The organism is Nitrospira sp. BLG_1 (assembly GCF_047338595.1).
Lineage (GTDB): Bacteria > Nitrospirota > Nitrospiria > Nitrospirales > Nitrospiraceae > Nitrospira_D.
Map to the genome: position 1 here is coordinate 115,343 of NZ_JBLFBO010000005.1, position 113,485 is coordinate 228,827.

Annotated in this window: 108 protein-coding genes, 2 tRNA genes and 2 pseudogenes; 74 read left to right on the forward strand and 38 right to left on the reverse strand. The window is 54.6% G+C overall.

What is annotated here, in order from left to right; all coding sequences use genetic code 11:
• Positions 1-239: 239 nt before the first annotated feature.
• Positions 240-1,079 carry a nucleotidyltransferase family protein gene (locus ACMTNU_RS07070; RefSeq protein ID WP_413934530.1) on the forward strand — a complete coding sequence of 280 codons (840 nt, stop codon included), beginning with the start codon at positions 240-242 and terminating at the stop codon, positions 1,077-1,079.
• Positions 1,080-1,133: 54 nt separating this feature from the next.
• Here ACMTNU_RS07070 and ACMTNU_RS07075 read toward each other — a convergent pair whose 3' ends face one another.
• The 3 genes from ACMTNU_RS07075 to ACMTNU_RS07085 all read right to left on the reverse strand — a co-directional run bounded on the left by ACMTNU_RS07075 (position 1,134) and on the right by ACMTNU_RS07085 (position 2,827).
• Positions 1,134-1,586 (reverse strand): IPT/TIG domain-containing protein, encoded by a 453-nt coding sequence (locus tag ACMTNU_RS07075; protein ID WP_413934531.1) that lies wholly within the window; start codon positions 1,584-1,586, stop codon positions 1,134-1,136.
• A gap of 22 nt (positions 1,587-1,608) precedes the next feature.
• Positions 1,609-2,430, reverse strand: a complete 822-nt coding sequence (locus ACMTNU_RS07080) for a substrate-binding domain-containing protein (protein ID WP_413934532.1) — start codon at positions 2,428-2,430, stop codon at positions 1,609-1,611.
• Between the two features lie 76 nt (positions 2,431-2,506).
• On the reverse strand, positions 2,507-2,827 hold the full coding sequence (locus tag ACMTNU_RS07085; RefSeq protein ID WP_413934533.1) for an FmdB family zinc ribbon protein: 321 nt from the start codon (positions 2,825-2,827) through the stop codon (positions 2,507-2,509).
• A 285-nt stretch (positions 2,828-3,112) separates the two neighbouring features.
• Here ACMTNU_RS07085 and ACMTNU_RS07090 point away from each other — a divergent pair, with 285 nt between their 5' ends.
• The 4 genes from ACMTNU_RS07090 to ACMTNU_RS07105 all read left to right on the forward strand — a co-directional run bounded on the left by ACMTNU_RS07090 (position 3,113) and on the right by ACMTNU_RS07105 (position 4,985).
• Positions 3,113-3,289: a hypothetical protein gene (locus tag ACMTNU_RS07090; RefSeq protein ID WP_176698094.1), complete on the forward strand. Its 177-nt coding sequence runs from the start codon at positions 3,113-3,115 to the stop codon at positions 3,287-3,289.
• A 73-nt stretch (positions 3,290-3,362) separates the two neighbouring features.
• Complete coding sequence (locus ACMTNU_RS07095) at positions 3,363-3,566, forward strand: hypothetical protein (RefSeq protein WP_086424655.1); 204 nt, start codon at positions 3,363-3,365, stop codon at positions 3,564-3,566.
• Positions 3,567-3,663: 97 nt separating this feature from the next.
• Positions 3,664-4,488, forward strand: coding sequence for a DMT family transporter (locus ACMTNU_RS07100; protein ID WP_413934534.1), 825 nt, complete (start codon positions 3,664-3,666; stop codon positions 4,486-4,488).
• A 26-nt stretch (positions 4,489-4,514) separates the two neighbouring features.
• A complete protein-coding gene (locus tag ACMTNU_RS07105) occupies positions 4,515-4,985 on the forward strand; it encodes a hypothetical protein (RefSeq protein WP_413934535.1) in 471 nt (156 codons plus the stop codon).
• Here ACMTNU_RS07105 and ACMTNU_RS07110 read toward each other — a convergent pair.
• Positions 4,982-6,037, reverse strand: coding sequence for an acyl-CoA desaturase (locus ACMTNU_RS07110; protein WP_413934536.1), 1,056 nt, complete (start codon positions 6,035-6,037; stop codon positions 4,982-4,984). The genes ACMTNU_RS07105 and ACMTNU_RS07110 overlap by 4 nt on opposite strands.
• 286 nt (positions 6,038-6,323) lie before the next feature.
• Here ACMTNU_RS07110 and hemE point away from each other — a divergent pair, with 286 nt between their 5' ends.
• From hemE to hemG, 3 genes are all read left to right on the forward strand, one after another.
• Positions 6,324-7,349, forward strand: coding sequence for a uroporphyrinogen decarboxylase (hemE, locus tag ACMTNU_RS07115; protein ID WP_413934537.1), 1,026 nt, complete (start codon positions 6,324-6,326; stop codon positions 7,347-7,349).
• A gap of 104 nt (positions 7,350-7,453) precedes the next feature.
• Positions 7,454-8,404, forward strand: coding sequence for a ferrochelatase (gene hemH, locus ACMTNU_RS07120; RefSeq protein ID WP_413934538.1), 951 nt, complete (start codon positions 7,454-7,456; stop codon positions 8,402-8,404).
• Entirely contained in the window at positions 8,401-9,858 is a 1,458-nt protein-coding gene (gene hemG / locus ACMTNU_RS07125; protein WP_413934539.1) for a protoporphyrinogen oxidase, read from the forward strand. Before hemH ends, hemG begins: the two co-directional genes overlap by 4 nt.
• An 86-nt stretch (positions 9,859-9,944) precedes the next feature.
• On the opposite strand, the gene ACMTNU_RS07130 is transcribed toward hemG, so the two are convergent.
• Complete coding sequence (locus ACMTNU_RS07130) at positions 9,945-10,679, reverse strand: cytochrome b5 reductase family protein (protein ID WP_413934540.1); 735 nt, start codon at positions 10,677-10,679, stop codon at positions 9,945-9,947.
• A 63-nt stretch (positions 10,680-10,742) separates the two neighbouring features.
• Positions 10,743-11,654 (reverse strand): hypothetical protein, encoded by a 912-nt coding sequence (locus ACMTNU_RS07135; RefSeq protein WP_413934541.1) that lies wholly within the window; start codon positions 11,652-11,654, stop codon positions 10,743-10,745.
• Positions 11,655-11,852: 198 nt separating this feature from the next.
• Here ACMTNU_RS07135 and ACMTNU_RS07140 point away from each other — a divergent pair, with 198 nt between their 5' ends.
• Positions 11,853-12,269, forward strand: a complete 417-nt coding sequence (locus ACMTNU_RS07140; protein ID WP_413934542.1) for a hypothetical protein — start codon at positions 11,853-11,855, stop codon at positions 12,267-12,269.
• A 37-nt stretch (positions 12,270-12,306) separates the two neighbouring features.
• Here the strand turns inward: ACMTNU_RS07140 and ACMTNU_RS07145 are convergent, their stop codons facing one another.
• Both ACMTNU_RS07145 and mazG read right to left on the reverse strand, forming a co-directional pair.
• On the reverse strand, positions 12,307-12,924 hold the full coding sequence (locus ACMTNU_RS07145) for a hypothetical protein (RefSeq protein WP_413934543.1): 618 nt from the start codon (positions 12,922-12,924) through the stop codon (positions 12,307-12,309).
• Positions 12,921-13,799, reverse strand: a complete 879-nt coding sequence (mazG, locus tag ACMTNU_RS07150) for a nucleoside triphosphate pyrophosphohydrolase (protein ID WP_413934544.1) — start codon at positions 13,797-13,799, stop codon at positions 12,921-12,923. Before mazG ends, ACMTNU_RS07145 begins: the two co-directional genes overlap by 4 nt.
• A 153-nt stretch (positions 13,800-13,952) precedes the next feature.
• Between mazG and ACMTNU_RS07155 the strand changes: the two genes are divergently transcribed.
• The 5 genes from ACMTNU_RS07155 (at position 13,953) to purN (ending at position 20,172) form a co-directional block, all read left to right on the forward strand.
• Positions 13,953-14,342 carry a DUF1844 domain-containing protein gene (locus ACMTNU_RS07155; protein ID WP_413934545.1) on the forward strand — a complete coding sequence of 130 codons (390 nt, stop codon included), beginning with the start codon at positions 13,953-13,955 and terminating at the stop codon, positions 14,340-14,342.
• 142 nt (positions 14,343-14,484) lie between these two features.
• Entirely contained in the window at positions 14,485-16,818 is a 2,334-nt protein-coding gene (locus ACMTNU_RS07160) for an ATP-binding protein (protein WP_413934546.1), read from the forward strand.
• Between the two features lie 87 nt (positions 16,819-16,905).
• Positions 16,906-18,297: a sigma-54-dependent transcriptional regulator gene (locus ACMTNU_RS07165; protein WP_413934547.1), complete on the forward strand. Its 1,392-nt coding sequence runs from the start codon at positions 16,906-16,908 to the stop codon at positions 18,295-18,297.
• 173 nt (positions 18,298-18,470) lie between these two features.
• Positions 18,471-19,508 carry a phosphoribosylformylglycinamidine cyclo-ligase gene (gene purM, locus ACMTNU_RS07170; RefSeq protein ID WP_413934548.1) on the forward strand — a complete coding sequence of 346 codons (1,038 nt, stop codon included), beginning with the start codon at positions 18,471-18,473 and terminating at the stop codon, positions 19,506-19,508.
• The gene (gene purN / locus ACMTNU_RS07175; RefSeq protein ID WP_413934549.1) at positions 19,498-20,172 is read left to right on the forward strand and encodes a phosphoribosylglycinamide formyltransferase; all 675 of its coding nucleotides are present in this window, start codon (positions 19,498-19,500) and stop codon (positions 20,170-20,172) included. The genes purM and purN overlap by 11 nt, the downstream gene beginning before the upstream one ends.
• Before the next feature lie 52 nt (positions 20,173-20,224).
• Here the strand turns inward: purN and ACMTNU_RS07180 are convergent, their stop codons facing one another.
• On the reverse strand, positions 20,225-20,392 hold the full coding sequence (locus ACMTNU_RS07180) for a hypothetical protein (protein ID WP_413934550.1): 168 nt from the start codon (positions 20,390-20,392) through the stop codon (positions 20,225-20,227).
• A 162-nt stretch (positions 20,393-20,554) separates the two neighbouring features.
• Here ACMTNU_RS07180 and ACMTNU_RS07185 point away from each other — a divergent pair, with 162 nt between their 5' ends.
• On the forward strand, positions 20,555-20,872 hold the full coding sequence (locus tag ACMTNU_RS07185) for a PilZ domain-containing protein (protein ID WP_413934551.1): 318 nt from the start codon (positions 20,555-20,557) through the stop codon (positions 20,870-20,872).
• A gap of 633 nt (positions 20,873-21,505) precedes the next feature.
• Here the strand turns inward: ACMTNU_RS07185 and ACMTNU_RS07190 are convergent.
• A complete protein-coding gene (locus tag ACMTNU_RS07190) occupies positions 21,506-22,186 on the reverse strand; it encodes a hypothetical protein (protein WP_413934552.1) in 681 nt (226 codons plus the stop codon).
• 640 nt (positions 22,187-22,826) lie between these two features.
• Between ACMTNU_RS07190 and ACMTNU_RS07195 the strand changes: the two genes are divergently transcribed.
• From ACMTNU_RS07195 to ACMTNU_RS07205, 3 genes are read left to right on the forward strand one after another with little or no spacing between them, the layout of a single operon-like run.
• Complete coding sequence (locus ACMTNU_RS07195) at positions 22,827-23,114, forward strand: hypothetical protein (RefSeq protein ID WP_413934553.1); 288 nt, start codon at positions 22,827-22,829, stop codon at positions 23,112-23,114.
• Positions 23,111-23,941, forward strand: coding sequence for an IS3 family transposase (locus ACMTNU_RS07200; RefSeq protein WP_413934554.1), 831 nt, complete (start codon positions 23,111-23,113; stop codon positions 23,939-23,941). Before ACMTNU_RS07195 ends, ACMTNU_RS07200 begins: the two co-directional genes overlap by 4 nt.
• 51 nt (positions 23,942-23,992) lie before the next feature.
• On the forward strand, positions 23,993-24,124 hold the full coding sequence (locus ACMTNU_RS07205; RefSeq protein WP_413934555.1) for a hypothetical protein: 132 nt from the start codon (positions 23,993-23,995) through the stop codon (positions 24,122-24,124).
• Between the two features lie 9 nt (positions 24,125-24,133).
• On the opposite strand, the gene ACMTNU_RS07210 is transcribed toward ACMTNU_RS07205, so the two are convergent.
• The 6 genes from ACMTNU_RS07210 to ACMTNU_RS07235 all read right to left on the reverse strand — a co-directional run bounded on the left by ACMTNU_RS07210 (position 24,134) and on the right by ACMTNU_RS07235 (position 29,486).
• Positions 24,134-24,209 (reverse strand) — tRNA-Ala (locus ACMTNU_RS07210).
• A gap of 309 nt (positions 24,210-24,518) precedes the next feature.
• Positions 24,519-24,845, reverse strand: coding sequence for an Hpt domain-containing protein (locus ACMTNU_RS07215; RefSeq protein ID WP_413934556.1), 327 nt, complete (start codon positions 24,843-24,845; stop codon positions 24,519-24,521).
• Positions 24,842-26,908 carry a response regulator gene (locus tag ACMTNU_RS07220; protein ID WP_413934557.1) on the reverse strand — a complete coding sequence of 689 codons (2,067 nt, stop codon included), beginning with the start codon at positions 26,906-26,908 and terminating at the stop codon, positions 24,842-24,844. The genes ACMTNU_RS07215 and ACMTNU_RS07220 overlap by 4 nt, the downstream gene beginning before the upstream one ends.
• 361 nt (positions 26,909-27,269) lie before the next feature.
• Positions 27,270-28,274 carry a diguanylate cyclase domain-containing protein gene (locus ACMTNU_RS07225; RefSeq protein ID WP_413934558.1) on the reverse strand — a complete coding sequence of 335 codons (1,005 nt, stop codon included), beginning with the start codon at positions 28,272-28,274 and terminating at the stop codon, positions 27,270-27,272.
• Positions 28,275-28,321: 47 nt separating this feature from the next.
• Positions 28,322-28,960: a response regulator gene (locus tag ACMTNU_RS07230; protein WP_413934559.1), complete on the reverse strand. Its 639-nt coding sequence runs from the start codon at positions 28,958-28,960 to the stop codon at positions 28,322-28,324.
• Between the two features lie 79 nt (positions 28,961-29,039).
• Positions 29,040-29,486, reverse strand: a complete 447-nt coding sequence (locus ACMTNU_RS07235; RefSeq protein WP_413934560.1) for a GatB/YqeY domain-containing protein — start codon at positions 29,484-29,486, stop codon at positions 29,040-29,042.
• A 151-nt stretch (positions 29,487-29,637) separates the two neighbouring features.
• Between ACMTNU_RS07235 and ACMTNU_RS07240 the strand changes: the two genes are divergently transcribed.
• Positions 29,638-29,856 (forward strand): hypothetical protein, encoded by a 219-nt coding sequence (locus ACMTNU_RS07240; protein ID WP_413934561.1) that lies wholly within the window; start codon positions 29,638-29,640, stop codon positions 29,854-29,856.
• On the opposite strand, the gene ACMTNU_RS07245 is transcribed toward ACMTNU_RS07240, so the two are convergent.
• Positions 29,850-31,250 (reverse strand): MFS transporter, encoded by a 1,401-nt coding sequence (locus ACMTNU_RS07245; protein WP_413934562.1) that lies wholly within the window; start codon positions 31,248-31,250, stop codon positions 29,850-29,852. The genes ACMTNU_RS07240 and ACMTNU_RS07245 overlap by 7 nt on opposite strands.
• Before the next feature lie 107 nt (positions 31,251-31,357).
• On the opposite strand from ACMTNU_RS07245, the gene ACMTNU_RS07250 reads away from it, so the two are divergent.
• Positions 31,358-31,972: a hypothetical protein gene (locus tag ACMTNU_RS07250; protein WP_413934563.1), complete on the forward strand. Its 615-nt coding sequence runs from the start codon at positions 31,358-31,360 to the stop codon at positions 31,970-31,972.
• 36 nt (positions 31,973-32,008) lie between these two features.
• Positions 32,009-32,293 (forward strand): hypothetical protein, encoded by a 285-nt coding sequence (locus ACMTNU_RS07255; RefSeq protein WP_413934564.1) that lies wholly within the window; start codon positions 32,009-32,011, stop codon positions 32,291-32,293.
• Between the two features lie 54 nt (positions 32,294-32,347).
• Here ACMTNU_RS07255 and htpX read toward each other — a convergent pair whose 3' ends face one another.
• Positions 32,348-33,262 (reverse strand): protease HtpX, encoded by a 915-nt coding sequence (gene htpX / locus ACMTNU_RS07260; protein WP_413934565.1) that lies wholly within the window; start codon positions 33,260-33,262, stop codon positions 32,348-32,350.
• 291 nt (positions 33,263-33,553) lie between these two features.
• On the opposite strand from htpX, the gene ACMTNU_RS07265 reads away from it, so the two are divergent.
• Complete coding sequence (locus ACMTNU_RS07265) at positions 33,554-34,609, forward strand: phytoene/squalene synthase family protein (protein ID WP_413934566.1); 1,056 nt, start codon at positions 33,554-33,556, stop codon at positions 34,607-34,609.
• A 21-nt stretch (positions 34,610-34,630) separates the two neighbouring features.
• Here ACMTNU_RS07265 and ACMTNU_RS07270 read toward each other — a convergent pair whose 3' ends face one another.
• From ACMTNU_RS07270 to ACMTNU_RS07285, 4 genes are read right to left on the reverse strand one after another with little or no spacing between them, the layout of a single operon-like run.
• Positions 34,631-34,927 carry a hypothetical protein gene (locus tag ACMTNU_RS07270; protein ID WP_413934567.1) on the reverse strand — a complete coding sequence of 99 codons (297 nt, stop codon included), beginning with the start codon at positions 34,925-34,927 and terminating at the stop codon, positions 34,631-34,633.
• Positions 34,924-35,307, reverse strand: a complete 384-nt coding sequence (locus ACMTNU_RS07275) for a hypothetical protein (RefSeq protein ID WP_413934568.1) — start codon at positions 35,305-35,307, stop codon at positions 34,924-34,926. Before ACMTNU_RS07275 ends, ACMTNU_RS07270 begins: the two co-directional genes overlap by 4 nt.
• Positions 35,308-35,355: 48 nt before the next feature.
• Entirely contained in the window at positions 35,356-35,709 is a 354-nt protein-coding gene (locus tag ACMTNU_RS07280) for a (2Fe-2S) ferredoxin domain-containing protein (protein WP_413934569.1), read from the reverse strand.
• Positions 35,710-35,720: 11 nt separating this feature from the next.
• On the reverse strand, positions 35,721-36,104 hold the full coding sequence (locus ACMTNU_RS07285; protein ID WP_413934570.1) for a hypothetical protein: 384 nt from the start codon (positions 36,102-36,104) through the stop codon (positions 35,721-35,723).
• A gap of 176 nt (positions 36,105-36,280) precedes the next feature.
• Between ACMTNU_RS07285 and ald the strand changes: the two genes are divergently transcribed.
• The 8 genes from ald (at position 36,281) to ACMTNU_RS07325 (ending at position 41,657) form a co-directional block, all read left to right on the forward strand.
• Complete coding sequence (gene ald, locus ACMTNU_RS07290; protein WP_413934571.1) at positions 36,281-37,384, forward strand: alanine dehydrogenase; 1,104 nt, start codon at positions 36,281-36,283, stop codon at positions 37,382-37,384.
• Between the two features lie 35 nt (positions 37,385-37,419).
• Positions 37,420-37,496, forward strand: a tRNA-Pro gene (locus tag ACMTNU_RS07295).
• Between the two features lie 514 nt (positions 37,497-38,010).
• Positions 38,011-38,307: an acylphosphatase gene (locus tag ACMTNU_RS07300; RefSeq protein WP_413934572.1), complete on the forward strand. Its 297-nt coding sequence runs from the start codon at positions 38,011-38,013 to the stop codon at positions 38,305-38,307.
• Between the two features lie 16 nt (positions 38,308-38,323).
• Complete coding sequence (locus tag ACMTNU_RS07305) at positions 38,324-39,277, forward strand: RNA polymerase sigma factor RpoD/SigA (RefSeq protein ID WP_413934573.1); 954 nt, start codon at positions 38,324-38,326, stop codon at positions 39,275-39,277.
• 5 nt (positions 39,278-39,282) lie between these two features.
• Positions 39,283-39,807: an adenine phosphoribosyltransferase gene (locus ACMTNU_RS07310; RefSeq protein ID WP_413934574.1), complete on the forward strand. Its 525-nt coding sequence runs from the start codon at positions 39,283-39,285 to the stop codon at positions 39,805-39,807.
• A gap of 111 nt (positions 39,808-39,918) precedes the next feature.
• A complete protein-coding gene (locus tag ACMTNU_RS07315) occupies positions 39,919-40,479 on the forward strand; it encodes a TraR/DksA family transcriptional regulator (protein ID WP_413934575.1) in 561 nt (186 codons plus the stop codon).
• Positions 40,480-40,527: 48 nt separating this feature from the next.
• Positions 40,528-41,226 carry a 7-cyano-7-deazaguanine synthase QueC gene (gene queC, locus ACMTNU_RS07320; protein ID WP_413934576.1) on the forward strand — a complete coding sequence of 233 codons (699 nt, stop codon included), beginning with the start codon at positions 40,528-40,530 and terminating at the stop codon, positions 41,224-41,226.
• A gap of 35 nt (positions 41,227-41,261) precedes the next feature.
• The gene (locus ACMTNU_RS07325; RefSeq protein ID WP_413934577.1) at positions 41,262-41,657 is read left to right on the forward strand and encodes a c-type cytochrome; all 396 of its coding nucleotides are present in this window, start codon (positions 41,262-41,264) and stop codon (positions 41,655-41,657) included.
• A gap of 48 nt (positions 41,658-41,705) precedes the next feature.
• Here the strand turns inward: ACMTNU_RS07325 and ACMTNU_RS07330 are convergent, their stop codons facing one another.
• The 3 genes from ACMTNU_RS07330 to ACMTNU_RS07340 form a co-directional block, all read right to left on the reverse strand.
• The gene (locus ACMTNU_RS07330; RefSeq protein ID WP_413934578.1) at positions 41,706-42,272 is read right to left on the reverse strand and encodes a tetratricopeptide repeat protein; all 567 of its coding nucleotides are present in this window, start codon (positions 42,270-42,272) and stop codon (positions 41,706-41,708) included.
• Between the two features lie 237 nt (positions 42,273-42,509).
• Entirely contained in the window at positions 42,510-43,094 is a 585-nt protein-coding gene (locus ACMTNU_RS07335) for a tetratricopeptide repeat protein (protein WP_413934579.1), read from the reverse strand.
• 372 nt (positions 43,095-43,466) lie between these two features.
• Entirely contained in the window at positions 43,467-43,688 is a 222-nt protein-coding gene (locus ACMTNU_RS07340; RefSeq protein WP_413934580.1) for a hypothetical protein, read from the reverse strand.
• Between ACMTNU_RS07340 and ACMTNU_RS07345 the strand changes: the two genes are divergently transcribed.
• From ACMTNU_RS07345 to ACMTNU_RS07400, 12 genes are all read left to right on the forward strand, one after another.
• Positions 43,687-44,304, forward strand: a complete 618-nt coding sequence (locus tag ACMTNU_RS07345; protein WP_413934581.1) for a YqgE/AlgH family protein — start codon at positions 43,687-43,689, stop codon at positions 44,302-44,304. The genes ACMTNU_RS07340 and ACMTNU_RS07345 overlap by 2 nt on opposite strands.
• Before the next feature lie 224 nt (positions 44,305-44,528).
• Positions 44,529-46,175: a hypothetical protein gene (locus ACMTNU_RS07350; protein ID WP_413934582.1), complete on the forward strand. Its 1,647-nt coding sequence runs from the start codon at positions 44,529-44,531 to the stop codon at positions 46,173-46,175.
• A 405-nt stretch (positions 46,176-46,580) separates the two neighbouring features.
• Entirely contained in the window at positions 46,581-47,138 is a 558-nt protein-coding gene (gene pyrR / locus ACMTNU_RS07355; RefSeq protein ID WP_413934583.1) for a bifunctional pyr operon transcriptional regulator/uracil phosphoribosyltransferase PyrR, read from the forward strand.
• A 22-nt stretch (positions 47,139-47,160) separates the two neighbouring features.
• Complete coding sequence (locus tag ACMTNU_RS07360) at positions 47,161-48,084, forward strand: aspartate carbamoyltransferase catalytic subunit (RefSeq protein ID WP_413934584.1); 924 nt, start codon at positions 47,161-47,163, stop codon at positions 48,082-48,084.
• 117 nt (positions 48,085-48,201) lie between these two features.
• Complete coding sequence (locus ACMTNU_RS07365; RefSeq protein WP_413934585.1) at positions 48,202-49,488, forward strand: dihydroorotase; 1,287 nt, start codon at positions 48,202-48,204, stop codon at positions 49,486-49,488.
• A gap of 13 nt (positions 49,489-49,501) precedes the next feature.
• Positions 49,502-50,014 carry a DUF4149 domain-containing protein gene (locus ACMTNU_RS07370; protein WP_413934634.1) on the forward strand — a complete coding sequence of 171 codons (513 nt, stop codon included), beginning with the start codon at positions 49,502-49,504 and terminating at the stop codon, positions 50,012-50,014.
• Positions 50,011-51,183, forward strand: coding sequence for a glutamine-hydrolyzing carbamoyl-phosphate synthase small subunit (gene carA, locus ACMTNU_RS07375; protein ID WP_413934586.1), 1,173 nt, complete (start codon positions 50,011-50,013; stop codon positions 51,181-51,183). The genes ACMTNU_RS07370 and carA overlap by 4 nt, the downstream gene beginning before the upstream one ends.
• Positions 51,176-52,126 (forward strand): signal peptide peptidase SppA, encoded by a 951-nt coding sequence (gene sppA / locus ACMTNU_RS07380; protein WP_413934587.1) that lies wholly within the window; start codon positions 51,176-51,178, stop codon positions 52,124-52,126. The genes carA and sppA overlap by 8 nt, the downstream gene beginning before the upstream one ends.
• A gap of 68 nt (positions 52,127-52,194) precedes the next feature.
• Positions 52,195-53,154, forward strand: coding sequence for a M48 family metallopeptidase (locus ACMTNU_RS07385; protein WP_413934588.1), 960 nt, complete (start codon positions 52,195-52,197; stop codon positions 53,152-53,154).
• A 19-nt stretch (positions 53,155-53,173) separates the two neighbouring features.
• A complete protein-coding gene (gene carB / locus ACMTNU_RS07390) occupies positions 53,174-56,425 on the forward strand; it encodes a carbamoyl-phosphate synthase large subunit (RefSeq protein ID WP_413934589.1) in 3,252 nt (1,083 codons plus the stop codon).
• A gap of 23 nt (positions 56,426-56,448) precedes the next feature.
• Positions 56,449-56,925, forward strand: coding sequence for a transcription elongation factor GreA (gene greA, locus ACMTNU_RS07395; protein ID WP_413934590.1), 477 nt, complete (start codon positions 56,449-56,451; stop codon positions 56,923-56,925).
• 1 nt (position 56,926) lies between these two features.
• Entirely contained in the window at positions 56,927-57,724 is a 798-nt protein-coding gene (locus ACMTNU_RS07400; protein ID WP_413934591.1) for an S-adenosyl-l-methionine hydroxide adenosyltransferase family protein, read from the forward strand.
• A 385-nt stretch (positions 57,725-58,109) separates the two neighbouring features.
• Here ACMTNU_RS07400 and lhgO read toward each other — a convergent pair whose 3' ends face one another.
• Both lhgO and bioA read right to left on the reverse strand, forming a co-directional pair.
• On the reverse strand, positions 58,110-59,309 hold the full coding sequence (gene lhgO / locus ACMTNU_RS07405; RefSeq protein ID WP_413934592.1) for an L-2-hydroxyglutarate oxidase: 1,200 nt from the start codon (positions 59,307-59,309) through the stop codon (positions 58,110-58,112).
• Positions 59,310-59,324: 15 nt separating this feature from the next.
• Positions 59,325-60,725 carry an adenosylmethionine--8-amino-7-oxononanoate transaminase gene (gene bioA, locus ACMTNU_RS07410; protein WP_413934593.1) on the reverse strand — a complete coding sequence of 467 codons (1,401 nt, stop codon included), beginning with the start codon at positions 60,723-60,725 and terminating at the stop codon, positions 59,325-59,327.
• A gap of 215 nt (positions 60,726-60,940) precedes the next feature.
• Between bioA and lepA the strand changes: the two genes are divergently transcribed.
• From lepA to plsY, 10 genes are all read left to right on the forward strand, one after another.
• Positions 60,941-62,740: a translation elongation factor 4 gene (gene lepA / locus ACMTNU_RS07415; protein WP_413934594.1), complete on the forward strand. Its 1,800-nt coding sequence runs from the start codon at positions 60,941-60,943 to the stop codon at positions 62,738-62,740.
• Positions 62,737-63,507, forward strand: coding sequence for a signal peptidase I (gene lepB, locus ACMTNU_RS07420; protein ID WP_413934595.1), 771 nt, complete (start codon positions 62,737-62,739; stop codon positions 63,505-63,507). The genes lepA and lepB overlap by 4 nt, the downstream gene beginning before the upstream one ends.
• Positions 63,477-64,541: a D-glycero-beta-D-manno-heptose-7-phosphate kinase gene (gene rfaE1, locus ACMTNU_RS07425; RefSeq protein WP_413934596.1), complete on the forward strand. Its 1,065-nt coding sequence runs from the start codon at positions 63,477-63,479 to the stop codon at positions 64,539-64,541. Before lepB ends, rfaE1 begins: the two co-directional genes overlap by 31 nt.
• Positions 64,538-65,338: a 3-deoxy-manno-octulosonate cytidylyltransferase gene (gene kdsB / locus ACMTNU_RS07430; protein WP_413934597.1), complete on the forward strand. Its 801-nt coding sequence runs from the start codon at positions 64,538-64,540 to the stop codon at positions 65,336-65,338. The genes rfaE1 and kdsB overlap by 4 nt, the downstream gene beginning before the upstream one ends.
• Before the next feature lie 49 nt (positions 65,339-65,387).
• On the forward strand, positions 65,388-66,989 hold the full coding sequence (locus ACMTNU_RS07435; protein ID WP_413934598.1) for a CTP synthase: 1,602 nt from the start codon (positions 65,388-65,390) through the stop codon (positions 66,987-66,989).
• Positions 66,990-67,101: 112 nt separating this feature from the next.
• Entirely contained in the window at positions 67,102-67,929 is an 828-nt protein-coding gene (gene kdsA / locus ACMTNU_RS07440) for a 3-deoxy-8-phosphooctulonate synthase (protein WP_413934599.1), read from the forward strand.
• Between the two features lie 58 nt (positions 67,930-67,987).
• Positions 67,988-68,995 carry a KpsF/GutQ family sugar-phosphate isomerase gene (locus ACMTNU_RS07445; protein WP_413934600.1) on the forward strand — a complete coding sequence of 336 codons (1,008 nt, stop codon included), beginning with the start codon at positions 67,988-67,990 and terminating at the stop codon, positions 68,993-68,995.
• 201 nt (positions 68,996-69,196) lie between these two features.
• Entirely contained in the window at positions 69,197-69,793 is a 597-nt protein-coding gene (gene pgsA, locus ACMTNU_RS07450; protein ID WP_413934601.1) for a CDP-diacylglycerol--glycerol-3-phosphate 3-phosphatidyltransferase, read from the forward strand.
• Between the two features lie 192 nt (positions 69,794-69,985).
• Positions 69,986-70,855, forward strand: a complete 870-nt coding sequence (locus tag ACMTNU_RS07455; RefSeq protein ID WP_413934602.1) for a poly(3-hydroxybutyrate) depolymerase — start codon at positions 69,986-69,988, stop codon at positions 70,853-70,855.
• A gap of 39 nt (positions 70,856-70,894) precedes the next feature.
• Entirely contained in the window at positions 70,895-71,488 is a 594-nt protein-coding gene (gene plsY / locus ACMTNU_RS07460; RefSeq protein ID WP_413934635.1) for a glycerol-3-phosphate 1-O-acyltransferase PlsY, read from the forward strand.
• A gap of 171 nt (positions 71,489-71,659) precedes the next feature.
• On the opposite strand, the gene ACMTNU_RS07465 is transcribed toward plsY, so the two are convergent.
• The 4 genes from ACMTNU_RS07465 to mntA form a co-directional block, all read right to left on the reverse strand.
• Positions 71,660-71,938 carry a hypothetical protein gene (locus ACMTNU_RS07465; protein ID WP_413934603.1) on the reverse strand — a complete coding sequence of 93 codons (279 nt, stop codon included), beginning with the start codon at positions 71,936-71,938 and terminating at the stop codon, positions 71,660-71,662.
• A 343-nt stretch (positions 71,939-72,281) separates the two neighbouring features.
• Complete coding sequence (locus tag ACMTNU_RS07470; protein WP_413934604.1) at positions 72,282-72,875, reverse strand: outer membrane beta-barrel protein; 594 nt, start codon at positions 72,873-72,875, stop codon at positions 72,282-72,284.
• Between the two features lie 297 nt (positions 72,876-73,172).
• Positions 73,173-73,592 (reverse strand): type VII toxin-antitoxin system HepT family RNase toxin, encoded by a 420-nt coding sequence (hepT, locus tag ACMTNU_RS07475; protein WP_413934605.1) that lies wholly within the window; start codon positions 73,590-73,592, stop codon positions 73,173-73,175.
• Positions 73,577-73,996: a type VII toxin-antitoxin system MntA family adenylyltransferase antitoxin gene (gene mntA, locus ACMTNU_RS07480; RefSeq protein WP_413934606.1), complete on the reverse strand. Its 420-nt coding sequence runs from the start codon at positions 73,994-73,996 to the stop codon at positions 73,577-73,579. The genes hepT and mntA overlap by 16 nt, the downstream gene beginning before the upstream one ends.
• A 140-nt stretch (positions 73,997-74,136) precedes the next feature.
• Here mntA and ACMTNU_RS07485 point away from each other — a divergent pair, with 140 nt between their 5' ends.
• From ACMTNU_RS07485 to ACMTNU_RS07515, 7 genes are all read left to right on the forward strand, one after another.
• Complete coding sequence (locus ACMTNU_RS07485; protein ID WP_413934607.1) at positions 74,137-74,508, forward strand: hypothetical protein; 372 nt, start codon at positions 74,137-74,139, stop codon at positions 74,506-74,508.
• Positions 74,509-74,653: 145 nt separating this feature from the next.
• On the forward strand, positions 74,654-76,480 hold the full coding sequence (locus tag ACMTNU_RS07490; protein ID WP_413934608.1) for a glutamate mutase L: 1,827 nt from the start codon (positions 74,654-74,656) through the stop codon (positions 76,478-76,480).
• Positions 76,481-76,622: 142 nt separating this feature from the next.
• Positions 76,623-77,747, forward strand: a complete 1,125-nt coding sequence (locus ACMTNU_RS07495) for a hypothetical protein (RefSeq protein WP_413934609.1) — start codon at positions 76,623-76,625, stop codon at positions 77,745-77,747.
• Positions 77,748-77,775: 28 nt separating this feature from the next.
• The gene (locus ACMTNU_RS07500) at positions 77,776-79,056 is read left to right on the forward strand and encodes a DUF6754 domain-containing protein (protein ID WP_413934610.1); all 1,281 of its coding nucleotides are present in this window, start codon (positions 77,776-77,778) and stop codon (positions 79,054-79,056) included.
• Positions 79,053-79,703 carry a hypothetical protein gene (locus ACMTNU_RS07505; protein WP_413934611.1) on the forward strand — a complete coding sequence of 217 codons (651 nt, stop codon included), beginning with the start codon at positions 79,053-79,055 and terminating at the stop codon, positions 79,701-79,703. Before ACMTNU_RS07500 ends, ACMTNU_RS07505 begins: the two co-directional genes overlap by 4 nt.
• A 78-nt stretch (positions 79,704-79,781) precedes the next feature.
• Complete coding sequence (locus tag ACMTNU_RS07510) at positions 79,782-80,621, forward strand: hypothetical protein (RefSeq protein ID WP_413934612.1); 840 nt, start codon at positions 79,782-79,784, stop codon at positions 80,619-80,621.
• A gap of 100 nt (positions 80,622-80,721) precedes the next feature.
• Positions 80,722-81,471 (forward strand): hypothetical protein, encoded by a 750-nt coding sequence (locus ACMTNU_RS07515; RefSeq protein WP_413934613.1) that lies wholly within the window; start codon positions 80,722-80,724, stop codon positions 81,469-81,471.
• A gap of 238 nt (positions 81,472-81,709) precedes the next feature.
• Here ACMTNU_RS07515 and ACMTNU_RS07520 read toward each other — a convergent pair whose 3' ends face one another.
• The 4 genes from ACMTNU_RS07520 to ACMTNU_RS07535 form a co-directional block, all read right to left on the reverse strand.
• A complete protein-coding gene (locus ACMTNU_RS07520) occupies positions 81,710-82,570 on the reverse strand; it encodes a hypothetical protein (protein ID WP_413934614.1) in 861 nt (286 codons plus the stop codon).
• A complete protein-coding gene (locus ACMTNU_RS07525; protein WP_086426517.1) occupies positions 82,557-82,769 on the reverse strand; it encodes a hypothetical protein in 213 nt (70 codons plus the stop codon). The genes ACMTNU_RS07520 and ACMTNU_RS07525 overlap by 14 nt, the downstream gene beginning before the upstream one ends.
• A gap of 208 nt (positions 82,770-82,977) precedes the next feature.
• Complete coding sequence (locus tag ACMTNU_RS07530) at positions 82,978-83,244, reverse strand: hypothetical protein (protein ID WP_413934615.1); 267 nt, start codon at positions 83,242-83,244, stop codon at positions 82,978-82,980.
• 81 nt (positions 83,245-83,325) lie between these two features.
• Positions 83,326-83,556 (reverse strand): YgiT-type zinc finger protein, encoded by a 231-nt coding sequence (locus ACMTNU_RS07535; RefSeq protein ID WP_413934616.1) that lies wholly within the window; start codon positions 83,554-83,556, stop codon positions 83,326-83,328.
• Positions 83,557-83,655: 99 nt separating this feature from the next.
• On the opposite strand from ACMTNU_RS07535, the gene amrB reads away from it, so the two are divergent.
• The 11 genes from amrB (at position 83,656) to ACMTNU_RS07590 (ending at position 103,624) form a co-directional block, all read left to right on the forward strand.
• Positions 83,656-84,891 (forward strand): AmmeMemoRadiSam system protein B, encoded by a 1,236-nt coding sequence (gene amrB / locus ACMTNU_RS07540; protein WP_413934617.1) that lies wholly within the window; start codon positions 83,656-83,658, stop codon positions 84,889-84,891.
• A gap of 730 nt (positions 84,892-85,621) precedes the next feature.
• The gene (locus ACMTNU_RS07545; RefSeq protein ID WP_413934618.1) at positions 85,622-90,565 is read left to right on the forward strand and encodes a hypothetical protein; all 4,944 of its coding nucleotides are present in this window, start codon (positions 85,622-85,624) and stop codon (positions 90,563-90,565) included.
• Positions 90,566-90,698: 133 nt separating this feature from the next.
• Positions 90,699-91,637: a carboxypeptidase regulatory-like domain-containing protein gene (locus ACMTNU_RS07550; RefSeq protein WP_413934619.1), complete on the forward strand. Its 939-nt coding sequence runs from the start codon at positions 90,699-90,701 to the stop codon at positions 91,635-91,637.
• Positions 91,638-91,640: 3 nt separating this feature from the next.
• A complete protein-coding gene (locus ACMTNU_RS07555) occupies positions 91,641-92,615 on the forward strand; it encodes a formylglycine-generating enzyme family protein (RefSeq protein ID WP_413934620.1) in 975 nt (324 codons plus the stop codon).
• A 44-nt stretch (positions 92,616-92,659) separates the two neighbouring features.
• Positions 92,660-93,646, forward strand: coding sequence for a formylglycine-generating enzyme family protein (locus ACMTNU_RS07560; protein ID WP_413934621.1), 987 nt, complete (start codon positions 92,660-92,662; stop codon positions 93,644-93,646).
• A gap of 97 nt (positions 93,647-93,743) precedes the next feature.
• Positions 93,744-94,406 (forward strand): hypothetical protein, encoded by a 663-nt coding sequence (locus tag ACMTNU_RS07565; RefSeq protein WP_413934622.1) that lies wholly within the window; start codon positions 93,744-93,746, stop codon positions 94,404-94,406.
• Between the two features lie 234 nt (positions 94,407-94,640).
• Entirely contained in the window at positions 94,641-99,473 is a 4,833-nt protein-coding gene (locus tag ACMTNU_RS07570; protein ID WP_413934623.1) for a multicopper oxidase domain-containing protein, read from the forward strand.
• A 307-nt stretch (positions 99,474-99,780) separates the two neighbouring features.
• Complete coding sequence (locus ACMTNU_RS07575) at positions 99,781-100,704, forward strand: carboxypeptidase-like regulatory domain-containing protein (RefSeq protein ID WP_413934624.1); 924 nt, start codon at positions 99,781-99,783, stop codon at positions 100,702-100,704.
• Positions 100,705-100,743: 39 nt separating this feature from the next.
• Positions 100,744-101,322 (forward strand): hypothetical protein, encoded by a 579-nt coding sequence (locus ACMTNU_RS07580; protein ID WP_413934625.1) that lies wholly within the window; start codon positions 100,744-100,746, stop codon positions 101,320-101,322.
• Between the two features lie 106 nt (positions 101,323-101,428).
• Positions 101,429-102,697, forward strand: a complete 1,269-nt coding sequence (locus tag ACMTNU_RS07585) for a HEAT repeat domain-containing protein (RefSeq protein WP_413934626.1) — start codon at positions 101,429-101,431, stop codon at positions 102,695-102,697.
• Between the two features lie 81 nt (positions 102,698-102,778).
• Positions 102,779-103,624 (forward strand): formylglycine-generating enzyme family protein, encoded by an 846-nt coding sequence (locus tag ACMTNU_RS07590; protein WP_413934627.1) that lies wholly within the window; start codon positions 102,779-102,781, stop codon positions 103,622-103,624.
• A 131-nt stretch (positions 103,625-103,755) separates the two neighbouring features.
• On the opposite strand, the gene ACMTNU_RS07595 is transcribed toward ACMTNU_RS07590, so the two are convergent.
• The 3 genes from ACMTNU_RS07595 to ACMTNU_RS07605 form a co-directional block, all read right to left on the reverse strand.
• Entirely contained in the window at positions 103,756-104,667 is a 912-nt protein-coding gene (locus ACMTNU_RS07595; RefSeq protein ID WP_413934628.1) for a formylglycine-generating enzyme family protein, read from the reverse strand.
• Positions 104,668-104,700: 33 nt separating this feature from the next.
• Positions 104,701-105,291 carry a hypothetical protein gene (locus ACMTNU_RS07600; protein WP_413934629.1) on the reverse strand — a complete coding sequence of 197 codons (591 nt, stop codon included), beginning with the start codon at positions 105,289-105,291 and terminating at the stop codon, positions 104,701-104,703.
• A 90-nt stretch (positions 105,292-105,381) separates the two neighbouring features.
• Entirely contained in the window at positions 105,382-106,281 is a 900-nt protein-coding gene (locus ACMTNU_RS07605; protein WP_413934630.1) for a formylglycine-generating enzyme family protein, read from the reverse strand.
• Positions 106,282-106,630: 349 nt separating this feature from the next.
• On the opposite strand from ACMTNU_RS07605, the pseudogene ACMTNU_RS07610 reads away from it, so the two are divergent.
• The 4 genes and pseudogenes from ACMTNU_RS07610 to ACMTNU_RS07625 all read left to right on the forward strand — a co-directional run.
• Positions 106,631-106,881: pseudogene (locus tag ACMTNU_RS07610) on the forward strand (transposase); the annotation flags it as partial.
• A 248-nt stretch (positions 106,882-107,129) separates the two neighbouring features.
• A pseudogene (locus ACMTNU_RS07615) lies at positions 107,130-107,595 on the forward strand (transposase); the annotation flags it as partial.
• A 92-nt stretch (positions 107,596-107,687) separates the two neighbouring features.
• Positions 107,688-108,644, forward strand: coding sequence for an IS5 family transposase (locus ACMTNU_RS07620; RefSeq protein WP_413934631.1), 957 nt, complete (start codon positions 107,688-107,690; stop codon positions 108,642-108,644).
• A 565-nt stretch (positions 108,645-109,209) separates the two neighbouring features.
• A partial coding sequence (locus ACMTNU_RS07625; RefSeq protein WP_413934632.1) for a multicopper oxidase domain-containing protein occupies positions 109,210-113,485 on the forward strand: 4,276 nt, incomplete at its 3' end.

The window sequence follows — 113,485 nt, forward strand, 5'->3', positions numbered from 1 at the left end:
GGGAACCCTCTTTCGTGACGTGCTCGCGAGAGAAAAGGCATCCATTGCCATACCTCTAGGCTACACGATCCTGCCTTCTCTTGTCGAGAGATCCGGAACCGGATGGGTCCTGGTCCAACCAGGATGGTTTCTCACAGCTGTGTACCCCATATATTTTCTGACATGAGAGATGACATCTTTTCGTACTGACTCAACATCTCCTGGACTCATCACGTGAATCCGGCGATAATGCCGCTCTCATGACTGCTCCTCTTGCTGATCCGCAGCCTCGCGCCTGGCCGGAAGTCGTCGGGCTCATTCCCGCTGCTGGACAGGCCAAGCGTCTTCAACCGTTTCCTTGCAGCAAGGAGTTGTTTCCGGTCGGGTTCACGAACGATCCGAGGACGGGGATGCCACGGCCGAAAGTGGCGTCGCAGTATCTGCTGGAAAAATTTAAAACGGCTGGGCTGTCCAAGACGTTCATCGTGATCCGTGAAGGAAAATGGGACATTCCGAACTATTTTCAGGAGGGCGTGGGGGTCGGGATGTCGCTCGCCTATCTCGTAATTCCCGGATCGCTTGGGCCTCCCGATACGCTTGATCGCGCGTATCCCTTTGTGTCTCAGTACCGGATTGCATTCGGCTTCCCCGATATTCTGTTTGGTCCACCGGATGCCTATCGGCGACTCATTGAACAACAGGAACAAACTGGTGCGGATGTGGTGCTTGGTCTGCATTGCATTGAAGATCCTCGAATCTGGGACATGGTGGATTGTGATAACGAGGGATGGATTCGTGAGATTGTGATGAAGCCCGCTTCGACGACGCTCACGTTCGGCTGGTGCTTTGCCGTCTGGACCCCGGTCTTTTCCGAGTTTCTCCATCGGTTTCTGCGTGCGGATGAGACCACAAGCAAGATGGAGCAATTGGCAAACACCGCCAATGATCCTGGAGGGGACTTGGCCGTCGGGGTGGTGTTTCAGCAGGCTCTCAAGGCTGGCCTTCGGATACAGAGTGTCACGTTTCCGCACGACCGCTATCTAGATATCGGGACACCCGACAATCTTGCCAAAGCCGTCCGCCAACAGGCCGCCGAGTGATCGATTACCCGGATAGGGTCTCGGACACTCTTTGATCGGCGGGGAGGCCGCGTGTTATTTGGGTTGCACCAAAAACGCCTTCGAACGGGCATTGCCGCCGCCGGCCACGACATCGATGAATGACATGCCGGGTTGGATGTCAGGCACGGTGACTTCTAATATTGTATCGTTCACAAACTTATAATCGATCTTGGTGGGTCCTGCTGCACTGAACGCCACGCCTCGGAAACAGTCTCTTGTTCCGAAGTTCTCACCCTTGAGCGTAATGGTTTGCCCGGGCTTGGCCTCGTCCGGATCCACGCGCAAGATTTTTGGCTTTCGGCTGCTATCGCAAACGGGGTCCTTTTCCAGTTGTTGTTCGTCATGTCCTTTGATTGATTCTGCGTCATGCAGAGTATACCCGGCACCTTCGACGATCACTCCCTCCTCTGCAAGTGAGCGAAGTGGGAAGCCAATCAGCACGAGTAACGAGAGCATCAGGAACGAAGATCGGATAGGGGGAGTCATAAGGACCTCCTTGAGTGTGGACCTATTTCGTCGGCATAGCCACATAGAGTTCTCCAACAATGGCTTGACCAGGAGGAGATAGCGCAAATGCGATAAAGGTTTCAACAAGAGGATTCGCTTCTTGTTTCGAGAGAAGGAGCAGTGGGCGTCGCAGACTATAGCGCCCGTCTCGGACCGTTGGCACCTCCGGTTCGATCTTATCGACCGGCAGCAGACGGACGGCCACCCCGTTAGAGACGGCGGAGAGGCCGGTACTCAGTGACACATACGCGACGGCAGAGAGCGGCGGAAGGGTGCCGACGACGGTCTTGACGACCGTGTCGTCCGGTCCAATGACCTTTGCGGTGCCAGGAATCTTTCCGGTGATCCCGAGGAGGGACTCAAACGCCTCACGGGTATTCTGGGTGCGAGAACGGTCAATCAGCAGGACTCTGGTTTCGGGGCCACCCAATTCAGACCATTCTCGAACCTTTCCGGAAAACATCTCAGCGATCTGTTGCGTTGTCACTTCCTTCGTGAAGTTCGACAGGTGCACGAGAATCCCGAGGCCATCCCATCCGATTTGGGAGGCCGTCAGTGTTGCGTCCTTCGTGCCGGTGACGGCAATCTGTGCCTGGCCGGTCTGGACTAACTGCACCGGCGTGGAGTCCTCGTCCCAGAGGATATCGACATAGGCACGGGGATTGGCTTTTTCGAAGGCCCGTGCCAGCGATTCGATGGTCGCTTGTTCGGGCCCATTGCCGGCGATGACCAACGTTCCTGCAACCTGGGCTGATGCCTGGAGAGGGGAGATGATGAGCATCAGGCCCACGCACAGCTGAGTGATCAATGATCGTCCTGTCACGGACGCTCTCCACCACGACCAGGGGCTTGATGACTTCTGCGGTGTAACCAGACAAAAAGATGACGGTTTACCATGTTTACGACTCGGACGTGGTTCGGTCTGCCGAAGAGGGCTCGGATTCGGAAGACATATTTGGAGGTGGGACATTGCGTTTTGCGTTCAACGGCGGCAATTTGACGAATCGCTCCATCCGTTCCTGGTTCATGGCCGTGGCTTTGCTCTCTGTAAACCCGGGTTTGCGAGCGCCGACCACGTTGGATGAAAAGGCCGAGAGAAGGCGCGTCGCCTCCTTCGCATGGCAGTAGGGACACTCAGTATCTTCTACTCTGGCATAGACGGACTGAGTGACTTCAAACTGCTTTTCACACTGTCCACAACGGTATTCATAGAGTGGCACAGGATCGCATCCTTTCTCTTGGCTCGCCTGCGTTCTCTTCTGCGGCCGGGTTGTCAGGGACATGGACCCGGACGAAGCATTCGCGGGATCGTGGTGTTACTAACTCAGTCGAGTCCGCTCACGCAAGATCATGATGGCAGTTCGCCGGGGTCGTTACTCCAACCAATGGAGCCGTTCAGATCTTGACAAACAGCCCTTGTGCAAGCGATGCTGATCAGCTTACGATATTCTGCTCATTCTAACAACTTACGCGGCTTAACTGCCAGCTCTAGGAGGAGGGTTTCGATGCCAGTGCTGATTCGACGGTACAAGGGGAACAACGGTGTGATGCAGGAAGAACGAATCGATGAGGATGATCGAATCGAGCGCTATATGCGGCTCTTCGAGAAGGACGATGTCAAAAAGCTACAGACCGGCGTGAAGTGCTTCATCGAGAAGGATGAATGGCAGCTCCTCCCGTGAACCGGTCAAGGACAGGAGTAAGGCGCGATAGTGAACGCTCCTTGCCACTCACCCTTTACCCTCACCGGCTAGCATGATCTACTGGTTGCATATTGCCCGTGCCATCGACCGTGTGACGCTCCATCGAGACCGGTGTTCGGAGGTGCCATCGACCGCCACCTCCAGCGACTTTTGGGAAGGCGGATGGTTTGATTATCCTGATAAGGAACGGGCGACTCGGGCGATGGAACAGGCTGGAGTGAACCGGCAACGGCTGTGTCCACTCTGCAAACCCTAGAACGAAGTGCTGGGTCCTGGGTGCCCAGTGCTGAGTCTGTCAATCTGGGCCTGTCTACTCAGAACTCACGACTCAGGACTCAGCACTTTACGAATTCATGCCGCGACTGGCCCTCCTACTGACCACCCTCATCTGGGGTGCCACCTTTCCTGCCACGAAAGCGGTATTAGAGCAGATCCCCCCGCTCTCGTTCTTGTTACTCCGGTTTTTCATCGGCACCCTGCTCATTCTCTTGTGGTTTGTCGTCGGTCGCCGTCGATTGCATCATGATCGTGCAGTGTTAGAGGCTGCTGCACTCTCGACCATATTTCTGTTTCTTGGATATCTGCTCCAAACCGTTGGGCTCTCGTACACGACTGCGTCCAATTCAGCCTTTCTCACCGCACTCTATGTGGTCTTTGTGCCGTTGATTCTCCTGCGGGTCGACCGGCGTGCGGTCTTGGCAACGGTGGTCGCGGTGGTCGGGTTGTGGCTCCTCGTCAAACCCAACGCCTCCATGAATCGAGGTGATCTCCTGACGCTGGGGTGTGCCGTGGCGTTTGCGGGACATATCATTTGTCTTGAACGATTTACCCGCCAGGTCGACGCCCCGTCGCTCCTTGTGTGGCAGATGGTGGCAATGACGCTCTTGTTTCTCCTTGCCCCGTGGTGGGAAGATGCTCCGGGCAGCGCGTTTTCGCCCACACCCGTTCTGCTGACGGGGCTTGTTGTGACGGGGGTGCTGGCCACGCTCGCATTTGCCGTGCAGATGTGGGCCCAGCAACTGGTTCCGGCCCAACAGGTGGCGCTTCTGTTTGCATCTGAGCCGGCCTATGCAGCCTGGCTTTCATGGTACTTTCTTGGAGAGACGTTGGATGTACAAGGCTGGATCGGCAGCGCGCTGATCTTGTTGGCGGTTATTATCGGAGCGTTCGGCGGCTGATCGTTTCCTAAAGAGCGGGGAGGCATATGGCACAAAAGTTCGGCAATGGACGGTGGGTGCGCGAAGGATTTCTTGATAACCGTGTCGACGGGACGGTCGTTGGACAGGTCGTATTTGCGGTTGTTGGGCCAGTGGATTTCTATTTGCGCGGTAATTTTAAGCCTGATATCGCCGGCGAGGTGATTCGATTCCGAAACAGCCGTTTTGAAGATGATGAGGTGGCGGGGCAAGTCATCGGTGATATGGCCAATCCTCAGATCGGCACCGTGAACCTTATTTCACTCGATCCGCATCCGAACCTGGAACCACATCCGTATGTCGAGTGGTTTACGCTGTACGAAGACCACTATCGGTTTCAACTGGGTGCCGGTGATGCGTGGGTGATGTCCGATGAGGAACGAAAGGAAATCGAGTCGGAGAGCCGTCGGATTCGGGAGACCTTGGCCGATCAGTTTGAGGATCAGCCAAGGTCGAAGACTGAATCTGATTGGGTTTAAGGAGGTGTGAGTTCCAATTGTGGTTGCGGTGCAGGAAGTTCCGCCGATTTGACGGCGGCTTCGATCTTCTTCTTGAGTACGCTGCGGTCTGAATCTTGTCTGGTTTTCCCCTCACGGACATACTCTGGAACGTCACGAATATCCCAGATCAATCCCAGCCACTCAAGTCCCTTCAGGCAGTAATAGGTCATGTCAATTTCCCACCAGTAGAATCCTTGCCTGGTCGAGGCCGGATAATAGTGGTGGTTGTTATGCCACCCTTCGCCCATGGTGATTAAGGCCAGAAAGAAGTTGTTTCGGCTGTCGTCGCCGGTCTCGTACCGCTGTGAACCATAGACATGTGACAACGAATTGATCGTGCAGGTCCCATGAAACAGTGCGACGGTCGAGATGAAATACCCCCAGATCAGCATCTGGATGCCGTTGGTGCCGAGTTCAGGCGCATAGGCCTCCAACAGCTTGCCGAACCCGAACATGCCGACGCCGGTTAAGACTGGCACAAGGACATCATAGCGGTCGAGAAACCGCAGCTCCGGAAACTTGGCGAAATCAGCAATACTCTTCAAGCGCGGCGCATAAAACGTTTGCGACATAATCCAGCCCATGTGGGACCAGAGAAACCCTCCATGCCGAGGAGAGTGCACATCCTCCGGTGTATCGGAGGCAATATGGTGATGGCGATGATGGCCGGCCCACCATAGGGGACCACGTTGCGTGCAGGTGCTGCCTAAGAGGGCAAAGAGAAACTGGACGGTACGAGATGTTTTAAATGTACGATGCGAGAAGTAGCGATGGTACCACCCGGTAATCGCAAACATGCGAATATAATAGAATGCAATGGCGACTGCGACTGCAGTGAAGCTTACTCCGACTAAGATGGCGCAGAAACACATTAAGTGCATGAAAATAAATGGAACGCTACGAATCCAGTCGACCTTCGGCGGTCCGTCTGATTTCGTCAGTTCAAGGCCAGCCCAGGAGTCAAACCAGCGCAGAAAGGAATACCAGATCTGCTGTGCCTTGGTTGGTGGATACGCTTGCACGTCGGACATACAGTTCTCCTCATAGATTCGGGGGATTCGGCAAAGCCACTGTGGTGGGAGACAGGGAGCCGTGGTCCCAATTAAGCGAATTGAGCGTCCCGGTTAGGTTGGTCCTTTATTATACAGAGAATCTAAGGAAAGTAAAACCTGATTTTTTCCTAGGCCGCGCAGGTTATCGTGTTCCTCACGAGCGTTGGCTGGCTGTCCCAGTGGCAGAAGTTGCCGAAAGCAGGAGCGGCGAGGCTTCTATGGCTGTTTGACAGGACTCCTCCTGCGTCACTAAAATGCCGCCACCATGAATGATCGATTTCTAAAAGCATGTCGTCGAGAGCCAGTTGATTGTACCCCTGTGTGGTTTATGCGTCAGGCCGGACGATATATGTCCGAGTATCGGACCCTGCGCGCGAAACATTCGATCTTGGAGATGTGTAAGACGCCTGAATTGGCGGCTCAAGTCACACTTCAGCCCATTGATCGATTCCCTCTGGATGCGGCCATTATCTTTGCTGATATCTTGCTGCCGTTGGAGCCGATGGGCCTCAACCTTGAGTTCGCGGCAGGCGAGGGCCCGGTGATCCATAATCCGGTACGCGATCGGGCGGCGGTGGATCAACTGAAAGTCATCGATGGCGACGAGCTGAACTATGTGGCGGAGGCCATCAGGCAAACACGGCGTGCCCTGGACGGGCGGGTGCCGCTCATTGGATTTGCCGGCGCGCCGTTCACGTTGGCGAGTTATGCCATCGAAGGTAGCGGCTCGCGTAATTATCTGAATACCAAACAGATGATGTATAGCGATCCCACGGCCTGGCATCGGCTCATGGACAAGTTCGCACGTGTGCTGACGGGGTATCTTCGTCGACAGATCAAGGCGGGGGCGCAGGCCATTCAGCTGTTCGACAGTTGGGTCGGGTGCCTGTCTGCCGGCGACTATGTCGAATATGTGATGCCGCATGTCCAACGGATCTTCGAGGGACTTAAGCATGAAGGGGTGCCGATGATTCATTTCGGCACCGGGACGACCGCGATCCTATGTCAGATGCGTGAGGCGGGCGGGGACGTGATCGGGGTCGACTGGCGTGTTCATCTGGATGAAGCCTGGACCATGATTGGGCATGATCGTGCCGTACAAGGCAATCTTGATCCGCTTGCTCTCTTTGCGCCACTCCACGAAATTGAACGTCGCGTCGACGACATCTTGCGACGTGCGGGTGGACGTCTTGGTCATATCTTCAATCTTGGTCACGGTATTCTGCCGACGACACCGGTTGATCACGTGGCTGCAACGATCGATATGGTCCACAAGCTCAGCCAACGATAGAATGAAGAGCATATGGCAAATGGCTGGCGGTAGGAGCGACATCCGGTCCGTGGCGCTCGTTGTTTCACTATCTACTAGAAGCCATCAGCTATTGGCGCTGATCAATGTCTGAATCACGACGACATACGGCTGTGCTTCTGATGGCGATGGGCGGGCCCGATTGTCTGGAAAATGTCGAGCCCTTTTTGCTCGATGTGCGAGGAGGGCGACCGACTCCTCCCGAACTGGTCGAAGAAATTCGCGAACGGTACCGTGCCACCGGTGGAAAGTCGCCGGCTGTCGGGATCACGCAAGAGGTTGCAAAAAAACTGGAACGGCAACTGAATGAGTGTGGTGACGGTCGATACCGAGTGTACGTTGGGTTGCGGCATTGGCATCCCTTTATTAAAGAGACCTATGCTGAGCTGCTAAAAGATTTACCGGAACAGGTCATCGGAGTCTGTATGGCCCCGCAACAATCCTCTCTGAGTACCGGAGCCTATCGAAAGAAAGTGGAGGAGGCTCGTACCGGGTTAGAGGACCACACACCCGTGACCTACGTCGGGAGTTGGAACCGGCATCCTCGGCTGATCACTGCGATTGTGGAGAATATTCGGCTTGGGCTTCAGACATTTCCTGCCGATGTGCGTGCAACGGTGCCGGTGTTGTTCACCGCGCATAGTTTGCCTGAACGAATTGTGGCGATGAAGGATCCCTATCCGGATGAGGTGAAGGGAACGGTCGAGGCGGTCACCAACGCCTTAGGTAACCAACGGACGTATTTCGCCTATCAAAGTCAGGGACGCTCCAATGAGCCATGGCTTGGGCCGACGGTCGAAGCCATGTTGGAGGTCATCCAGCAGGCCGGGCATCGCCACGTGTTGGTGGCGCCCATCGGTTTTATCTGTGACCACGTGGAAACGCTGTTTGACATCGACATTGAGCTCAAGCAATTGGCTGTGAGCAAGGGGCTGCAGCTGGAGCGCATGCCGATGTTGAACGATTCTGCCGCGATACTTGAGACGTTACGAGACGTCTTGGCTGCACACGAATCCACTCCCTGTCTTCCGTCGTGACTCGATCGCGTACAGTCGTTATTGTCGGTGGTGGGATATCCGGTCTCGCGACCGCATTTGCGTTGCAAGAACAAGCTGCCCAAGCAGGCCTTCCTCTCCGCTGCACCATTCTTGAGTCCGACCCATCCTGGGGAGGGAAAATCGTCACGCATCGGATCGGTGACATCGTGACTGAAGCCGGACCGGATTCGTTTCTTTCTCAAAAACAGGCCGGTCTCGATCTTTGCATGAAACTGGGGCTTGCCGACCAGCTGATCAATACCAACGAAACAGGAAAGAAGGCCTGTGTTCTCCACCGCGGACAGCTGCAGGATTTACCCGAGGGACTCCTCTCGTTTGTTCCGAAGCAATTGGGGTCGTTCCTCCATAGCGGATTACTCAGCTGGTCGGGGCTGGCGAGGATGGGTCTTGAATTCGCAGTTCCTCCCGGTTCTCCAAGAGATGATGAGTCCTTGGCTGCGTTCCTCCGTCGTCGATTTGGAGTTCAGGCGTATGAGCGGGTGTTAGAGCCGTTGATGGCGGGGATTTATGCGGGTGATGCCGAGCAGATGAGTCTACGGGCGACGTTTCCACGGTTTTTTGAGCTCGAGCAGCGGCATGGCAGCATTATTCGCGGCATGATGGCGGCCAAGAAATCAGCCTCATCCAGTGCGTCTTCCCAACCACGACGGACGATGTTTGTCAGCCTCAAGAATGGTCTCAGTGAGCTGGTGAGTGCGCTCACAACGCGGTTAATGCAACAGGGCGTGGAGCTCCGTGCAGGAGTTCGAGTCGACGCGCTCAGAGTGAGGTCGCACGAACCGGGTCGCTGGATGTATGACCTCATTCTGCAGGATGGCTCCGCACTTTCCGCCGAAAGTGTGGTCTTAGCCACACCGGCCTATGTTTCTGCGGACCTGTTGCGTCCGTTGACGCCCATAGCCGGTGGACTGCTGGATCTTATTCCCTATGCTTCGACCGCCACCATTGCGATGGCATTCCCACGAACTCTTACGAGTGCCATTGACGGGTTTGGGTTTATCATTCCGAGACGGGAGCAGCGACATTTGATTGCTGCAACTTGGACGTCGCTCAAGTGGCCTCATCGCGCTCCCTCTGATCAGTTACTCGTACGCTGCTATGTGGGTGGTGTCGGGCGAGAAGACATTCTTCAACTAGAGGACCAGGCACTGGTTGCAACCGTCAGGGAAGAGCTGGTGAATATATGTGGCATCAAAGCTGAACCAGTTTATACCGAAGTGAATCGGTGGTGGAAGGCTATGCCGCAATACACAATCGGCCATTTGGATCGGTTGGTACAATTGGATGCGGCACTCAGCCGCTATCCAGGACTGGTTCTGACCGGGGCTGCCTATCGAGGAGTCGGTATTCCGGACTGCATTCGTGATGGAGCCGTCGCGGCGGAGCAGGTGGTGCGGGATCTCTTGGGGAAAATCCATCCTGGCCGTGAATAGTAAAAGTCCTGTTGGGGCAAACGCCCTACCGCAAGGGGATAGGATGAGGAACCGTGCTTGAGTGAAATGGATAAACTGTCGCCGCGCTAGGGGAGGATGATGGCTTGTTCGGGATAGCCGAGTGTTTTGAGCGTGGCTTCCAAGGAATCAACCATTGGTGGGGGACCGCAGAGGAACACGCAGGCGTCAGGGTCTGGTGAGGGGAGGTATTGGTGCAAAAGGTCCGGTGTGATTCGGCCAGTGTTGCCGGTCCATCCCGCAGGCGGCTGTTCGAGCAGATAGTGGCAGTGGAAGTTCGGATAGTCCAGGACGTATCGGTCCCACTCCTGCCGGAAAATAATGTCTTGCTCGGTTTTATTGGCAAAGATCAAAGATAGCTCGGCATCAATTTTCTTGGTCAGAATCCAACGAATGATGGAGACCATCGGGGTGATGCCGGTGCCTCCAGCCACGAACCCCACTCGTTTGGCCATGCCGTCGACCCAATGCCCACCGGTATTCGGTCCACTCATCAGCACCGTGTCGCCGATCTTCTGATCGTGTAAGTACTTTGAAATGGAACCAGTTTCATATCGTTTGACCGTCAGGTCGAACGATCCCGTTGTGCCGGGCAGCGAGGAGGGTGTGTAGGCCCGCTTGATAAGCTTGTCGTTGATCGTCGCATGGACGTAGAGAAAGTCACCGGGCAGCATGTCGAGCGTGGTATCGGCAGGTAGCTGAAACCGGAAGGTCTTTGTGTCGTGGGTGTCTGTTTCGATATGGATGAGTTGATACGGAGCGGGCGTCTTGCTTTTGATGCGGATGGTGCTATCCGTAGTCACGGCGGTATTGTAAGAGATCCTCTTGGTTGGTGCAACGTCAGGGTGGAGCGCACCTGACTGGCATCAGTTCTGTTGCTTGCGGGGTTTTGCCGATTCAGCGGCGTGAATCTGTAGATTCGGAGTTTGCCGAGCTGGTAATGGAAGGCTCGTGAGGACTGGTTGAGCTGCTGTTACCTTCTGATCAACGGCTCGGGTCAGCCAGCGCCTTGCTTGGCTGATATCTCGTTCGACCCCGCGTCCATAGGCGTACATCACGCCAAGGACATACATGGCTTGGCCATTTCCGGCCTCCGCGAGACGATGTAATCCGACAAACGCTTTCTTATACCAACTGACGGATTCTGGTGCCTGTCGGCCCTCCTGCTGCGCAACGCGGCGTCCAAGGCGATATTGCGCAAAGGGGTCGCCTTGTTCGGCAAGGTGTATATCACTCTCCTGAGTCACGATCGGCTTTTCCTGCAGCCGAGCGACTGCTGGTTTCTCGTGGTCTGAGTTTCTGACCTGTGGCTCTGTGCGAAGTTCGGTCGGTGCAGTATGTGCCGGTGTCGGGTGCTCCACCATGGGCGGAGTCTGAGGCTGTTCCCGATCTGGCTGCGCGATGGTTGGTAGCGGTGACGCTTCAACCGGGGTTGCAACCGATGAAGACTGTGTCAGGCTACGGTCGCTTGGACGCGCTTCGGCGTCTGGGATTGATGCCGCTGTACCACATTCGTCCGTGGAACTTCCCGTGGCTGATTGATCGGCTTCGGATTGGCAGGGCGTGTCGTTGTCGGAGGCCGGGGGCTGGGTTGTAAAGGTCCAGACGATCCAGGTAACGGCGACAAGAACGAGTGCGCCCCGCACAATCCGACGTCGTAAAATCGTTCGATCACTGGGAGGGACCAAGACCAGCCCGGGGTAGGCTTTACTGACTACGCTCGGATTTGATGGAGGTTGTTTTCCACCGTCGTCTTGCTGATCAGAAACCTGAAACATGCCTTCGATCTCCATGCCTCTGCTGGTTGTGGCAAGCACCCACTTTGGGAGTGTGTACCCAAGCAGCAGTGTCCCAGAGAGGGAGATTGAATTACTTCTATAAAATAATAAAATAGCCTCTTGTCCAGGCGAAGTGCAAGCTCTTATAGTAGTCTCTCTGCCTTTTCAGGCCCTTCTTATCCCAGGAGTGCTGTGCCGATGCCGTCCAGTGAAAGTAACCTCACTATCATCAGTGTGAGCGGCCCGTTTCGTGAGCCGAGAGAGCAGGTGTTTTCGTACGATTACGCTGTTCAACGATCGACCTGGCCGACGCCGCATGGCGTGCGGGTGAAGATTTCTCTGCCGCATGAACTGGAGGTGTTCAGGGGCCGTCTTCTGGGGGAGGTGGCCGGTTCACCCGGCCAGCAATTGATGATCAGTAATCTCCTGGCGAAGAACCTTGCCGACTGGAAGATCCAAATTGCTGAAATAGAAGGGTTTTTTCTTGAACGGCGCGATGTGATGCTGGCCCCGTTTGTGGGGCCGTTGGCCCACCTGTTTCCGAAGCTTGAGGGGAGGTTTCAGGCCGAACAGGCAGTCATCCGAGAGGACGTGAAGCAACGCGTCGGCCTGTAATCTGTCTTGATACCTGGGCGTTTCCGTCCCCCCTCCCTCAAAAAATTCTGCGGTATTGCTTAGAGTGCACGCCGGATTCATCTGCGAATCCCAGCGAGCCGTTGTCGGGGTTGCTGGTATCGTTCAGGTCGATTCGGTAGTGGCCGCGGACTTGTTCCATGGCCACTTCGAAGGGAACGGCATTCGGGTAGAACGTACCAGGTGCATGCGCACCTCGTGTGAGTGTGCGGATGGTCTCTGCCTCGGCAAATTGCTTCTCCGAAAAGATTAAGATGTCGGCAATGGCATGGTCACCCAGCTTGTGGCCTGGTGTCGTGGCTGGGAGCTGTGTGCCGAGAGAACCCTCGAGACGTGCTTCCTTCAAGCGTTTCAGAAGTGCGACGATCTGGCTATCCGTGGCTTGTTGGGGCACGACCAAACTGATCGTGTTCATATCGACGATGGTTGCTTGGACTTTGAACATGACGGGGGCGGCTTCAGGATCTTCGATGGCCGAGACATTAGGGCCTTCGGTTCCCGCTGCCTGTTTGTTTTTCGAGCTGGGGACGATCAGGGCAACGAACAACCAGAGGCCGATCAAGATCCCAAACACCACGAGAAGCGGGTGGGCTCCGGCACGTTTACCTTCCTGATATGGTCCCTGATTGTCGCTCATGAATGGATGTCCTTCTTCGGGGTAGCCGTTTCAGGTTGCAGGCGCTGTTTCGCTTTTTCCCAGAGGAGATCCATTTCAGCCAATGTCATGTTCGGTAAGGACCTGCCTTGCTCGGCTGCCTGTGCTTCCACGAGATGAAACCGATCGGTAAATCGATTGATCGTTCCGCGAAGTGCTTCCTCCGGGTTCACGTTGAGAAAGCGTGCCAGATTGACGAGGGAGAATAAAACGTCTCCCAATTCGGCTTCAACCTGTTTGTATCTGCTGGATTCAGTGGCTGAAGAATCTGATGAGGCTTGGTGCTGAGTTTGTGCGTCATGCAGTTCCGCCATTTCTTCAGTGATTTTCGAAAAGACCTGTTCGAGTCCTGCGGCATTGTGCGGCCAATCAAAGCCGACCCGAGCTGCTCGTGCTTGAACTTGATAGGCGCGCAGTAACGCGGGCAAGGTCTTGGGGACTCCCTCAAGCGCCGATTGGGTTTTGCCGTCGGCCGTGCGTTCTGTGCGCTTAATGTCTTCCCATTGAGTCAAGACCTGTTCGCTGCTTGATACCCGTTCCTGCTCGCTGTGTGGCGTGAAGACATGTGGATGTCGACGAATCAGCTTTGTGGCGAGTGTTTCCAGCACATCTTCGATGGAGAATGTGTGAGACTCAGTTGCAATCTGGCTGTGAAAGAGAACCTGGAGGAGGACGTCTCCGAGTTCTTCCTGAAGTTTCCGTGGGTCTCGTTGATCAATGGTCTCCAGGACTTCGTAGGTTTCTTCAAGGAGGTAGGGTTTCAGGGACTCATGGGTCTGTTTGCGGTCCCACGGGCATCCCTGTTCCGCGCGTAGAGTTGCCATCACCTCGACCACTTTATCAAAACGTGTTGACATCTCCTGTCACGATGCTCCTCTGGCCTGCTCCGGATTGTCGCCACTCTATACCGAGGGAGACCGTTTCTTCAATCTCGTTCATGGCTTGCGACCAACCAGTTCCTATGGTAGGGTACCGACGCATTCTTTGCGTTGAGTGGGAGTAGGACTATAATGGCGGAAGAGCAGGGGTTTGTCATTCGGGATCGGAGAGCCAGTGGAGGAACTGAAGCCCCTCCAGTGACGCCTTCGACCGCTCATACTTCGACATCAGTGGGAACGCCTCAGCCGGAATCCTCTCAATCGGTCCCTGCCCCTCCGGTGACCTTTTCGTCCTTCGTCATCTCCCTCGGTTCCTCGTCGCTCATGCTCATGGGCGAGCAGCTCGATCCTCAACAACCCTCAATGCCCGTGAACTTGCCGCAAGCGAAAGAAATCATCGATCTCTTGTCCGTCCTGGAAGACAAGACCAAAGGCAATCTGACCTCTGACGAACAGACGGTTCTGCGCGACATGCTCTATGCCCTTCGTATGAAGTATGTCACGCTTGCTTCGCCGAAGTAGTCTCCCATCTTTACGGTTTGCTGTCTTGCTCGGTTTCCGGGCACTGCTGTTTGTGCGGTAGGCTTTGAGACTGCCCGGTATGTCGGCTATAGTGATACCCAAGCTTGTTGCCCTGTCGTGAGGGTGCCCAGAGGACACGTGCATGCCTGAGCCGAACCATCCGAGCGGGACATTCAGACGAGCGTCCGGAGATATCGACGAAGTTCAACCCATCGTATTTAGTCGGAGCATACATCGGTCCTTGCCCGACCACTCACGGAAATTCGACCAAAAACCACCCCACCTCCGTCCGGTCTGGATCGTTCTCATTCTGCTGATCCCCTGTGTCGCTCTGACCTTCTATTACTCACAGGTGGTTGCCCCGGGTAGTGAGGAAACCGGTTCATTCCTCCCCACAACCAGCTACGCACTGGTGCTGCTCCTGCTGAATTTGGACTTGATCGGGCTGGTGGTACTGGTTCTCCTCCTCTCAAGAAATTTGATCAAAGCCTACTTTGAACGCCGACATCGGCTTGTCGGGTCAGGATTTCGAACGAAATTGATCGCGGCGTTTATCGGGTTTTCCCTGATTCCGACCTTGCTGCTGGCGTTAGTGGCGAGCGGATTGGTCAACAAAGCCGTCGATGTCTGGTTCAGTGAACATATCGAAAAGGTCATGAAAGATTCCTATGAAGTCGCTCGGATGCAGCATGCGGGGCATGTGGCGCTGGCCGTGAACAGTGCCAGGGCGATTTCCCAAGAATTGTTTCGAGAAGATTTATTGATTCCGGTCCAGCGGGATCTCTTGATCGCTGCCATGGCGAGAAAACGCATGGAATACGGGGTGGCAGGGATCGAGGTCTTCTCGAACAAAATGGAGACCCTGACCAAAGCGTTGGATGTCGAGCTTCCACCCGGAGTGTTGGATTTACCGATTAGTCAATTGGTCTTGCAAGTGATTAACGGCAAGCAAGAGTTTACCTCGGTCCAGGAGGCGCAAACCGGGAGGTTGGTTCGCGCGGCCATTCCAGTGGCGTCCGCGAGCCGACGCGGGGAGATCGAAGGGGTCGTAGTGGTTGAAACGTATGTTCCAGAGTCGCTCCTGACCAAGATGGAGGGAATCGGTCGACAATACACGGAATATAAACAGATCAAAGCGATGAAGAATCCGATCAAAGCCGGGGCCTACCTGTTTGTGGCAGTGGTGACGGTCTTGATTCTCTTCAGCGCCACATGGTTCGGGTTTTATGTGGCCCGTGGCATCACTGTTCCGATCCAGCGCTTGGCGGAGGCCACTGAGGCAGTGGCTCATGGGGATCTCAGCGTTCAGATTGATGCGAAGGCCACCGATGAAATCGGGACATTAATCGCGTCGTTCAATCGCATGACACAGGATCTCCAGGGGAGTAAGTCCAAATTGGAGGAGACCAACCTGACGCTGCGCAATACCAACGTTGAGCTGGATCGCCGCCGTGCCTACATTGAAACCGTGGTCGATACGATCGCCGCCGGCCTTTTGTCGATCGATCGTAATGGGATCATTACCACGTTCAATCCCTCGGCTGAGCGCATCCTGGGACTCGCTGGGGATCAGTTGAGAGGGCGACCGGCCAACGAGGTCTTCAAGGAGTTCGCCCTGGACTTGTTTCAGACGGCCTATGACCGTATGTTGAGCGATGAGCGCGATGACTTTGATTTGGAGGGTCAACTGGATATCCAGGGTAAGTTGCTCACGATCGGTTTAAAAGGTTCTCGCATGCGGGATGAGGCCAGCAAAGACCTGGGATTTGTGTTGGTTTTCGAAGATCTGACGGAGTTGATCAAGGCGCAGAAAGTTGCTGCCTGGCAGGAGGTGGCCAAGCGAGTCGCGCATGAAATCAAGAATCCGCTCACGCCGATTCAATTGTCTGCCCAGCGGTTGCGCAAGAAGTTCTTCGAGAAATCTCCTGATCTCGACCGAGTCTTTGATGATGCCACGAATGTCATCATCAACGAAGTCGGCAGTCTCAAGCAGATGTTGGACGAGTTTTCGAAATTCGCCCGTCTCCCCGCGCCACAAATGACTCGGCAATCGTTGCACGACGTGCTTCGCGATGTCGTGACGTTGTATCGTGAGGCACAGAAAGACATCGAGTTCGTCATCGAGTTAGATGACGCATTGCCGCCTATCAACTTTGATCGTGAACAGTTGCGGCGGGTGTTCGTGAATCTGTTTGACAATGCCGTTCAAGCCATGAACCAGCGAGGCAGACTGTGGGTCGGCACACGATACGACACCAAGCGCAGACGTGCGGTGGTTGCTGTTGCGGACGAAGGCCCGGGTATTGCGCCCGAGGATCATGACAAGCTGTTTGTGCCATATTTTACTCGCAAGAAAACGGGAACTGGATTGGGATTGGCGATTGTTCGTCGAATCATCACCGATCATGAGGGGCAGATCCAGGTCGGTAACAATCAGCCAAGAGGCGCTGTGTTTAAGTTTGATCTTCCGGTGTAGCAAGATGCGTGATGGGTCATACGACAGCCGACAGCTGAAATAGGGAATGGTTGCCGGCCGATTGTCGATGTTTCTTGGAGGAGGTAGATGTCAGCATCGATTCTGATCGTAGATGATGAGGAGGCTATTCGAACGTCTCTGAGAAGTATTCTGGAGGACGAAGGCTATGAGGTTGCTGTCGCAGGCACTGGACTTGAGGCGCTGAAAATCTATGGCACGGATCCCCCGGACCTCATGATTTTGGATATTTGGATGCCTGAGATGGATGGTCTGGAAACCTTGCGCCGAGTGAAGGAATTTGTTCCGACCACTCAGGTGATGATGATTTCAGGCCATGGTTCCATCGAGACGGCGGTGAAGGCGATTAAGCTGGGAGCGTATGATTATATCGAAAAGCCGCTGTCACTCGAAAATGTGACGTTTCGTGTGAAACAGGCGTTGGAGCAATATCGATTGGCTCAGGAGAACCGGGCGTTACGGAGTAAGGTCGAGCGGAAATTTGAGCTGGTCGGACAGTCTCCGGTGATGCAACGGCTACGAGAACTCATTGAAACGGCTGGCCCGACGAACAGTCGAGTCTTGATCGGGGGAGAGAATGGAACAGGAAAGGAGCTCGTCGCCAGAGCGATTCATCTCCATAGCACGAGATCGGAGCATCCGTTTGTGGCGGTGAATTGCGCTGCCATTCCTGAGACCTTGATCGAGAGTGAGTTGTTCGGCCATGAGAAAGGTTCCTTCACAGGTGCCATCTCCATGAAACGAGGACAGTTCGAACAGGCCAACGGCGGGACTCTGTTTCTCGATGAGATCGGGGACATGAGTCTCAGTACGCAGGCCAAAGTGTTACGAGCCTTGCAGGAGCAACAGTTTACGCGTGTCGGTGGAACGAAATTGATGAAGGTGGACGTGCGAGTATTGGCGGCTTCTAATAAGGACTTAGAGAAGGAAATTGGTAAGGGGCAATTTCGAGAAGATTTATACTACCGCCTCAATGTGGTCCCAATCGTGGTCCCACCATTGCGAGAGCGGCGGGAAGATATTCCGGCGCTCGTCCAACATTTCATGAAGCTGCATGCTGAAGAGCAAGGTCTGCGGATGAAGGATGTCTCTCTGGAGGCGATGGGCGTGTTTCAGCAATACGATTGGCCAGGGAATATCCGGGAACTTCGGAATTTGATCGAGCGGCTTATGATCATGGTGCCGGGCTTTACGATTGAAGCCGCACAGGCCACGCTCTCATTACAGGGGCGGACGACGGGCGCTGTTTCAGCAAGTCCCTCTGCTGCACCGCTGCTTCTGAACAAATCTTATGACTCGCTTCGCGATGCCCGGAACGCTTTTGAAAAGGATTACATCAGCCGAAAGTTGCGAGAACACCATTGGAATATTTCACGGACGGCGGACGATCTCAAGATCGAACGAAGTCATCTTCACCGAAAGATTAAGCTGTTGGATGTGGAAATGCGGCCCGAAGGGTAGGGAAGTTCATGACCCATCTGTTAGAGAATCCTGTAATCGACATGTGAGTGTACTCACAGACGAACCGCGGAAGTTCACGTCGTTCCCATGCGTTGACCTCTCCGATACCCTCCGATAAGATGCGGCTCTTAGTCGCTGCTGTAAATTACCGTAAACGATGTGACGGCCTAATTATGACAACCTATCGCGATGCTGGTGTGGATATTGATGCAGGTGATGAATTCGTGGATCGGATCAAGCCGCTCGTTCGATCAACGTTCCGTCCTGAGGTCCTCACCGATTTAGGAGGATTCGGTGGCCTCTTCGGCCTGCAAGCGGGTCAATACAAGGAGCCGGTCCTGGTCTCCGGAACGGATGGAGTTGGGACCAAACTAAAGATCGCCTTTATGATGGACAAGCACGACACCGTCGGCATCGATTTGGTCGCTATGTGTGCGAATGATATTGCGGTGAGCGGAGCAGAACCGCTGTTTTTTTTGGACTATTTTGCGACCGGGAAGTTATCCGTCTCGAAGGCTCAAGAGGTGGTCGCCGGTATCGCCGACGGTTGCCGCCAAGCTGGTTGTGCATTGATCGGCGGTGAAACCGCCGAAATGCCGTCCTTTTATCCTGATGGGGAATATGACTTGGCCGGATTTGCGGTGGGCGTCGTTGAAAAGTCAAAAATCGTCGATGGCAAAACGATCAGGCCTGGCGATGCCATTATCGGACTGGCGTCCACCGGGCTGCACAGTAATGGGTACTCATTGGCGCGCCGAGTCTTGTTCGATCAAGCGAAATTGTCGCCAGCCGATCGAGTGCCTGAACTTGATCGCCCACTGGGTGAGGTCCTGCTTGCGCCGACTAGAATCTATGCGAAGCAGATTCAGTCTCTTATCCAGGATTTCCCAATCAAAGGGATCGCACACGTTACCGGAGGAGGGATTACTGAAAATTTGCCACGTGTATTTCCACAGGGTGTGCGGGCGAGGATTACGCGTACGGCTTGGTCGGTTCCATCGATTTTCGGTGTGATGAGCCGATTGGGACGGATCGACCGTGAAGAGATGTACCGGGTGTTCAATATGGGCGTCGGGCTGATTCTTGTCGTTCCACCTGAATCAGTGTCCGGTGTACTGGCGCGTGCGGCGGTACTGGGAGATCGAGGCTGGCAGATCGGCGAAATCCTGTCTTCTACCGGGGAGGAACCGGAGGTCGAGTATGTCGATTAGCCGAACGACCCCATTGCGTGTGGCGGTTCTGGCATCTGGTCGAGGTTCTAATCTGCAAGCGTTGATCGATGCAATCGAAGCGGGGCAGGTACAGGCTCGGATCGTAGCCGTCATCAGCAATAAGAAAGAGGCAGTTGCACTGGAGCGGGCTCGGAAACACGGAATCAAAGACCTCTTTGTCGATCCCAAACCCTTTGCCGGACGTCCCGATAGTCGTGAGGCATACGACCGATCGTTATTGGAGGTGCTTCAACAGCACGAAACTGAACTGGTCTTGCTCGCGGGCTACATGAAAATCGTCACGACGGTATTGGTCAATGCCTATGCGAATCGGATGATGAATATTCATCCCTCTTTGTTGCCGGCCTTCCCGGGATTGGAGGTGCAGAAGAAAGCCATCGATTGGGGTTGCAAGTTGGCGGGCTGTACGGTGCATTTCGTCACGGAAGGGGTAGATGAAGGGCCGATCATCATTCAAGCAGCCGTGCCGATTCTTGACGCTGATACTCCAGAAGCCCTCGCCGCCAGAATCCTTGTGCAGGAACACAAGATCTATCCACGCGCCGTGCAACTCTTCGCGGAGGGTCGGTTAGGAGTGGATGGGCGACGAGTGTTCATCGACAGTGCCAAGCCAGACGGCGAGGTGATTGTCAGCGCAGTATGATTGGGCGAAATCAGTACCGTTCGTGAATTGTCAGACGGGAGCACTGTCTGTATCAAGGGAGGCGCTCTCGTTCCCATCGATTTCTCTCCAATCGACATGCCCACTGATTATCAGAGACGGCCTGTGTGCTGAGCAGTGCAGCCTTTCCCTGCATCTGAAGCAAGACTCCCACACTTGTGTTGTAGCGTACCGCTCGTTTTACCGCGACTTCCTGATTCATGTTGAGCATCATGGGCGCACGGACCACTGCGAATGGAGGAGTTAGTAGTTAGGATACCAAAAATATAGAGGTTCATGTCTTGAATCGCAGTCTCAATGCCTTGCACCTTGAATAGCTCCCCTCCTACAATATCTTTTATTCCGATTGCTGGGTTTTTACGCTATGCCCTTTGCTCTCCGTTATCACTACCGCTTTCCGGTTTTCAGCCTCGTGAAGTATGAACGAGGGAATGGGATCGGCTATGGGTCCGTCACGAATCTGTCTTCCCTTGGATGGCGCATATCAGGGTCTTTACCATTAGAACAGGGGGAGGTGTGCGCTCTCAGGGTCCGACTTCCGACCAAACAATGGGTGTCGGTGGCAGAGGGGAAGGTTCGTTGGGTCCATGGCGGAGAATGCGGCGTCGAAACGGTGGTGATCGATAAGACATCTCAAGCAAGACTCAACGACTACATCCAAGCCCGCCTCAAAGCTTTATAAGCGGTTAGCCTCCTAAGCCGGGCATGAAGACACCACGCTTTTCAGGACTGAGGGAGATTTAGTCTGTCGGGAAACTATTTGAGCGGGAATGACTGGGGTTGACCAGTTTAGCTGCGGTTAACAGCACTGCAAATATTTTTGGTGGAGGCACTGGCTGAGTATGCGAGAGAAGGAATCTCTGTCAGCTTTGCAGCTCCATCACGGGCAGTTTCCTGCTCGTCGGTAGCCTGCGGCTTCTGCCTCAATTGTATTAGCAAATTCCACGCGGTTCTTTGGGGCTTTTGCCCATAACCTCGACAATCAGACCGGTGGTAACGGTGGCTACTTTGATTGTCGATCACTCCAATATTGATAGGGTCCTGTGGGTTGGTTAAGTCAGGGCCGGATGGGCGAGGGTTCTTTTGGGCTTAGCTGCAGCCTTCCGTGAATCCCAGGGCGGGACCGGCTTATCCTCAAGCACAATTCCCGCCCTACGATACCCTGCCGCTTGCATTTCTGTGGTGTCAGCTAACCCTTCTGCTTCTGCTCATGCTCCTTATGCTCCTTCTCATGCTCATGTTTACACGCCACTGTTTGGATGGATCTGCCCCTTGATTAGAATGAGGGCATGCGGTCCAAACAACTGGGGCCCCCTCAGTACAAACCTGTAGACGTGATAGTTACCTCTAGGCGTGTACTATCGCAGCTAAATTCCCCTCTTGGGTCTACGATAAAGTATAAGACCTCACCTTTATGAACATGAATATGTTTCAGAGAGAAATTCTGCGTGGTGCCGTTCTCAACAACTAAAGTTAGTAGCGTAGCAGACCCTTTATCGATAGTTGCAGTAACACCGTTGCCGCAATTAGCGTCTATGTCAGCAAATAAGCCATGGATCTTGACATTGCCAGTTATTGGACTTTTCCAGGCCACAATCGAGAATCTATCCTCGCCAGGGTGCATATAAACAGACCCTGGCGGGACATTAAAGTTTTCTAGGGTTACTGGAGTGCTATTGAAATTAACACACACATCTGGGAGTATGCTTGGTGAGTGCCAACAGGAAAACCCTGCTGGCGTAAAACCGCCACCCAAGAAAATCGCCGGGGCATCATATTCAGGAATGAATCTATACGTGCTCGGGTTGTGTGCAATGGTATGACTCTCCATAAAATACCAAACGTCATCGGCCCCCTGCTTGAATGAAATTTGATTTAAAGTACCCAGTACGTCTCCCGGTAGTTCCCACTTTGCATTACCCTCATCCCTATGTGCGTAGGTAGCTGGCGCTATAAAGAGAGCGCCTAATAAGATTGACAGTGCAAGTGTTTTCATTGTTGTGTCTCCTTTCTCCCCTTTGAAAATGGTGGCTTCAAGTTCTACGTACAACTGGTGGATAATGGCATAGTTGAAAACAAGGAGGGCCCTTCCTCTTCCCTGACATCAGCCTGTTGATAGCAAACGGCCTTCGGTTCTCAAATTGCAAACGCTCATTGCCTACACACCTTTACGCCAGAGCTACAACACGGCATTGCGTCGTTCTTCACATCCCATGCGTTAAAGAGCAGGGATCGTGCCCGCTGGGATGATCGACGCTCAGTGGGGTGAGACACTCCTCTATCAACGAGATATGCAGGAATATTTATGATGTCTGCAGAGCGTGCAAGGCTGGTGGGGTATGAATGGTCATTTCGCTAGGGAGATTCTGTAGACAAATGCGACAGTCAAAAGGTCGTAGTTTGCGTCGCTTGCCGATGATGCCAGTAGAGAAACGGCCCTGTGAGTTGGTTAAGTCAGGGCCGGATGGGCGAGAGGTCTTTTGGGCTTAGCTGCAGCCTTCCGATACTCCCATGGGGGGGACTGGCCTAGGATCAATCCATAAGCCTATCTTGGCTTGTATTCCAAACTATTCTGCTCCCCTTGAAATTGAGACCACCGTCAAGACATGGTCCTGATGTGGACCAAGGAGGTGGTGATGGCAGCGGAATCAGCGGAACCGATTGAGCGATGGACGGCCAAACGACGTGTGACGCTGGTCGTGAGTCTTCTGAAGGGGGAGACTTCGGTGGCGGAGGCGGCCCGGCTGCATGGGCTGACGGTGGCTGAGAATGCACTGCGTACACGGCAGAAGGACGAAGATGCGGTCAAGGACGAGCAGATCAAGAAATTGAAACAAAAGATCGGGGATCGGGTCCTGGACAACGATATTTTACGAGAGGCGTTGAAGCCCTACCATTTGGACCGGAAGACATCCGACGCGTGAGAGCCCCGCTGTCGGGTGTCTCGGAACGGCGGAGTTGCCGCGTATTGGCCGTCGGACGGGCCCGGCTGCATCGCGCCCCAGTACGTCGTCGACGTCCTGTGGCCGTGGACCCACCGTGGGCCGAGCCACTCAGGCAATTGATTCAGCAACATTCCACGTTCGGCTATCGGCAGCTGTGGGCCGTGCTGCGTGGCCAGACGCTCCATCGCGTAAACAAGAAAGCCGTGTATCGAGTACTCCGGCAGAAGAAGTGGTTGGTGCATCAGCGGTCGTGTACCCCGCGGCCGCGTGCACAGGGCTGGATTAGCCAAGCCAGCCGCAGTAATGAACGGTGGGCGATGGACGTGACGCATATTCCATGTGGGCAAGACGGCTGGGGCCATCTCGTCGCCGTGATTGATTGCCATGATCGGGAAATCGTGGGTTACGAGTTCGCGTTACGGAGTCGGGCGAAGGAAGCCGAGCGCGCCGTCGAAGCGGCTTGTCTCCAACACTTCTGGACGCTCCGACCTGCGAACGCGCTAGTCTTACGCAGTGATAACGGGCTGATTTTCCAGAGTCGCCGGTTTCGTCAGGCCTGTCGAGACGATCGGCTCCAGCAGGAGTTCATCACGCCCTATACGCTTGAGCAGAATGGGATGATTGAGCGGTTCTTTCGAAGTTTGAAAGACGAGTGTGTCTGGCAGCACACGTTCCAGACGTTTGAGGAGGCGCGGCGGATCATTCGGGACTGGGTTCACTGGTACAACGAGGAACGGCCTCATAGCGCCCTTGGGTATTGGAGTCCGGTCCAATATCGCGCGCAACAATCAACCCAGGTGGCTTGATTTTAGGGGAGCACTACACTGGCTACTGTGACCCAGCGCAACGTTGATAAGGTGCGGAGTGACCTGCGGATTTTGATGGGTGAGCAGATCTATCTGCACCCGACGGCTGATGGACAAGAACGGTTTCTGACGGCTGAAGTTTCCGGTGATTATGAGGGACTGTACCGGCCTTGCTACTGGTAAAAATAAATTTGGTGGAGGGCAGGGGAGTTGAACCCCCGACCCCTACGTTGCGAACGTAGTGCTCTCCCAACTGAGCTAGCCCCCCACGCTTGGGATGTTGGGATGGCGCGACTCGTGAATCCCGCAGGGTTTGCCGCACATAATCGTACAGGCTTGTTGCCGCGGTCGAAGAACGGGGAGGAAGAGTGAATCGCGCTTCCCGTGATCGGCATTATACACAACCTGTGGTCGAGACTCTACCAGTACCTTTCTCAGTCATCTGAGGTATGCCTCGTTCGGAGCTGGTATCTTTCCGACACGCGTGTAATCCACAAAATGGACAGGCCTGACCGTAAACCCTTCTCCGATCTCAGGTGTTGCTGGAATGAAGGACTGCAGAGAATGGATAGGATGCTCAACGATAGAGCACGGTAACTCGATTGAGAAAGTCTTCCAGCTCAACGATACAGAGTTCGATGGTGGGCAGATCGTGCTGTTTTGCCGCATGCTCTAGCCTCGCACCGATTTCTGAAATGTGATCAAATCCATATCCTCCGCCATCACCTTTCATGCGGTGGCCCAGTGTCTGAAGTGTTGCGAAGTCTTGAGCACCCACTGCGATACGAAGGGTCTGCAAATCCTTCCTCTTATTTCCCAGGAAGATCGGCGCAATATCTTCAAGATCACGACTGATTTCTACAGGTATCGGTGTGCGAGGGGCAGATGATTGAGGAGGTATCATGAAGTGGCGTGCTCCTTATAGGCATGAAGGATTTCGAGCAGCGTCGATTTCTTCACGGGTTTGGTAACATGCGTGTTGCACCCAGCCTCAAGAATCCGAGTCCCTTCTTCCCGTAGAGCCAATGCCGTCAGGGCAATAATCGGTGTTGCGGGGAGGTCGTGATCTCGTTCCCATGCTCGGATCGCCATGGTCGCCGTATAGCCATCCATCACGGGCATCTGGATGTCCATCAAGATCAGATCGTAATGGGTGGTCTTGACTTTCTCGACGGCAATCCCGCCATGGTCTGCGACGTCAAGGAGATAGTCGGTCTTCTTCAAGTAGGATCGAATCAAGAGTTGATTGTCAGGTGAATCCTCGACGAGAAGGACTTGAAAGGGCCTGTCTGAACCACTCAACGATATTTTCATGGTCTCAGTGGGCGTCGCCGGCAGGGGGATTCCCTTTCTCCGGCTCAGAGCGATTCGGATTGATTGGAGTAGATCTGTGCGGCGAATCGGTTTGATGAGATAGCCGCCGAGGCCAAGGTCATAGGTGCGGGCGATATCGTCAGCCCAGTGGTTTGAGGTCATCATGACCATGGTGAGGTCTTTTCTGCCTGGCGACTGGTTGAGCTGTTCGACGACCTGAAACCCGTTCATCTCGGGCATGCGGCAATCAAGCAGCATGATGTCATAGTTCTGTCGATACTCTTGTCCACTGAGGAGTAGGTCTAAGGCAGCCTTCCCGTCCGGTGCATCCGTCACCCGAGCGCCCCATGTCTGTAATGTTTCACGAAGGATCAGGCGATTAGTCGGATGGTCATCCACGACCAAGACATTCACTCCGGTAAGATCGATTGGTGGAGAGGATTTCTGCATGAGGGCGTCTGTCTGCACCTGAAGGCCGAGGGAGCAGTGAAATGTACTCCCTTCGCCAAGGGTACTCTCCGCCCAGATCCGACCCTGCATCTGTTCCACAAGCCGTTTGGTAATTGCGAGGCCAAGTCCAGTCCCTCCATACTGCCTGGTTGTTGACGCATGGGCCTGGGTGAAACTTTCAAAAATGGCTGTGAGTTTATCGGTCGGGATTCCAATTCCCGTGTCACTGACTGAAATTCGAATCGCACCGGCGGTATTCCGGTCTGGGTCGTTGATGATGCGAATCTCAACGTTTCCCGTCTCGGTAAATTTAATGGCATTGCCGATAAGGTTGATGACGATTTGGGTCAGACGTGTTGGGTCGCCGATCAAGTCGCACGGGACCTGTCGGTCGATATGAGACGTTAACTCCAGTCCCTTTTCGTTGGCTCGCAGGGCTAATATGTCGATGGCTTTGTCAAGGACTTCATTGAGGTCAAATTCAATGGTCTCCAATTCAAGATGCCCGGCCTCAACTTTCGAGAGATCGAGGATATCGTTGATCAGGTTGAGGAGTGTCCCCCCCGCGCGTCTAAAAATGCGCAGGTACTTTCGTTGATCAGGGGTCAGTGGCGTCTCCCAGAGGAGGTCGGCCATGCCGATGATCGCATTCATCGGAGTTCGAATTTCATGACTCATACTGGCGAGAAATTCGCTCTTGGCGCGATTGGCTACCTCGGCGACTTCTTTGGCGACTCGAAGCACCTGTTCCGCGTGATGTCGTTCGGTTGCTTCAAGTGCGAGTGTCGCCAGAGTCGCGAGCATGCAGCAGAGGTACACGTCTTGTTGACTCCACCGTCGAGGTTTTTCGACAGATTCAGCGCAGAGTATCCCGACAAGCTCCCCTTTCCGCCTGATTGGCGCACTCAGTGTGGATTGAATCTTAAATCGAGCGAAGTAGATCTGTGCCAGGTCGCGGGTTCGGGGATCCTGGGAAGCCTGCTCTATCGCGACGGCGCGACGTTCACGGCGTAGTGAGTGAAGATACGCAGGACAGTCGTTGTATTTGAAGATGAGTCCTGGATTGGGGTGCCCTTGCCTGGGTTCAGTCAGGTCAAGGAATATGAGTTCATGCTGGTCTTCAGACAACAGCCATATACTCGCGCGGTTGACTCGAAGGAGTTTGGCGCAGGTGTGAGAAATCGCCCGGAACGCTTGGACCATGTCACCACTGCTTAGGGCCTCGCTTTGCGCTAGTTGCTGGAGCACATCCTGGTACTGCTTCAGAACGGCAGTTGAGTTGCGTTTCGGCGACGGCGGAGCTGAGCGGGGAGTTGCGGACTTCCGTGCGGTGATCGCTTGATTGGGAGAGGTACGAGTCCGTCGAGAGCGCTGAGCGGGTTTCGAAACCCGGTTATGAGATTCTACCCGTGGATGTCGTGGCATGAGCCCATGAATACTTCAGAGAATAGGTAGGCCCGCTGGTCGGTGTGTCCGTCTATTCCGAGGACACCGTCGATTCGGCTCGGTACTTTCACGCAATCCCGAGTGCAGCGAGGCGATACAATTGTGTACGAACGGTCGGCTATGCGTTCGGTGAATCTTGGACCAACGATAAAATACTGGCCGATCGGGCTCTATTTCGCCCTTCTTGTTTGGCTTGATAGAGCGCTTGGTCTGCAGCCTTCACAAGATCGGTAGGAGAAGAGTGTCTGCTTGGGACAACGCAGGCGTACCCGACGCTGATGGTTACGGGCTCCCCATCGGTTTGTTGAATGGCAAGGGCCTCAACTCGGCGGCGAAGGCTTTCGGCGACTTGTGCCGCACCGTCTATTCCGGTCCCGGGGAGGACCGTGACGAACTCATCTCCGCCATAGCGAGCGACCAAATCGCCTGGGCGATTCACGGCACTGGAAATTGCCGCGCAGACTTGCTTCAAACATTCATCCCCGGCAGTGTGTCCTTTGGAATCGTTATAGGCTTTGAATCGATCGATATCGAACATAATCAGAGAGAGCGGAGTCGATTCACGCAAGGCTCTTCGCCATTCCTGATCGAGGAAATCATCGAATTGGCGTCGGTTGGTGATGCCGGTCAACCCGTCTAAGCAGGAGAGCCGAAGCAACATTTGATTCGCTTCCTGGAGTTGACGCATGACTTCAAGGAGCTCGTGCTCTCGTGCACGGCGGCGGTCGATCTCATGAACGAGTCGGAGCACCGAGCGGACCCGCGTGAGGAGCTCAATCTTATTGATCGGTTTGGCGACATAGTCCATCGCCCCTGCCGCGAATGCCAGTTGAAGATCCACAGGGTCCGTTTTTACGGTCACCATGATGACCGGGGTGTCACGGAAACGGTCGACCGCCTTTATCTGGCGGCAAGCTTCAATGCCGTTCATTTGCGGCATGAGCATATCCATGAGAATCAGATCAACACGCGCCAGGCCTTGTTTCCCTCCATCGAGACCGAGCTGTTTGAAGGCGGCCGCGGCGCAGTCCGTTGCAATGATATGCTCATAGCCTGCCGCAGATAGGATAGCCTGGAGCAGGAGCCGATCATCCGGCGAATCATCAATGAGGAGGATGCTCATAGGTGTACCGGGACTGAGACAGATGCGAACTGGAAGAATCCTAACAGCTAGTCTTGGTAAACACCAGGATAAAGCTTTTTGAGGCAAGGTTGACAGATGCCGTGACTGAACTCGGCTTCCGAGTGTTCGCCGATATACTCTTCGATTTGTTGCCAGAACCCTCCATCGTTGCGGATTTTTTTGCATGAGGCACAGATTGGAATCAAGCCCCGTAGCACTTTGACTTCCCGTAGAGCCTGCTGTAACTCTTCGTTCGTGCGGCGGAGCTCCGATTCACGCAACTTGCGGCAGTCCATTTCTTTCTTCAGTGTGATGGCGGAGGCGACTCGGGCGAGGAGCTCGACGCTTTTGACGGGCTTGTTGATATAGTCCATGGCTCCTGCGGAAAAGGCCTCCTGCAGGTTCTCGAGATCGTTCTTGGCCGTGACCATGATGATGGGAATGTCTCGAAGATGGGACTGTTGTTTGATGCTTCGGCATGCCTGCACCCCGTCGATTTCCGGCATGAGCACATCCATCAAGATCAAGTCGATATCGGTTGCCGCCTGTGTTCCGTCCAGATTCAACATTGAAAAGGCTGCCTGAGCGGACTCGGCTCCGAGAATCTGATCGTGGCCTGCTTTAGTCAGGATGGATCGGAGGAGCGCGTAGTGATCCGGTGAGTCGTCGACGATGAGAATGGCCATAGCTCTTACTCTACGGCTGAAATCGGATGAAACTGAAGTCGAGATTGGACTGGCCAGAGTAAACCACAAGCGGGAGGGGTCAGGAGAGCTTGTTCTTCACAAGCTCGCTGACACGCTTGCCGTCGACAGTCTGTCCCCCAAGACGAGCCATGATCGCCTTCATCACCGCCCCCATATCCTTCATCGATCGAAACCCTGTATCGGCAATGACCGACGTGACCAGGGTCTCAAGTTCCTCAGGTGAAAGCGGTTTCGGAAGATAGGATTCAATGATCTCGATTTCTTGACGCTCCTTGGCGGCCAATTCTTGCCGTTGTGCTTTCTCAAACTGTTCAATTGACTCTCTGCGTTGCTTGACGAGTGTGGTCATGACTCGACTCATTTCAGCGTCATCAAGATCGCGCTTCAGTTCTACCTCTTTATTCAACACCGCAGCTTTGATCATTCGGATCACATCCATGCGGAGTTGATTGCGTGATTTCATGGCGAATTTGAGGTCTTCGGTTAGGCGGTCATAGAGCGACATGAGGGGCCTCTTTGTGGTGGCAGCGTTTGTGCTGCGGAGCATACCTGCCTTGTTCAAGTGAGTCAACGAGCTGGATTCTGAACGGCATTCAGAGGAAAGAGGTGGTATGATGCATAGGGTGGATCGTAGATCGTGGCCAAGGAGGAGGAGAATGCTTGCAGAACTCATGGAGAGGGCAGGAGGCAGATGGTGCGTGGTGGTTGCGGTGGGGATCGGAGTGGCAATCGCGACGGGGTGTGCGACGGAATCACCTAAGCCAGCCCCGGCCATGACGCCGGAACAGGTCAAGAGCAATGCCGACAAATCGTTTGAACGACTCAAACAAGAAGAGAAAAATCGCGCCGTCGGTTCCGAGGCTGCTCCTTACTGATTGAGACCGGTCGGCCTCCGCGAGAATTGGCGTAAAGGTTTCAAGAGCGGGAGTTCCCACAGCAGGCGGCGGTGGGCACGCTGTTCCACTTGGCGAGGTTCGTGAAACGTCCGGAGGAGTGTTGCTGAAACGATCAAGCGAAGCAGGCCGGAGAGAAAGAAGATAAACGGAATATTGGAGACAGGTTCGAGCAGGAAGGTTCCAAGATACAACTTGTTCGGTATCGTATTGATCAAGAGGCTTCCGGCTACGGTTCCCATGGCCCACCCGATGGCGTTCACGATACTTGAGACGGCGACTGCCTTCGCACGATCCGCGGGCTGTACGGCATCATAGACGTAATTGTTCAATCCGAGGCCTAATCCCGCCCAGACCACCCCTCCGAAGAAATTGACGGTAACAAGAAAGATCCAGATGCTGCTGAACAGATACAGCATCGGGAGGAATGCAACGAGGAGTCCGGTGAACGTGAGCAACGCCTTGTTGCCAAAACGATCACCGAATTGCCCCCAGCCTGGTAAGGTCAGAAACTGACCGAGAATGCCTGCCGCGAGCCAGGTCCCATATTGCCAATGGGCCAGATGGAGATCCTGAATCAGGTAGAGGACGAAGAAGGGACCGGCGATCAGCACCGCGGCATGCATGAGTCCTGAAAAGAGTAAAAAATGGAAGAAGTTATGAGAGACGCCGGTGCGAAGAAAGTGCAGAAACCCTGTTGGAGCCTGACTGAGGTCATGCTGGGGGAAGCCGGTGACTGTATGGAGCAGAAGCGCCGAGGCACTCCGACAGAGCCCTGCCGTCAGAAAGATGATCGTGAAGCCTATCCATAATAGATTGAGTTTTTCAAAGAGACTCAATAAGGCCCCTGCTAAACAGAGCATTAGAAGGCTTGTGACGGCGACCACTCGAGAGCGTTTGGCGAAATACGCTCCCCGCTCATTGGGGTCCAGTAATTCGGTGATGAGACTATTCCAGGCGGGAGACGTGAAATGGGTGCAGGTGAAATACACTGCAACCCCTGCAATGAGAAACCAGGGTCCATGTTCCGGCCAGAGTAGGGGCAATGCCAGGATTGGAATCCAGGAAACGGATTGGCCGATAATACCCCAGTAGACTTGGGAGGCCTGGCTTGGGAACCAGTGCGAAATTTTGACGGAAATCAGCTGAGCCCAGGTGCCGAGAAGTTGGGGAATGGCCGAGAGGATACTTAATTGGAACGGTGTTGCGGAGAGGAGGATGGCGAAGGCTGAAAGGTAGTGTTCACCTCCTCCTTGGGCGACGGCTTGGAACATCCCATCACGAATGCCGAAGCGCCGGCCAGATTCATGTGGGTCTGATACGATCAGGTGAGGTCGTTCGAGTGCATGTGAAGAGGGCACGGGCTGTTCAGTCATGCGATAACACTGCAATCACTCTACCATAGCATTGACCTGGTACAAGGTTTCATCAATGATTGCCGCATGGAATTGACCCCTGAGATCGAGGTCAGTACGATAATCCTATGCGCTCTGAGGCCACTGTACGGCGAATGACGGAAGTCTGTGTGGTTGCAGGTATGCTGTCCATCACTCTTTACTGTCAGCAGGTGGGCGAGGCGAAGGAGCTTCTGCTACTGAAGGAACAGGAGTCGACTGAGGTTGGATCAACCCAGAGTCCGTCATTTGATGATCAACAAACCGGTATCCCGCAGTCGCTTTTTACATGGGTTAAAATGGCCAAGGGGTTTGACGTGGAATGGGATACCTTTGGTCGAAAAGGGTGGTATACCCAAGATCCACGCTTAAAACCGATCGGACCTGGTTCTGTATTCACGCCAGAGATTCCAACCATTTATATCGTGTTTGAAGTGGCCCCTCTGGAAGACCCGACCCAGTTTGGAGTGCAATGGTATCGAGAGGAACCAAACAGTCAGATGCGTCAGGAACAGTTGGGCAAGGACGTGTTGGAACTGCCTGGCCATGAGCGATATGGATATCTGGAAATGACACGATCAGGCGACCGATGGATCGTGGGCAACTACGTTGCCAAGATTTATATCGCGCCGATTGGCCAACAACCGTTTCATGCGGTGAATCAGGTCGGTACGATGCGATTTCGTGTCTTGCCGCCTGAATAAGGCGTGATGAGGCAGGTTCCTTACAACAGGAGACATATGGGAGAGCGTCTGAAGATTACAGATCCTGAAAAACTAGCATTACTCTATGAGCGATTCAGGGACGTGTGTTTGGTTGAGAAAGAGATTTGGAAAGAGATTTTTATGCCTCGCGATATCTCGCAGGGGCCGGTGCGGACGAACATTCAAGACCGTTATGAAGTTGAAATCGATGATCCTGCCGTCGAGGCCGCGCTTGATGACAATATCGTACTGGGATCGGCTGCCTTGGGGGCGGCGATCGAGGAGTACCGTCAACACATCATGTTTTATCGGAACATGTGACGCCCGCCAGGCTTGGCGGGCGTCAGACGAACTACGGCTGGGGTGTTGTTTCCGTTACAACTGCTCTAACGCTGCAATGCGTGCATCGATGGGTGGATGCGTTGCGAACAACTGCATGAAGCCGGAAGAGTTTCCTGAGATCTTCATCGTGGCTAAGGCGTCTTGATTCGAGTATTCAAATTGCGCACGGTTGACCCAGCGGTCGATGCCTCGGAGGGCATTGATCATGGCGTCTTTCCCGTACACCTTGGCTGCGAATGCATCAGCGGCAAACTCGCGGCGGCGGGAATGCCATCCGATGACAATTGATGCAAGAATGGTGAGCACGACTTGCAGGAAGAAGTAGACGATCATCGCCAAGAAGGGGTTGCCTGCGGATCCCTCCTCACGATCTTGACTGGGTTGTGCAATCAGGTGAGATATAAAGTTACTGATGTAATAGACGAAGGTATTCATCAGACCGGCGAGAACGGTCGTGGTAAACATATCTCCGTTGTAGACATGCCCCATCTCATGGGCGAGCACGGCTTTGACTTCCTCTTCCTTTAGGTTTTGTAAGAGACCCGTGGATACAGCCACCATCGAGTTATTCTTGCTTGGACCAGTTGCGAAGGCGTTGGGGTCTGGCGAGTCATAGACCCACACTTCCGGCATGGTGATGTGGAGCCGTTGGGCAATCTCTTGAACCGACCCAAAGATGATGTGTTCGGCATGCGATCGGGGTTGGGTGATCTGTTGACAGCTCAGCATGGCGCGAGCCATCTGCTTAGAAAAGGCCAAGCTGATGAATGCCCCGCCGAACCCGATGACCAATGAGAAAACCAGCAGTTGCTGGTTGAATACTCCACGGACGTCAATCCCAAATGCCGGTAATACGGTGTTGATTAAAAGATTGGCGGTGAATGACAGCGTGATAAAGATGAGAAAGTTTGCAATCAGGAACAAGCCAATACCTTTGAGCCACTTCATGGATATCCTCCTTCGCAATAAGCTTTCGCCTATGCAGTCATTTCAAAACCTGAACATGGAACAGCCAACATTATACACAAAATACACAAACCAATTTATAGAGTCGCAGTATTCAAAGGCCGTTGCTTTCAACAAATAAGAATGTCTTGATGAAAGTCAAGGTGCTGGAAGTCGATGAAAGTACAATGAAAAGTTGACCCTTTCCGGTGCTTCCTGTTAGAAATCTCTCATGATGTTCATGAAAAGGTCTTTTGGGCTCACCGACATGGAAGACATACCGGGAATCACGTGATGGCTCACGACCTGGCGATCGACTCGTCCAAAAAGGAAACGTTGCTCCGTGACCTTTTGAAACAGGTTTCACGCTTGTTTTACACGACGTTAGTAGTGGTGCCTGCAAATGTGCGTGATCAGGTGGGGCTCGCGTATCTCTTTGCCCGGGCTGCCGATACCATTGCCGATACTGAACTCATCGATAGACCACGTCGACTTGGTTTTCTTCACCGCCTCAGGGAGCAATTTGTCAGTGAGCATCTCGACTGGGAGCAGATTCGGTCTATTCAACAGGCTGTTGGGTCGGTGCAACACGATTCGGCGGAGCGGATCCTGCTGGAACGGTTGGATGAGTGTTTCCAGCTATTTCTGGCTTGCTCATTGGACGACCAGCATCGGATTCGTCGCGTGATCGTCACGCTGACGCAGGGAATGGAGATGGATCTCAATACGTTTCCCGATGCCGCTCCTGGCGAACTGACTGCGCTCAAGACCGTTGATGATCTAGACCGCTATACCTACTCGGTGGCTGGTTGTGTCGGCGAATTCTGGACAGCCGTGATGTGTGCCCATCGCAAGGCCCTCGTGGATTGGGATGTGCAACAGATGTCTGAGCGAGGGGTGCGGTTCGGGAAGGGGCTGCAGCTGACGAACATCGTCAAAGATATCGCCCACGATCTTCAGAAGGGGCGATGCTACATTCCTGAAACGATGCTAACCGAAGTCGGACTCAAACCCCACGATCTTTTGCGTCAGGATAACCTCACTCGCTTCAGGCCTGTGTTGAGCAAGCTTGTTCGTCTCGCACTGGAACACCTGGATCAGGGGTGGGCCTATACGATGGCGATACCACGCCATGAAACGCGGTTACGGCTGGCCTGTATGTGGCCGATCCTCTCTGCCGGTGAATCGCTCAAGCTTGTCATGAGTTCTCCGGACCTTTTGAGTCATGCAGTGAAGGTGAAGATTCCACGCAGCAAGGTCTATCAAATTATGGCCATGACCACGGGAACTGTTGCCTGCGGATACGCCGGGACCGCCTATTGGGGGCATTTGCGTAAGCAGATCGTCTGATCTTCCTGCCCCCTCTCCATCCTACTTTTTTTGCGGTTCCAACAGTTTGTCGCCTTTCTTGAATACAGCGTAGATCGCCTGTGATGGGCACGCGTCGAGGCAAAGCCGACAGCTTTCAAGGCAACGGGAGGGGTCGAACTTATAGGGAGGTGTCGAGAGCCAGGCGCTGGTCGGACAGATCGGAACACAGACGGCCTGGTGGGTACAACGGTCCGGATGCCGGACGAGATGATCACGAACGACCAACATGGGCTTCACTCCTTCAAAGAGACCTTGCGAGAAGATCTCGAACATATTCTTGTTGGGTAAACTACTCACTTCCATTCCTTGACAAGTTCTTTCAACCGATTCTTGAGCTCCGGAATTTGGTCCAAATTGTTTTGAATGGCGCCGATGATTTTTTCAAGCCGAGCCGAGCGAAGCGCCTCCTTGTCTTGCATTACCAGCCGGTCATACTCCTGATACGCCGCTCGGTGTTTGGGTTCCAGGTGTTGCCTCGCATCGAGCAGGGCCTGGCCCAACTCCCAAGGCTCCGGTGCCAATGGGGGAGCAATGGTAAACGAACCGTCCGTAAGCACTATCACCGAAGTGCCCGGTTTCCCACTCAACGGGATCACGTGCTCGATGGTTTTACCTTCACAGAGTGTCCAGTTCAGTGTGAGCCCTGGAAAGTGTTTCGTGAAGGCCACCTTTTCCATATTGGCCTTCCATTTGTCTTCAGTGGGCATAGCGGTGATGGGGGCCGTCTACGGCTGCTTGAGCGGAATGAGCTGCTGAGGAACCGGATGATCTGGCATGAGCAAGCGAGTCACGACCTCCCCTCGGAGGACATGGCGCTCCATGATCTCAGTCACGTCAGCTTCTGATCCGACCCAATACCAGACCCCCTCAGGGTAGATCACCACGCTCGGACCGAGTTCACAATGATCCAGGCAGCCTGCTTTATTGGCTCGGACGACACCTTTCAGATTGAGTCGTTTGGCTTCACTCTTGAAATAGGCGTGAAGCTTTTCAGATCCTAAATTGGCACAACAACCACGAGGGTCATCCTTCGGACGCTGGTTGGTGCACACGAAAATATGTCGCTGAAATGGTGGCATAGACGTGTTTGCTAGACGGGCATCGTTAAGGTATTGAGCCGTTCCATCAGAACGGTGACGTCTCGGTTGCTCAGGAACTGAGATGTCTGTTGAGGCGCGTTTAGAGTCGTCATGATTTCATGTAATCGCAACGAGGCGCGTCGAAATTCGTCAGCTTTGGACAGTTCAGAAACAAACCCAGATCGCAATTTATCGAATTCAGAAAGGATGTCTCGAAAATCTCGCTGGAAGTCCTTGTGCAGAGAACAGGATGTGCAGTACCACCGTGGGTTTTGATCTGACGACGGCGACAAACGATCATAGGGGCGTCCAAAAAAATCTTTTCCCAGCGACAACTTGGTCAGCGGGCTACTAGGGGATCCACAGGCCTGACAGGAGTGATTCCAGACGTCCATTTCTACCTCCTCACAACCACGAACGCGCATCATACAACAGGACTTTCCGGACTGTCCATGGTCCGTGGTTCGTGGAGATTTCAACAACAGTACCTGATTGGGCTGAGGTTCAGGCGTCTGAGGTATAATTAAGTGATTGGTGTTGGGGTGCTTAGCCAAGGAGAGGGGGAGTCAGCATGGTGATCGGTGTTCCAAAGGAAATTAAAGATCACGAGTATCGAGTCAGCCTAACTCCAGATAGTGCTGCGAGCTTGTGCCAAAATGGACACGAAGTTTGGATTGAACCATCAGCTGGTGTGGGGAGTGGGTTTTCGGATGATGAGTACCGTAAGGTCGGCGCCACGATCGCGAGTTCAAAGGCTGAGGTGTTCGAAAAGTCGGAGCTGATTCTGAAGGTCAAGGAGCCGATGCTGTCTGAATGTGCTCTATTTCGTCCCGGTCACGTCTTGTTCACGTACTTGCATCTCGCTGCTGTTCCAGATGTCACGAAAGAATTACTCGGCCGAAAAGTTACTGCGATTGCCTATGAGACAACTGAGGCCAAGGATGGGAGTCTTCCTATGCTCAGGCCGATGAGTGAAATTGCGGGTCGGATGTCGATCCAGATCGGCGCGCACTATCTTGAGAAAACCCATGGGGGACGCGGAGTCTTGTTGGGAGGGGTTCCAGGGGTAGAGCCGGGGCGAGTGGTGGTCCTAGGAGCTGGAGCTGTCGGAGCATCTGCCGTTCGCATGGCCGTGGGGTTAGGAGCACAGGTGACGGTGATCAATCTCGATATTGAGCGGTTGCGTGTCCTTGATGATCAGTATCACGGGCGTATTGTCACCCGTGCTGCGAGTCCTGCCGCTATTGAAGACGCCGTCTGTTCGGCAGATCTGGTGATTGGTGCGGTGCTTGTTCCAGGCGCCAAGGCCCCCAAGTTGGTGTCGCGTGTGCTGGTTTCACAGATGAGGCCAGGTTCCGTGATCGTCGATGTCGCAGTCGATCAGGGCGGCTGTATCGAGACAACTCGACCAACGACCCATTCTGACCCAGTGTATCTACTGGAGGAGGTGATCCATTATTGCGTAGCCAACATGCCCGGAATTGTTCCTCGCACATCCACCTATGCTCTCACCAATGCGACTATGCCGTATCTGCTTCGCCTTGCCTCCGAAGGGGTGGAGCGAGCTATTCGCTCCGACCCCGGTTTGGCTAAGGGAGTCAACTTGAAAGAGGGAAAAGTGACACATTCAGGTGTGGCGGAATCACATGGGTTGCCTTTTACCCCTCTCTTGTAAGACAATCACACCTTCGATTGAGTGCTTGGTCTTGTCGGGGCGTAGCGCAGCCCGGTAGCGCACTGCGTTCGGGACGCAGGGGTCGGAGGTTCAAATCCTCTCGCCCCGACCAACCCAAGCATCCTCTTCAACTATCACAGTGCCCCGTGTACAATTGGTTCTTCTCTCCTCATTCACTTACAACCAGTGCCAGGATTATTCGCGTCAGTGATCTGTTAATGGCGCTATTCGGGCCATAGTCGGCTGAACATCTCTCTTTTTGATCGTTCGACGATTGAGAAGAAACTCCATGCGACGTGCATCAGTGACCCTGTCAGTGGGGTACCGGCTAGTCATCGTCCGTCATAATGATCCTACAGGCAAATCAACGGGTAACTTCTCTACATGGCATCTGGCACTGGTTTGTTGGTGGAGTAGTCGAGAGAACCTCTTGAGGTCGTCCGTGCCCTTCTTGGTCCGTTCTGTTGACTTTGGGGGACATTAAACCCTCAAGAAATCTTGTCATTATGACGACATAGTCTGGGCGTAGATTTTGTAAAACGCGTGACGCCTCTGAAGAGGTGTGAGAGTATCCGCAGAGCGGAGCCGCAGGGCCTCGTCGGATGTAGAGATTTGGCTGGAGGCAGATGAATCCACCTGCCGATGAGTTGTCGGTGTGGGCCCGTGTCCTTGTGCATGGTCGTGTACAAGGGGTGGGGTTTCGTGCCTTTGCGGCACGAGTAGCCTCAGATCTTCGACTATTCGGCGGCGTGCGTAATCTTTCCGATGGCCGAGTCGAGCTCGAGGTTGAGGGCCAGAAGGCTGGGATCGAAATGCTTGAGCGTCAGCTAAGGATCGGTCCTGCTGCTGCTCGAGTGATGAAGATTGAGACGGAGTGGGGAGCAGCGACTGGGCGGTATTCCGGGTTTGAAATTTGGTATTAGGCCTTGCTGAGGAGCTATGAGTCGGCAACATAACGAGGAATTCGAGGCGAGTGAGGCGCGAAGACATCTGGAGGATGAGACGGGTGCCTCTGAGTCTGGAAGTTTTCCGGAGGAGACTGAGCGAGAAACAGGTCGAGCGGAAGGCCTTGATACGCTCAAGAGCTATTTGCGCGAAGTCCGTCGATCGACATTGCTGACATTCAAAGAGGAGCAGCAACTTGGAAAACGCGTCATGGCCGGCGATGAGCGAGCTCGTCAACACATGATCGAGTCCAATCTGCGCCTGGTGATCAGCATCGGGAAGCGGTATATGCATCGGGGATTTCCGTTTTCGGATATTGTCGAGGAAGGAAATCTCGGGCTGATTAAAGCAGTCGAAAAATTCAACTATAAGCGGGGGTTTCGGTTTAGCACCTATGCGTCCTGGTGGATCAGGCAGTACATTGAACGTGCGATTATCAATCAAGGGAAACTGGTTCGACTCCCTGTCCATGTAGTGGAACGGCTGAATCGCTATTTAAATCGCACCGAGCAATTGGTACAGGCCCTCGGGCGCGAACCGAGAGCTGCGGAAGTTGCACTCAAGATGAAGACGTCGGAAGAGGAGGTCTTGGATCTGAGGCAGTTGGTCCGCACGACCTGTTCACTCGATAGTCCGCTCAATGATCGCACGGATACGTTTCTCCGTGATGTGATCGAGGATCCGACGGGGCTGTCCCCTGACGAAACCGCCGATGGGGTTCGGCGCCGAGCGGAACTTATGGCTTGGGTGAGGGAGTTGCCAGAAAAAGAGCAAACTGTTATTGTGTCGAGGTTCGGGCTTGATGGAGGAGAAGCGAAGACGTTGGAAGAGATCGGGCGGACCATGGGGTTGACTCGAGAGCGTGTTCGTCAGATCGAAATGGCCGCGCTTGCACGTCTTCGTCACACCATTGAGCGAAAAACCATGACACAGGCAGATCTGCTCTAGATTTCGTGACTACTGTCAACTATCAAGCGCTTATCCGCGAAGTGCCGGACTTTCCAAAGCCCGGTATTCTCTTCTATGACATCACCACGTTGTTGAAGCATCCAGCCGCTGTTCGAAGTCTGTCCGATGACTTGACGGCCAGGTACCAAGATAGAGGGGTTCAGAAGGTTGTCGGCATAGAATCCCGCGGATTTATCTTTGGCGGGATTCTTGCGGCGAGGCTTGGAGCGGGATTTGTTCCAGTCCGGAAACCGGGGAAACTTCCTGCTGATTGCTATGAAGTCAAGTATAGTCTCGAGTATGGTAACAACAGTCTTGCAGTCCACCGCGACGCGATTGAGATCGGAGAGCATGTGCTGATCGTCGACGATCTTCTGGCAACTGGAGGGACAGCGGAAGCGACGGTGAATCTTGTCCGGCAGCTGGGAGGAACGATTGTCGGACTTGATTTCTTGGTTGAACTAAAGAGTCTGAATGGACGCGAGAAACTCGGTGGGTACGACGTGCATTCGACCATTACGTATCCGTGAAGAGGAATGGGGCGTATCGTTTAATCTCCTCTTGTTAAAGGGAACGCGGGCCATGAGCGAAAAGCCAGGTTTTAGCCTTCTAAACGACCTAACTGCGGAGCATGCATCACTATGGTGACGAAGGGGCAGGTGAAGAAGAAGGGCGAGCTGAAACCGAAGTCGGTTGAGCCGATCACCAAGAAGCTTCAACCGGCAGCGGCTGGTATGGCAGCTACAGCGAAACCATCGGTCGAAGTCGATGAAGGACCTGTGCGGCCGAAAGAAACCGCAAAAGAGCGAGAAGCACGTGAACAGCGACAGGAAGTGCTTCAGAAAATGCTCCTTGGTAAGCGCCAAGAAATTATCAAGGAGATCGAAGGGAGTCTGGGACAATCGCTGACTGAAGATCAGCAGCGACGCTTGGAGTCGGCGCGCGATGTCGGGGACCAGGCACTGATGGATCTTGAGCGTGAGCTGGGTATTTCATTGATGGAGATGCGCAATCGCCGTCGGCAGTCAATTGATGAAGCTCTCACGCGTCTGCACGAGGGGACTTATGGAATTTGTGCGGAGTGCGGAATCGAAATCAGCGAGAGGCGGCTCCAAGCGGTCCCTTTTGCCAAACTGTGCGTGGAGTGCCAATCACGTGCCGAGTTGCTGGAGAAAATCGAACGAGAAGAAGATCGCGACTAGGTTTCCAATTCTGTCTCCTGCCGCATCCTCCCGCACCGTCTTCTGCCTATGACTGGGCAGCCTCTGAAACGAGCTGTTGTACTTGCCAGTGGTGGTCTGGATTCCACCGTGACGGCGGCTGTTGCCCGACATGCCGGGTATGAGTTGTATTTGTTGACCCTTGCCTACCAGCAGCGCCATGCTGTGGAGATTGAGCGGGCGAAGCAGGTGGCCTGTGCCTTGGAGGCTGAACATCATTTGGTGGTGCCTGTTGATTTGCAGGCAATCGGTGGGTCCGCGCTCACTGGGAATTTCCCGGTTCCCAAAGATCGCGGTGACTCCGACCGTAGCCGCGATGTGCCGGTGACCTATGTGCCCGGCCGAAATTTGATTTTCCTCTCCATCGCAGCCGCACAGGCGGAGGCGGTGGGTGCTTCAGTGATTTATTTTGGGGCTAATGTAGTGGACTACTCTGGTTACCCTGACTGCCGTCCGGAGTTCATCAAGGCCGTGGAAGCGACGTTACAACTCGGAACCAAGCTGGGCATGATGGGTGGCCGCTTTGAAATTCGAGCACCTCTCTTGCGAATGACCAAGGCAGAGATCATACGGCTTGGCTTGGATCTCCATGCACCACTTCACCTCACGCACAGTTGCTATGATCCAGCGGGCGCAGTGGCTTGCGGACGGTGTGACAGCTGTCTCATTCGACGGCGAGGGTTTGCGGAAGCGGGAGTTGTGGATCCAATTCCCTATGCGGTATCTTGAGTGAATAATTTTCTGGAAACAGGTGGAGAATTTCTATGAGGTCGTTACAAGTCTCGGTACTCAGTTCAGTAATCTTGATGCTTGGGATTGCTCCGGCGTGTAGCCAGAGCGGAGTGGAACCAAACGCACCGGGAACCGGCTCTACAGCTCCGGTCGAGTTTCGGGAGGGAGAGCAGAAGTTCACGGCACACTGTTCCCGATGTCATGGAGTTGGCGGAGTCGGAACAACCCAAGGTCCAGCGTTCCTTCATAAGGTCTATGAGCCGAACCATCACGGAGATGTGGCTTTCCAGCGGGCGGCAGCCAACGGGGTCAAGGCCCATCATTGGCAATTTGGCGATATGCCAAAGATCGATGCCGTCAAGCCTGAGGAGGTGGACGAGATCGTAAAATATGTCCGTTGGCTGCAGAAACAAGCCGGAATTTTTTAAGTCAGTCGAGTGCGGCACATCGGTGCGATGGACCATGATATGAAGAGGCTATCGTCGAGCCGGCATCCACTTTTTGGCTCGTGCTTCAGCTTCAGCGATCTGTTCAGCCGTCATGTGTTTGGCTAAGGTGTTGCGGGATTCAGCGGCTCGTTTCTCGCCGTAGGCCGCCGAGAGATTGTACCACATGTGAGCTTCCACAAGATTTTGTGAGACCCCTCGTCCTCGTTCGTACATCATGCCAAGTTTAGCAAAGGCCAACGCATTGCGTTGGTCTGCTGCTTTCTGAAACCAAAATAAGGCCATTGGGTCGCTGAACGGAGCCCCCTGTCCTAACGAGTAGAGTGTGCCAAGATTGACCTGTGCCCCGGCATGGCCCTGATCTGCCGCTTTTTTAAACCAATACTTCGCTTCCTGATAGTTCTGTGGAAGCCCTTGGCCTTCACTGTAATGGATGCCTAACTGGTTTTGGGCTTCCGCCTCGCCCCCCTGCGCACGCGTGAGGAGATCATTCACTGCTGGTCCACTCGCAAGTGGTTGAGACGGAGGTTGGGGAGGAGAAATACAACTTGATAAAAACCCGCACAGCGTGAGTAGACCGATCAGCGGAAGCAACATGCTGGTCGATAAAGAGCTCCTGTGATGGTGTGACTGTACTGACATCGTTGGTGCAGTGAACCCTACGAGATGTATCCTACTCAGCTCATGTCTTGAAGTTCAAGAAAGGAATGGGTGGAGGCCTATTGAGGAAATGTGAACCCCGTTGACCATAAACCTGGTCGTTGGATGAATGGAGGGACAGAGTATTCGATCCATCAATTAAGCAGGAATCTGAGGGAACGGCTCTCTTAATGATTACTCTTGAGGTGGTTCTTGCCCTTTGGGTTTCCAATTTCGTGTAAGAAATTGTGCTTGAGCAATCTGCACCGGTGTCATGTCGTGCCCTAGTCGATTCCGCCATTTTGCGCCAGCTTCATGGCCATTAGCCGCGGCAAGGTTATACCAGAGGTAGGCCTGAACCAGGTCCTTAGGAACGCCCCGTGCTTGTTCATAGTGGGTGGCGATGAGAAACATCGCGGCTCCATGTCCTTGGTCTGTAGCAAGACGGCACCACCGGAGCGCCTCCTGATAATCTTGTGGCATCCCCCGGCCGATGTCCGATAGTAGGCAAAGCCGATAAAACGCTCCAACGTGCCGCTGAGTAGCCGCCATGCGGTACCACCGCACGGCTTCTCGATGGTCAGCTGGACGCGCATTCTCATATCGTATGCCAAGATGGTATTGGTCTTCGGCGCTCCCTTGTTCTGCAGCCGACTGGGACTCATCGATTCGTGAGGCGGTATCTCGCACATCAACGTAAGGGGATTTGGATGGATCGATGCATCCTTGTAGACTTCCGATGATGGTGACGGCGAGGATATAGCGCAAGCCGGTGGTCATAAGTAAGATTCCTTTTCGCAATCCCAATAGTGGCTCACAAACGGCAGTCGGTTGTGTTATAGCACAGCAGAGTGACCTCATCCAGCATACGCGATTCGCAGGTTGGTGATCTAGAGGGCATGCTCATCTGAGTCAGGTGCAGACGATAGCTGGACCAGGCGATGGCGTTGAACCATGCCGAGGTTGACGTGTCGTATGATGTGGGAACAGGCTGTGCATCACCGAGATGGAAGGATATCTGTTCGATTCGGTGGCGCGGAATGGTCAGGCTCACTTTTCTATGCTCGTAGACGTATTGAATCGCCGATAGTGTGTCAAGTCCACGCGGAGTACCGGATGTTCTCCATCGGTCGGGATCACTCCTAACTCGGCTCAATAGTAGTGGCAGACGGGTTGTTCATGTCCGACCTGTTCCTTTGAGACCAGTAGTGAGGACTCATTCCTCGGGCGGTTGCCTGTTTCTGTAACCGCCCCGTTGCGTTCCACTTGCGGTTGACACGCCATATCGAGGGTCGTAGCCTTGTGTGATGCGATACCGGTATCTCCATGGTGAGGACGTACTCCGACACTGTGGAGCGATGTGAGCGCTTCCATGAAACAGATCCTGTGGGCTGTTTTATGTCTGGGGGGCATGCTGGTCCTGCCATCGCTCTCGGTCATGGCCCAACAGGAATTTATGCCCTTGCCGGTTCACAAAGGGGCGCTCTTGGTCGCAAGCCCATCATTGGAGGATCCCAACTTTACTCAAACCGTTCTGCTCATTGTTGACCATGGGCCACGTGGAACCATCGGCCTCATTTTAAACCGTCCTACGAATGTCCTGTTAGCAGAAGTGTTGCAGGATCTTCCGATGTTGAAGCAGACCAACCACCGATTATTTGGAGGAGGACCGGTCGACCGCACACAATTGGTGTTGCTGTTCCGACTCAGGCAGATCTTGCCCGATGCGCGGCATATTGCGAATGGAATTTATGTGGGGACACCGACGGTGCTAGAACGGGTCATCGCCGGTCTCAAGCCGAATGAAGCTTTCCGTGCCTTTGCTGGTTTTGCCGCATGGGCCCCGGGGCAACTCGACTATGAGATGCGGCAAGGCTCATGGGGTGTGTTGTCATCCAGCACGTTCGATATCTTCGATAAAAATCCTGAGACGTTTTGGTCAGACGGCATCGGCGTGCTTCAGGCTCCAAGAACTATTTCCCACGAATGATAGTCGGAGAAGCTGGCGGTCTTGTTTCGTTCGGTACGGAGGCCTCCGATGGATTCGTCATGGTGAAACACGGCTATCTCCTACCAAGTGGGTATGACCTTCGCATACATTCAGACGACGCTGTGGTATAAGACCACCACGGCGCTGCTCTGTGTTGTGAGGTCAGGCATTGGGTAAGTGGTATGTGATGGCGAGCGATTCGATCATCGGTGAGGATATGTCACGTGTCTGATCCTCAAAAGATTGTTCGACATTTCCGACAAATCCTGCTGTGGCCAATGCAGCTTACTCCCATTCGGGAGGATGCGCCGATCCAAAAGCATTGGGAACTGCTCCAGGCAACTAATCCAAACAATCCGTGGCGAGAGGTGCTGGACGAGTTTACGGGTGATCCGCGGCAGTTCCAGGAACGACATTACAGCGAGTTTGTGACATTTCTGCCCTACGTTCAGCGGTTTCTGTATGGTGAGGGAAAGCGAACGAGCTCTGAAGTTCGCGAGGAATCTGCGATCCGCGTCTTTCGGCGAAGTGATATTGCGAAGGTGCGCATGGTATTTCCAGGCCCCCATGGAACTCCTGTGACATTTTCGGTGGCTCATGTGGATTTATATTTTTTCTACGACATTGATGTGGCGATCCTGGTGGTCGAGATCTCTGCCGACGATGTGCCGCTTGTACAGGTGCAGAATTCACTCTTTCGCTTTGGCCGATGCTACCCCACCTACTGGGAGCGTGACGGGCATGGTGGGCATTGTCCTAAGCATGTGGAATGGCTTTCTTCGGATGGGACGGTGCTCGCTGTTTCCGACTATGATCACCGTGAGAAATATCTCTCGTTCGTCTGCCAGCACCGGTCACTGAGCCTGGCCTCCCACTGGGAGTTTCTGCTTGAACCATTGGTGTTGCACCATTCAGACAAAGCCGGTCTGATTCGGTACCGGCAGCTCGAATACCACCTGATGCCGGTCATGGCGTATCTGTCTCTCGACGATCCAGGTGCATTGACGCGAGGGGAGTTTACGCGAGTGGGGTTGGCGGCGGCACCGGGTAGCGCTGACACGTTACCGTTTTCAGATCGCTATCTCCGTGACTTTGAAGAACGTCATTGTTATGACCGGTATTGGAACGGACAGGGCCCAGGTTCACCAGGCGCCCGTTTTATGTGCACGGGCCGTGTGTTCACGATGGTGGGGGAGGCAGGAGAACCGGCGTTCGAAGACCGTAAGACGAATTTGGAACAATTCCGCCACGAATATTTTCTGCTGTTTCTGATCCCGCATTTTCATAAGGCGGCCCTGTTGATGCTGACGAATCGCCTCGTCGAGGCGATGCATCAGCTTGACCTCACCAAGTTAGATTCGGTCCGGCAGTTTCGCCGTGTGATCCGCCAAACGCTCGGTATCTTTCTGCGTTTTACCCATCGCTACTGGTCTCATCAGGTATCGGATCATGGGCAGGTGAAGGAATTGTATCGGATGGTCAGTGAACATCTGGGCACCGGTCGACTCTACGACGAACTCCGCTCGGAGTTGGAAGATATGAGCCAATATCTCGACAGCGATGCGCTCCGCCGGCAAGGAGAAACGATGGTTCGCCTGACGGTGGTGGCGACGGTCGGCTTGATCGGGGTGGCAACGACCGGTGTATTGGGCATGAACCTCTTCGACTTGGGTGCGGAACCGTCCACCAAACGCATCGGGTATTTTCTCATCGTGCTGATTCCGGTGATCATGGCCACACTGTATACCGTACTGAAATCAAGGCGGCTTTCGGATTTTTTGGAAACCTTGGCTGAGGAGCATAGGTCATCAAAAGACAAACTTGCCGCATTGCTGACGGTATGGCGGAGCAAACATGGACGGGATTCGTAATCAACCGGAATCTCTCATCTCCTCAATGCAGCGCCATTCCTGCCATACCTCATCGCATTGCCTGTCGTTTGGGGGACAGCACGTCACGGCCGTCTTTCCACTGAGAGAAGTGTGAGCGTGGGAGACCCCTGTGACGAACCTTGACAGCGCATCACTGACTCAGTAGGATAGCGAAACCTTTAATGCTCATCCAGTGAGGTGAGCAAGGAGTTGCGCGGTGGGTCCTCTTCCGACTCAAGTTGGTTTTCAATCGACCTTCTCTCCATTCCTGGTGAGGAGGTTTTTTTATGTCTGAAACTAGGGGCCAAGCCATTAGTCTTCAGTTCTCTCCCGCGTTGATGGCTAATGGCCAAGCGCTGCAGACTGACAGCTCGTTGTTGCTATGACCGCTGATTGACCGCTGATATGGACAAGCCACTCGAACGGAAAGATGAAAAGCTCATCATGGATGCCGGGGATATCGCCCGAGCCTTGACCCGCATTGCGCACGAAATCCTGGAGCGGAACAAGGGGGTGAAGGATCTCGCACTGGTCGGGATTCGAACCGGCGGTGTCTATCTTGCGCACCGACTTGCCAAACGTGTTCACGGCATCGAAGGCGTTCAGATTCCCATCGGGGAATTGGATATTACGTTGTATCGAGATGACTTGGCGTTGCGGAAAAACCAGCCGATTCTGAGAAAAACGTCGGTACCGTTCGATATGGCGAACAAGATTGTTGTACTCGTTGATGACGTCCTGTTTACCGGAAGAACGATACGAGCCGCGATGGATGGGCTTATGGATTTAGGGCGTCCGGAAGAGATTCAGTTGGCAGTGTTGGTGGATCGTGGGCATCGGCAGTTGCCGATCAAGGCCAATTACATCGGGAAAAATCTGCCGACTTCTCGAGATGAACAGGTTCAGGTGTTGTTGGAAGAGGATGGAGAGCATGACCGCGTGGTCATTTTGAAGGCAGGATGATGGTCATGGAATGGAGGGTTCCATGAGCTTGAAGCGCAAAGATCTGTTGAGCCTCGCTCCGTTGGCGGTCGATGAGATCATGCTCATCCTCGATACCGCCGATTCCTTTAAGGAAGTGACGGGGCGTGAAATCAAGAAAGTACCGGCGTTGAGAGGGAAGACGGTCGTCAATCTCTTCTTCGAGCCGAGCACGAGGACGCGGACGTCCTTTGAATTGGCCGCCAAGCGGCTGAGCGCCGATGTGATCAACTTTGCACCTTCCTCCAGTAGTGTGGTGAAGGGGGAAACGCTGCTCGATACGGCGAGAAATATCGAAGCGATGCAGGCGGACATTATCGTATTGCGCCATTCCTCGGCGGGCGCCGCCGAAGCGTTGGCTCAGGGAGTGAAATCGTCTGTCATCAATGCAGGCGATGGATGGCATGAGCATCCCACGCAAGCGTTGCTCGATCTCTATACGATTCGACAACGCGGAATGAATTTTCGAGGGTTGCGCGTGGCGATTGTCGGCGATGTGTCGCATAGTCGTGTGGCTCGTTCGAATATCTATGCGCTCGTCAAGCTCGGCGCCGAGGTCAGAGTGGTGGGGCCGCCGACGATGATGCCATGGGGTGTCGAAAAGCTGGGAGTGAAGGTGTGCCACAATATGGATGAAGGGCTGCGCGACGTGAATGTCATCATGATGTTGCGGCTTCAACTCGAGCGGCAAGGGCGCGCACAGTTTCCTTCAATCCGAGAATATTCGAGACTCTACGGGCTCACTGCCGAGCGTGTGCGGCTCGCTGACTCCGCTGCCATCGTGATGCACCCCGGCCCTATCAATCGAGGGGTGGAGATCGCTCCGGATGTAGCCGATAGTTTATCGTCCGTGATTTTAGACCAAGTCGCGAATGGGGTGGCGGTGCGGATGGGGATTTTGTACCTCATGTCCGGAACCAGTTCGTGAAGCGGATGATCCGGCGATCGGTCGAGTGAGCGAACGATTAGCGGAGCTTGAACACAGAGGGTGACGTGACGGATCATCAGAGCAGAAGATTCTGAAAAATCGTAGAAAGGGCGTATCGTGTCGATTTTGATTAAAGGTGGTCGGGTCATTGATCCAGGTCGGTTTGTCGGAATGGCCGACGTACTCATCGATGGCGGGAAGATCACGGCTGTGGCTCCCCAGCTGTCTGCTCCCGCCGGCAGTCGGACGATTCAGGCGGAGGGAAAGCTTGTCGTGCCGGGATTTGTCGATCTGCACGTGCATTTTCGGGAGCCGGGATTTGAATACAAAGAAACCATTCAAAGCGGCAGCGCCGCGGCAGTGGCCGGAGGATTTACGACCGTCTGCTGCATGCCCAATACAAGTCCGGTGAACGACAATCAAGCCGTGACTGAGTTTATCTTGGAACGGGCTCGGCTGGCCGGTCTCGCGAATGTGTTGCCGATCGGGGCGATCACCAAAGGATCCGAAGGGAAGGAACTGGCCGAAATCGGTGACTTGCGGCGTTCCGGTTGTGTGGCCATTTCCGACGATGGGAAGCCCGTGATGAACAGTTTGGTGATGTGGCGTGCCATGGAATATGCGTCGGCATTTGACCTCACCGTTGTTGATCACTGCGAAGATCTTCATCTCGCCGAAGGCGGTTGTATGAACGAGGGGTTGATTTCCACCGAGCTTGGATTGCCCGGTATCCCTGCGGCAGCCGAAGATGTGATGGTGGCGCGCAATCTGTCGCTGTCTGAGTTGACAGGGGCTCGCTTGCATCTTGCCCACATCAGCACCGCCGGGTCGGCGCGAATGGTACGGGAGGCAAAGGCTCGCGGGATCCCTGTGACGGCGGAAGCCTGCCCACACCACTTCACACTGACAGAAGAACTGGTTCGCGGTTACAATACGCATGCCAAAATGAATCCGCCCTTGCGGACGTGGACCGATGTCCAGGCGATCAGAGAAGGATTGCGCGACGGTACGATTGATGTGATCGCAACGGATCATGCCCCTCATGCGACTCAGGAGAAGCAGCAAGATTTTACCGAGGCTCCATTTGGAATTGTCGGACTTGAGACCGCGCTCTCGCTGACGTTGGGATTGGTGGAGGAAGGGGTTCTGTCGATCGAGCAGGCCGTTCAGAAGCTCACGTCTGCTCCGGCAGCCGCATTCGGACTCAAAAAAGGGACATTGGCAGTGGGTGCGGACGCCGATGTCGCCATCGTGGACCAGCAGGAACAATGGGAGGTTGATCCGTCGAAGTTTCGGTCCAAGAGCCGAAACACACCGTTTGTCGGCTGGAAGGTGAGAGGGCGGGTAGTGACCACGATCGTAGGCGGCCGTGTGGTATTCGAGGCCAGCCCCGTGGAGCGGTAGTGCCGTGCGGCGCATGCCCCGATGGGGGATGATCTGTTGTCTCACGCTCGAGGGGGTAGCCCTCGCGGTGTGGGTCGGGGGGATGATTGTGCTGAGCGGTGCGGTGATTCCGGCGGTATTCAATACGTTCGGAGGACAAGACTCCGGAGGGATGTTTTTGACCCGTGCGTTCGAGGGGTATCATCGGTTCATCATCGGGGCCGGCGGCATTCTCGTTGTGGCGTTGTTCGGTCGATGGTGGAGCGGTGAGCCTCGTGTGGTGGTTCGTGTGAGCGAGATCACTGTATTGGGCATAATGGTCATGATCGCAGGGGTGATCATTCTGGTGTTGCATCCTGATGCAGCGGCGCTTCAAGCGCAGGCATTTGCAACAAAGGATGAGGGAGCCAAGAAAGCCGCGTTCGAGGCATTCTTTCGCGTGCTGTTGCCGATTCGATCGCTATACATGGTCAACTTGGCATTGGGCCTTCTGCTTGTTGGGATCAGAGCAAAACACGTGATGGACTACGACGGAAGGCAATCGTGAAAAAGGCGGTTTTGGCATTGGCGGATGGGACGGTCTTCGAAGGCCGTGCGCTTGGTTACGAAGGTGAAACAGTCGGTGAGGTCGTGTTTAACACGGCCATGACCGGCTACCAGGAAATACTGAGCGATCCGTCGTACAAGGGACAGATCATCACGATGACTTGCCCACAAATCGGGAACTATGGCGTGACGCCGGAAGATGTGGAATCCCGTCGAGCCTGGGCTGAAGGGTTTGTCGTGCATGAAGCGAGCCGATTGGTCAGTAACTGGCGAGGTAAGCAGACCCTTCACGAGTCGTTGGTAGAGACTCACGTTGTCGCCATTGAGGGGATCGATACCAGGGCGTTGACAAGGCATTTGCGCGAGCATGGGTCGCAACAAGGCTGTATCACGCATCTTGACCTCGACCATGACCGGGCGATTGGGCGAGCCAGACAGGCACCCGGTATCGTTGGGCGAGATCTCGCTGCTGAAGTGACCTGTGCGCATTCCTACGAGTGGACGACCGGGACGGGTGATTGGGCACCATGGCCAAACGGTGAAGAAACAGGAAGCGGTGCACGCTGGCGGGTTGTTGTCTATGATTTTGGCATCAAATACAACATCCTAAGACGATTGGTGGATGTTGGATGCGATGTGACCGTCGTTCCTGCCGCCACGTCAGTCGAAGCGGTGGCAGCCCTCAAGCCGCATGGAGTTTTTCTTTCGAATGGTCCCGGAGACCCTGAGGGGGTTCCGTATGCCGCAAAGACAGTGGAGCAACTGATCGGTCGCTATCCCATTTTCGGGATCTGCTTGGGGCATCAGATCCTTGGCCTCGCGTTTGGACTCAAGACCTACAAGTTGAAGTTCGGCCATCATGGAGCGAATCACCCCGTGATGGATCTACGAACAAGAAAAGTGGAAATCACTTCGCAGAACCATAATTTCGCCGTGCAGGCTGAACCGATGCTCGTTGACATACCCAAGGTTTCGCCTGTGATCGATACGCGATATGGACGACTTGCCATGACACATGTCAGTTTGAATGACTGCTCGGTTGAAGGGATGGCCTCTCTTGATCATCCGGTTTTCTCGGTCCAATACCATCCGGAGGCAGCACCGGGACCGCACGATGCTGCGTATCTGTTCGGTGAGTTTGTGCGGCGTATGGAGAACCACTATGCGTAATGCTGTTGTGATGGGTGTGATTGGTCTGATGTTGTCCGGCTGTACCTTCAATTTCCCCCTGTTTCCTGGCCCTGGCCCATTACAGGAAACGCAAGTCGACGGGACGGGAAAGGCAAAGGTTCTATTGATCGAGATTTCCGGGATGATCAGTTCGCAGGAGAAAGAGGGATTCCGTCCAACCCCCAGTATGATCGCAAGCGTGAAGGAGCAACTAACCAGGGCTGCGAAGGATGAGCAGATCAAAGCGATAGTCCTGCGCATCAATACACCCGGAGGTACGGTCACAGCCTCGGATATCATTTATCATGAATTAAAGACGTTCAAAACCAATCGCAAGGTTCCCATTATTGCCTCCATTATGGATCTGGGGACGTCGGGTGGCTACTATATTGCAGCGGCAGCCGACAAGGTTCTGGCGCATCCGTCATCCGTCACCGGGAGTATCGGGGTCATCATGCTTACGGTTAATGCCAAGGGGTTGCTCGAGAAAATTGGAGTCGAAGCGACGGCCGTGACGTCAGGTCCTCGCAAGGATATGGGCTCGCCGTTTCGAACCATGACGGTGGAGGAACGAGCCATTTTCCAGGGGTTGATTGATTCATTTTATCAGCGATTCTTGACCATCGTGCAGGAAGGTCGTACCAATTTGCAGATGGAACAGATCAAGCGGCTGGCTGATGGTCGTATCTATACGGGGGAGCAAGCGAAGGAGGCCGGTTTGGTCGATGAGATCGGCTATCTCGAGGACGCGGTTGAGGTCGCTAAGAAACAAGCCGGTCTGACGGAAGCCCGCGTTGTGACGTACCAGCGACCAGGTGAGTACTCGAACAACGTGTATTCGAAGCTAGTGGCACCGAGCGGACTCGCCAGTCTTGCTGAGCTCGATCTTGCGACAGTTGTGCGTGGGGGAACTCCTCAGTTTATGTACCTGTGGATGCCTTAGGAAAAAGAAAGATGCCGATGGTGTGGCTGGTGTTAGAATGAAGGGGGAGAGTGCGGTAGGAGTGACAGATGGTGCAGCCGTCGGACCACGAGATCGACCGATTGCTCGCAACGCCCGTTGGTCGTCGGACGTTGCTACTCGGAGGTGTTCGCAGAGCGCTGGGGCTCTCGAGTCTCCTGACAATGGGGTGCGTGGGAACTCTGGCCGCGGCAATGAGCGGATGTGTCAGGGCCCCAGGGACCGCTCGGGATCAGTTTATTTATATTTCCGAGGAAAAAGAAATGGCGATGGGGGTCGGTGCCTATCGGGAATTGCTTCGAAAAGCACCGGTGAGCGACGATCCTGAGTTGAATGAGTTGGTCAATAGGGTGGGGAATCGCATCGCGGCTGTCGCGAAGAAACCGGAATATCAATGGGAATTTGCGATCATCCGAGATGATCGCACGATCAATGCCTTCGCTCTTCCCGGTGGAAAGGTTGCAGTGTTTACGGGAATTTTGAAGATTACGAAGAACGAAAATGGCTTAGCCACCGTGATCGGTCATGAAGTGGCACATGCTCTTCAACGACATGGCGCAGAACGATATAGCCGGAGTATTCTGGAAACGATTGGTCAGGTCGGTGCGTTGGCTGCCGGAGCCGCAGCTGGCCGACCGGATGCAGCCATTGCGGCGATGAGCGCCTATGGTGTCGGGGTGTCATTACCATTCGGACGAAAACAAGAATCAGAAGCAGACTACATCGGGCTCAAACTGATGGCGCAGGCTGGGTACGATCCTCGAGAGGCAGTTCCGTTTTGGGAGCGAATGAGTGGATGTCCCAGGCAGATGATTGACAAAGTGTGTTTCCGATCTCAACATACGATTCCCGAGTTTTTGTCCACACATCCCTCTGATCTGGCGCGTATCAATCAGATCGAAGCCTGGCTCCCTGAGGCCATGAAGTACTATCATGCCACTCAGGAGAATCAGGGGCCAGTTCCGGCTCCCTATCACCCCGTCATTGGTCCAGAACTTCCATCCAGTTAACGACTGTCAGTAGATCACCATGCCAAAACGCACGGATATCCAATCGATTCTGATGATCGGCTCAGGCCCAATCGTGATCGGGCAAGCCTGTGAATTTGATTACTCCGGTACACAAGCCTGTAAAGCTCTTAAGGCCGAGGGCTATAAGGTCATTCTCATCAATAGTAATCCGGCCACAATCATGACCGATCCAGAGCTGGCTGATCGGACCTATGTGGAACCGATTACGTTGGAGGTCGTCGAAAAGGTCATCGAACGAGAACGGCCTGATGCCTTGCTGCCGACCATGGGCGGACAAACGGCCTTAAACACCACGATGGGCTTAGTCAAACGAGGCGTGCTCGAGAAATATGGAGTTACCCTTGTGGGTGCGTCGGCGGAGGCGATCCATAAGGCCGAGGATCGAGAGGCATTTAAGCAGGCCATGCAACGGATCGGGCTGCGTGTGCCGAAGAGCGGGACGGCGCATAGTCGACAGGAGGCCGTTGCCATTGTGGAGACCGTCGGGTTTCCCGCGATCATTCGCCCTTCCTTTACGATGGGAGGGACCGGTGGAAACATTGCTTACAATCGTGAAGAGTTTGAGCGGTTGATTGAGTGGGCACTGGCCATGAGTCCGGTGAGCCAGGTCTTGATCGAGGAATCGGTGATCGGTTGGAAAGAGTATGAATTGGAGGTCATGCGTGACCTGAAAGACAATGTCGTCATCGTGTGCTCCATTGAAAATTTTGATCCGATGGGGGTTCACACCGGGGACAGCATCACCGTGGCGCCGGCCATGACCTTGACCGACAAAGAATACCAACACATGCGGGATGCGGCTCTGCGCATCATTCGCGAGATTGGGGTCGACACGGGCGGATCGAACATCCAGTTCGGTATCAACCCGGCCAATGGTGAGATGGTCGTCATTGAAATGAATCCTCGGGTATCCCGAAGTTCGGCGTTGGCATCGAAGGCGACCGGGTTTCCAATTGCGAAGATCGCCGCCAAGCTTGCCGTCGGATACACGCTGGATGAGATTACCAACGATATTACCGGAGTGACAAAGGCGTCGTTTGAGCCGGCTATCGATTACGTCGTGGTCAAGATTCCTCGATTTGCTTTTCAGAAGTTCAAAGGGGCCGATCCGACCTTGACGACCCAAATGAAGTCGGTCGGTGAGGTGATGGCGATTGGGCGTACTTTTAAAGAGTCGTTGCAGAAGGCCATTCGTTCGTTGGAATTGGAGCTGAACGGGCTGGTGTCGCGGTTCGGCCTGGATCGCGGTGTGCCGACGGGATTCAATCGTTCGGAGGCCATCGAGAAACTTGAGGGAGTCCTCCGCACGCCATTACCCGAGCGACTGTGGTACCTGGCCGACGCCATGCGCATGGGGTTGACCGACAAGGAATTGAGCGCAACGACGAAAGTCGATCCCTGGTTCTTGGATCAGGTGAGACAGTTAGTGGATTTTGAACGAGCCCTTGTCGGGCATGCGACCAACCCGATTGAGTGTTTGAGGGGAGAACTCCTCTGGGAAGCCAAGGAACTCGGCTTTTCGGACGATCGCATTGCTCACTTGCTGGGCTGTGAAGCCGGGATGGTTGCGAAGGCACGCATGGAACATCGGGAACGGCGCGTGACCTATAAACGAGTCGATACCTGTGCTGCGGAGTTCGAGGCTCAGACGCCGTATCTCTATTCCACCTATGGCCGCGAGTGCGAAGCAAGGCCGTCTGATCGAAAGAAGGTTGTCATTCTTGGTGGAGGACCTAATCGTATCGGACAGGGTATCGAGTTCGACTACTGCTGCGTGCATGCAGCCATGGCGCTTCGGGAAGAAGCGATCGATACGATCATGGTGAACTGCAATCCAGAAACCGTGAGCACGGATTACGACACCTCTGATCGCCTCTACTTTGAGCCGCTCACCCATGAGGATGTGCTGAATATCGTGCATCGGGAACAGCCGCTTGGTGTGGTGTTGCAATTTGGGGGACAGACACCTTTGAAGCTTGCGCTTCCGCTCTCAAAGGCTGGTGTCAAGATTCTCGGCACCAGTCCTGATGCCATCGATCTGGCGGAGGATCGTGAACGGTTCCGTGAACTGTTGAATAGGCTTGACTTGCGTCAGGCGGAGAGCGGAACCGCTCGATCGATCGAGGAAGCGGTGCGGATTGCCGGGCAGATCAGCTATCCGGTCATGGTGCGTCCGTCGTATGTCTTGGGTGGACGGTCCATGCAGATTGTCTATGACGAAACCGGCCTGTTGGAATACATGCGGTCGGCGGTCAAGGCATCGCCCAACCATCCCGTGTTGATCGATAAATACCTGGCCGACGCGATCGAAGTTGATGCCGATGCGATATCAGATGGGGAAACCGTAGTGGTCGCAGGCATTATGGAGCATATTGAAGAGGCTGGGGTCCACTCCGGCGATTCAGCCTGCTCGCTTCCTCCCTACACCCTTGAGAAGCCGATTGTTATTGAGATCGAGCGTCAGATGAGAATGTTGGCCAAGGAGTTGGGAGTTATCGGGTTGATGAATGCTCAATTTGCCGTCAAGGGAGAGACGATTTATGTGTTAGAGGTCAATCCACGCGGATCCCGGACCGTTCCGTTCGTGAGTAAAGCGATTGGTGTGCCGCTTGCAAAGCTAGCGATGATGGTGATGATGGGGCGCTCGCTGAGGGAGCTTGGATTGACACAGGCTCCGGTACCTGTGCATTTCTCGGTGAAAGAGGCGGTATTCCCATTCAATAAATTTCCAGGGGTCGATGTGCTGCTCGGGCCGGAGATGAAATCGACTGGAGAGGTGATGGGCCTGGACGAGGATTTTGGATGGGCATTTGCAAAATCCCAGGCGGGGGCCGGGGCTGTGTTGCCGACCTCGGGAACGGCGTTCATTAGCGTGAAAGCATCGGATCGTCCTGCTGCGCTCGAAGTAGGGAGGGCGTTGAGTCAGCTGGGGATGCGAATCCAGGGAACGAGTGGGACTGCCGGCTATCTCCGAGAGCATGGACTTCCCGTGGAGATTGTGAATAAAGTGGCCGAAGGCAGACCGCACATCGTTGATCACATTAAGAACGGCTCAGTGGCCATTGTCGTCAATACGGTACGGACGGCCTCGGCGCATGTCGATTCGCTCGCCATCAGACGAGAAGCACTCCATCGGGGAATTCCCTATTTCACGACCATGCGAGGGGCCCACGCCGCAGCGATGGCGATCGAAGCGATCCTGAAAAAAGATCTGTCGATCCGGACATTGCAGGAGTATCATCAGGCTTAACCCAGTTGAGGAGCAACCGGAGCATGCCGACACCAATCACCAAGAAAGGTTTTGAAGCGTTACAGGCTGAACTCGTCCGACTGCGCAAAATCGAGCGTCCGAAGGTGATCGAGGCGATTGCGGAGGCGAGAGCGCACGGCGATCTCAGTGAAAATGCCGAATACGATGCCGCCAAAGAGCGTCAGGGTTTCATTGAGTCACGGATCTCCGAACTCGAGGGAAAGATCGCCGACGCGCGCATTGTGGAAATCACCGGGCGCACCAGCGAGACCATCGTCTTTGGGGCGACGGTATTGGTGGTTGAGCAGGAATCGCAATCCAAGAAACAGTATACGCTGGTGGGGCAAGATGAAGCCGATATGAAGTTCAACAAGATCTCAGTGCAGTCGCCCGTCGGTCGTGCCTTGATCGGGAAACGTGTCGGCGATTTTGTCGAGGTGAAGACTCCCGTCAAGATGGTTGAATACGAAGTCGTGGAGATCAAATTCGAGGAATGTTGACGTGCCGGAGGCACGACCCCTCATCGCCTTGCTGACGGATTTTGGAGAACGTGATAGCTTTGTCGCCAGCATGAAGGGAGTGATCCTCTCGATCAATTCGTCCGCGCTGCTTGTCGACCTCTCTCATCAGATCACATCGCATCAGATTCAGGAGGCCGGGTATTTCCTGAAGTCCTGTTATCGGTACTTTCCGGCAGGAACGATCTTTGTCGCCGTCGTTGATCCCGGAGTCGGGACCGAACGTCGGGCATTACTCGTGTCTGCTGCGGGGTTCTTGTTTGTCGGTCCGGATAACGGGTTATTCACGGAAATTTTGGAACAGGAGGTCGGAGCCAAGGTCTGGCAGATCACCGACCCACAGTATCGCTTGGAAACGGCCGGATCGACCTTTGATGGTCGAGATGTGTTTGCTCCGGCTGCCGCCTGGTTGAGTAAAGGTGTCCCGCCGTCGTTTTTTGGACCGACCGTCCAGGATCCGATTCGACGTTCCGTCGCGATGCCGGTCTGGCACGAGGATGTGCTGATTGGAAAGATCGCGTCTGTCGATCGATTTGGAAATCTTATTTCCAACATCACCGCGAGGCAGATCCGAGAATTTCGAGGTGTGACGGGACAATCTGTCGAGATTCACATCGGAACCTATATCATCAATGATTTGGTCGGAAGTTACAGCCAAGGCCATCGTCAGAGTCCGTCTGCGCTGATCAATAGCGGTGGGAACTTGGAGATTTTTCTGCAGGAAGAAAATGCGGCACGTTGTCTTCAGTTTGCCGTGGGCGAAGAAGTCCGTCTGTGCTGACCTGATCGTCCTAGCCCACATTATTCATGAACACTTCTGCTGCAATCGCCGATCCGCTGTTCCGACGAGCCTGCGGCCAGCGGGCTCGCCCCTTGAACCCTCAACGTACTGCACGAGTACGCTTCGGGTCCTCCGGGCTACGCGCGCTGGTCTCACGACGCGGCTGAGCGATTTCGCCACGAACTGTCAGGAATAATGCGGGCTAGCTGAGTCGCAGTTTCTTCAAAAAGCCTCGTTCTTACCCACCCACCCCGTCGCGCCAAGACGCGGTCTTCACCGAACAAAGCCACAGCGAGCGAAGAGGTACTGTGCCTTCGCCTTCTATACGTTGAGCCTCTGAGCGATGCGAGAACGCAGCTGAAGTGATTTCCAGCAACCTGCTGTGTCAGCGGATCGCCTTGTCGATATGATCACAGACATAGCTGGCGAACGGGAGTGAACAGGTAAAGGCCGGAGAAACCGCGTTCAGCACGTGCATCGAACGATGGTCGCCTTCGAGGACAAAATCCATTTCGAGTTTCTTTTTGGTGATGTCGAGGAGTTGCGCGCGGATGCCGGGTCGCCCCCATGTGTGATAATTGCGTTCGTCTACTCCCTCGGCGAGGACAGAGGCCAACGCCACCATTTTGCTCCTAGAATATTTGGCCATCTCCTCCAGCGCCAACCGTCTGAAGTCGAATCCCGCTCCGGTCAGCAACCCGAGTCCTCGGCTCGCGACTTCTACCAGCTCGCCGAGATTAAAATTCCCAAACCCGTCGTAGTTTTCACGCCACATGGCCGGGATGGCGGTTGGGCCGATCTTGGCTTTCCCATCCGCCGTGATCGTGAAGTGAACACCAAGGAACGGGTTTCTGAGATCGGGGACAGGATAAATATTCGTGCGAATCGAACCGGGAGGTTCATCCGAGTACAGATAGAGCCCCTTGAACGGGAGGATGCGATATTTTTCAGAAAAGCCATAGTCCATGGCGATTTTATCAGCGTAGAGACCTGCGGCATTCACCACATAGCCGGCGGCAATGCGGTCCTGGTTTGTTCGAACGGTCCCGTTGTCTCGCCCTCGATAGGCCGTATCGCACTGAATGTGAACACCCTCACGAAGCGCATCCTGCTGCATCGCATTGACGACATGGAGAGGGTTGACGGTCGACGTGCGGGGGGAGAACAGTGCTCGTTGATACGTTTTGACTCGAGGTTCGATCGATTTCGCCTCTGTTTCCGTGAGGGGTTGGAGTTCAATGCCGTTGATCCGGCCTCGACGGAATAACTCGTCAAGTGAGGGTAAGTCCGCTGCATCCTTGGCGACCACGAGCTTCCCGCATTTATTGAGGGAGATCTGTTTCTCTTCACAGTACGCCGTGAGTCGCTCATTCCCAAGGCGTGTAAATTTAGCTTTCAGGCTGTCGGGTGAGTAGTAGAACCCCGCGTGGAGGACCCCGCTGTTGCGCCCGCTGGCATGGGCTCCACAGGAGGGCTCCTTTTCAATCAAGAGGATGCTGGCATCTCCGCGCCTGGTTCGGAGTTCACGTGCGATACTGAGGCCGATGACTCCGCCGCCGATGATGAGAAAATCACAGGTCTTCATAGAAGGCATGTCGTGCTACCGGTTGGTTGGCGTACCCTGGGTTAAGGATAAATCTATTTGCAGAGTCTCTATGGATTGCTTGAGAATTTCCACCGTTTTCTTCAATTCATCTTTGGAGATGGAGAGTGGTGGGATGAGTACGAGGACATTCCCGATCGGTCTCAAGATCAATCCCTTTGATCGGGCGATGGCTGCCACGCGGTGGCCGGCCTTGGCGCTGAGTGGGTAGGGGGTCTTGGTCCGTTTGTCCATGACCAATTCAACTCCCGCCATCAGTCCCCGCTGACGAACGTCGCCGACCTGAGGGAGCGCCGCGAGGGGTGCGAGCCATCGGCTGAACAGCTTGATGGTGGAAGAGAGTCGAGCGAGCGTCTTTTCCTGGCGAAATACCTTGAGATTGGCGAGCGCCACGGAACAGCCCAGAGGGTTACCGGTAAAACTGTGGCCATGGAAGAAGGTCTTGAACTCGTCGTAGCTGCCGAGAAAGCCCTGATAGATCTCATCTGTTGTCAGAGTTGCCGCCAAAGGCATGTATCCACCGGTGAGTCCTTTGCTGATGGCCATCAGATCCGGCGTGACCCCTTCCTGCTCGCAGGCGAACATCTTGCCGGTACGTCCGAAGCCTGTTGCCACTTCATCGGCGATCAGCAACACGTGATAGTTCGTGCAAAGCTCACGGATTCGCGTGAGATAGCCGGAGGGCTGGGGGAGCATCCCGGCAGCAGCTTGCATGACCGGTTCGATAATGAAACCGGCTAAGTCCTTGTGGCGGCGTTGAAGAAGTTGTTCAATAGGGTCGAGACAGGCCATATTGCAGGAGGGGTACATCAGCTTGAGCGGACAACGGTAGCAATGGGGCGGCTCGGCTTCCAGAGTTGGGAACAAGAGCGGTTTAAAGCGCGAATGGAAGAGTGCGATATTACCAACGCTGACGGCTCCAATCGTATCTCCATGGTAGGCGAGTTTCAGATGGAGGAACGTATTCTTCTGGCCCGCCTCGGGATGGCGCTGTTGCCAGTACTGAACGGCCATCTTCAGGGCAATCTCCACCGCTGTTGAGCCGTTGTCCGAATAGAAGACGCGGGTGAGCCCTTTAGGCGCGATGCGGATCAACTCACGGGCGAGCTCAATCGCCGGTGGGTTCGAGAGTCCGAGAAATGTCGAGTGGGCAATCTTGTCGAGCTGCTTCTTGAGGGCGCGGTCAAGGGTCGGGTGGCGATGGCCATGGAGATTGACCCAAATGGAGGAGGTGCCGTCGAGATATTTGTTGCCCTCCGTATCGATCAGGTAGGAGCCTTTCCCACGCTCGATGATGAGCGGTTCCTCTTGCTCCCACTCCTGCATCTGGGTAAACGGATGCCAGAGATAGCGGCGGTCCCATGTTGCGAGTTGTTGAGTGGTCGGCTTGCGTGCCATGTGTGGAACACATTAGTTGTGGAGTGCATGGCTCATGGCGTATAGCAGAGACGAAGGCACGTGCATGTCATTGGGTGCTGGCGCAATACGCTATATGCCATCTGCTCTTCTCGGCGCCGCTGCGGGCGGCGCGTGATTATAAGTGGGGGTGATCTCTTTGACAACCCGGGAGGCAGTTACTATAATGAACCGATTTTTTACCCATGAGTTAGGATTTGCAAAGTCTTATACGCAACTTTTCCATAATCGCTCATATCGATCACGGCAAATCAACCCTCGCTGACCGGTTCCTAGAAGCTACTGGCGCAGTCACTGCTCGAGAGGCGAAAGATCAGATCCTCGATGCCATGGACCTCGAGCGGGAACGTGGCATTACGATCAAGGCCCATGCAGTGGCCATCCGGTACAAGGCCAAGGACGGGAAGACCTATGCGTTGCATTTGATCGATACGCCGGGGCATGTCGACTTTACCTATGAGGTCTCGCGAAGCCTGGCGGCTTGCGAGGGGGCCCTCCTGCTTGTTGACGCGACGCAAGGCGTGCAGGCCCAGACGATTGCCAACGTGAATTTGGCGATGGCGAACAACCTGACCATTATTCCGGTGATCAATAAGATTGATCTCGCGAGCGCGGACGTCGATGGGACCAAACAGTCGATTGCAGACGTGTTGCAACTCGAAGCCGATAATGCCCTTCCCATTAGTGCCAAGGAAGGCAAGGGTGTGCCGGAGGTCTTGGAAGCGATCATTGCTCGGGTGCCGCCTCCGTCAGGGGATCCGCAGGCGCCTCTCAAAGCGCTGATCTTCGATTCATGGTTCGATAACTATCAGGGTGTGATTGTGCTGACGCGCGTGGTCGATGGTTCCATACGGCCTGGTATGAAGATCAAGGTCATGTCGAACGATCGGACGTTCGAAGTCATGGAAGTCGGGTACTTTGCTCCCAAGCGTACGAAGAAGACGGAGCTGCTGACCGGCGAGGTGGGATATCTCTGCGCCAATATGCGTGAAGTGGCGGACGTCAAAATCGGAGATACGCTCACGGATGCGGTGTCGCCTACGCGTGAGCCGTTTCCAGGGTATAAAGACGTCAAACCGTTGGTGTTCTGCGGGCTGTATCCTACCGACACGGCCAGGTATGAAGATTTGCGGGATGCGTTGGTCAAGCTCCGGCTGAACGATTCGTCGTTCGTCTACGAACCGGAAACGTCCTTGGCCTTGGGGTTTGGGTTTCGGTGCGGGTTCTTAGGTCTGCTCCATATGGAGATCATTCAAGAACGCCTTGAGCGTGAGTATAATTTGACGCTCCTCACCACGGCTCCAACCGTCGTGTATCGCGTGATGACGACCAAAGGCGAAGTGTCGGAGGTCATGAATCCGTCGCAGCTTCCGCCGCCCAGCAGCATCGAGTCGTTCGAAGAGCCGTTCATTCTCGCGTCGGTCATCACACCGGAACGGTATATGGGCGCCATTCTTCAGCTGTGTCAGGAGCGTCGAGGCATTCAACGGAGTATCCACTTTCTGGATCCGACGCGGGTGATGATCAGTTATGAATTGCCCCTCAATGAGGTCATTCTTGATTTTTACGATAAACTCAAGTCCCGCACGCAGGGGTATGCGTCGCTGGACTACGAGTTGCTCGGCTATCGCGAATCCGATCTGGTGCGGCTCGATATCTTGCTGAACGGCGAGGCGGTCGATGCCTTGTCCTTTATTACGCATAAGGATCGTTCCGTGCAACGCGGGCGTCAGCTCGCTGAAAAAATGAAGGAATTGATTCCGCGGCAGATGTATGAGATCGCGATTCAGGCGGCCATCGGGAGTAAGATCGTAGCGCGTGAGACAATCGGTGCGATGAAGAAGAACGTGTTGGCGAAATGCTACGGCGGCGATATCACGCGAAAACGGAAGTTGCTGGAGAAACAAAAGGAAGGAAAGAAACGCATGAAAGCGGTCGGCAGTGTCGAAGTTCCGCAAGAAGCTTTCCTGGCGATTCTCAAGGTCGGAGACGAATGAGCTCGGATTCCAATCAGCGCAATGTGGACAAGTTGTCCAGCGGGTCAAGGCCCGGTGAACCGGCCTCGCTGACCGGTGCCAAGATTGCGAATAACGCCGACCAGGCTGGACGCAAGTCCATCGTGCGAGAGTATGCAGAAGCGATAATCGTCGCCATGTTGTTGGCGTTCGCCATCCGCGTATTCGTCGTGCAGGCCTTCAAGATTCCCTCAGGATCCATGATTCCTACGCTGCTGATCGGAGATCATATTTTGGTCAGCAAGCTGTCGTATGGTCTGCAGTGGCCGGCTGACTGCAAACTGCAGTGGAGTTTTCCGCCGGTCAATTGTTATACGTCCACCACCGTCGTGACGTTCGGCAAGCCGCAACGTGGCGATATCATCGTCTTTCGGTTCCCCGAGGATGAAGAGAAGGATTTTATCAAGCGCATTGTGGGACTGCCTGGAGACACGGTTCAGTTACGGAACAAGGTCGTCCTGGTAAACGGTCAGCCGCTTGATGACAAAACCTTTACCCAACGCATTGATCCCGGCATCATCGACGGGACGGTCAACCCTCGCGATAATTTCGGTCCCGTGACGGTTCCTGAGGAGTCCTATTTCGTCATGGGCGATAATCGCGACCAAAGCCTGGACAGTCGGTTTTGGGGGTACGTCCGTGAGGAGAAAATCCGCGGCAAAGCGTTCCGTATCTATTGGTCCTGGAATGGACAGGGAAATTGGACGGAGTGGGTTCGGTGGGAACGATTCGCCAAAGCCATTCAGTAAAGAAAACCGGGGGCGTTGTTCTTCCCAAGAAGGATGCACAGGGGAAGACCGAACCTCCGTCACCCACGGTACTCCGCGAGTATCTGCGTCGGTTTCCTCAGGCCTCCGTCCTTGTCATCGGTGATTTGATCCTTGATCATTATGTGATGGGACGAGTGAGCCGGATCTCCCCTGAGGCGCCGGTCCCGGTCGTTCATGTCGAATCGGAGTCGATCCGCTTGGGCGGGGCAGCCAACGTCTACAGCAATATTATGGCACTCGGAGGGAAGGCCTATCTCTGCGGGGTGATCGGAGCGGATGAAAGCGGGAAGCGGCTCCTCAAGGAACTGGGGAACACCAGGGCAAGCCTTGGCGGAGTTGTGACCGATCGCGAGCGGCCGACGACCAGAAAGAGTCGGGTCATTGCTCACAATCAGCAGATCGTGCGGTATGACATTGAAGGCCGAACTGAGTTGAGGGCACCGCTGCGTCAGAAGATCGTCCGGTTTGTTGAGTCAAAACTCCGTGAGCTTTCCTGTATCGTCGTATCCGACTATGCCAAAGGCGTCGTGTCATCGACCCTGATGGCGGAGATCACACGGTTGGCGGCGTTGCGTCGGGTTCCGGTCGTCGTCGACCCGAAGGTCGAACACTTTAATTTCTATAAAGGCGTGACGGTCATTACGCCGAATCACCTTGAGGCGACTCAAGCGTCGGGGATGCACGGGGACGACAATCAAACGATCAACGAAGCCGGAGCCATGATCCGTCAGCGACTGGGGTGTCGGTCCGTGCTGATCACGCGTGGGGAGAAGGGCATGAGTCTCTATGAAGGGGACGGGCAATCATGGCATCTTCCGACGAAGGCGCGGCAAGTCTATGATGTGACCGGTGCGGGAGATACGGTCATTGGGACGCTGGCGCTCGCGCTCGCGGCAGGAGCCGATATCAAGACAGGGGCCATGATGGCTAATTATGCGGCCGGGATCGTGGTCGGAATGGTGGGCACTGCGACGGTGTCACCTGCACAGTTGTCTGAGGCTTTTGGAGCATGACGAAAGCGTCGCGCACCGTGACCGTGGTGATTCCCGCGCGATACGGCTCATCCCGTTTCCCCGGGAAGCCGCTGGTCGAGCTGAACGGCAAGCCGATGATTCAGCATGTGTACGAGCAGGCGGCTGCCTGTCGTGCCGTGTCGGAGGTGCTCGTCGCAACCGATGATGAGCGTATCAAACAGGTGGTCGAGCGGTTCGGGGGGCGGGTCATCATGGTCGCCGGCGATTATCGGACGGGAACGGATCGTGTGGCTGCGGTGGCCCGCATGTTTGCGGGAGATTGCTTTGTGGACTTGCAAGGAGACGAGATCCCCTTGACGCCGGACCTCTTGACCGATCTCATCGAACCGTTTTTGGGAAGCGGCGCGGGGATGGGAACCCTGAAGCGAGTGATCGATTCGACGGACGATCTCCTCAATCCTGCCGTGGTGAAAGTCGTGACCGATACGAAAGGCGACGCGCTCTATTTCTCACGTGCTCCGATCCCGTTGGTTCGCGACAACCCACAGCCGCACGCCGTCGGAGGGCTTCACTATATTCATCTCGGATTGTACATCTATACGAAAGAGACATTGCTTCGATTCGCCTCCCTCCCGACCAGTCGCATCGAGGACGCTGAAAAACTTGAGCAACTTCGTGCGCTCGACCATGGCATTCGCATCCGTGTATGGGAAACCAAACATGCTTCACTGAGGGTGGATCGTCCGGAGGACGTGTCTGATGTTGCGGAACGACTTCAGGAGTATCTTGCGGTCAAGCGCGAGCTGAAGAGCAGCGGGATGTTTTTTAAAGGATGAGGTGTACAGCTGAGGTGGGTCAGCCTGACGTCCAGGAGAGGGGGGAGCCATGAATAAATTCATTTTTGTGACCGGTGGAGTGGTCTCATCACTTGGGAAGGGACTGGCATCGGCTTCTATTGGAAACCTCCTTGAAAGCCGCGGGTTAAAGATCACCTTTCTCAAGCTGGATCCTTATATCAATGTCGATCCCGGGACGATGAATCCCTACCAGCACGGCGAAGTCTTCGTCACAGACGACGGCGCTGAGACCGATTTGGACCTGGGCCATTATGAGCGATTTACTTCGCTCTCACTGACGAAGGAAAGTAATTACACGACAGGCCGGATCTATCATTCAGTCATTACGAAGGAGCGGCGGGGAGACTATCTTGGAGGGACGGTGCAGGTCGTGCCGCATGTGACGGATGAGATCAAACAGGCGATCACGCGGATCTCCAAGGGAGTGGACGTCGCCATTATCGAAATCGGCGGGACGGTCGGAGACATTGAAAGCCTCCCGTTTCTTGAAGCCATCCGACAGATGCCGTACGACGTCGGGCGCGACAATGTGCTGTATGTGCATCTGACGTTGGTGCCCTACATCGGCACTGCCGGTGAACTGAAGACCAAGCCGACGCAACATTCGGTCAACAAGCTTCGGGAAATCGGTATCCAGCCGAATATTCTCTTGTGCCGAACGGACCGGCATATTCCTCCGGAACTCAAGGGCAAGATTGCGATGTTTTGCAATGTGGACAAGGATGCCGTGATCACGGCGAAAGACGTCGAGACGATCTACGAAGTGCCGATTGTCTTTAGAAAAGAAGGGTTGGATGAATTGATCGTCCGTCAGTTGCATCTCGAGACCGGTCAGCCGAATCTTCGCGAGTGGGATGCGATGGTGCAGAAGATCAAACGGCCTAAGCACGAAATCTCCGTTGCGCTGGTCGGAAAGTATGTGGGGCTAAAGGAGTGTTATAAGAGCCTAGGCGAAGCGTTGGTTCACGGCGGAATCGACCATGAAACAAAGGTCAATATCAATTGGATCGAGTCCGAAGATATCGAACGGCAAGGGACGGAGCGCATTCTGCGCGAAGCTGATGGGATCTTGATTCCCGGTGGATTTGGGACAAGAGGAATTGAGGGGAAAATCACCACGATCCGATATGCACGGGAACGTCAGGTGCCGTTCCTCGGTCTATGTTTAGGGATGCAATGTGCGGCGATCGAGTTTGCGCGAAATGTGGCAGGGCTGTCAGGGGCCAACAGTGCGGAGTTCGATGAACAGTCGCCTCATCAGGTGATTCATCTCATGCCGGATCAGCAGGGTATCAGCGATAAAGGCGGGACGATGCGGCTCGGATCTTATCTCTGTAAGTTAGGAGAAGGGACGTTGGCCCAGAAGATGTATGGCGTCAACGAGGTTCGTGAGCGCCATCGCCATCGCTATGAGTTCAACAATGCCTATCGCGAACGGTTGGGTGCGAAGGGACTTGTCCTGAGCGGCCTCTCGCCGGATGGACGGCTGGTCGAAATCCTCGAATTGAAGGATCATCCTTGGTTTTTGGGAACGCAGTTTCATCCCGAATATAGTTCCCGTCCGCATCGACCGCATCCTCTCTTTAGCGGATTTGTGGGAGCGGCTCTCCGGAAGAAGTTGGGGCACTGAATATGAGGGTGAAGGCCAAGGCTCAGATTGAGGTTGCGGTGACGAGCCTGATCTCTGTGTTATGGCATTCTGTTCTCCACTCAACCTTGCCTTTAACCTAGGCGCGGTGACCATGGCACATCTTGTCGACATCGGTTCCTTCAAGGTCGGGCAGGGGCAGCGGCCGTTTCTGATTGCCGGTCCTTGTGTGATCGAGAGCGAGCAGCTCGTCATGGAGACGGCGGGGCGAATTGCCGAGCTGACGAAATCTTTGGGGATCCCCTACGTTTTCAAGTCGTCATTCGATAAGGCGAACCGAACATCCATTCATTCATTCCGAGGCCCTGGTTTAGAAAAAGGGTTGGCGGTGTTGAAGCACGTGAGGGAGCAACTGAGACTGCCCGTGTTGACCGACGTGCATACGGAAGAGCAGGCGACGGAGGCCGGGAAAATCGTGGATGTCCTGCAAATCCCGGCGTTTCTTTGCCGGCAGACGGATCTCTTGATCGCGGCAGCCAAGACCGGAAAGATCGTCAATGTGAAAAAAGGACAATTTCTTTCGCCGACCGAAATGGGAAATGCCGTCAAGAAAATCGAAGAGTGCGGGAGTCAGCGGATCGTGCTGACCGAACGAGGATCGTCCTTCGGCTACAACAACCTTGTCGTGGATATGCGGTCCTTCCCTATCATGAGGAAGTTCGGGTATCCTGTCGTCTTCGATGCCACCCACAGCGTGCAATTGCCGGGTGGGGGTGGGACGAAGTCCAGTGGCCAGCGGGAGTTTGTCGAACCATTGGCCTGCGCGGCAGCCGGGGCAGGGGTTGACGGATTCTTTATGGAAGTCCATCCGAATCCCGATGAAGCGCTGTCCGATGGACCCAATATGGTACCGTTGCATCAGTTGAAGGCGTTATTGGAACGGGTGGTGCGGATCTGGGATGCCGCACAACCGACAAGCTGAATGATCGTATAGGGTGTAGAGCAATGACAATGGGTGCAAGACGAGGACTTGCTGCACGATGACGGGAAAGTTGGCCGGGCGCGAATCAAAATCCGCCAAGCTGGAAGAGAGCCTGTCCGAAGGGCGACGTGTACTTGAGATCGAGGCTCGAGCGGTGGAGGCGTTGGTCAGTCGGCTCGATGAACGATTCGTCAAAGCCGTGGATGTGCTCGTTCGATGCAAGGGGAAGGTCGTAGTCTCGGGCATGGGGAAATCAGGGTTGATCGGGCAAAAGATTGCCGCCACCTTGGCAAGCACGGGAACGTCCTCGTTCTTTTTACATCCGGCTGAGGGGGTCCATGGCGATCTCGGCATGTTGGCTCGTCGGGATGTCTTGGTGGCGATCTCCAATAGCGGCGAAACCCAAGAGCTGTTGCAGTTGCTCCCATTTGTGAAACGCTTGGGGATTCCGGTCATCTCCATGACAGGACGGATGAACTCGACCTTGGCGAAGAACTCGGATGTCGCGCTGGATGTGTCGGTGGCGGAGGAGGCTTGTCCGATGGGGTTGGCTCCGACTGCGAGCACGACGGCCACGCTCGCACTGGGTGATGCACTCGCCGTGGCGTTGCTGCAGAAACGGGAGTTCAAAGCAGAAGACTTTGCCCGGTTCCATCCGGGAGGTAGCCTAGGACGACGATTGCTGGTCAAGGTGAAGGATCTCATGCATGCTGATCCGGAAATCCCAATCGTTCAAAGCACCGTCGGAGGGATGGCGGCCATGCTGGAGATGACGGCGAAAAAGCTTGGGATGACGACGGTCGTCGATCAAGACGGCGCGTTGCTCGGCGTCATTACCGACGGCGATGTGCGGCGGTTTATTCAGCGTGGAACGGACTTGGTGAATGCGACGGCGAAGGAGTTAGCCACACCCAATCCCAAATCGATTGGACCAGATGAATTGGCGGCAAAGGCGGTGGAGATGATGGAGCGGTTTTCCATTACGACGTTGGTCGTGACCGAAGACGGCCGCACCATTCAAGGCGTCGTCCATTTGCATGATTTACTCAAGAACGGGATCGTCTAACAGGATGTTGAAAAAGTCCACCAGCGTCGTTCGCTTGCGAAATGCGAACAACGAGATACAAAAGTGCGGCCTTGCCCGGGGAGCGGCGCGTCTTGGCGCGCCGGGGTTGGGTGGGTGAAAACGAGGGCCTTTTTGACTATCCTGTTGGTGTTTGTCAGTCGACTTAGTGTTTTGGTGATTTGGTAGGAGAAGAATGGGGCAATGAATCGAGTGCTGGAAATATGGCGTGATATCGGGCAGGACTCGCTCAATCTGCCGAATTTCCTGACACTCGTTCGCATTCTTTTGATTCCGGTCTTTATCATTCTCTTTGTGAATCCCACGCCGGATCAGTCACTGGCGGCGGCGATCGTCTTCACCATTGCCTCGGTGACGGACATGTTGGACGGCTACATCGCTCGGCGAACGGGCCAGGTGACCAAGCTCGGCAAGTTACTTGACCCCATCGCGGACAAGCTTTTGGTCTTATCAGCGCTCATCCTACTCATGAATGTGGATCGGGTGAGTGCGTTGGTTGTGTTATTGATCATTGCCCGAGAAGTGGCCGTCACGGGAATCCGTGCCATCGCAGCAGGAGAGGGAATGATCATTCCGGCGGAGACCACCGGCAAGTACAAGATGGCGCTCCAAGTCATCGCGGTCATCCTGCTGATTCTGGAAGGGACAGGGCTTGCGGAACTTGGCAATATGCACTTAGCCGGCACCGTCACCTTGTATTTGTCCTTGGTGCTCGGGTACATCTCCGGCGGGCAGTATGTGTGGAGTTTCTGGAAGCAGGTTGTGGCTAAAGGGCTCTAGTCAGGATGTTGAAACTAGCCCCCAGCTTTGTTCTCGCATCGTTCAGACCCTCAACATACCCCAGAGGGTATGCCTCGGCCCTTCACTCGCTGCGGCCTCGCTGGATGTCTAGTTTGAACATCCTGTAGTGCGTTGGATTGGACTCTACTATCAACTCTCCTTGGCATTCCCTGTTACTCGAGCAGATCTGAAATGGGTTTGAAATGCCCAGGTCTTGTTCAGTTGCGGCTTCTTCAACAACAGATCATTGTCTGTACCTGTCTCCTATTCTGGATCACAGCCTGCAGCGAGAACACCACACCTCCTCAGCTTGAAGCATATGTGTATCCTAAAGGGAATGCGCAGTGCCCAGCAGGGGCTCGATCAGGACTAGTTGGGGCAACGGATGGAAAAGTTTCGGCTGAGGGCATTCAGTATATGGTCCGTACGCCCTCAAACTACGAAGCCACGTTTGCTCATCCCTTGTTGATGGTCTATGCTCCGGCGGGAATGAGTCGCTGGGCATCAGAACGGCTCACCGGCCTTACGACTGAGGCGACTAGAACCGGGTTTGTGGTGGTCTATGCGGATCACAAACAGTTGAATGTTGCGACCGTTGAACAGCTTGGGAAGATTCCGGAACTGGTAGCCAAGGAATGGTGTATCGATGAGAAGCGAGTATATGCAACCGGCCATTCTGACGGGGGAACCGCGTCGCTGGCTCTGGCTGTGCTCGACAAGACGAAAATAATTCCGGCCGCGATTGCGCCGAGCGCAGCGGGATGGACTGGAAAGGATCTTGAAGAGTTTCAATGTCCTGCTCCCATTCCGGTCATGATCATGCACGGCAAGAACGACACCCTGTTTCCGGGATGGGGCGCACAAACCTCAGCCTGGTGGGCGAAGTGTCATGGCTGTGATGTTTCCAAGACCAAGACGGTTGAGGGAGGTTGTCGTGTCTATCAAGGCTGTGCCTCAGGCGGTGCGACGGTCTATTGCGAGGGATCGGGAGGCCATCGGGACTGGCCCAATCTTAATCGTGTGACACTGGAGTTCTTTGCACATCCGGAGAAGTTTTTGTGATGGTTGGAAGCGATTGAGAAGGCAAATAGCATGGAACAACTGGGACTTATCGCAGGACTTGTGATTGTCGGATATCTGCTGGGTGGGGTGCCGTTTGGAGTGGTCATTTCCAAAGCGATGGGGCTACCCGATCCGCGCACGGTCGGCAGCAAAAATGTCGGGTTTACCAACGTGTTGCGTGTTTCCGGCAAACCGGCCGGCATCCTAACGCTAATCGGGGATATGGGGAAGGGATGGGTGATGGGGTTTGCCGCGATGCACCTCTTGCAAGATGAATGGGCGATTCTTGTTGTCGCCTTGGCGCCCTTCCTCGGGCATCTCTTCTCACCGTTTCTGGGATTCAAAGGTGGAAAGGGCGTGGCAACGGCACTCGGCTCGGTTCTGGGTGTGTCGCCGTTGGTTGGGCTATTGCTCCTGCTGGCCTGGATTGCGGCAGTTGCTATTTGGCGGTACTCTTCCGGCGGCGCATTGACGGCCTTTGGACTCTTTCCCGTCATTGCTGCGCTGATCCACCCATCAATCGAGTTCATGCTCTTCTCCCTCGCAGTGAGCGGGCTGATTGCGATCAAGCACAAGGGGAATATTGAACGGTTGCGGAATGGGACAGAGAGTAGGATCGGGCAGCGCGGCTGATCCTCCGTGCTCGCCCACCGCGCACGCAAGACCCATCGAACTTGCATCTAATCTGGCGGCGCTCGGTGGACGCGCGCACGTAAGGATCCAGCCGCACTGCCATCAGGGAGGGGGGAGAGGGGAATGTTAGGAGGAGATCGACGATTTGTCTTTGCCTATCATTACGTTAGCTCATACTCCACGAATTGGATACTTCTGCACGATCGCCGCACAGTTTTGGATAATGCCTGGGAGGTAGCTTTGGTCAATTTCAAACTCAAACCCAAACCAGTGCGACTGTGTGAGGTTGTTGGGCGTGATCTCAACTTGAGTGCGAATGTGGCCAAGGCGATCCGCTATCTTGAGTGATATTTTAAGCTCAGGCTCTATCGGTTCCAAGGTGGATGATGTTGAGGTACCTTCAAGCATGGCAGCGCACTGATTGCCGAGAGCATCAATGTCCGTGACCATCAGAATTGCTCCTTGAGCCCAGACGCTCGCGCCAGATTCACCACAATGTGCTGTCACCCTGAGCCAGTTACCATCGTAGTAATCCTGACTCTCTGGGAACTGCCTTCCATATACCCATAGTTGAAATCCGCCGATCTTCAGGTCAGGTTCTCCCAGATCTGCTGGCGTCAATCTTTCGTTCATGTCTCCGCGCGACCAATTAAGTGGAATGTCCTCTGAATATAGCACATGGATGCTGTATGCCTACGGAGACTCGGTTTCTATAATCCATTAGTGCCGATGCCGCTCATGCTGCTGGCCGATCCAATACCGAGTGGTGTCAGAGTTTCCGCGTGATGTTTTGCTAAAAGTGTAAGTTTAGCCCAAAGGTCACCATGTGGCCATTGTCCTGAAATTGCTTATCCTGCAGCGAGGCATCCTTCGACTCAATTTTCTCCAGCCAGATATGGCGGTAGGTGCTGTCGAGCGAGAGATGTTCGCTCAGGAAGAGCTGCAGGCCTGCTCCCACATGGGCACCGAAGCGATGTTGTGTCTTGTCGAAGCCGTGAGGCCCTTCGACATTGGTGAAGTACCAGCCGGCCCCCCCGAGAATGAAAGGAGACAGCCGCTTCGTCCCAAATGGATAGATCAATGCGGTTCCTTGAACTGGAAAGGTGCGGATGGTGGTGGAGCTGATATCCGTCTTGCGATAATCAACCGAGCCTTCAACGGCCAGAAATTTGAATGGGTGGAGGCGAAGTTGCCCGCCGCCGAACCAGTTCGCGTCACCCTCTTTGGGATCAAAGTACGTCGCCCGACCGCCTATGGAGAGCAGCCCAAGATTCACATCATCAAAGATTCCCTCTGCCGCAGCTTGATTGGTTCCGCCTTCATAAAACATTCCCGCTAGTACAACAGTGAGAGTCGTCACTACTACTGGTAGTTTCCATGGTTTCATCGTCACACCCCGCCTCTATGCAAAATTTGGACATTGTTGACAGCCATACTCATTAGACGTGGGTGTCTCTTCTTCGTAAACGCTGATCGGAAAAATCTTGCGGTTACATAGTGAGCGAGATCAGAGCAGTTGTTCTGTGTGGGGAGGAAGAAAACTATCGAGCGACGATGCTTACTTATAATGAATGGAGGAGTTTGGAGAGGAGCTGTACACGGGCACTTTAGGTGAGGCCAATTCTGGCAACGATGCTGTGAACGGTAGTCAGCGGCAGCAGAGGTCGACGATTTGTTGTTTGGCTCACACTCGTTGAAGATGATCGATGACTGCTTTCGTGAACTGACGAAATTCGTCGAGATGATGTACGCAGATCTGAAAGACGACATTCCAGTTTATCGATTGATAGCTATGGACGGCGATATTCCTGAAACCAACAGCCTTTGTGAGACGGTCAGCCAAAGCAGGAGTGATGATGTGAAGCTGTTGGAGAATTGCGAAGTTCTCGGCCATTGTGGAAGGAGGGACTGCGTCAGTCTCGGCGATCAGATGAGAGGCGATGTCGACGGAAAGTTGGACGGCGCGCTGGAGATTCAGTGCGATGATGTCTTGTGCATCTGAGTCTTGAAGAAGTTGCTCCACCGAGGAAGGAGTCTTGTCAGCGATTCGGTCGACGCAACGCCGGAGCGATTCCAATTTCGTTTCGACTAGATCCCGATCCATGCTTGTCGTCTCTCCGACAAAATGCGGCGATAGTAGGGCATGACGTCCGCTTCTTCATAGACCATGCGCAGAATAAGTTCGGCGTAATGTGTTCGATCGTGACACAGTATTCTGCGTCCCTTGGTCAGGATCTGATGAAGCAAAGGATTGTGAGTTCGGTCAAGATCGATGAGATCCACAGGGCGACCAACGGCCAGTGCAAGGTCTTCAATAATGGCGATGTGAGTCTGAGTTGTTAGCGGCGTGGAGGATGCGACTGCGATATCGAGATCACTGTCGGTGCGATTGCGATCCTGAGCCATCGATCCGAAGAGTATAGCCAAAGTGATGGATGGATACCGGGACATCACGGACTCAATCTTTCGATCGAGATCAGCGGCATGTGTGGAGTTCGGTCGTTCCATGCTTTTGAGTATCACGAATATGACAAAGTCGCAAGGAGATGGGGGTGTATCGCTTTCGAAGTTGTTCACCGAATTGACTCTCTTTCACCCCCTTCATATAATGCGGCTCGTTTTGGGTTTGCCTTATCAGACCTGCACTTATGCGATCACTCTTCAGTGGAACCACAGCAGAAAAACTGGCTCAACTTCGAGCCGGTCTACGGCATGCTTTTGCCGTTCAGCCTGAGAATCAACCTCTCGCAGTTGAAGATGTTCAGTTGCTGGAGAGGATTGCCGACGTGATTGTCAATCGTCGGATGACGGCGCCGGCGACGATGTTCTTGGAATCTATGGGGCCGATGAATTTTCTGGGCTGCCAGGCACTCCATTTTCTCACTCCCATCCTTGATTGCGCGTTTAATACTAAAGAAGTCGAGCAGGTTGCGCGATTGCTCGAACGCCGGGACACGGTGACTCGTCTCATCGCCATCATTGAAACGAAGTCTGCTCCACAGGGAGCGGTCGCTCAATGACATACCGCCGTGAAGCGTCTTTCGTGAAGCGAATCTCGTTGCAGATTTCTAACGCTTCACGCTTCACCGTTCGGCAGGCTCACGGCCCTGAGTTTTATCGAAGGGCGTGCGACGAACGACGCACTCTTAGCCGGAGTGGTTGCTAATGGCACACCACGAATCGGCTAAGGTTGCCAACTCGTTTACCGTCATCGTCGCCACAGATTGTGGTAGTACCACCACTAAAGCGATTCTCATCGAAAAAGTTGGGGACACCTATCGGCAAACCTATCGTGGTGAAGCGCCGACGACTGTTGAGGCGCCGTTCGAAGATGTCACGCGCGGGGTGCTGAACGCCATTGCGGAAATTGAAGAGCTGTCAGGGCGTAAGATTTTGGCTGGTGATCAGATCATCACGCCTTGTCGCGATGAGAAGACGGGTGTCGATATCTACATCTCCACCAGCAGTGCGGGCGGTGGTCTCCAGATGATGGTGACCGGTGTCGTACAAAATATGACGGGCGAGAGCGCGCAACGCGCAGCGCTGGGGGCCGGTGCGATCGTCATCGATGTGCTGGCGGCGAACGATGGCCGGTTGCCGCACGAAAAGATTGAGCGTATCCGTACCATGAGGCCGGACATGATCCTGATGGCCGGCGGAACGGACGGTGGGGCTGTGAATCACGTAGTGGAGATGGCCGAGTATGTGGCGGCGGCGGAACCGCGTCCCCGATTCGGAGTCACCTACAAGTTGCCGCTAATCTACGCAGGCAACAAGGAAGCTCAACCACAAGTCAGGAAGATCCTTGAAGAGAAATCTGCGCTCGTCGTGACGGACAACATTCGACCGGTGCTGGAACGCGAGAACCTCGCACCGGCGCGGAACAAGATCCACGACCTGTTTCTGGAACATGTGATGCAGCAGGCGCCTGGCTATAAGAAGCTGATGGAAATGGCCGGCGCGCCTATCATGCCGACTCCAGCAGCCGTCGGCCTCATTATGGAAGCGATCGCGAAGCGAGAACATCTGAACCTGATCGGCGTGGATATCGGTGGAGCCACGACCGACGTGTTTTCCGTGTTCGAGGGGGCATTCAATCGAACGGTCAGTGCCAATCTTGGGATGTCCTACAGCGTGTCGAACGTCCTGGCTGAAGCGGGACTCGCCAATATCATGCGGTGGGTGCCGTTCACGATCGATGAACAGACGCTGCGGAACCGCATCAAGAACAAAATGATCCGTCCGACGACCATTCCGCAGACACTGGATGAGTTGCAAATTGAACAGGCGATTGCGCGTGAAGCCTTGCGGCTGGCCTTGATCCATCACAAGTCGCTGGCCACTGGGCTGAAAGGGGTTCAACAAGAACGGACGATTTCCGATGTGTTCGAACAGCAAGCTTCAGGCAAGTCACTGATCGATATGCTGAAGCTGGATCTGATCGTCGGAAGCGGCGGGATCTTGTCCCATGCCCCGCGTCGGATTCAATCCATGTTGATGATGGTCGATGCCTACGAGCCGATGGGCTGTACGAGGGTATCGGTCGACAGCATCTTCATGATGCCGCACCTTGGTGTGCTCTCGACGATCAACGAACAGGCTGCCACCGACGTGTTCGTGCGTGATTGCATGATCTATCTTGGTACCTGCGTGGCGCCGATTGGGCAAGGGAAAGACGGTGAGGTCTGTGCTGATATTGAGACCACGTGGCCCGATGGGAAGCTCACCAAGGAACAATTGAGGTTCGGCGAGTTGAAGTTGTTTCCATTGGAAGGTGAGCAGAAGGCTACGATCAAGGTTCAGCCTGCCAAGGGTGTCAATATGGGTGCTGGGGCAGGCGTGGCTGTTACGAAAGAAGTCCATGGTGGTGTGGTTGGACTCTTGCTTGACGGACGTGGGCGACCACTCAAACTTCCGGCTGAACAACAGGCTCGTGTAGCGTCCCTCACGAAATGGTTCGACGCGGTCGGGCTCTATCCGAAGGAGAGCTGATGGCAGATAGCATATGGCGTATAGCCGAAGAGCAGAATGCTCACGACAGATTGCGCGTTCGAGTTCAGTTTATTTTGGGTCACGCCGGTTTTTGTGTGAACCAGGCCATTAGCCATATGCCATCAACCATTGGCTCTTAACTATGGCTCATTCCTATACCCCCGGTCTCACAGTCACGGAACAGACGGTCATTCACCGTCGCCGGATGCTACCGCTCCCAGGAAAAGTAGTAGTCGCCGTCGGCGATCGGGTGCGATCTGATCAGGTGGTGGCCAAAGCGGAGTTGCCCGGGAAAGTCTTTCCGATCAACCTCGCTAATCAACTCAGCGTCACGCCTGGGGAGATGAAAGGGTATTTGACCAAACGAGAAGGTGATGCGGTCGCGAAGGACGAGATCCTGGCGGAGAATAACCCGCTGATCAAGTGGTTCAAGACGGAAATTCGCTCACCGGTCTCCGGCACGATCGAATCCATCTCGTCCGTCACGGGACAAGTCTTGTTACGTGAGCCGCCGCGAGTGCTGGAGCTGCTGGCCTATGTGGATGGCACAATCACCGACACGATTCCACAACAGGGTGTTGTGGTCGAGACGACCTGTAGTCTCGTTCAGGGCATTTTCGGCATTGGTGGGGAAACATCCGGTGACATTGTGGTTGCGGTACAAGCTCCGGATGAGCCATTGACGGCGAATCATCTCACGTCTGCCATGAAGGGCAAGGTGGTAGTAGGAGGCTCGTTTCTCTCAGCAGAGACGATGAAACAGGCGAAGGCTGTCGGCGTGGCTGGTCTCGTGGTTGGTGGGATTCATGATGAAGACCTCCGTGCCTTGCTGGGCTATGACCTGGGTGTCGCCATTACGGGCACCGAACAGGTGGGGTTTACGTTGATCCTGACCGAGGGGTTTGGGACCATTCCGATGGCCGCAAAGACATTCACGCTTCTCTCATCCCATGCTGGTCAGAAAGCCTCGATTTCCGGGGCGACACAGATCAGGGCCGGCGTGATTCGTCCGGAGATTATCATTCCGCAGAGAGACGGACAGCCAAAGACGGCCGGCCAATCGCAACGGGAAGGTATTCGACTCGGCGATCCGGTTCGGATTATCCGCGATCCGATGTTTGGGCGGATCGGTGAAGTGTCGGCGCTCCCGTCCGAGCTGACCAAGATTCCCACGGAGAGTGAGGTGAGGGTCTTAGAGGTCAAATTTGCTGACGGAAAGACTGCTGTGATTCCAAGGACGAATATCGAAGTGATTGAAGGGGCGTGAGTGAGAAGTGAGGGGTGAGGAGTAAAGAGTGAAGCGTGAAGCGTATCTCGTGAAGCGCCGGAATGCTCGCTCAGCCTGCCGGTTGTTAGGCGCGATTGTCTGGGCGATGAATGTATTGGTATCACCTGCCTTGGCAGAGGTGCCGATTACTGCTCCACAGGAGGTGCGGGTTTTTGATACGCCGAACGACGGAGGAGAAAGCCTCACGGTTCAGTGGGCGCCGATGCCATGGGATGGTCCAGACATCCGTTACCAGGTTCTAGTCGGAGATGCTGCTACCACCGACCCTCAGAACATGACGGTCGTCTCGGAGTTTCCAGCTAATTCCAAGTACGTCAAAGATGTGAAAACGGCTTGGTGGACAAGGACGGCGGAGAAGACGTGGCATCAGGCGATGGTGAAAAGTACGAAGGGTCTGGAGATCAAGGATGACCAGCCCTATGCCGTGGCGGTGGCCACCATTCAGGCCGATCAGCGCCGTTTCAGTGAGGTCCAGGTTGCGACGCCGGCGGCCAATTGGTTCAACTGGAACCAGCTCAATAATTTGGTCATCGGGCTGTCGTTCGGTGGCCTGGTCTTTTTTGCGATCAGTTACGCGAAGCGACACGAGATTTTCCTCCGTCGGATTCCAGGGTTGGATGCCGTCGACGAAGCCATTGGCCGGGCAACGGAGCTGGGCAAGCCGATTCTCTACCTCACCGGTGCCCATGATCTGCATGACCCCTCGACGATCGCCGCCGCGGTCATTCTCGGGAAGGTGGCGAAACGGGCCGCGCTCTATGAAACGGAACTGATGGTGCCTCACCGCGAGCCGATCACGATGGCGGTGTGTCAGGAGATTACCAAGCAGGCCTATTTGGAAGCAGGGAAGCCGGACCTCTTCAAGGAGGACGCCAACTTTTTTATCACGTCGGATCAGTTCAGCTATACGGCGGCGGTGGACGGCATCATGTTACGTAAGAAGCCTGCGGCGAATTTTTTCATGGGGCACTATTTCGCTGAGTCGTTGCTCCTGACGGAAACAGGAGCCAGTACCGGGGCCATTCAAATCGCCGGGACCGATGCGGACCACCAATTGCCGTTTTTCGTGACGACCTGCGACTACACCTTGATCGGTGAGGAGCTCTACGCTGCCAGTGCCTACCTCTCTAAGGAGTCGGTCCAGATCGGAACATTGCGTGGGCAGGACATCGGAAAGGCCATGATTCTCACGGCATTGGCCGTGGGAACCGTCTTGGCAACAGTGGGTGTAGTCACCGGCGCGCAATGGCCGCAGTACTTTCTTGATCTCATGAGGGACCTGAAATGATCTTTTTGCGCCGGCAACTTCCGCTGTTGATCACGCTGGTCACAGGATTGCTGTTTGCCGCCCAGTACTATGTGCCGCATCCGGCGTCAGAGCAGATGCTCACGTCTGCCACCAAGTGGATGCAGATCGTCGGCGGGTTTGCGTTGATTTTGGGGGTGACCAGCCTGTTCCATCAACATGCGGTCAAGATCAAACGCCATGAAGCAGGCTGGGGGTATAGCCTCGTACTCTATGTCGGTATGCTCGGCACCATCGTGGTCGGGCTCTGGGCCAATGGAAAAGAAAGCATCGACGGCACAATGACGGCGTTCGGCTGGGTCTACAACTTCATGATGGTGCCGCTGCAAGGCACCATGTTCGCCATTTTGGCCTTCTTTATCGCCTCGGCCGCCTATCGGTCGTTCAGGGCCAGAAGTCGCGAAGCGGCGGTGCTCTTGGTTGCCGCTGTGATCGTCATGATGGGACGGGTGCCGCTGGGGGAGTATCTGATTCCCCTCAGTGGCGATGTGTCCTCATGGATTTTGAACGTACTGAACTCGTCCGTCCGTCGGGCCATTCTGATTGGGGTCAGCCTTGGAGCCATCGCCCTGTCATTCAAGATCATCTTCGGCGTGGAACGATCGTATCTGGGTGGGGGAAAAGAGTAACGTGAAGCGTCGTTCGTCTTTCGTGAAGCGCAGGTTATTCCGGACGAGATAAGCTTCACGCTTCACGAGGAACAGACCATGAGTTTCGCGGAGCGCATGCTCAAGATCGATCGGCGGATCATCTTCTTGATGATCGGTCTCTGCACCCTGTTGCCGTTACTCTATCCGGTCGGGTTGCCGATCAAGATTTCTTCGGAAGTGCGTGGTGTGTACGATCACATTGAGTCGTTACCGGAAGGGTCGGTATTCCTGCTCTCGATTGATTTTGACCCGGCCTCGAAGCCGGAGCTGTACCCGCAAGCGATTTCACTGCTCCGACATGCGTTCAGGAAAAACCTACGTGTCATGACGATGACCTTATGGGTGTCCGGCACCGGAATGGCGGACCAGATCGTGACGCAGGTCGCCAAAGAGATGGGGAAGGAATACGGAAAGGACTATGCGTTTCTCGGTTGGAGTCCCGGTGGGCAGGCTGTGATCATCAATATGGGACAGGATCTCTACTCGGCTTTTCCCAGTGACTATGGCGGCAAGCCCACGAAGGGCTTACCAGTATTAGACGGCGTGCGCAATTTGAAAGATGTGACGTACCTGGTCAGTCTCGGAGCGGGGCGACCAGGGGTGGAAGAGTGGTACGTGTTCGGGAAGGATAAACATAAGTTCGAAATGGGTGGAGGCTGTACGGGTGTGATGGCCCCCGGGCTATATCCGCTGTTACGGAGTGGGCAGATCAACGGCCTGATCGGTGGACTTCGCGGGGCGGCGGAATATGAAAGCTTGATCGGTCAAAAAGGCAAAGCGGTGGCCGGGATGGATGCACAATCAGCGACCCATGTGGCGATCATTGCGCTCGTGATCATGTGCAACCTGATCTATTTTTCACAACGTCGAGCCTTACGGGCCCAGGGGCACATCTGATGTGGAACAAGTTAAGACTAAGGTTGAGGTGAAGGGTGAAGCAATTGTGGCAGTCCTTATCCTCAGCCTCGATCTCAACCTTTGCGTGGGTTGGTGACTGATGGATGCAACAGTGTTCGGCGCATGGGTGGCAACAGGATTAACGCTCCTGATCTTTTCCTTTCTCTATAAGGACACCCCGCTTTTTAAATTCGCCGAACATCTCTACGTCGGGGTCTCGCTTGGGTATACGATCGTGAAGACCTACGACACCGTCATTCTCCACCTCATCGTCAAGCCGATTGTCGAGAATGGAGAGTTCGCTCTTCTCATCCCCGTGGCGATCGGGATGCTCATGTTGACGCGGTATGTGCCGAAGGCAGCTTGGATGTCCCGCTATGCCTTTGCGTTCATCGTAGGCATGGGATCAGGGTTGGCCATTCCACGGACGATCTCGTCGTTCATTTTGAAACAAATCGAGGATACCGTGCGGCCGCTCTTGTCGATTGTGGGACCGGATGGGCTCACCTTTTCAATGAACTTGCTCAATCCGGCCAGTAACCTCAATGCCATCATTATCTTGCTGGGGGTGAGCTCGGTGCTCTTCTATTTTTTCTTTTCGATCGAGCACAGCGGAGCGGGGAAGGCGGTGGCGCGAACCGGCATCATGTTCCTGATGATCTCCTTCGGCGCCGGATTTGGGTATACCGTCATGGCCCGCATGTCGCTCTTGATCGGACGGCTGAGCGATCTCATTGAGTTTTCAGACGCCTCCTACGGGCGGCCCACCATCTGGTTGGCCCTCTTGACCATGGGGACTCTCGTTGTCCTCAGTCGCCGCACGAAGCCTGAGCCGCCACACGAAGGGTGAGGCTCATGGTGAGGCGAACAGCCCTGTGCTGATTCCGTTCGTGGCAGTACCCTCTCGAAGATGCAGATGATCGGCATCACCCGTCCTGAGTAGAGCATAGTCTTCAACCAGGTTTATTGGTGCGGGAGAACCAGCAGCAGGCTGAATAGCAACATGGAGTCGTTGTGTCTGTGGCATGCACGGTACAAGAGTTGGGACCATACGGCTGGGAATGTATTGCGTTGGCCGCGCGGTGGCGTTACTCGCGTGCCGGCTGACGCCGTCTCGCAAGTTTCTGCTGAGTAGCCTTTTCGGATACCGCCCGTTCAAACATCGCGGCAGTAATCTCGGCATTGCTTGGCCACTGGCCCCGCCGCTGCCCGGCATGCGTGTGATAGTCCGACAGCCGACCAGGATCAGGCTGTACGACTTCGCTGCCACGCAGAAACAGCAACCCAACGGCATCCGTGGGCATGCGGCTGACAAAGGCATCAGCCTCATCAAGCGCCGTACGAAGCCGTGCCAGGATCACCGTGGGATCGAGAGGCTGACTCGTGTGTAGGGCATGCCACTCACTGGCCGGGTAGCGGGCATTACGGCGAATTTCAGCAATCAGGCCTTCAGGCGTAAAGCCAGGCGACTTTTCCGCTGCTGCCCACACAACCGCGCCAAGAGGGAGAATGGTATTGTGAATCGTCACCAGATCAACCAAGTCGCGCACTTCTCGGCGGCCAACCGCCGCCATGACTTTATTGGTGGCCAGATCAACCGGGTGGAGGAGATAACCGAACATCTCATCCTGCACGGCCGGGAAAAACCGAAAGTCACTGTCTGCCACCCACTCAAGTCTGGTGGCCGTCTGATGGCGCGTCACTTCAGCGGTATAGATCACGGGCAGTTGCCGCAGCCATGCGACACGGTAACCCGCCGCGTCAAGGATCTTGGCGTCAGTCAGGGCTGCCTGGACAACCCGCTCCTCACGATCGTGGAAGATGTCGATATCGCCTGAGTACCGAGGTGCATCCTGATTGAGCGCCGTGGCCCCCGCAACATAACTTTCCGGATCGCGCTGCGCGGCGAGCAACCGAAGAATCTCGGTCTGGATCTTAGTGAGGGGCACGACACGCCTGTTCAATTTGTTCAGCCAAACGACGGGCCTGTCGATCGCCTTCGATCCGTAAGGCTCTCGCAATCACCAGCGCGTCCGCAGGCGTCGGATCATCGAGTACCCGCTTATCCCAGAGCGCCCGCGCACCAAACTGTTCGAAGGCCTGTCGGTACAGGCTGGTGTAGTCACGTGTGGGTTGTGCGTATCCCATACTGCAGATTCTTAACATGGGTCCAGCCGGCATTCAATCGTAGAAGGGAATTGTGGAGCCCCACGGCTTAACAGCCGTGGTCCCTGTTGTGTCTTCGGCGGAACCCGCCGAAGCAGCCATTTCACGCTGCGAAGGCCGGGCGCCAAGGCTTCGGCTCGCCGCCCAGAGTCTCGGCCGACGGGTCGGAGGACACCCACTGCGCATTCCTCTACAGCGTGACAGCTGTGGCTTCCTGCGGAGGTGGGTGAACCAGACGCGAGACGATCAGGCTGCGGCACTGGCAGGATCCTGACCCATGAGCGCAGCAAGATGGGCGTGGCACATCAAGATTGACTCCCACCAGATGCGGTCGCTCCGCCATCGATTGACTCAGCCCATCAGGTGATGCGTCCCGGCAACCAGCTCCTCGCTCGGCTTTTCCCACCCAGGTCTTTTCCGGATGCATCTCTCGCCCTTCGATACGACTCAGGGTCATGAATATGTCGAACGGTGGGGCGTGAACTGAACAGACGGTGGAGATGTGGACGCTAATCGGATCGGGGCAAGGGGGGTTAAACTATCGATAGGCAAAGACATCCATCCGAATGGACTTGATCGGCGTGGCTTCCCCGTGCACCATGCGCCGAACTTGTTCTGTGGTGTTGCGGCTGAACAGCGGTTCGCCGCAGTGGAGACAGACGGTGGCCGGAATCTGCTCAACCCGTACCGGTTTGCCGTCGATGTCGAAGACCTCGCTGACCAGTTCCTGGCGGCCTTCGGTCTTCCCACACACATGACAGCGAAACATGGCTACCTCCGTCTGGCGTCATCATACCACTCCATGGGTAACCTTGCCCTTGGTTCCCAGTTGCAGCCGATCCGGTTCCTCCCCTAGAATGTCAACGCTATGACGACGAGCGTGATCAAGGATCCTGCGCAGTATCCGGTCCTGAGAAATCTACAGTTCTCTCCCATTAAGCAAGGAGAGGATCAGTTGATGGTGCTCTGGGATCCGAGCGGGCTGAGTCAAGAAAAGTTGGTGCTGCCACTGAACTTCTTTTTCATCGTGCAGCATTTTGATGGAGAACATTCCATCCAGGAGATCGGTGCGCTGTATCTGAAACGGTTCGGCGAGTTTCTGCTCCCGAGCAAGGTCGAGCAGCTGGTGGCGGACTTGGACCAAAAGCTCTTTCTGGAAGGTCCAAGGACTGAGACCGCACGGCAACAGGCTCGGAGCGAGTATCGACAACGGCCGTTCCGTCCGGCGGTCTTTGCCGGACGAAGTTACGAAGCCGATGGCGCCAAGCTGCTGAAGCAGATCGATGGATTCTTCACCTCAAGTGAGGGACCGGATTTTAAGCCCTCGGAGCATAAGGGTACGTTGATCAAAGGGCTCGTGGCCCCCACCTACGATCTTAAGCAAGCAGGGCCGGTTTATGCATGGGGATACAAAGAGTTACAAGAAGCTCAGCAGCCGGACGTCTATGTGATCATCGGCACCGCCCATGCCGGGCTTGAGCATCTGTTTGCCGTAACGGACAAAGATTTTGAAACGCCACTGGGCCTCGTCCCAACGGATCAATCGATCGTGCAGCGTCTCAAGGCCTTGGTGCCGGAGTGCATGGACGAAGAGATCGCGCACCAGTCCGAACATGCCATTGAATTTCAGCTGCCGTTTCTCCAGACGAGTGTCAGCAAACCATTCACGATGGTTCCCGTTCTCTCCTCGTTTTCAGCGTCCAGTCTACAAGATACAACTGTTCAGCATTCCGTGGAGCAATTTCTCACGGCCCTCCGGGATACCATTACCGAGTCTGGAAAGAAGGTCTGTGTGATCGCGGCAGGAGAATTGGCCCATCTCGGCTTGCGCTACGGCGATCCTGCGCCTCCTACGGATTTTTCGTTCCACCGTTCCATGCAGCGGGACTTGGAAATGCTGAAGCATGTGGAGGAACTTAAACCGGCGGAGTTCGCAGCCTATATTCAGAGAGAACAGGATCAGCGTCGCATTGCTGGCTTCTCACCCATCTATAGCCTGCTCCGAGTGATCCAAGCGGAAAAAGGGCAGGTCCTTCGCTACGACCGCGGCATCACCGACCAGTACAATTCTACCGTGACCTACGCCAGCCTCGCATTTTTCTGATAGAGGCAGCTCAGCCCCAGATCATTTCTTGGTTTGTAATAGAGAAACATCACTCTCCGGAGAGGTCTTAGAGGGACGCGTCTCCTGATCAAAACTCAGTTCCATTGTCCCATCCTGCCCCAATCTCGCAGCACTGAGCGTCTAATAAGTTAGACAGTAGTAACTACATGATTTGTATGGATCTATAGAGATTCTGCCTGCAAGGTGTCTTCCTCTGTAGAAAAGTTCCACAAAGTCTTGTGAGTGGTGTTGCGAACGCGAGGTAACCACAACCTCTTGTATCTATTGAAAATTCTCAATCCATTTGATCGTTTGTACAAAAAGGCACGGTGATTGCTGACAAGCATTGTTGCTGGTGAAGGTCTGGGTGATTTTGGACCGGCCTCCGAATGACCCATTCCTTCGCAAGAAGGAACCCTTCACCAGCTCTTTATCCCTCAAGGGCACTTGAGGCCGGAGTCATGCTGGAGGCCGGTGTTTCAATATTCTATGGAGTGTGTATGGAGGGGTGTCAAAAATACACCTCAGCCGTACTGAGGAGCTTGACATCATTTCTGTCAAACGGCTACATAGCATGATTTGAAAGTGGGATGAACTGAAATAGCTAATATTAAATAGTTAAGGTGATAATACAGCGAGAATCGATGTTGAAGTGAGAGAGGATCCATAAGCGTTTTTCAATAAAGATCATCCGCTCAAAGGGATGAATCTAAGCGAGGGGAGGCCAAATATGGGAGTGTTGTCGTTTAAACCTTTTAAAGGGCTGAGGCGATCAGGTATCGCACGGATGCTCCAGTCGGTCGTGATGGCTGGGGGTCTGATTGCGGCGCCGGGATTGTTTGCTGCCGAGTCGGGGGGTGCTCCTCATGGGGGGCACGCGACGCCGGTGGCGATGCCAGGCTGGGCCCAACAGCTGAAGGGGCAGACGGTGGTTGAGAATGCCATCGAAGGGCGCGCCGACAACGCGCAAAAGATGGAGATGCAGCATCATCGCCTGATGGAGAAGCTTGGACAGCAGGCTCAACATGATGCGCAGGTGCAACAGACGTCCGGTGCATTCAACGATATGTCGATGATGCACCAGTACATGGGGCAGGACGGAAGCAGCTTCCTCCTCATGACGGATGCAGGTAAAGGTGAACCGGTGTTGAGCTCGGGAGGGAAGTGCCCTGCCGGCGTGCCGGTGAAACAGTTCGATGTGTCGATGATCAACATCGAGATCACCTTGAATCGTTGGCTCGATTTTTATCCGGGCTACATGTACGTGCTGACGGAAGATCTTTCCAAGGCCCGTGCGGAAGAAACAAAAAATAAAGAGGCCCGGGAGAAGGACGGGTATGATCCAGGTGCCGTCACAACCGGATTGCAGGGTGACGTGATTCAGCCGCTCGTCATGCGGGCAAACCCTGGAGATTGCGTAAAGATGACGTTGCGCAATCAAATGGAAGGTGAGGATGGGAGTCTCTTCATTCAAGCGTCCAGCATGGTTGTGAGCTCGACCGGGAAGCCGGCGACCACCACGAACCCAGAATCGATTGTGGCGCCGGGCAAGGCTCAGGAATTTGAATGGTATCTTCATCCCCAGATGCAGGAGGGGGTGCGTCAGTTCCATTCCTTCAGCCATGACCGCGAACTGACAGTGTTGGGGCTCTTCGGGGCCTTTGTTGTGGAGCCGAAGGGCTCCAGGTACGTCGATGCGTTGGGAAGTGGAGGGCCTGCACCTGAGGTGAAAAGTGGCTGGCAGGTCAATATCGACAACGGGTCAGGACCGGATTTCCGTGAGTTTGTGCTTTTCTACCATGAGATCGGAGACGAAGCGTTCCGACCATTGAACAAGAAGGGCGATTTTCTTCCACAGCGTGACCCGCTGACGGATGCGTATCGTCCTGGTGGTCGTGCGATCAACTATCGCAGCGAGCCGTTCGGGATCGATCAGATGCATCTTCAGCACGAGTACTTCGGGTTCGAAGATGAATCAATGGCCTACAGCTCCTATACGTTCGGTGATACGCCGACCACGATCGCCCGTGGTTATTTGGGCGATCCGGTCAAGTGGCGGGTGGTTCATGGTGGTTCCGAAGTGTTCCATTCACACCATCCTCATAGCGGGACGATTCGGTGGCAGCGGAGCCCGGGCACTGAGCCCAACAATCTTTGGGCCATGGGTGCGGATGGTCCGGTGAAGTATCCCATCGTCAGGACGAAGTCTGATCGTGTAGACGTGGAAGTCATCGGTCCATCGGAAGCGTTGGACCTCGAGCCGGAATGTGGCGGCGGCGGCTGTCAGCATCTGGCCGGTGAGTTTCTCTATCACTGCCACGTCGCACATCATTATGTGGCCGGCATGTGGGGGTATGGTCGTTTCTACAATACGCTCCAAGTTGGTGCGGCTCACACGGACAGCATGCCGGATCTCCGGGAATTGCCGGATCGTCAAGGCCGGATGAAGCTTGGTGTTTCGTCCGATAAGCTGATCGGGACCACAGTCGATTGGTTTGGAAAGACGTTCAAAATCGTTAATGCGGGTCAGAAAACGAACTGGAAGTCTGATCCAGTCGTGGTGAACATCAAGGATTGGGTTGAGATGTTTGTCCCGGCACAAGGAAAGCCGGGCCATACCGATGATGAAAAGGGGCAGATCCTTTCCTATGATTCAACGGTGTGGGATTGGAAGTGGGACGGAAATATCGCGCGTGGTGAACGTGAAAGTACCGCGCAGAATCCAAAATATGCATGGGCGGCCAAGTGGGATGACAGCACCAGGCCTGCCATTCTGTTTGATCCAACCACCGCCAAGATGGCGTGGCCATTGTTCAAACCGCACTTCGGCAAGCGTGTGCCGTTCTCGGCAAACCATAGCGGCGCGCCCTGGTTGGAGCCGATTCACCAGGATGAAAATGGTGAGCGGACCTCCGAGCCGGCCAAGCCGGGTGAGCAGGGCCGATGGAGCCTCTGCCCGGAGAATGCGAATCGTAAGCACTACAACATCCACTTCGTTCGGATGCCAATCACTCTGGCCAAGAAGCAGGGGAAAGAGCCGGCCATGGTCGACAAGGACGGCTTGATCTACGTGCTTCATGAAGAAGAGCGTTTGACCAGAGCGAATGACGATCTGAAGCTCCCCGCAGTCATTCGTGCCAATGTCTATGACTGTGTGGATGTGCTGCTGACGAGCGAGTGGGACGACGACGACTACACGAATTTCCAGTCGTCCAAGATCAACATCCACCCCCATTTCTTCCAGTTCGATACGGGGAACTCGGATGGTGTCATCTCAGGGTTTGAATATGAAATGTCGGTGCGGCCGTTCACCATGTGGGGGAAGAAGACCAAGCATGGGTTGCCGGCGCCGATGGTGGCGAAGCTTGAAGGTGCAGTAAAGGCGGGAGCCAAGTCGTTCAAGATCAAGATGGCTCCAGGTGCCACGCCCTTCCATGTCAATACTGAAGTCATGGTCGGTATGGATTGTTTGGAGAAGGGGAACGACCCGACGGCCTCGTTGCCACGGGACAAGAGCTGTCAGGAAGTCGTTCGGATCAAGGAGATCAAGGGTAATCAGGTGACCTTCCATAAGCCGCTGAAGCACAATCACCCGGCGGGCGACTTGGTATCGCCGGAGTTTGTCCGCTATCGGTGGTGGGTGGATGTGGATATGGGCACCGTGTTCTGGCATGACCATGCCTTCGGTGCGACGACCTGGCCTCATGGCGGGTTCGGCGTCACGATCGTGGAACCGTTCGGATCCACCTATCATGATCCGAAGAACGGCAAGTTGGTCTACAGTGGCCCGATTGCAGACATTCATAGCAACGAGCCGATCGGGGCGGGCGTGAGTGGGAGTTTCCGTGAGCTGATGGTATCGATCCATGACACGGTGCCACATACCGTGAACGTGATCGAGGCCGGTAATCCTCCAGGACAACCGGTAGAGGTTGCTCTGGAAGCTGGGAAGACCGTGTCATTCCAGATGCCGGAAAAGATCCTGAATGCGCCGAACAAGTACATCAACGGTGGAACGCATACGACCGGCAGCGGCTTCAATTTCCGCGCGGCTCCGTTTGCACAACGCCTATCTAATAATCCGGATACTTCGAAGCTGTTCAGCAGCGCCATCCATGGAGATCCTGGCACGCCGTTGATTCGCGCGTACACAGGTGACACACTGGTAGTTCGCCTGTTGCACCAGCTCATGAATGAGTCCCACGTTTGGACCATCTCCGGTCATACCTTCCTCACGGAACGATATGCGGCGGATGCCAATCGGAAGAACTCCATTCACGTTGGAATCGCCGAACGGTACGATTTGGTCACAAAGGCAGGTGGATTCCAAGGTATGCCTGGTGACTATATCCACTTCAATGGTAGAAGTTCACACTTCGCGGAAGGTGGATGGGGGATCTTGCGGGTACTGGACAAACAAGTGCCCGACCTGATGCCTCTGCCCAAGGGAACTAATCCTTTGAGCATCCCTGCCACGCCGAGCTCAGTTTGCCCGGCGGATGCACCGGTCAAGAACTTCAGTGTGGTGGCATTGGATCGCCCAATGAAGTTGAATCCGAAAGCGCCGGATGCAATTGAAGTGGATTTCGAGCGGAAGATTGAAATGACCATGCCGGAAGGCAAGATCTTCGCGCTGGAAGGAGAAGCCACAACGGTGTCCAGCGGTGCGACACCGCATCCGCTGACGCTACGTGCCAATTTGGGCGACTGTATCAAGGTGAACTTGACGAATAAGATGAAGGCAAGCCGGGCATCGTTCTTTGCGCCAGGGTTGGCCTTTGATCCCAGGGACAGCCAAGGGTTGAACGTCGGCAACAATGGCGGCGACCAGACCATTGGTCCCGGTGAAAAACGTCAGTACACCTATTATGCTCATCCGTCGAACAAGGAGACGACCTCCTTGGTGTGGGATGGCGGTAATATCGTTGTCAACCCACGGAACGGATTGTATGGCGCGATCATCATCGGCCCGCGCGGGTCACAGTATCGTGATCCTGTGAGCGGTGCAGATGTCTCACAGAAAAACGCCTGGCGGGCGGACGTGATCGTGGATACGACGCTGCCGGATAACGTCGGGAAACGGAACTACCGTGACGTGGCCCTCTTCTTCCAAGATGAGGACAACATCATTGGGACGGCATTCATGCCGTACGTGCAGAATGTCGCGGGCTTGACGTCGGTGAACTACCGCGCAGAGCCGTACAAGTTCCGAGAAGATCAGGGCTGTTCGCTGGGGAAGATTTTCCAGCCTTGTGTCGTGGACAAGCCAGAAGATCCAGTGACGCCGTTGATCGAAGCGCACGCAGGCGACGCGGTCAGGATTCACGTGATCGGCGCCAATAGTGAGCAAAACGGGATGTTCGGAATCGAAGGCCATGAGTGGCCGATCGAACCCTACATGCCGGGCGCGGATATGATCAGTGTCGTGGAGTACGCTGGTTCCGAAACCCTCGATGTCTTCCTTCGGGGCGGTGCGGGTGGTCCGTACCGTCAAGTTGGTGACTTCGTGTGGTCGAATCAGCGGCTGCCCTACACGCAGTCCGGGCAGTGGGGCTATCTCCGGGTATTGCCGGCTGGTGATACACGGATACAACCACTGGGCGCTTTTGGAGCGGCAGCCAAGCGGGCTGACTCGGCACCGCAGCCCAAAGCAACTCCGACTGCAATGAAATAGCGGAACGGAGAGAGTATCGTACAAGTGGGGGAACCGCCTGTTTCACGCGGTTCCCCCACTTGCGTTTTGAATGACGGTAGCTCTATCGTGGTGGATGATCACACTGAAAAATCAGGATGGACAAGGAGTGATTATGAACATGGTGAAGTGTTGGCAATTCATCGTCGGGTCGATCATCCTCGCGGTGGGCAGTCAGGCTGCGGCGTACCAAGAATACACGGTTTCAGACGGTGGAAGTATCATGGGAACTGTCTACCTCGGGGGGCAGGTTCCGAAACCGAAAGGCTATAATCTGACAACGCTGCCCGATCCCTTTTACTGCGGCCGCATTTCTGATGGGCAGGGGTGGCGAATCTTGCAACCGTTCAATGTGGGTACCGGTGGAGAACTTCGAGAAGTCGTGGTGTATCTCGAAGGGGTGGAGAAGGGCAAGCCGTTTGATGAGACGAGCACCCCTCAAGTTGAGGCCAAGGACTGCTTGTTTCTTCCGTTCACCATGGCGGTGCGAGACGACAAAACGGTGACAGTCGTCAATATGGATCCTGTGATGCATGATATTCAGGCGTACGAAACGTCGAATCTTGGCGCACGAGTCCTGTTCAATGTGCCGCTACCGATGAATCCGCAGCACCCACGAAACTTCAAAGATCGTAGCGATGCGGCGATGTATCACAAACACATGGCCGGGGCTCCAACGAAGCAACTGGTGAATCTCAGCAAAGGGCGGCGGATCTTTGTGATGCAGTGCGGGTTTCATGCCTATATGGAGAGTTGGGGGATCGCGGTGAGCAATCCGTACTTTGCCAGGACGGACGATGAGGGGCGATTTGCCATCACCAATGTTCCTCCAGGGACCTATAAGTTGGTCGTTTGGCATCCGTATGTACGGACACCGATTGAGCAAACCATTACTGTGCGTCCCAAGGAGACTATGGAAACGACGCTGATGGTCCAGGCTCCAACCGGTCGACTCTATGCCAATGAGGTCTTAGAGCATGACTATGTCCGGTACAATGTGACGGAAGAAGCGCAGAAAGAAATCGATCCCATGATCCAAAAACAGAGGCGCTAAGGGGTGGTCGGATTGAGTCAGGTTGAGGGGCAGGCTCCATCACTCGTCAGCCTCATGCGATACCCATGGATCATCGTCTTGTGTAGCCTGCTGGGGCTCATTCCTGCTCTGGTCAGAGCTGATCACGAAAGCTCCAAGCAGCCGCCTCTATGGACTCCACAAGATGAAGCTGAGCGATTGGGAGCGATGGAGGTGCCGGGTGGAATGGTCTTGGTCCCGTCAGGATCATTTCTTATGGGGAGTGATCCGCGAAAGGATCGTGCCGCCGGTCCGCAGGAACAGCCACAGCACGAGGTCTATCTCGACACGTTCAGGATCGACCGGTTTGAGGTGTCGAACGTTGAGTATCTTAGATTCGTTCTCGGCACGGGAGCAGATTGGCCGAAGTTCTGGCGAGAGAATCCCTTTCCGGAAAAGGCCGCCCTCCATCCCGTGATCAACGTGAGCTGGCATGAAGCCGACGCTTTTTGCCGGTGGGCCGGTAAGCGACTTCCCACTGAGGCTGAATGGGAGAAAGCGGCACGTGGGGTGGACGGTCGAATTTTCCCCTGGGGGAACGAGCCGGCCGGTTGGATCAAAAGTAATATCGCCCACCCTGGGTCGAAGCGAGGATTCAAGTACCCGCCGCTCGCCAATATCAATCGCTATGACAAAGGTACCAGTCCGTACGGTGTGTATCAAATGGCGGGTAATGTCAGCGAATGGGTATCGGATTGGTTTGATCCGGAGTATTACCGGCATGGTCACGAGAAGAATCCGCAAGGGCCTTCCACCGGAGAACTGAAGGTCTTTCGTGGAGGGTCCTGGAACGAAGATCCGGAGGTGGCTCGTTCCGCCGGTCGCAATGGCGGTCCACCTGATCGGGAGAGTTACTTGACGGGGTTTCGCTGTGCGCAGTCAGGACATGATGGAAATGCCGAGGCATCGAATATCGGCCGAGATGGTACTGCACCGACCGTGATGCGACTTTCCGAGTGACGGTCGATGCGGCGATGAGTTTTCTTTGAGGCGTAGGGAGGGGAATGATGAGGGGAACAGGGGGCAGCACACGGGGTTGGGCAAGTCGGACCCTGATCTCAATCGGTGTCCTTGTGGTTATGTCCAATATCGCCTGGGGGTTGGATACGCAGGACATCACGGTTGACTGGACCGAAGCCGGCAAGAAGCTTGCCGCTGAGCGAGTCGCGAATTGGAAGACGAAGGCCGAAATGGTGATGGTCCCAGCGGGAGAGTTTCTGATGGGCAGCGATAAGAAGACGGATCGACTTGCCTATCGGAGTGAGATTCCTCAGCGGCGTGTCTACCTTGATGCCTTCGAGATCGGCAAGTACGAAGTGACAGCGCTCGAATATCTGAAGTTTGTATTGGCCACCAACCGATCTCCCCAACTCGATTGGCGCTATGATGGAGGCAACTTCCAAGAGTCGATGGCCCACCATCCGATCATGCATGTCACGTGGCATGACGCCGACAACTACTGTAAGTGGGCAGGCCAGCGGTTGCCGACAGAAGCGGAATGGGAGAAGGCGGCGCGCGGGGTAGATGGTCGGCTTTTCCCATGGGGTCAGGAGTATGCGGGACCGACGCGGGCCAATTTCGGACGGACGGGTCTTTCAGGGCCTGTCCGCGATCGTCCTGAGCGATTGCTACTCTACCCCCCGATTATCTCGGTCGATAAGTATGAGAATGCAGTCAGTCCCTATGGGCTCTCTCAGACGATCGGTAACGTCGCAGAGTGGGTGTCCGACTGGTACGATCAGGACTACTACAAGAAAGCGCCGGATCGAAATCCACAAGGGCCGGAAACTGGAACACAAAAAGCATTTCGTGGCGGCGGTTGGATGGACAGCACCACAACGATGAGAGTCGCAATGAGGAACGGGACCGATCCGAACACGAAGATCAATTGGTTGGGATTTCGTTGTGCGAAGTCGGTGTCCGGCGATCAGTCATCGAATAAAGTTTCTCACATGGCAGATGAGTCGTTGACCTTCGAGGCGAGGCGCTGACCGATCATACCACGCGGTGCGTGATCGGGTCTGCTTCTGTTCGGCGAGCAATTCTATAGGATGGTAGTTCATTGAGCGAGTAGGGGTAGGAGTGTCTATGTTACGCACGGGATTCGATTCGTACATCATGTGCCTTGCAGCGACCAGTCGGCGTCCGGCAGCCATTGTGCTCGCGGTCCTGCTTCAGGCAGGCGTACCGCATCTAAGTGAGGGAGCGCCGGGAGGCAAGACAGAGGTATTGCCCGTGGAAAAAGCTGCGCCCGCTGCAGTGGTCATCGAGGCTGCCGGGACTGAGCAAGAGTTGAGGCGCCAGATGAGAACAAAGACCGGTGTGTCGGAATTGGAAAATGGTGCAATTCGGTTCTCGCAGGCACCAACGGGAAGTTATGGGTTCATTGCTCCCAAGCAGCTTGGAATGGCATTGGTGACGCAGAGTCCGGATTTAATGTTGGAGCGGATGTCTTCCTCGTCTGGATCCTATGAAATTCATAAGCTCGCCGATGGGAGCGGACTCCTGGTTGGTTTTGTGGGAAACGAGACTGTTCCCCAGATCAGGGCGGGCGAACGTCCGAAAAGCGTACGACTGTCGCTGTATTCAAATCCTTCCGATAACGCCACGATTATTGCCGCAGTTCCGCTCATCAAGCTCATGGTGGACCAAATGCCGCGCCAGAGTGAGTCTCACAAACGAGATGGACCCGTTGTACTCGATATGGATTTGCAAGGCACCGCCAACAGAAAATCACCCGTCGCGAAGTAGCCACTGGAGTTGCGCGATGGTCGCGATGAAAGCCTTGACACTGCAGGTGAAGTTAAGTATGGTGCAGTCCTCAGTTTTTCGTTTATTGATGTCAATTTCAGATGTAACTCATCAGTGAGGTTTGCAGCCTAATCAAAGAGTCTTCATTGAATTCCCCAAAATAATCAAGAGAAAGGGTGGGTTGCTTCGGTAGCCGCCACGACTCACTATTCAACTTAGCAAGGAGGTCGGTCCATGCTTTGTTTCGGTTCACCTTACAATAGACTCTTGCGCTCGCTCGCTGGTATCGCACTTCTCGTGATGCCGGCAGTGACGAATGCCGAGAGCTCTTCGCATGTCGCGATGAATCATCAGCTGCCGGCTTGGGCTGAACAGCTCAAGGGGCAGACGATTGTTGAAGATGCGATGTCTGGCCGCGCAGATCGATCTGCAAAGGTTGAACAGCAGCACCAGCGCATCATGGATCATATGTCCAAGGATCCGCAGGTGCAGGCGGTGAATACCGGCATGTACAACACGTCCGCGATGATGCACCAGTACGGAGCTGGCGGGCAGGATCTGCTGCTCATGTCTGATCCTCGGGTAGAACCAGTGGCTGCGACTGGAGGCGGGAAGTGTCCGGCTACTGCGCCAGTGAAACAGTATAATGTTTCCGCGATAAACGTCGAGATCACACTCAATCAGTGGCTCGATTTTTATCCCGGCTACATGTATGCGTTGGACGAAGATATCGACAAGGTGAGGGCTGAGGAAACAAAGAACAAGGAAGCACGGGACAAAGAAGGGTTTGATCCAGGGGCGGTAATCCCCGGTGTGCAAGCGCAGTGGATCCAGCCCTTGACGATCCGTGCGAATCAGGGCGATTGTGTGAAGATTAAGCTGAGCAATAAGTTGGAGGGTGGCGAGGAAGTCAGTCTCCATATCCACGGTTCGTCGATGGTTGTGAGTAAGACAGGAGCGGCGGCCACCACGAGTAACGCTGATGCCATCGCTGCCAAGGACAAGCCGGTGGATTTGGAATGGTACATCCACCCTGATCTGCAGGAGGGCGTTCGTCAGTTTCATACATATAGCAACGATCGTGAATTGACGGTTATGGGCATGTTCGGTTCTTTTGTCGTGGAACCCAAAGGCTCCACCTACTGGGAACCGCTCGGAACTGGAGATGCGACTCCGGCCACCAGTGGCTGGCAGGTTATGATCAAGAACGGAACCGGTCCTGACTTCCGTGAATTCGTGTTGTATTACCACGAAGTCGGCGACGAAGCCTTCCGCCCGCTCAACAAGAAAGGCGATTTCTTGCCGCAACGTGATCCGTTGACGGATACGTACCGTCCAGGTGGCCGCGCGATCAACTATCGAAGCGAGCCGTTCGGTATCAACAACATGCACTTACAGCATGAATACTTCGGGTTTGAGGACGAGTCTATGGGGTATAGTTCCTATACCTTCGGCGACCCCTCTCCAACGATCCCTCGCTCCTACATCGGTGACCCGGCGAAGTTCCGTCTGGTTCACGGTGGGTCTGAAGTGTTTCATAGTCACCATCCGCATGGTGGATCCATTCGATGGCCACGGAGCCCGCGAGCCATTGATGACATGAATCTCTGGGCCACGGCGATGAATGGTCCGGTCAAGTATCCGGTCATCCGCGCCAAGACCGACCGCGTCGATGTGGAAGTTGTCGGTCCGTCCGAAGCCTTGGACCTGGAGACAGAGTGCGGATCCGGTCTTTGCCAACAGTTGGCCGGTGATTTCCTGTTCCATTGCCACGTGGCGCATCATTACGTTTCCGGTATGTGGGGATACTGGCGTGTCTACAACACCATTCAGCAGGGCGAGATGCGGAACGATGTGATGCCGGATTTGCGCGAACTGCCGGATCGCAAAGGCCGTATCAAAACACCGATTTCATCGGACAAACTCGTCGGTCAAACGGTTGATTGGTTCGGTACTCAGTTCAAGATCATCGAGAAGGGGAAGAGTAATTGGAAGGGCAATCCCGCCACGATTACGATCAAGGATTGGGTGGCGATGCAGTTGCCGCCGGCCGGGAAGCCTGGCCATAAGGAAGACGAGAAGGGGCAGATTGTCTCCTATGATGCGACGGTGTTGGATTGGGCTTGGGAAGGCAATCGTGCGATGAGCGAAAAGGAAAGTACGATTGTAAATCCTAAGTATGTCTCAAGCCATCCGGGTAAGCGGCATCCCATCATGTTTGAGCCGTTGACAGGGAAGGTGGCGTGGCCCCATCTCACCCCGCACTTTGGAAAACGGGTCATGTTTTCCCCGAATCACGTCGGGGCACCATGGTTGGAGATGATCCGTCGTGACGACAACGGCGAGGAGAGTCTCGATCAAGCCAAGCCCGGCGAGCAAGGGAATTGGAGCCTCTGTCCGGTGAATGCCGGGAGGAAGAGTTACAATGTTCATTTCATCAAGGTGCCGATCAAGATTGCCAAGGCGCAAGGGAACGAACCGGCCGTCATTGATCAGAACGGTTTGATCTACGTCTTGCACGAAGAGGAAGCTGCGGTTCGTGCCAACGACGATCTCAAGTATCCGTTGGTCGTACGAGGGAACATTTATGACTGCGTGGATTGGACGCTGACAAGTGAGTGGGATGACGATGATTATACGAATTTCCAGGCGTCAAAAATTAACACGCATTGGCACTTCCTCCAGTTTGATAATCAAGCGTCGGACGGTGTGATCACGGGCTTCTCCTATGAACAGTCCGTTCGTCCGTTCACGATGCTTGAGAAAAAGAATCCGAAGGGGCTTCCCGCGCCGATGAATACGGTGTTGACCTCGGCTGTGAAGAAGGGCGCGAAAACAATCTCGGTGAAGAATGCCAAACAATATCACGTCGGAACCTTGATCATGGTCGGCGCCGATAATGTGAAGGGGAACGAGATTGCACGTATCATAGCTATCAAAGGCGATCAGCTTACGTTGTCCAAGGGGTTAAAGAGCGATCACCCCGCCAGGGACATTGTGACGGTTGAGTTTGTTCGTCAGCGTTTCTGGGTGGATGCGGATGTGGGGACGGTGTTCTGGCATGACCACGCGTTCGGGGCGACGACCTGGCCACATGGCGGGTTCGGGACCTTTATCGCAGAGCCTGTCGGGTCAACCTATCATGATCCTGCGACAGGAAGAGAGATCCGCAGTGGCCCTATTGCGGATATTCACACAAACGAACCTGTTGGCCATGGAGTGAACAACAGCTTCCGTGAGTTGATGGTTCAGGTCCACGATACGGTACCGCACACCGTCAATATCGTCACGGCAGGGAATCCTCCGGGGCAACCAATCGAGGTCGCCTTGGAAGCAGGTAAGACGGTCTCGTTTGTGATGCCGGAAAAGATTTACATGACGCCGATGCCCTTCTTGAACGGGGGTACGCATACAACCGGCAGTGGTTTGAACTTCCGTGCCGGTCCAATCGCGCAACGGTTGGCGACCAACCCGGATGTTTCGCAAATCTTCAACAGCCAGATCCATGGAGATCCCTACACGCCGCTTCTCAGGGCGTATACCGGCGACACCATGGTATTTCGACTGTTGCATACCTTGATGAACGAGACGATGACCTGGACTTTGTCAGGCCATACGTTTTGGACCGAGCGGTATGCACCAGATGCAAACCGGAAGAACTCAATTCACGTGGGTATTGCTGAGCGCTATGATCTCGTAGTGCCGGAAGCCGGTGGTCCTCGTCATCAGGCAGGGGACTACATCCACTTTAACGGTAGATCATCAAAGCTCTCCGAAGGCGGATGGGGGATCGTGCGGGTGTATGATCAGGAACGTCCTGATCTGAAGAAATTGCCTGCCGGTTTCTCAAATAAAGGTGAGATTCCAAAGGCCTTGCCGGTATGTCCAGCTGATGCACCGGTAAAGAGTTTCAATGTGGTTGCCTTGGATTACCCGTCGATGACGTTCAATCCTAAAGCACCTGAGGCGATTGAAGTAGACTTTGAGCGAAAAATACAAATCTCTAATCCAGAGGCGAAGATTTATGCACTGGAGGATGATTTGGCTAAGGTGGCAGGAAACTACAAACCGATGCCGCTCACGCTTCGAGTCAATGTTGGTGACTGTGTGAAGGTGAATCTTAAAAACAAAATGAAGGCGAGTAAGGCTTCATTCTCCGCGATTGGTCTCGCGTTTGATCCAAAGGATTCATTAGGAGCCAATGTCGGGAACAATTCCGGCGATCAAACAATTGCACCCGGTGGTGAACGTCAGTACACGTACTACGCGGATCCATTCAACGGCGAAACCACGTCCCTCGTGTGGGACTGGGGCAACGTCATGACGAATCCACGCAATGGCTTGTTTGGTGCGATCGTGGTTGGTCCGAAGGGATCGAAATACCGTGATCCAAGAACGGGCGTCGATCTGACTAACCGAAACGCCTGGGCAGCCGACGTGATCGTGGACAGGTCCGTTCCTGGGAATGAAATGCGAGCGAACTATCGCGACGTCGCACTGTTTTTCCAGGACGAGGATAACATCATCGGTACGAGCTTCATGCCGTATGTGCAGAACGTTGCCGGGTTGACCGGTATCAACTACCGGTCTGAGCCGTATCTCTATCGGCAAGACCAGGGCTGTTCATTGGGTAAGATGTTTCAGCCATGCAAAGCGGATAAGCCTGAAGATCCGGGTACACCGATCATCGAGTCGCATGCCGGTGATCCAGTGCGTATTCATGTCATCGGGGCAAACAATGAGCAGAATGGCATGTTCAGCGTTGAAAAGCATGAATGGCCGATTGAACCATTTATGCGCGGCGCAGACCAGATCAGTGTTGTGGAATTCTCCGGCTCCGAGGTGCTCGATGCCTTCATTCCTTCGGCTGGAGGGCCATATCGATTGGCTGGCGACTATGTGTATAGCAACCAGCGGCTACCCTATTCTCAGTCCGGGCAATGGGGATTCCTGAGGGTCTTGCCGAACGGCGACAGCAGGATTCAGTCGTTAAACGGAAGTGGAGTTGGGTCAAAGCATGCCGAGGCGAATCATGAGCCAAAGGTACTTCCGACGGCGATAAAATAGAACGATTCGCACATCGGTTTCGGAACGAGGGGAGCCGTGCTATGAGCACGGCTCCCCTGTTTTTTGTGCTCATCCTCGTAGTGCGCTGATATTGTGTGGGACAATCGGTATAATAAAGTGACTATTTCGGAGAAACGATTCCGTACTCACTCAAACGATCGGTTCGGCCGTCGAAGAGGATTTGTAAGGCTGGCGATAGTGGACTGTACGTCTACTCGGTACGATATCAGCCACATGAAGGGATTCAGCATCGGATTGGTGATTTAAGGTTTAGATTCGACTAGTTACCGACTAGAAGGAGAGAGAGTTGGGCACAAGACGCGTAATCATCGCCTTTGGCTGGGGAATCTTCACGCTGTTGCTGGGACTTGGCTCTGTGTATTCTTATGATGTGATAGAGGTGGAGCATGGGGGTACAATTGAAGGTACGATTACCCTCGATGGAGTGGTACCGGAACCAAAGGGGTTCAATCTCATTACCTTCCCAGACCCAATGTATTGTGGGCGTATTTCCAATGGGCGTGGATGGCGCTTGCTTCATGATTTTGTCGTCAGCCGTCAGGGAGGATTGAAAGACGCCATTGTGTTGCTCGAAGGGATTGAAACCGGAAAGCCCTTTGACCTATCGGTTCCGTTGATAGAAGCGCGGGACTGCATGTTTCAGCCGTTTATGACGATTGTTCGAAATGGGCATGCGGTGGAAGTAATCAATATGGACCCCGTCATGCATGATATTCAGGGCTATGAGACGTCGCCTGAGGCTGGTGCGCGTGTATTATTCAATACGCCTCTCATCATGAACCATCAGCATCATCGAGGCGATCTGCACGCCATGCATAATCATGCGCCCGGTAAGTCCTTGATCGGACCGATCTATCTGAACAAGGGTCGACGGACGTTCTACATGCAGTGTGGCTTTCATGCCTACATGGAAAGCTGGGCGATGGCTGTGAACAATCCCTACTATGCTGTCACCGATGCGGATGGAAAGTTTGTGATTGACGGTATTCCGCCTGGTACGTATCAGTTGGTGGTGTGGCACCCACAGACTGGGCCGGGCACGACTAAATCTGTTATTGTTCAACCGGATGGGAAAGTCGTTGAGAGACTTTCTTTGCCGGCTCCGAAAGGAAATCGAACTCCGTATAAAGTGATGGACAATCCCCGGTTTGGTCTTCAGTCTCTTGGGTATACCATCGATATCCGACCGTTGGTTGAAAATCAGCAATAGCCATAGGTGTGTATGCATGCGGCAAGGAGCGCCGGTCGGTTGGTGCTCTCTTTCCTTCTCTATGTTGTGATGACCTCGATCGGGGAGGCTGGCGATACGCTGCCTTTTGAGCCGGAATTTTCCGGTAGCCTTGTGAAACGACTGAACGGCAAGACATACCAAGCCCAGGTATTCGGGAAGGGGGATCGGCTTAGGCTGGAATATAAATACGCCGTTCGAACTGAGCTAGGCTTTTCAGCGCTTGAAATTATCCGAATGGATCTCGGGGAGCGATGGTATGTCCTGCCTCAACAGAAGTACCTCCTGGTCTTGCCTGTCACGGACGACGTCCCATCGATACGCCAGGAGCTAGTGGGGGAGACGAGTAGAAATCCTGTCGGTGATGCGATCGTAGCCGGTCGTGCCGCGCGATTGTTCGACGTCCACGCAGAACGGGATGGAGTATCTGAGCGATTCTATCAGTGGGTTGATGTGGAGGCCGGTGTCGTGCTCAAGTTAGTCAGCCAGGATCGAGATTGGTCATTTGAGTATGAACGAATCAGGATATCGCCGCAGCCGTATCTGTATTTCGAGCAGCCGCCAGGGTATCGAAAACGCCGAAGCGAGACGATCCAATGATAGGAGAGATAGCACAGTGCGTGTTCTGAAGATTCGACGTGCGGTAGCCCTGATCACAAGTCTGATGCTGCTACCTTCCATCTCTGCCCCTTCTTTGAGTGGGGCTGTGCCTGACGTCTCACAGATTCAGAGACACTACGATGCCAAGGAGTATCCCAAAACTCTTGAGGAGTTGGACCGGCTCGATCGGGAAACCGCGAGTGCGCCGGATGTTCGTCGGCTTAAGATTCGTACGTTGCTGAGGCTCGGCAAGCCGAAGGATGCCCTGACAGAATATGACAAGCTGGCGGAAGTTGTGGAGCAGGACGATCAGTCGCTCCTTCGTGAAGTTGCACTTGGATTTGTTGTCATACTCACGAATGATATGCGCGAGCAGATGCGTGGGGCGGCCTACACGGCTCTGAAGGATTGGCATAGTCCTGAATCGATGCCGTTCTTGGAGGGAGGACTGACCGATCAGTCAGGTCTCGTCAGAGCATTAGCAGCTGAGGGCCTTGCGAACTTCGATGCTGGTCGACGCTTACCGAAGTTCCGCCAGGCGCTGGAAGATCAAGCTGCGTTGGTCAAAGAGGCGGTGCTCAAGGGATTTACAAAGTCACATGATGCTTCGGTCATCTCACTGGCTGAGCCCTTGTTGAAGGACCCGGAAGTACGGGTTCGTGTTGCGGCAGCCGAGGTGCTCTGTCATCTCAAGCGGTCGAAGGGATGTGATGTGTTGCTGCGCTATGCCAAAGCACCAAATCCAGATGAACAAACTGCAGCCATTCGTGCATTGGTTGAGCGCCAATCGACAGAGTTGTTCCATATCCTCAAAGATGCGAGTGAAAACCAACAGCCATCGGTGCGTGGTGCTGCTGCGACAGGATTTGGTCGTCTGCCGTCAGCAGAAGCGCTTGTCATACTGAACCGGCTTCTGAGGGATCCGCTTCCTCCGGTGCGAATTGCTGCTGCGGTGAGCTTAGGGAAGTTTCATGGTTTGAACGCTGAAGAGCCCCTACGTAGGGCACTTGTTGAGCGTGATGCCGCTGTCAGAGCGTTCGTGATCGGAGCACTACTCGAGCATGGAGAGCGATATGAGGTAGTGGCCGATTCCGTTCAGACTCTCATCAACGTGAAAGAGCCCGCAGTTCGTGCCGCCGTAGCTCGGGCTCTGGGGCATGCCGGACAAGCTAATCAAGAATCGGCGCGGTCAGCCTTGATGATATTGATTCAGGATCCGGTGCCTCGTGTGAGGATTGCCGCGATTCGGTCGATGGCAAAGATTGAGGGACCACGCGCACGTACGGTTCTCAAAAATAGTTTGCATGACGAAGATGATGCAGTTCGAGCGACGGCAGGAGGCGTACTGCTTACTGCCTTTCCCCTGGCTGAATAAACGGCGGAGTGTGTATGGCTGTAGGTATCGATGTTCAGGGAGATCGGGGGCTGTAGAAATTCCCTGGAAGGAGCTATTCAGATGTTGATTCGATATATGACCTCCTCAATCATGTTCGTCCTCGTTCTCGGTCTCTCGCTTTCATTTGCCGAAGATGGAATCTCGAGCAATGAAACTCAGACGCCATTGAGTAAGGATGGCGCACCGACGGTGCTCGTTCCTGCCGGATTATTTCCCATGGGGGTTCCTCCCGGAGACCGTGATGGGGGGCGGGATGAGTATCCACGTCACGAGGTCTTCTTGGATTCATTTTTGATCGATCAATTCGAAGTGACGAACGGTCGCTATCTGGAATTCGTCAAGAGCACCGGCCATCGTGTCCCACAGAACCCAACAAATCCTACGAGAAATCTTTGGCAAGGTGATACCATCACAGAGTCACTTGCTGAGCGTCCTGTGATCAACGTTGATTGGTTTGATGCAGACGCGTATTGCAAATGGGCTGGCAAACGACTTCCCACGGAAGCCGAGTGGGAAAAAGCAGCAAAAGGGACATCCGACCGACGGTTCGTCTGGGGAAATGTCGAGCCGACTGCAAAGCATTTGAATTATAACCAGCGGTGGATCGGCGAAAAGACACTTATGCCGGTCGGCAGTTATGAAGCGGGCAAAAGTCCTTATGGTGCGTATGACATGGCCGGCAATGTGTGGGAGTGGGTGAATGATTGGTATGATGCTCGGTACTACGAGAAAAGTCCTGAGAGGAATCCGAAAGGTCCTGAAACCGGGTTGAAGAAAGTCATTCGAGGAGCTGGTTGGCAGAATGAAACACCGACGGTCCGAATCTTTACCCGTGTCGAGAGTGACCCGACTATGCGCAATGAGTCCACAGGCTTCCGATGCGCCACAGAGGGCGTGAGGAAATAGGAACCGGAGATCGACTCTGTCGTCATCCCGAGGTTCAAGAGAGCAGACCGTTCATCTCACATGTGCACTAACACCGCATCTCCTGTGAGACCGGACCGTTTCCATTCAGGAGAACCAGGGGAAATTCGTACCTATTGCGTAGGTTCCTGTGAGGGTTGTACATCCCGTGCGCAGCGAAAGCCGAGCCAGTTCATCTTCGTGCTTGGATCAGTCCCATTCCGTTGAGCCACTCGGACACTTGGTGTGCTATCGATCCAGCTTCCGCCACGAAAACTCCGTTGAGACCCCTTGTCCGGTCCTTTTGGATTTCGGTTTGGTGCGGTAGCATAGTATTTAGGATCATACCAATCGGCTACCCATTCAGCCACATTACCGGACATCTGGAAGACACCGTATGGACTGACGGCATTGTCATACTTATCAACGGAGATGATCGGCGGATAGAGCAAGAGTCGTTCTGGGCGATCACGTACGGGACCGGATAGGCCCGTCCGACCAAAGTTGGACCGTGACAAGCCTGCGATCTGATTTCCCCAGGGATACAGCCGTCCATCTTCTCCTCGGGCGGCTTTCTCCCATTCAGCTTCCGTGGGGAGTCGCTTGCCGGCCCACTTACAATAGGTTTCGGCATCGGCCCAAGACACGTGCATGACTGGATGGTTCGTCATGGTTTCCTGAAAATTGCCGCCGTCGTATTGCCAATCGATGAGCGGTGGGAGATCATGTGCCAGGATAAATTTCAGAAATTGGACGGTCGTTACTTCGAACCGATCAATTTCGTAGGAGTCAAGATAGACGGTCCTCTGAGGGAGTTCGGCTTGATAGGCATTCCGATCGGCCCTCTTGTCGCTTCCCATGAGAAACTCACCGGCCTGAATCAACACCATCTCGTCATGAGCCGGCAGCTTGGCCCGTTCCTCCGCAAGCTTTTTCCCTTCGGGTGTCCATTGTCGGACGACATCGGCCACGTCCAATGCGAATGCAGCACTTCCGGTGATGAATCCCATCAGCACAACGCTTACGATCACTGCTAACAGGTGCACGGCCCATCCTCCTTGTTCTCTGATATCGTTATGTTACAGGCCAGGACCGGTCTGTTCCGGCGTCGGGGTATCGAATCCTTCCAATGGTTGGAAGTTGACCGGTAGGTTGAAGAGATAGTCTGATACCGACCGCATTTTGACATGGTGATATTCCACGATCCAACTGCCGTCTTTTTTGGCCAGCTTCATGGGAAAGTGAATATCGCTAGCCAGCCATTGGTAGTACTCGTCGATGCGCTCCCCTTGTTTTGTTCTGACCTCATAGAGGATCGTGGGGTGCCCTTCTCGCATTTCCGTGCCGATTTCCTCACGAGAAACTTCTCCCTCTAGGCGCTCTTTGACCATGAGATCCTGGTCAGGACTATAGGGGACAGACTTGAAATGCTTCATTCTCGACAGCAGCAGCCACACCACCTGTTTATCCTTGCGCACGATGCTGACGTTTACAGGCCCCATGGTATGGTGCTCGATGCGCCACATTGCATCACGGTAGTAGATATAGGCCTTCCGTGTTTTTCCGTCGATCTTGATCACTTGGTCTGCGGTAAATTCGAGCGCGAATGCCGACTGCCAGGGCATCAGCGCATACCACATCAGTGAGACGGCAATCCACAGCAGACGCATGGCGCGAAATCCTACCATACTGGTCTGTGCATTTTCATTTCGTGCCATTGAGTGCATGAGTCGATTGTTTCACGGAGATAGGAGTAGGGGCTAGGGGGACGGTGTCACAGGCGTCCGTGCACATCGAAAACCAATCGCGGCGGAACGTTGATGGGGAGAGGCGCCGCCCCTTGTTGCTGTTCTCAGCATCACTCGCTTACTTTTCCACGAACCTCCACGGACGCTTTTGTAGCGTCCGGTGGTCGGACCGGGGGGATTACGATCCGGCATGTAGGCATAATAGTCAAACCCAAACCAGTCATGCACCCACTCTGCCACGTTTCCCGCCATATGGTGGATTCCATAGGGACTCTTGCCCTCTTTGTGAGAATCGACCGCCGCGAGAATGGGAATTTCATGGACGTGATGTTGCCCGAACATGGCCAGTTTTTGGTTGGGCATCGCGTCACCCCACGGATAGAGATTACCCTCCGGCCCTCGCGCGGCCTTCTCCCATTCGGCTTCTGTGGGCAGTCTCGCGTGCCTGACGGAGCAAAATTTCGCGGCTTCATCCCATGTGACGTACAGAGCGGGCCACCGTGTGAGAGCTTCGTCCTGGATGGAATGGATCGTGATGACATGCCATAGCAGTTGCTGCAACTCGCTCGAGGGATACGTTTTCTGTTGATGTAAGAAGGCCAGGTATTCCCCGAGACTCACCTCATCGCGATCGAGTTCATATGCGTCCAACCAGACGCGGTGTTGAGGAAGTTCGGTATCATCAAACTGTGTCCACCTCCCATACGGATCACTATCAACTCGTTTACTGCCGATCAAAAATGGACCGGCTGGAATAGCCACAATCGGTGAAGGTTGGGACAGGTTTGCGATGACAGTGAGATGACGGGCTAGTTCCGGAGAAGGTTTTGATTCTGCCTGCACGACGGTGGAAGTTCCGATGAGGAGGAAAAAGGAAATGAGTGTCGTGGAACAGGTATGGTAACCCAGCATATACAGTCCGACCGTGAGTCCCCTTAGCAGAACCGGGCGATAGACATTCGCCGTTGATGACTGGTCATCAGGCGGTTTACCCAGCTGGGCTCAAGCTACCACAGAGGTCGGCTCGACTGCATCTATATGAGTGAGGACGATCGCAGAAGAATTTACTCATCAAGTGCACCATGCCACGGCGCGAGGTCTGCGCGAACGTGTGTCGAGTCGATGTCGAGCTGATCTTTCATCTCGTCCTAGGGCGTATCATCAGTTAGCGGCGGGATAATGGTCCGGATTCACAAACGCGTCTGCGAGTGATGTCCTATTCAGAGGCCCGGGGAGGGGCTTCTGGATGGCACGGCGCTAGGCGGTACGTGATGACCAGGGGAGCACATTAAGGATGTTCTGCCTGACCGTGCGGGCCATGTCGGGGGGACGGCCAACGAGAACGGGCGGTTTGTTGAAGCGGTGTTATGTCGTTACCGTGCCGGGATCGCATGGCGTGATCTGCCGGAGCGGTTCGGAGACTTCCGGGTGATCCCTACGCGCCACACCCGCTGGAGCCAACGGGGCGTTTGGCTGAGGATTTTTGAACAACTCGCGGAGGAGGCCGATAACGAATAGGTGTAAAAACTAGCGTTTTATCTTTCAGACAGTGCCTGATTCTTGAGTGAACCCGGCTGTTGCATTTTCAGCGTTGTCCGTTTCAGCTATGGGGCCACAAACGCGACAATCCCCTTAACTCAGGCCGTGATACAGTAGGCCGCTGTAAGGATGGCACGAGTCGGAATGATTGAACCGAGGAGACGATTTTCGATGAAATCTGCCACTGTCTGACAGATCAAGTCTTGAGTTCTAGAGAATAGGCGATGATTGATTCCACCATTCTTCGTGCCCACCAGCACTCAGCTGGTGCAAAAGGGGGGGGACAGGGTAACGGAACGCATCGGGCGCTCAAAAGGCGGATTGACGACAACAATCCATGCGTCGTGCGATGCGCTGGGCAAGCCCACGATCTGGCAGGAGTTGATCGGCTGCTCCCTACTCTCCTTGACACCATTCAGGCATTGCGGGGGGGATAAAGCGTACGATGCGCAGGTGCGAGTCCTCGACCTGCTGGCAAACGCGGGCATCAAAATCGTGATCCCGCTCACATCAAACCGTACGGAACCGCGCGAATACGATCAGGAGCTGTATAAGGCCAGACATTTGATCGAGAATTTCTTTGCCAAACTCAAGCAATACCGCGCGATTGCCACCAGATACGACAAACGCGCCGCCAACTTCCTCGGCGCCATCTATCTTGCGGCCTCGGTCATATGGCTTAACTGATGACACGCCCTAAACACAGCTAGGGAAGGTCTGATTTATTCCCCGGTGGTGATGTGCTATGAGGAATGGCGCATTGAACAGGAGCCACACACATGCACCAACAGACCTTTGCCGAAGTCTCATTCGAACAGTATCGTAAGCCCACTCGCCGCGAGCAGTTTCTCAACGAAATGAACCACGTGGTGCCGTGGGCGGAATTGGTGACGGTCATCGAGCCGGTCTATCCCAAGGCCGACGGCCCGGGGCGTCCGCCGGTGGGTATTGAACGCATGCTGCGCCTGCATTGTCTACAACAGTGGTTCAACTTGTCAGATCCGGCCGTAGAAGAAGCGCTGTACGACTCCCGCGCCATGCGGCAATTCGTGGGGATTGATCTGGGACGCGAACCCGTGCCCGATGAGACCACGATCTGCAAGTTCCGACATCTCTTGGAAGCACACCAACTGGGCCAGCGACTCTTTGCACAAATCGGGACGTATTTGGCCGCCCAGGGGTTGAAGGTCAGCCGGGGCACCATCGTGGATGCCACCATCATCAGTGCCCCCAGTTCGACGAAGAATCGCACGAAGGAGCGAGATCCCGAGATGCATCAGACCAAGAAAGGGAAGCAGTGGTATTTCGGCATGAAGGCGCATATTGGCGTGGATAGCCAGACGAAAGTCATTCATTCGGTGACAGCCACGGCGGCCAATGTGCACGATAGCCAAGTGCTGCCGAAATTACTGCATGGCGCGGAGACACGGGTATGGGGCGATGCGGCCTACAGCGGGCAACGCGGCGTCATTCGGCAGCACGCGCCCAACGCCAAAAGTTTTATCCAGACCAAAGCGCATCGGCATCGGCCGCTGAGTGAGGAGGCGCTGGCTCGCAACCGCACCAAGTCAAAAGTCCGAGCAAAGGTGGAGCATGCGTTCTTGGTGATCAAGCGGATCTTCGGCTGGGCCAAGGTCCGGTACCGGGGACTCGCGAAGAATACTCACTGGCTCCAGATCAGTTGTGGCTTGGCAAATCTGTATGTGGTCCGTCGTCGGCTGTTGGCCGGGACATAGGGACCGTGTGTCCACAGAGCTGCAGTGGGCCAGCGGACAGTGGGGGCACCCTACGAAAAGGATCCAGAACTAAGCGGATTTCCCCTGATGGCCACGTCACAAACAGATTTCTGAGCAGAAACGTGAATTAATCAGACCTTCCCTAGGTAATCTTGTTCGAATTTGAATGGGGCGGTGCTGTCCCATTCGGTTACTTCTCGCACACCACTACTATCTCCTTCTGATTACAGGGTTTTGTGACCACCGATGATTTTAGGGGGCGTCCGTATCCCATTGAATCATCGACCGATGGAATGTTCGCAGCGTAATCTCATTTAAATATCTAGGTTCGGCGTGCCTCGAAAACAGGAATGGGACTTGCTGTTGTTGGAAGGAGGGAAACAGGCCGGTGTCTCCCAGCATGTTGATTTGTCCGATGGGGGAGGGAACGGTAGGATTGGCCTCCTCTCGCTTCCTCCGTGATGAGCGGGCCCCCATCGGACTCATAAATGGTTATGACAACATGGCTGGTCTTTCTTGTATGCAACATGGGTGTTTCACCGATCTGGGAGAGGAGGCTAAACGTATGGGTATTTCAAGAGGGCATGTATGGCCGAGGATATTGGGGATTGCAGCCAGCTTCATAGTGCCTTTGGCAGTATCGATGGCGTGGGCTGCGGAACAGCATGGTCACCAGGGCAGCGCGGAGCAGGCATCTGCGAAAAAGGTGATCTATCGTGAAGGCGGGGCAGTCCTTCATGACCGCATGATGGACGAAATCAAGCGGCAGCAGGAATTCATCGGAAAGAAGGGAAGGTACGACACAAGTGCCAACAGCCACATGATGCAACAGGGCGTGTTGCTGGTAGCGGATGATCCGGACAAAGTCTCGGTCACCAACGGACAGCGCTGTCCGGCGACTGCACCCATCAAGGACTACCACGTCACCGCGATCAACATTGAAATCACCCTGAGCCGGTTTCTTGATTACTTCCCAGGGTACATGTATGTCCTGAACGAAAATCTGGATAAAGCACGAGCCGAGGAGACGGCGAACAAGGAAGCACGGGAAAAGGAAAACGATCCCGGCGCCCTGTCGAACGGTCTGCAGGGTGATGTGATCCAACCGCTCGTCATCCGGGCGAATCAGGGTGATTGTCTCAAGCTGACCCTCCATAACCAGATTGCCGATGAGCCGACCAACCTCGTCATCAACGGGTCGTCGATGGTGATTTCATCCACCGGCAAGCCGGCAACCCCATCGAATCCGGATACGACCGTGGCGGTGGGGAAACAGCAAAGTTTTGAATGGTACATCAAGCCGGATACACAAGAGGGCGCACGGTTTCTCCGGTCACATGCCTCACGTGAACAATTCAATCTTGGATTGATCGGCATGTTGGTCGTTGAGCCACGCGGCTCACGCTACCTCAGTCCGTTCGATGGAAAGCCGATGGCGAGCGGCTGGGAAGCCATGATCGAAGATCCGAACGGGGCGGATTTTCGTGAATTCGCGATCTTTTATCATGAGGCAGGCGATGAGGCCTTCAGGATTTTGAACAAGAATGGTGAGATGTTGCCGCAGCGCGATCCTCACACCGACTCGTATCGACCGGGAGCGCGTTTGTTGAACTATCGGAGTGAGCCGCACGGTACACGCATCGAACTCCAAGCCCATATGGGGTTCTATGGCGATGAGTCTATGGCCTATGGGTCCTACACATTCGGTGACCCGGCTACGACCATTCCGCGTTCGTATCTCGGTGATCCGGCCAAGTTCCGGATGGCGGGTGGCTCAGAGATCGTGCATTCGCATCACCTCCATGGCGGGTCCATTCGCTGGGCACGTCAGCCCGGGAACAGCAACCTGGATTTTGCTGCTTCCAGTAATGGTCCGGTGAAGTTCCCGCTCATTAGCGACACCTCTGATCGTCTCGACGTGCAGTCCATTGGGCCGACGGAGATTTATGATCAGGTGATCGAGGGCGGTTCGGGAGGACTGCAGGCGTTGGCCGGAGAATTCGTATTCCATTGCCACATTCCGCAGCACTACGTGACGGGCATGTGGGGATTCTGGCGGGTGTACAACACCCTGCAAGCACCAGGGTTCCAGACGGATGTGATGAAGCCGTTGGTTGAATTGCCCGACCGTGTCGGCCGTATGAGGACCGGTGTCGCAAGTGATAAGCTCGTGGGGACGATGGTCGATTGGTACGGTGGTAAGAAATTCGAGATCACCAAGGACAAGTCCGATTGGAAAGCCAACCCAGCCAAGGTCTCCATCAAGGATTGGGTGGAGATGCAGGTGCCGCCGCAGGGCAAGCCGGGGCACAAGAACACAGAGAAGGAACAGACCCTGGCCTACGACTCGACGGTCAATGACTGGGCTTGGGACGGAATGAAAGCGCTGAGTGAGCCTGAAACGACGTACGAATGGGTGAACTACAAGTCGTCGACGCCTGGCAAGCGCCAGGAGATTCTCTTCGACCCGCGAAGCGGAAAGCTGTCGTGGCCGTGGCTGCGGCCGCATCTCGGCAGACGAGTGCCGTTCTCGCCGAGCCACAGCGGGGCGCCCTGGTTGGAGCCGATTCATCGTCGTGATGATGGCAGTAACTCAACCGAGCCTGCCAAGCCTGGAGAGCAGGGTCCATGGAGTCTTTGTCCGGAAGGCGCGCCGGTCAAGAAGTTCAACATTCATGCGATCACCTTGCCTATTACCTTGAAGGGGGCGACGGCCAAGACACCGGCGATCGTCGATCCGGGCGGATTGCTTTATGTGCTGCATGAAGAGGAAGCCGAGGTCCGTAAGAATCGAGCGAAGCAGTTTCCGCTGGTCATTCGTGGAAACGTGCAGGACTGTATTGACGTCGTCTATAAGAGCGAGCTGAAAGATGATACGCGGCAAGGGTTCTCCAGCAAGACGAACCTGCATCCGCACATGTTCCAGTTCGACACGCAAGCCTCCGATGGACCCATCATCGGCTTCTCCTATGAGATGTCACTCCGTCCGTTCACGATCTTGAAGGACGAGCACCCAGGCAAGGGTATGCCGGTCCCGATGAACACGACGATCGAGGCGGATGCCGCCAAGGGGGCGACCAGCATCAAGGTCAAGGATGCGTCAAAGTTCCACGTCAAGACGGAGTTGGGCGTGGGAATGGATGAAGTGAATGGATTCGAGTCAGCCCGTATCAGCAAGATCGACGGCAATACGATCACTTTTGAGCGGCCGTTGCTGCATGCTCATAAGAAGGGTGAGATTGCCTCGGTCGAGTGGATCCGCGAGCGCTGGTATGTGGACGCCGACTTCGGCACCACGTTCTGGCATGACCATGTGTATGGTCTCGATTCGTGGGGGCATGGGCAGTATGCTTCATTCATCACGGAACCGCCGCGATCGACCTACCATGATCCGGTCACGGGGAAGGAAATCAGGAGCGGCCCCGTCGCGGACATCCACACGACCGAACCGGTGTCCGCCCATATCAGGGGGTCATTCCGTGAGATCGTGACCCATGTCATGGATTCCAACCCTCGGGCGGCGGAATTGATTACGGCCGACAATCCACAGGCCAGGGTCGGCGCAATATCCGTGGATGGGACGCCGTCGGCGGTCTATCCGGCCAAACTCAATCTGTCGCCGATGAAGTTCTTGAACGGCGGTGAAGCCACGACCGGTGGCGGGTACAACATGCGGGTAGAGCCCTTGTCTGTCCGTTTGGCAAACAACCCGGATCCTTCGAAATTGTTCAGCAGTGTGATCCACGGAGATCCGGATACGCTGATGTTGAGGGCCTATCTGGGCGATCCAGTGGTGGTCAGATTGCTGGAAACATCGGCCAACGAAGTGCATTCCTGGCACCTCAGCGGTCACTGGTTCCCGATGGAGCGCTATAGCAAGAACTCCATCCCCCGCAGCTCGCTACACGTGGTGATCGGGGAACGGTATGATGCGGCTATTCCGGCCGCCGGCGGACCACAACAGATGGCGGGCGACTACCTGTACTATAGCGGTCGGGCGTCGCACTTCGTTGAAGGCAGCTGGGGAATTGTCCGAGTTCTGGACAAGGCGGATGCGACACTCAAACCGCTTCCAGGGCGCAGTGAGATTCCGCAGTCGGCTAAGTCGGTGTGTCCGGCGGATGCACCAGTGAAGAGCTTCAACGTCTCGGCCATCGACAAAGCGATCCGCTACAACAAGGGGACGCCAGGGACGATGGAAGTCGACTTGGAGCGTAAAATGGTACTGGGGAACGAAAGCGGGAAGATGTATGTGCTCGAAGGCGAAAAGACCAAAGTCGCGTCGGGCAACCTTGAGCCAAGCCCGTTGACGCTCCACGTCAACGTCGGTGACTGCATCAAGGTCAATCTGAAGAATGAGATGGCCAAGGACCGCGCAGGATTCCATGTGGATAACCTCGCGTTTGATCCGAAGGAGTCCATGGGCATCAACGCCGGCAATAATCCCGGCGATCAGACGGTTGCGCCGGGCCAGAGTAAGACCTATACGTTCTACGCCCATCCGGAGTTTGGGGAGAACTCGGCTCTGATTCAGGACTGGGGGAACGTGATCGAGAATCCGCGGAACGGACTCTTTGGTGCCGTCATCATCGGGCCGAAGGGGTCGCAGTATCGTGATCCGGTGACCGGCGAGGACCTGGCCCAGAAGAGCTCGTGGAGGGCGGATGTGATGGTCGATCGGACTGTGTCAGGAAACGAAAAACGGCAGAACTATCGCTCGTTTGCGCTCCTGTTCCAGGACGAGGACAATATTACCGGCACGAGCTTCATGCCGTACATCCAAAAAGTGGCCGGCGTGACGGCGGTGAACTATCGGTCGGAGCCGACCGATTACCGCACCG

Coding starts and splice junctions, on each gene's coding strand:
- ACMTNU_RS07070 (WP_413934530.1), top strand. CDS start 240: ATGACTGCTCCTCTTGCTGATCCGCAGCCTCGCGCCTGGCCGGAAGTC.
- ACMTNU_RS07075 (WP_413934531.1), bottom strand. CDS start 1,586: ATGACTCCCCCTATCCGATCTTCGTTCCTGATGCTCTCGTTACTCGTG.
- ACMTNU_RS07090 (WP_176698094.1), top strand. CDS start 3,113: ATGCCAGTGCTGATTCGACGGTACAAGGGGAACAACGGTGTGATGCAG.
- ACMTNU_RS07095 (WP_086424655.1), top strand. CDS start 3,363: ATGATCTACTGGTTGCATATTGCCCGTGCCATCGACCGTGTGACGCTC.
- ACMTNU_RS07100 (WP_413934534.1), top strand. CDS start 3,664: ATGCCGCGACTGGCCCTCCTACTGACCACCCTCATCTGGGGTGCCACC.
- ACMTNU_RS07105 (WP_413934535.1), top strand. CDS start 4,515: ATGGCACAAAAGTTCGGCAATGGACGGTGGGTGCGCGAAGGATTTCTT.
- ACMTNU_RS07110 (WP_413934536.1), bottom strand. CDS start 6,037: ATGTCCGACGTGCAAGCGTATCCACCAACCAAGGCACAGCAGATCTGG.
- hemE (WP_413934537.1), top strand. CDS start 6,324: ATGAATGATCGATTTCTAAAAGCATGTCGTCGAGAGCCAGTTGATTGT.
- hemH (WP_413934538.1), top strand. CDS start 7,454: ATGTCTGAATCACGACGACATACGGCTGTGCTTCTGATGGCGATGGGC.
- ACMTNU_RS07135 (WP_413934541.1), bottom strand. CDS start 11,654: ATGTTTCAGGTTTCTGATCAGCAAGACGACGGTGGAAAACAACCTCCA.
- ACMTNU_RS07140 (WP_413934542.1), top strand. CDS start 11,853: ATGCCGTCCAGTGAAAGTAACCTCACTATCATCAGTGTGAGCGGCCCG.
- ACMTNU_RS07145 (WP_413934543.1), bottom strand. CDS start 12,924: ATGAGCGACAATCAGGGACCATATCAGGAAGGTAAACGTGCCGGAGCC.
- mazG (WP_413934544.1), bottom strand. CDS start 13,799: ATGTCAACACGTTTTGATAAAGTGGTCGAGGTGATGGCAACTCTACGC.
- ACMTNU_RS07155 (WP_413934545.1), top strand. CDS start 13,953: ATGGCGGAAGAGCAGGGGTTTGTCATTCGGGATCGGAGAGCCAGTGGA.
- ACMTNU_RS07160 (WP_413934546.1), top strand. CDS start 14,485: ATGCCTGAGCCGAACCATCCGAGCGGGACATTCAGACGAGCGTCCGGA.
- ACMTNU_RS07165 (WP_413934547.1), top strand. CDS start 16,906: ATGTCAGCATCGATTCTGATCGTAGATGATGAGGAGGCTATTCGAACG.
- purM (WP_413934548.1), top strand. CDS start 18,471: ATGACAACCTATCGCGATGCTGGTGTGGATATTGATGCAGGTGATGAA.
- purN (WP_413934549.1), top strand. CDS start 19,498: ATGTCGATTAGCCGAACGACCCCATTGCGTGTGGCGGTTCTGGCATCT.
- ACMTNU_RS07180 (WP_413934550.1), bottom strand. CDS start 20,392: ATGAATCAGGAAGTCGCGGTAAAACGAGCGGTACGCTACAACACAAGT.
- ACMTNU_RS07185 (WP_413934551.1), top strand. CDS start 20,555: ATGCCCTTTGCTCTCCGTTATCACTACCGCTTTCCGGTTTTCAGCCTC.
- ACMTNU_RS07190 (WP_413934552.1), bottom strand. CDS start 22,186: ATGAAAACACTTGCACTGTCAATCTTATTAGGCGCTCTCTTTATAGCG.
- ACMTNU_RS07195 (WP_413934553.1), top strand. CDS start 22,827: ATGGCAGCGGAATCAGCGGAACCGATTGAGCGATGGACGGCCAAACGA.
- ACMTNU_RS07215 (WP_413934556.1), bottom strand. CDS start 24,845: ATGATACCTCCTCAATCATCTGCCCCTCGCACACCGATACCTGTAGAA.
- ACMTNU_RS07220 (WP_413934557.1), bottom strand. CDS start 26,908: ATGGTCCAAGCGTTCCGGGCGATTTCTCACACCTGCGCCAAACTCCTT.
- ACMTNU_RS07225 (WP_413934558.1), bottom strand. CDS start 28,274: ATGAGCATCCTCCTCATTGATGATTCGCCGGATGATCGGCTCCTGCTC.
- ACMTNU_RS07230 (WP_413934559.1), bottom strand. CDS start 28,960: ATGGCCATTCTCATCGTCGACGACTCACCGGATCACTACGCGCTCCTC.
- ACMTNU_RS07235 (WP_413934560.1), bottom strand. CDS start 29,486: ATGTCGCTCTATGACCGCCTAACCGAAGACCTCAAATTCGCCATGAAA.
- ACMTNU_RS07240 (WP_413934561.1), top strand. CDS start 29,638: ATGCTTGCAGAACTCATGGAGAGGGCAGGAGGCAGATGGTGCGTGGTG.
- ACMTNU_RS07245 (WP_413934562.1), bottom strand. CDS start 31,250: ATGACTGAACAGCCCGTGCCCTCTTCACATGCACTCGAACGACCTCAC.
- ACMTNU_RS07250 (WP_413934563.1), top strand. CDS start 31,358: ATGCGCTCTGAGGCCACTGTACGGCGAATGACGGAAGTCTGTGTGGTT.
- ACMTNU_RS07255 (WP_413934564.1), top strand. CDS start 32,009: ATGGGAGAGCGTCTGAAGATTACAGATCCTGAAAAACTAGCATTACTC.
- htpX (WP_413934565.1), bottom strand. CDS start 33,262: ATGAAGTGGCTCAAAGGTATTGGCTTGTTCCTGATTGCAAACTTTCTC.
- ACMTNU_RS07265 (WP_413934566.1), top strand. CDS start 33,554: ATGGCTCACGACCTGGCGATCGACTCGTCCAAAAAGGAAACGTTGCTC.
- ACMTNU_RS07275 (WP_413934568.1), bottom strand. CDS start 35,307: ATGGAAAAGGTGGCCTTCACGAAACACTTTCCAGGGCTCACACTGAAC.
- ACMTNU_RS07280 (WP_413934569.1), bottom strand. CDS start 35,709: ATGCCACCATTTCAGCGACATATTTTCGTGTGCACCAACCAGCGTCCG.
- ACMTNU_RS07285 (WP_413934570.1), bottom strand. CDS start 36,104: ATGGACGTCTGGAATCACTCCTGTCAGGCCTGTGGATCCCCTAGTAGC.
- ald (WP_413934571.1), top strand. CDS start 36,281: ATGGTGATCGGTGTTCCAAAGGAAATTAAAGATCACGAGTATCGAGTC.
- ACMTNU_RS07300 (WP_413934572.1), top strand. CDS start 38,011: ATGAATCCACCTGCCGATGAGTTGTCGGTGTGGGCCCGTGTCCTTGTG.
- ACMTNU_RS07305 (WP_413934573.1), top strand. CDS start 38,324: ATGAGTCGGCAACATAACGAGGAATTCGAGGCGAGTGAGGCGCGAAGA.
- ACMTNU_RS07315 (WP_413934575.1), top strand. CDS start 39,919: ATGGTGACGAAGGGGCAGGTGAAGAAGAAGGGCGAGCTGAAACCGAAG.
- queC (WP_413934576.1), top strand. CDS start 40,528: ATGACTGGGCAGCCTCTGAAACGAGCTGTTGTACTTGCCAGTGGTGGT.
- ACMTNU_RS07325 (WP_413934577.1), top strand. CDS start 41,262: ATGAGGTCGTTACAAGTCTCGGTACTCAGTTCAGTAATCTTGATGCTT.
- ACMTNU_RS07330 (WP_413934578.1), bottom strand. CDS start 42,272: ATGTTGCTTCCGCTGATCGGTCTACTCACGCTGTGCGGGTTTTTATCA.
- ACMTNU_RS07335 (WP_413934579.1), bottom strand. CDS start 43,094: ATGACCACCGGCTTGCGCTATATCCTCGCCGTCACCATCATCGGAAGT.
- ACMTNU_RS07345 (WP_413934581.1), top strand. CDS start 43,687: ATGAAACAGATCCTGTGGGCTGTTTTATGTCTGGGGGGCATGCTGGTC.
- ACMTNU_RS07340 (WP_413934580.1), bottom strand. CDS start 43,688: ATGGAAGCGCTCACATCGCTCCACAGTGTCGGAGTACGTCCTCACCAT.
- pyrR (WP_413934583.1), top strand. CDS start 46,581: ATGGACAAGCCACTCGAACGGAAAGATGAAAAGCTCATCATGGATGCC.
- ACMTNU_RS07360 (WP_413934584.1), top strand. CDS start 47,161: ATGAGCTTGAAGCGCAAAGATCTGTTGAGCCTCGCTCCGTTGGCGGTC.
- ACMTNU_RS07370 (WP_413934634.1), top strand. CDS start 49,502: ATGCCCCGATGGGGGATGATCTGTTGTCTCACGCTCGAGGGGGTAGCC.
- sppA (WP_413934587.1), top strand. CDS start 51,176: ATGCGTAATGCTGTTGTGATGGGTGTGATTGGTCTGATGTTGTCCGGC.
- ACMTNU_RS07385 (WP_413934588.1), top strand. CDS start 52,195: ATGGTGCAGCCGTCGGACCACGAGATCGACCGATTGCTCGCAACGCCC.
- carB (WP_413934589.1), top strand. CDS start 53,174: ATGCCAAAACGCACGGATATCCAATCGATTCTGATGATCGGCTCAGGC.
- greA (WP_413934590.1), top strand. CDS start 56,449: ATGCCGACACCAATCACCAAGAAAGGTTTTGAAGCGTTACAGGCTGAA.
- lhgO (WP_413934592.1), bottom strand. CDS start 59,309: ATGAAGACCTGTGATTTTCTCATCATCGGCGGCGGAGTCATCGGCCTC.
- bioA (WP_413934593.1), bottom strand. CDS start 60,725: ATGGCACGCAAGCCGACCACTCAACAACTCGCAACATGGGACCGCCGC.
- lepB (WP_413934595.1), top strand. CDS start 62,737: ATGAGCTCGGATTCCAATCAGCGCAATGTGGACAAGTTGTCCAGCGGG.
- kdsB (WP_413934597.1), top strand. CDS start 64,538: ATGACGAAAGCGTCGCGCACCGTGACCGTGGTGATTCCCGCGCGATAC.
- ACMTNU_RS07435 (WP_413934598.1), top strand. CDS start 65,388: ATGAATAAATTCATTTTTGTGACCGGTGGAGTGGTCTCATCACTTGGG.
- kdsA (WP_413934599.1), top strand. CDS start 67,102: ATGGCACATCTTGTCGACATCGGTTCCTTCAAGGTCGGGCAGGGGCAG.
- ACMTNU_RS07445 (WP_413934600.1), top strand. CDS start 67,988: ATGACGGGAAAGTTGGCCGGGCGCGAATCAAAATCCGCCAAGCTGGAA.
- pgsA (WP_413934601.1), top strand. CDS start 69,197: ATGAATCGAGTGCTGGAAATATGGCGTGATATCGGGCAGGACTCGCTC.
- ACMTNU_RS07455 (WP_413934602.1), top strand. CDS start 69,986: ATGGGTTTGAAATGCCCAGGTCTTGTTCAGTTGCGGCTTCTTCAACAA.
- ACMTNU_RS07465 (WP_413934603.1), bottom strand. CDS start 71,938: ATGGTCACGGACATTGATGCTCTCGGCAATCAGTGCGCTGCCATGCTT.
- ACMTNU_RS07470 (WP_413934604.1), bottom strand. CDS start 72,875: ATGAAACCATGGAAACTACCAGTAGTAGTGACGACTCTCACTGTTGTA.
- hepT (WP_413934605.1), bottom strand. CDS start 73,592: ATGGATCGGGATCTAGTCGAAACGAAATTGGAATCGCTCCGGCGTTGC.
- mntA (WP_413934606.1), bottom strand. CDS start 73,996: ATGGAACGACCGAACTCCACACATGCCGCTGATCTCGATCGAAAGATT.
- ACMTNU_RS07485 (WP_413934607.1), top strand. CDS start 74,137: ATGCGATCACTCTTCAGTGGAACCACAGCAGAAAAACTGGCTCAACTT.
- ACMTNU_RS07490 (WP_413934608.1), top strand. CDS start 74,654: ATGGCACACCACGAATCGGCTAAGGTTGCCAACTCGTTTACCGTCATC.
- ACMTNU_RS07495 (WP_413934609.1), top strand. CDS start 76,623: ATGGCTCATTCCTATACCCCCGGTCTCACAGTCACGGAACAGACGGTC.
- ACMTNU_RS07505 (WP_413934611.1), top strand. CDS start 79,053: ATGATCTTTTTGCGCCGGCAACTTCCGCTGTTGATCACGCTGGTCACA.
- ACMTNU_RS07510 (WP_413934612.1), top strand. CDS start 79,782: ATGAGTTTCGCGGAGCGCATGCTCAAGATCGATCGGCGGATCATCTTC.
- ACMTNU_RS07515 (WP_413934613.1), top strand. CDS start 80,722: ATGGATGCAACAGTGTTCGGCGCATGGGTGGCAACAGGATTAACGCTC.
- ACMTNU_RS07525 (WP_086426517.1), bottom strand. CDS start 82,769: ATGGGATACGCACAACCCACACGTGACTACACCAGCCTGTACCGACAG.
- ACMTNU_RS07530 (WP_413934615.1), bottom strand. CDS start 83,244: ATGACCCTGAGTCGTATCGAAGGGCGAGAGATGCATCCGGAAAAGACC.
- ACMTNU_RS07535 (WP_413934616.1), bottom strand. CDS start 83,556: ATGTTTCGCTGTCATGTGTGTGGGAAGACCGAAGGCCGCCAGGAACTG.
- amrB (WP_413934617.1), top strand. CDS start 83,656: ATGACGACGAGCGTGATCAAGGATCCTGCGCAGTATCCGGTCCTGAGA.
- ACMTNU_RS07545 (WP_413934618.1), top strand. CDS start 85,622: ATGGGAGTGTTGTCGTTTAAACCTTTTAAAGGGCTGAGGCGATCAGGT.
- ACMTNU_RS07550 (WP_413934619.1), top strand. CDS start 90,699: ATGAACATGGTGAAGTGTTGGCAATTCATCGTCGGGTCGATCATCCTC.
- ACMTNU_RS07560 (WP_413934621.1), top strand. CDS start 92,660: ATGATGAGGGGAACAGGGGGCAGCACACGGGGTTGGGCAAGTCGGACC.
- ACMTNU_RS07565 (WP_413934622.1), top strand. CDS start 93,744: ATGTTACGCACGGGATTCGATTCGTACATCATGTGCCTTGCAGCGACC.
- ACMTNU_RS07570 (WP_413934623.1), top strand. CDS start 94,641: ATGCTTTGTTTCGGTTCACCTTACAATAGACTCTTGCGCTCGCTCGCT.
- ACMTNU_RS07590 (WP_413934627.1), top strand. CDS start 102,779: ATGTTGATTCGATATATGACCTCCTCAATCATGTTCGTCCTCGTTCTC.
- ACMTNU_RS07600 (WP_413934629.1), bottom strand. CDS start 105,291: ATGCGTCTGCTGTGGATTGCCGTCTCACTGATGTGGTATGCGCTGATG.
- ACMTNU_RS07605 (WP_413934630.1), bottom strand. CDS start 106,281: ATGCTGGGTTACCATACCTGTTCCACGACACTCATTTCCTTTTTCCTC.
- ACMTNU_RS07620 (WP_413934631.1), top strand. CDS start 107,688: ATGCACCAACAGACCTTTGCCGAAGTCTCATTCGAACAGTATCGTAAG.